We start from the raw sequence: 113811 nt of genomic DNA on the forward strand, positions 1-113811 counted from the left end.
GGTGCCTTCGGCGTCCTCATCGGCGGCCTGCTCACCGAGTACGCGGGCTGGGAATGGGTCATGTTCGTCAACGTGCCCATGGCTGCCGTCGCCCTGGCCCTGGCCTGGCGCGTCGCCCCCGACGGACCTTCCACCCGCCGCGGACGCCCCGACGTGCTCGGTGCCGTCCTCGCCACAGCGGGCATGAGCCTGCTCGTGTTCGGCGTGGTCCGCACCGACCAGCACCCGTGGACCTCCTCGCAGACCCTGACCACCCTGACCGTCGCCGTCCTGCTGCTGGGCGCGTTCGTCTACGTCGAGAAGACCACCTCCCGCGACCCGCTGATCCGGCTCGGCCTGTTCACCAACCGCTCCGTCGCCGGCGCCAACGCCTTCATCCTGTTCCTCGGCGGCGGCATGGCCTCGGCCTTCTACTTCGTCTCCCTCTACCTGCAGCGCGTACTGGGCACCGGCCCGGCCAAGTCCGGTCTGGAGTTCCTGCCGTTCGCGATCGGCGTGATCATCGGCTCCGTCCTCGCCATCAAGTTCGGCCTCAAGGTCGCCCCCCGGAACATCCTGATCGTGGGCGGCGTGCTCACCGCGGCCGGGTTCGCCTGGTTCGGCATGATCAGCGCCGACGGCTCCTTCACCGGCGACATCCTGGGCCCGTCGATCATCGCCAGCATCGGCATCGGACTCTGCCTCGCGCCGGCGGTCTCCCTCGCCACCGCGGGTGTCGAGCCCCACGAGTCGGGCGCGGCGTCCGGCCTGCTCAACAGCACGCGCCAGATCGGCGCCGCACTGGGACTGGCCGCCCTCGGCACCGCCGCGAACGAACGCACCGGAGACCGTGTCACGCTCGAAGCCCTCAACGACGGGTACGCGCTCGCCATGACGATCGGTGCCGTGATCGTGCTGGGTGCCGTGCTCATCGCCCTCGCCGTCCTGCCCCGCACCGCCGCACCGGAGGCCGTGGCGGAACCGGACGCCCGTGGCGCGGTCCCCGGCCGGGACTAGGCGCGGTGCGGGAGCGGATGGGGGCCGGTGGTGACGGCGTCCCGGAGGACGCGGGAAGACCGGCCCCGGCGAGCCCCACGGCCCGGTCCCCACCAGGCCGGCACCCGAGCCGAACAGGGGCAGGCGCCACCGGGCTCCCGGCGGTCGCGGAGCGAACCCAGGTTCGCGGCAACCGGCCGCCGGGAACTCCGGGAAGGCAGACCTCCCGAACGCTCCGCGCGGAAGGGCGAACGAAGATGACGGTACGTGAGATGTCCGACCGGCCCGGAACCATCGAGCCCGGCCGTCCGTGGATGAGCGAGATCCTGACCACGCCGGCCGGCACCCCGATGTGGGACGAGCTGACCCGCACCCAGCAGATCGCCCTGACCAAGTACGAGGCGATCAGCCTCTTCAGCCTCGGCGTCCACAACGGCCGTGCCTCGGTGGGCGTGGCGGTGGCGCGCGTCCACGAGCGCCCGTACGCGGCGGTCTCGGAACTCCTGCACCGCTTCATCGGTGAGGAGAACGAACACATGCGCCTCCTCGCACGGTTCTGCCTGCGCCACGGCGGAAAGCTCTATCCGGCCCCGCCGGCGCTGAGGGCCGACCACCTGAACCGGCTCTCGCCGGCGGCCCGCGAACTGACCGCCTTCGCACACGTCCTGATCCTCCGGGAGATCGTCGACCACCACAGCGGGTACATGGCGGCCGACCCGTCGCTGCCGCCCGTCGTCCGCGAGATCCACCGGGTGTACCACCGCGACCAGAGCCGGCACATCGCCTTCGGGCGCATGGTCCTCGGAAACCTGCTCGGCCAGGTGGCCCGACGGGACCGGGCCGAGCTGCCGGTGATCGCGGAGCACCTCGAAGCCCACCTGCAGCACTGCATCGGCACCCTCTACAACCCGGCCGCCTACCGCGACGCGGGCATCCCGGACGCGCCCGCGCTGCGGCGGCGCGCCATGGACCACCCCGCCCGGACCGAGGTGCACGACCAGATGCTGCACCGGACACGGACGTTCCTCGCCACGGCGGGCGTGGGCCGGGACCAGGCCGGTGCGGCACGCCGGGTGAGAACGTGGTGACCGGGTCCCCCCTGTTCCACGGGCCGAGGAGGAGAGCGTCGTGGCCGAGGATCTGACACTGGCGTCCACGGAGCGCCGGCGACCGCCGACCGGCACCGGCACCGGCACCGGCTCCCGCCCCCGGTACGTCTACCTGCTCCTCGCCCTGGTCCCGGCGGCCCTGGTGCTCGCCGTGCTCCGGTTCGGCGCCGAGATCGCCGGCCTGGACGGGGGGTCGGGCGGGGCGTCGGGCGGCGCCGCCGGCAAGGCGCCGGCAGCCTCCGGCACCTTCGCCGCCCTGCTGCTCGCCCTGCCCGTGATCCTGCTCGTCTGCCACCTGACCGCCGGCCTCTTCCGCAGGATGGGCCAGCCCGCCGTCATCGGCGAGATCGTCGCCGGCGTCCTCCTCGGCCCCTCGCTGCTGGGACTGCTGTGGCCGAGCGGACACGACCTGCTGTTCCCCGCCGAACTGTCCGGGCCGGTCGGCATCCTCGCCCAACTCGGCCTGGTCTGCTTCATGTTCGTCGTCGGCTACGAGCTCGACATCGGCGAGGTGCGCGGCCGCGGGCAGGCCGTCCTGGCCATCAGCCACGTCGGCGTGGCCGTACCGCTGCTCGCCGGAGCACTCCTGGCCCTGGGCATGTACGGGTCCTACGCCCCGGACGGCCTCGGCTTCACGCCCTTCGGCCTGTTCATCGCCGTCGCCATGAGCATCACCGCCTTCCCGGTCCTGGCACGCATCATCGCCGAACGGCGCCCCGGTGAACTCCGCGTCGGAGGCATCGCGCTCTCCTGCGCCGCCGTGGGCGACGTCACCGCCTGGTGCCTGCTCGCCGTGGTCGTCGCCACCGCCGCGGGCTCCTCCCCGGCCGGCGTGGTGTGGATCCTCGTCCTCACCGCCCTGTTCTGCGCGCTGCTGCACTTCGCCGTACGTCCCCTGCTGAGGCGCATGCTGAACGGGACCCGGCAGGCGCGCGGCACCTCCGTGCTCCCGGTGCTCTTCTCGGCCATCCTGCTCTGCGCCCTGGCCACCGAGGAGATCGGCATCCACGCGATCTTCGGCCCCTTCCTGCTCGGGGCGGTCACCCCCCGCGGCTCGGCCCCCCTGGAGTGGGCCCTCGGCCGGCTGCGGTCGGTGACCGAGACACTGCTGCTGCCCCTGTTCTTCGTCTTCTCCGGGATGCGCACCTCGGTGGGACTGCTCGACGGCCGGCAGGCATGGCTCTGGTGCCTGGCCATCGTGGTGGTGGCGACGGCCGCGAAATGGGGCAGCACCACCCTCGCCGCCCGGGGCTGCGGCATGGGCCGGGAGGACTCCATGGCCCTGGGCGCCCTGATGAACTGCCGTGGACTGACCGAGCTGGTCGTGCTCAACGTCGGCCTGGACCTCGGGGTCATCACCCCCACGGTGTTCACGATGTTCGTCATCATGGCCCTGGTGTCCACCGTGCTCACCGCCCCCGCGCTCACCCTGGTCAGGCGCCGGTACGCGGGAACCTGAGCGGCCCGGGGGAGCGGCGGGAACAGGCCGTTCCCCGGGCGCCCTCCGGCCAACGCCGTTCAGAGCGCCGCGTGTCCGGGGATAACCCCACCGTCGATGACGTTGCCCCGTGTGAGGTCGGGTGGGTCGGGTGTCGCCGGTGACGCAGAGGTGGAACGGCACGGTGTTCCTGGAGCCCGGCCGGCTCACGTTCCACGGACGGATCGGGTCGGCCCACGCCCACGCCCACGCCGCCGTGCAGATCGTGATCGTCACGTCCGGCACGGTCGAACTGACCGACCGGCACGGCCACGCCCGCCCGGTCCGCGGCGCGGTCATCCCCGCCCGCGCGCTGCACACCGTACGCGCCCTCGACGCCTGGGGGACCCTGGTGTACTGCGACACGGACTCCGTCCTCGGCCGCGCCGTGCGGTCCCGCCCGGCAGCGGGCGACCGGATCGCCGACTGGGTCGGGGCCGGGCCGCCCGACGGACCGGGAGACCTGGCGCGGCTCGTGGCCAGGGAGCACCCGGCCGGCCCCGCCCACCCCGCCGTACGCGCGGCGACCGCCCGCATCCGGACCCTCCTGGGCGGGCCGATCCGGCTGGAGGACGTGGCGGCCGCCGCGGGGATCTCCCCCAGCCGGCTGGGGCACCTCTTCGCGCAGGAGGTCGGCATGTCCTTCCCGACCTACCTGCGGTGGGCGCGCCTGCGCCGAGCCATCGAACTCGTCCGGGCCGGCTCGACCCTCACCCGCGCCGCGCACGGCGCCGGCTTCTCCGACAGCTCGCACCTCACCCGGGTCGTGCACGAGATGTTCGGCACCGCACCCTCGGAACTCCTGCGCGGTCTGCGGTGGGAGGGGCCCGCCGGCGCGGAGGCGGCGCCGCACGGGACGCACGCGGGATAGCGGATCCGTACAAGCCGGGGGCGCCGACGGAGCGCACGCTGGCGGCATGGTCGAACCCCTCATCCGGTACGGATACGTCCCGTTGCTCCTGGTCGGTGTGAACGGGACCGGTATCGCGCTGGCGGCCGCCGGCGCGTCGAAGGTGTGGCTGCTCGTGCTGCTCGGCGCGGCCGTCGCCGCCTCGTTCGCGGCCGAACGGCTGCTTCCCTACGCGGACGCGTGGAACGTCCCGATGGCCGACCGCCGCCGGGACGTCCTCCACGCCGTCGTCAACGAGACCCTCATCCTGGCGAGCGTCGCCTCGCTGCCGCTGCTCGCCGGCGCCGTCACGGCCGCCGGCGTGTGGCCCTCCGCCTGGCCGTTCCCCCTTCAGGTGCTGCTGGCGGTGCTGGTGGCCGACGCGGGCATCACCCTGGTGCACTTCGCGAGCCACAAGGTGGGCCTGCTGTGGCGGTTCCACGCCGTGCACCACTCGGTCAAGCGCTTCTACGGCTTCAACGGGCTGATGAAACACCCCCTGCACCAGAGCGTGGAACTGGCCGCCGGCGTCGCGCCCCTCCTGCTCGCCGGAATGCCCGTGGACGTTGCCGCCGCCCTCGCCCTGACCGTCGCCGTGCAGCTGCTCCTGCAGCACTCCAACGCCGACTACCGGGTCGGGCCGCTGCGCTACGTGCTGTCGCTCAACGAGGGCCACCGCTTCCACCACCTGAAGTGGGCCGGGATCGGCGACGTCAACTTCGGTCTCTTCACCCTGGTGTGGGACCGGATGCTCGGCACCTACTCCTTCGACCCCGGCCGCCGGTTCTCCAGCGACGACCTGGGCATCGCGGCCAAGCCCCGCTATCCGACGGCCTATCTGGCCCAGTTGTCCGAGCCGTTCCGGCCCCGGGGCACGTGCACGCCGGGAACGGACGGCGGCTGAGGCCGACCGGGCACGCGGCGGCGGGCCGGTTCCCGCCCGGCCCGCCCGGTGCCCCGTCGGTCAGCCCGTCGGTCAGCGCGTCCGTCAGCCGTGGCCGAAGGGGCATCCGCCGCGGCCACGCTCCCGGGCGTCCTCGTCCAGGTAGAAGTTGGGGCGCTGGTCGGCCTCGTCGTAGTAGCGGTGGAAGACCGGGGTGATGCCGCCGGACACGGGCGGCACGATCCAGCTCCAGTCGGCGGGCACGCTCCGGCCCTGCTTCTCCTCCTTGGCCAGGTGCGTCATGAAGTGCCGGGACTCGGTGTGGTGGTCGCTGATCTTGACGCCGGCCCGGTTGAAGGAGTGCAGCACGGCCACGTTGAGCTCGACCAGGGCACGGTCGCGCCACAGGGTGGCCTCGCTGCCGGTGTCGAGGCCGAGGTGCTCGGCGATCACGGGCAGCAGGTTGAACCGGTCGGCGTCGACCAGGTTGCGGCCGCCGATCTCGGTGCCCATGTACCAGCCGTTGAACGGCGCCATCGGGTAGTCGACTCCGCCGATCCGCAGCCGCATGTTGGAGATGGCCGGGACCGCGTGCCAGCGCAGGCCGAGGTCGGCGAACGTGGGCCGGTCGGGGTGGGTGAGGTGCACTTCGAGCACGAGGTCCCGCGGGACCTCGAACAGCTCCGGTTTGTCCTCCCCTGCCTCGATGACCCAGGGCAGTACGTCCCAGGCACCGCCGGGCGCCTGCCAGCCCAGGCGCCGTACGGAGTCGGTGAACTCGGTGTAGGTGGGGTCGCCGAGGACCGTCCCGTCCTCCTGGCGGTATCCGGCGTAGCGGATGAGCTGGTCGTTCCACACCCGCGGCGCCCGGCGCTCCGGGGTGTCCGGGGCGAAGACGGAGATGAGCGGCCGGATGCGGCCGCCGTTGGTGGCCTGGCGCAGGTGCTCGCACAGGTACCGGTGGACGTCCTCGGCGGTGGTGGCGTCGCGGCGGTCCAGGACGCGCAGGCTCTTCCAGTACAGGCGGCCGATGCACCGGCTGGAGTTCCGCCAGGCCACCCGGGCGCCGAAGGCGAGCTCGTCGGCGGTGTGGGTGTAGGTGCCGGTCCCGTCGATCTGTGCGCGGACCTGCTGGAGCCGTGCGGCGAGCGGCACGGCCTGGTCGGGGTGCTCGCCGTGGTGGAGGCGTACGAACTCCTCCGCTTCGTCCCGGTCGGCTTCGGCGGGGTGCGGCCGGCTGACCGGCGCGGGCCGGGAAACCGGCATGCCGGTGTCGTCGGTGACGGTGTCGAGGGTGTAGATGCGAGCCAGAAGCGTTTCGGAGTTCATCAGTTCCTCGCGGATGGCGTTCGGCTCCGGCATCCGGTCCTTGAGGCAGACGGGCGTGCCGGGTCGGCGGTGGCGCGACGGAGGCGCGGGCACCCACGCGGGGGCATCGACGACGACAGGGGGTCAGTCGTGGGCCGCGGGGTGCCCGCGCCGGCAGGGGGCCGGGTCGCAGGACCGGCAGGGACGGACGTCAGGCGGCAAGGTCCTTGGACCGGGACTCCCGGGCGATGGAGGTCCCGAACAGCTCGTCCCAGTACGGGGCCGAGATGCCGAAGCCCTTCGTGTCGTCGCGGAAGTGGTGGCGCATGTGGAGCGACCGCAGGTGCCGCATCAGCCTGCTCTTCGGGGTGGCGAGGTGCAGGTAGAGGTGGAACAGGTCGTAGGTCAGGTAGCCGAAGGTGTATCCGGCGCCGAAGACCAGCGGCAGCGAGCCGACGCCCGAGGCCAGGTAGATCGTTCCGCCGACCATCGGGATGCTGAGCAGCGGGCTGAGGATGGAGCGGCGCGGGTCCGTGGGGTAGTCGTGGTGGATGCCGTGCAGGATGTAGTGCAGGCGCGCTCCGAAGCCCTTCTCGGGCTCGTAGTGCAGCACGATGCGGTGACCCCAGTACTCCGACAGGGTCCAGGTCAGGTAGCCCGCGGCCGCCCATCCGGCCAGCGCCCAGCCGCCGGCCTCACCGAGGGAGAACCACACGCAGGCGGCGATCACCGGGGTGAACATGACGACGGTGGTGACCGGGTGGACGTGGATGAGGTGGTCCAGCCAGCGCACGCCGACGACCGCGGGTGCCTTCCCTCGGCGGACGGCCCCCTTGTAGTTGTCGGGGCGGGCGGGTGTCGCGGAGGTCACGCACCGGCTCCTTCCGCGCTGGGGACCTTCACCCGGGCCTCGTAGGCGATGCGGGCCTGGTAGTTGGTGGTGCGCAGCAGCTGGTCCGCCTTGAGGAAGCGGCCCATCGCGTCCCGCCACGGCTGGGGCAGCAGGAACAGCGAGCGGGTCACCGGGTTGGTCCAGCCCGGCACGTACCGGTTGTAGACCGGGCGGCGGGCGGTCCGCAGCACCGCCTTGGCGATGTCGTCGGGGGTGAGCAGCGGCACGAAGCGGCCCTTGCCGACGCCCGAGGTCAGCTCGGTCTGGGCGGGGATGGGCAGGATGATGGACAGGTCCACCCCGCTGCCGCGGAGTTCGGCGCGGACGCCCTCGGACAGGCCCACGACGCCGTGCTTGGCGGCCGAGTACGTGGCGCAGCCGGGCAGGCCGATCATGCCGACGGCCGAGACCATGTTGATGATGTGGCCGCGGCCCCGGGCGCGCATCGGGCCGATGGCCGTCTTCATGCCGTTCAGGGTGCCGATGAGGTTGACGCCGAGCTGGTGGGCGGTGTCCTCGTCGGACTCCTTCTCGAAGGGCCCCACGATCATTTCGCCCGCGTTGTTGACGAAGATGTCGATCGCGCCGAGGTCGGCCTCGACGGCGTTCCAGAAGGCCTGGACGCCGGCCGGGTCGGTGACGTCCAGCGGGTAGGCCCGGGCGCCGATGTCGGCCGCGACCTTGGCGGCGAAGTCGTGGTTGCGCGCGCCGATGGCCACCTTGGCGCCGGCGGCGATGAACTGCTCGGCGGTGGCACGGCCGATGCCGCGGCTGCCGCCGGTGATCGCGACGATCTTGTTCCTGATGTCCCTGGGCACGGTGGGAAGCCTCCAGAAGAGTGCCGGTCGGTACGGGGCGGGTGGTGCGTGGCGATGGGAGCGCGCCGATGTGTGTGCGGCGATGTGGATGCGGCGGTGGGTCAGGCGAGGATGCGGAAGGCGCGGTTGTGCCAGAGCAGCGGATGCCCGCCGCCCAGGCCGAGCCGGCGCACTCCGGCGGTGAGGATGGTGTGGTCTCCGCCGGGATGGGCGGCGTCGACGGTGCAGGCCAGCCAGGCCAGCGCGTCGTCGAGGACGGGCAGGCCGTCCTCCAGGTGGTGCGCGGTGGCCGCGAACCGGGCGTCCTGGCCGACCTCGGGGTCGGCGAACCGGCGGGCGAGATGCCCCTGGTCCTCGCGCAGGACGTTGACGGCCAGCCTTCCGGTGCTGCGGATCCGGGCCAGGGTGCGGCTCCGGTTCGCCGCACAGGCCAGGATCATCGGAGGGTCGAGGGAGAGGGAGCACACGGCGCTCGCCGTCATGCCCGCCATCCCGCTGCCGTCGGGTCCGGCGGTGGTCAGCACGGTGACACCGGACGGGAGGTGTGCCAGGACCTCCTTGAACTCCCGGGCCGTCACCGGCGCCGCGGAACCGCTCCGGTGCGGGGCGACGGCGGCGGCCGCGAGGGCGCCGCTCACGCCGCGTCCGCTCCGGCCGAGGCTCCGACGGGTTCGGCCTCCGGGGTGGTGAGGGTGATGTGCTCGCCCAGCAGTCCGCGCAGGATGAGGCCGATCGCCTCGACGAGGGCCTCGCAGGCGATCGGGTCGATGATCGGGGCGAGGGTCGGCATGCCGAGGTCGAAGCGGGCGGCGAACCGCACGGTGACCGTGCCGTCGGCGTGGCCGTCCACGGTCCACGCCCCGTCGAACCGGTCGAAGTCACCGTCGGTCTGGGTGAACTCGATGGTCAGGTTGTCGGCGTCGATGCGGTCGCGTTCGGTCCAGCACAGGATGCCGTTGCGGAAGTTGACCGACCACTCGGAGTCCAGGACGTCGCTGCCGTTGTCGGTGACGGCCACCTCGCGGACGGCGTCCGTGTACGTGGGGTAGGCGGAGAAGTCCCGCAGGCGTTCGAAGACGGCCGGAGCGGTCGAGTCGGGTACGAGGGCGTCGAGGGTCACCTCGGGCATGTCAGCGTGTCCCCTTCGTGGGTGCGGAGGTCCGGGCCAGAGCGGTGGCCGCGGAGGTGAAGACGTCGGTGATCCGGTCCAGGTCGTCGGGCGTGAGCACCGCGGGCGGGGTCAGCCGCACGACCCGGTGGGCGTTCAGGGAGTGGTTGACCAGCAGGCCCGACTCCAGCAGGTGCATGACGAGCTGGCCGGCGGCCCCTTCGTCGCGCATCTCGATGCCCAGCAGCAGACCGCGGCCGCGGATGTCTGCCACCACCCCGCCGAGCAGTGGGGCCAGTGCACCGCGGAGGCGGCCCAGCAGGTCCTCGCCCAGGGCGCGGGCCCGCTCCACCAGGCCCTCCTCGCGGATCGCGGCGACGGCCGCCGCGGCGGCCGCCATCGCCACCGGGGAGGCGGCGAAGGTGGAGGTGTGCAGGAAGGGGTCCTTGTCGAAGGGCGCGTACGCCTCGGGCGTGGCGACCGCGGCGGCCACGGGGATGACACCGCCGCTGAGGTTCTTGCCGACCAGCAGTACGTCCGGCCGCAGCCCCTCGGCGTCGGCGCCCCACCACGTGCCCAGGCGGCCGAGGCCGGTCTGGATCTCGTCCAGGACGAACATCGCCCCGTGCTCGGCGCACAGCCGCTGCACCCGGGTGAGGTAACCGGGCGGCGGCAGGACGGCCCCGCCCTCGCCCTGCACGGGTTCGAGGATCACGCAGGCCGGGCCGCCGGCGGCGAGCGCCCGCCCGAGGGCGTCGGCGTCGCCGTACGGGACGTGCTCGGCCGGCAGCAGGGGCCGGAACGGGTCCTGGTAGAGGGGCTTGGCCGTGACGGCGAGCGCGCCGGTGGTCTTGCCGTGGTACCCGCCGACCGCGGAGATCAGCCGGTGCCTGCCGTGGGCGCGGGCGAGCTTGATCGCGGTCTCGGTGGCCTCGGCACCAGAGTTGACGAAGTGGACCCGCTCCAGGCCGGGGGGTGTGACGGAGGCGAGCTCCGCCGCCGCGGTGGCCGCGACCGGCTCCAGGAGCATCCGGGTCGCCATGGGGTGCCGGTGGATCTGGTCGACCACGGCCGCCACCACGCGGGGGTGGCGGTGGCCGAGGAGGAACACGCCGTAGCCGCCGCAGTCCAGGTACTCCTTGCCGTCCGCGTCCCACACACGGCTGCCCTCGGACGCCACCTCCATGACGGCGCCGGTCAGCGAGGCGAGACGGGCCCGGCCCTTGCTCAGGTGCCGGCGGTAGATGCCCAGCACCTCCGGGGCCGGTACGCCGGACGGGCCGGTCATGGTGCCGGTGCCGGTGCCGGTGCCGGTGCCGGTGCCGGTGCCGGTCGCGGGAAGCGTCAGCTCGCTCATGCCGGGACCTGCCCGCCTGCGAGGACCGGCTCCGGCAGGCGGCGGACCATGCCCTTGGCGTGGGCCATGTAGCCCACCGACGTCCGCAGGGCCGCCTCGAGCCCGTCCGGGCGCGGCGCCGCCGGGACGCCGGCGACCCGGCCGAGGCTGCTGGGGAACACGTGACCGTGGGCGAACAGCGCCGTCATGGCCAGCATGTCGTCGAACCGGCGGCGCGCCCTGGGGTGCAGGTTCGCGATGAACACCGGACGGATGAGCCGGTCGACCATCTCCGGGCCGACCATGCGCGGCCGCACGGGGTTGAGGCCGAGCTCGTCGGCGGTGTCACCGATGACCTGCATGACCCGCTCGGTGCTGAGCGCGCTGTTCCCGGCGGTGACCCAGACCTCGCCGTCACGCCGGTCCTGCCGGATCAGACCGGCGATGGTGGAGGCGACCAGGTCCTGCGGCACGAAGTCGACGGGTGAATCGGCGGGCACCGGCACGAGCGGGAGCAGCCCGCGCAGCAGGCCGTGGATGATGCCGTGCATGCCCTGGAAGGCGGAGATCTCACCGGTGACGGAGTCCCCGATGACCACCGAAGGGCGGATGATCACAGCGGGGACCCCGGACGAGCGCACCACGTCCTCGCCGGCCCGCTTGGAGTCCAGGTAGTCCTCCGGCCGCGCGGTGGCGTCCCCGTGGTCCTGACCGAGCTGCGCCCGGGTCAGGTCGGTGCGGTCCACGAAGGCCGTGGACACGTGGTGGAGCACGGCGCCGGCGTCCGCGGCGAGCTCCGTCATCCGGCGGGTGCCCGCCTCGTTGAGCGCGTGGGTGGCCTCGGGGCCGTTGGAGAAGCCGGTGACGGCCGCACAGTGCACGATCACGTCGACCCGCGCGGCCAGCCTGCGGTAGGCGTCCGGGTCGAGGCCGAGCCGGGGCGCGGTCAGGTCGCCGGCCAGCTGCTCGTCGGCGCCGGCGGCGGGGGTGCGGTGGATCAGGGCGATGACATGGCAGTCGGACAGCTGGGGAAGGAGTGCGCTGCCCACGACACCGGAGGCGCCGGTGAGCAGAACGGTGGGATGGCTGGGCACGATCGGGCACCTCACGGACGGGTCAGTGGGCGTACGGGAATCGAAGCCGGGTCGCGGCCGGCGGTGGCACGGCCGGAGCGGTCGCGGCGTGCGTGCGCGGCACGCGGCCGGGAACCGCGAGCGGAGAGCGGAGAGCGGGAAGACCGGGAGGTGAAGGGAGGTGAGCGAAGGTCCCTTCCGGCTCCCGTTCCCGGCTGCGGGAAGGGCGCGCCGGCCCGGGTTCCCGAGCGGAGGATCAGGGGATGCGCAGGGGCGCGTGGCCGGTGAAGTACTCGGTCAGCGGGGCGGCCATCCGGGCCCGCGACGGCGGGTGGAAGGACAGCGCGCGACAGGCGGAGTTGAGGTAGGCGATGTCCCCGGAGCCGATGAAGGCCATGCCGCCGAGCGCCTCCACGCACAGGGACAGGACCCGGCCGATCGTGTCCTGGGCGGAGTAACGGCACATCAGGGAACGGGTCAGGGTGTCCTCGGTGACGTTGCCGCCGGCCACTTCGGCGGCGAGCCCGTCCAGTCCGAGGGCGACCGTCTCGACGGAGGTCACCGCTTCGGCGGCGACGGTCGCGTCCGCGCGGGCGTCGCGCAGGAGCCGCTCGACCAGGGCGGAGGCGGCCCCGAGGTAGCTCGCCGTCATGAGGGCCTCGAACCAGACGAAGCCGACGGTCTGCAGCTGGTCCAGGCGTCCGTCGGCGGTGACGTCCGTACGGACCAGCAGCTCTTCCGGGACCTCGACGTCGTCCAGCACGACCTCTTCGCTCTCGGCGCCGGCCAGCACCGGGCTGCCCCAGAACGGCCTGACGGACAACCCGGGGGACTCGGCGGGGATCAGGGCGAAGGCCAGCCGGTCGGTGCCGTCCGGGCCGGGCAGCGGCAGGGACGCGGTGAGCAGGTTCATGGAGTGGGCGAGGCTGCACGGCTTCTTGGAGCCGCTCAGGAACACCTTGTCGCCCTCGGTGCGGGCGGTCAGGGAAGGGCTCAGGATGCCCTGACCGGTCCGTCCCTCGGCGAAGCCGGAGGCGAGCAGCAGGTTGTCCTTGGCGATGGCGGCGAGCAGCAGCCACTCCATGCCGTTGCTCGCGGCCGCCGCCTCGACCATGGACGCCACGGAGAAGTGGTGCATGGTGGTCGCCACGGCCAGGGACGGGGAGCGGGAGCCGAGCGCCCGCTGCACGTTCAGGGCGGTCCGCAGGTCGGCGCCGCGCCCGCCATGCTCGGCCGGGACCAGCAGGCCCGGACCGTCGGCGTCACGGAAGAGCTTCACCCCCGGGCCGCCGGCTGCCTCCAGATCGGCCAGCGGGGTGCCGGCCAGGTGCTCGTCGAGGCCGGGCAGCACTCGCTCGAGGACAGTACGTTCACGCTGCAGGAACCGCATGGACCGGGACCCCCCACTGGTCGCTCGACACGTATGCCGTCGTCGGGACGCCCTGCGGGTGGATCTCGGTCGGGACGTCCCAGCGGCACGGCCCACGCTATGAGCTCCAGATGCAGCGCCCATGCAGCGGAAGTCAAGGTTCCGCTCAGGAGTTCGACACGTTCTCGCGTGGGTGAACCCGCACGTGAAGCCCTCATGCCGGGGTGTGAAGAGTTCCCGGGTGTCCTGTTCATCCAGCACATTGACCCGGCCGCCCGTCCTCCGTCCGGGATTCCGGTTCGGGGCGCCGGAACGCCGGAACACCGGAACGCAGGAAACGCCGACGGGGCGCGGGCCGTGTCGGCCCGCGCCCCGTCGGCGTCCGTACGCCGGACGTACGCCAGTCATATGCCGGTCGTACGTCAGTCCTTGAGGCCGATCTTCTCGTGCAGCCGGGCCAGCGGCCGCGGTGCCCACCAGTTGGCACGGCCGGCCAGGCGCATGAACGCCGGCACGAGGACGCCGCGGACCAGTGTGGCGTCGACGATGACGGCCAGCGCCAGCCCGATGCCGAGCAGCTTGATCGGGAGCAGGGAGGAGGTGGCGAAGGCCAGCAGGACCGTGGCGACCAGGGCGGCGGCCGCGGTCACCAGCCGTCCGGTGCGCTCCAGGCCCCAGGAGACGGCGGATACGTTGTCGCCGGTGCGGTGGTACTCCTCCTTGATCCGCGACAGCAGGAAGACCTCGTAGTCCATGGAGAGGCCGAAGGCCACGCAGAACATCAGGATCGGTGTGTCGATGTCGAGCATCCCGGTCACCGAGAAGTCGCCGACCAGCCACTTCAGGTTGCCGTCCTGGAAGATGTACACCATCGCGCCGAACGTGGCCGTCAGGCTCAGCAGGTTGAGCACGATGGCCTTGACCGGGATCAGCAGGCTGCCGGTGAACAGGAACAGCAGCACGATCGTCGACAGCGCGATGATGCCCAGCGCCCAGGGCAGGTCCTCGCCGATGGTGTCCTTGGAGTCCACCAGCAGCGCGGCCTGCCCGCCGACGAGCACGTGGTCCGGTGCGGGCTGCGCACGCAGGGTCTTGACCAGGTCCATGCCGCGCTCGGAGTACGGCTCGGTGTCGGAGACCACCGACAGCCAGGTGCCGTGGTCACCCTTGAAGCGGTCGGAGGACGGGCCGGGCGGAGCGACCTGGGCGCCCTCGCTGTAGGAGCCGGTCAGGGCGTCCACCCGGGTGATGCCGGGCACCGTGGACAGCTGCTTGGCGTAGTCGGCCACCTTGCCCGAGGCCGAGGCCGCGTCGATGTCCGGCAGGACCACGTTCAGGGGCGAGCTCTCCCGGTTGTCGAACTGCTCGCGCAGCACCTGGGCCCCCTGGTACGCGGGGGAGCTCGCGGGCAGCACACGGTCGTCGCTGTCGCCGAACGTGGCCCGCATGAACGGCAGTCCCAGCGCCACCAGGACCGCCGCGACCGCGAGCGCGAACGGCACCGGGCGGCGCATCACCGCCGTGGCCAGGCCGTGCCAGAACCCCGCCTTGTCGGTGTGGGTGGCGGCCGGCTTCGCGTCGCGCCGGAACAGGCGCCGGACGTTCAGGGCGTCGATGCGGTGGCCGAGGACGGCCAGCAGCGCCGGCAGCACCACGACCGAGCCGAGCGCGGCCAGGATCACGACCGCGATCCCGGAGTAGGCGAAGGACCGCAGGTGGTACATGGGGAAGACGAGCATCGCCGACAGCGACACGGCGACCGTCAGCGCGGAGAACAGCACCGTGCGTCCCGCGGTGCGCACGGACTCGCCGATCGCCTCGTGGACGGTGCGGCCGCGGGCGAGCTCCTCGCGGTAGCGGGTGACGATGAACAGGCTGTAGTCGATGGCCAGACCGAGGCCCAGGGCGGTGGTGATGTTCACGGCGAACACCGACACCTGGACGAACATGTCCAGGATCCGCAGGATGACGAAGGAACCGATCACGGCGAAGATGCCGACGGCGAGGGGCATGCTCGCGGCCACCACGCTGCCGAACACCAGCAGCAGGATGATCAGGACCAGCGGACCGGACAGCAGCTCGGCCTTGTTGAGGTCCTCCTCGCTGATCCGCTCGATCTCCATGCGGACGGCGGTCACACCGGTCGCGGTGACCTTCAGCGAGCCCTGCTCGCCGACCACCTCGGGCACGATCCGTGCCGCGGTCTTCCTGATCTCGTCCTCGTCGCCGGACAGGCGCACCAGGATGAGTCCGGTGCGGCCGTCCTTCGAGCGCAGCGTCGCCGGCTTGTCCAGCGACCAGTAGGACGCCGCCTGCACCACGCCCCGCTCCCGGGACAGGCGGTCGGTCAGCGCCGTCGCCTCGTTGGCGATGCCGGGGTCGTCGACACCGGCGCCGGCGGAGGTGACCAGCACCAGGTGGGGGGAGCCGCCCCCGAAGCGGGTGTTGAGAATCGCGTCGGCGCGGGCCGACTCCGACGCCGGGGCGGTGATGCCGCCTTCCGACAGGCGGCTTTCCACATCGGAGCCGAATGGCACCGCGACCACCAGCGCCGCCAGGGTGATCAGCAGGACGACGAGCCTGCGCCGGGCCAGCCAGTGGCCGAGTGCGGCCAGGCCCTTGGGGGGAGCCGGCGGTGCGGCCTTGGGCGGCGTTGCGTTGCGGACGGTGGATTGGGTACCCACGCCTCCTCCTTGGAGGTGAGATCGGGCGAGCGGCCGGTTGGAGCCGCACACGAGGGGGTTTTCAGGGGCCGTACGGCAAGAGCCGGGCGGGCGGGCCGCGCGTGCCGGTGCCGGGCGTCAGCGTAGGAACCGGCGCTGCAGCGGTCCGGCAGGGCAGATACAGGAGAGGTGCAAGACTCGACCCAAGATCACCCCCGTTGGCCCGTGAGGCCGGCGGGGACGCCGGAACCGCGGGCGGGCAGGCGCACTTCGGCGTTCAGCCCGCCGCCGGGGGCGTCCTCCAGCAGCACCTGCCCGCTGTTGACGCGGGCCAGGCTGGCGGCGATGGCCAGGCCCAGCCCGGATCCCTCGGTGGAGGCCGCACGGGCCCCGCGCCAGAAGCGGTCACAGGCACGCGCCCGTTCGGCGGCGGTCATCCCGGGACCGGCGTCGATGCACCGCACCACCACCATGCCCGCCTCCTCGACCAGGCGGACCCGTACGGCCGAACCGGCCGGTGCCATGCGCAGGGCGTTGTCGAGGAACACGTCGAGGATCTGGTCGACGGTGCCGGCCACCGCCGATGCGACGAGGTCCCCCTCGCCGTCGACGGTCAGGGCGATGTCCCGGGGCTCCGCCACCAGCCGCCAGGACGCCACCCGTTCCTCGGCGACCGCCAGCACGTCCACCTCTTCCGCGGCCCGGGTCCCGGACTCGGCCCGGGCCAGGAGCAGCAGCGCGTTGAGGATGCCGGTCATCCGGTCCACCTCGTCGAGCGCCTGCTCCAGCCCGCGGCTGCCGTCCGGCTCGATGTGGGGTTCCAGGTTCTCCAGGCGCAGCCGCAAGGCCACGAGCGGGGACCTGAGCTGGTGGGAGGCGTCGGAGACGAACGACTTCTGCACCGTGACCTGGTGCTGGACCTGCTCGGCCAGGTGGTTGAAGGTCTCCGCGAGCACCCGGAGGTCCGGCGGACCGAGATGGACGGGCACGCGCGCGGTGTGGTCCCCGTCGGCGAACCGGCGTGCGGCCGCCTCCAGATAGCGCACGGGCCGCAGGATCCAGCGGGCCAGCGGCTCGGCCAGGAATCCGCTCATCGCCAGGGCCAGCGCCCCGATCACGGCGACCACCGCCCAGATCGTCCACTGCTCCAGCTGCAGGTCGTCCAGCTCCGAGCAGACCACGACGATGCCGACCAGCGTGCGCTCGTGGATGACCGGCACCGCCACGATCAGTTCATCGGTGACCTCGGAGACCTGCGGGTCGGACGAGTCGGTGAACCGGCCCTCCAGCGCCGTCCGTACGACCCCCTCCCGCGCGAGTTCCTCGGGGGAGAGCGCACACAGCGCCCCCTCCACCGAACGTCCCCGGTCGTCGTAGACGTGCGCCCGGGCGCCGGTGCCGTCCTGGTACTCGGCGATCCGCTGGCGTAATCCGGCCCGTTCACCCTCCTCCAGGGCCTCCACCGCCACGGGCACCAGCTCGCGCGCCTCGGCGGTCCGCGTGGCGGCGAGTTCCCGCAGCGCCTCGTCGCTCTGCTGCAGGGCCAGCGGCAGGCCCAATACCATGATCACCGCGCAGGGCAAGGCCACCAACGCGGCCACCAGATGACGCCGCACGCCAGAACCCCCCTTCGTCCCGCCCGCGGCAGCCGGCCGGTCACTGCTGGTCTGGCAGGACCAGGCGGAAGCCGACGCCCCGCACCGACTGGATCCACTCCCGCGCGCCGAGCTTGGTGCGCAGCGAACCGATGTGGACGTCCAGCGTGCGGGTCGAGCCGTGCCAGTTGGGATCCCAGACCTCGTTGATCAGGTCCTCCCTCCCGCACACCGCGCCGGCGTCCGTCAGGAGAGCGGCCAGCAGGTCGAACTCCCGGCGCGTCAGATGGACCTGCTCACCGTCCAGTTCCACCTGGCGCGTCCGCATGTCCACCATCAGCGGCCCGAAGGCGCAGTGCTCACCGCCACCGCCGGAGCCGCCGGGTGCCGCCGGCACGGGTGTGGGGGCGTGCACGCGGCGGGCGACCGCCTCCATCCGCGCCAGTAACTCACGCATGCTGTAGGGCTTGACCAGGTAGTCGTCCGCACCGGTCTGGAGCAGCAGCACCCGGTCGAGCTCCTCGTTGCGGGCCGTCACGGCGATGATCGGCACGGCCGAGGTCTCCCGGACGCGCCGGCAGACCTCCTGACCGTCCAGGTCGGGCAGCCCCAGATCCAGCAGTACGAACTCGGTGTCCGGCGCGGCCTTGAGAGCCTCCGCGCCGCTGCCCACCCAGTCCACGTCGTGCCCGAACCGCTGCAAGGCTTCGGTCAGTGCCTCGGCGATCCGTGTGTCGTCTTCCACCACGAGCACCTGCATCTTCGCACCCCCGGCACAGTGGAGCCGTCCCCCTGACGACCCACCCCGATCCGGATGCTACCGACCTGATCGAAAGGCACGGACGGAAAACCGGTCAGTAATAACGAACTTTTTGGAATCCGTTCCGAAATTTTGGCCCGCCATACATCACGGGCGAGACAAACCGGGAGTAAACGGCCGATCGCCACGGCGTGCGCCGAGTGGGAGGGTTCCCCGGGCGGCGGGCCGTGGCGGTGCCGGTGAAAGAGAGCCGAAAGGGCGGCGCGGGCTCAGGCGGCGGGCTTGCCGGGCTGGTCGTGGGTCGAGCAGTGGATGCCGCCTCCGCCCGAGGCGATCGTGTCGATCACGACCGGCACGATGTCCCGCTTGGGGAAGTGCTCCTGCAGGATGCCGCGGGCCCGGTCGTCGGCCTTGCGGTCGCCGAACCGCGGCATGAACACGGCGTCGTTGGCGACGTAGAAGTTGGCGTAGGTGGAGACGAAGTCGTCGCCCTCGCCGGTGATCCGGTTCAGGTCGGGCTGCGGCAGATCGATGACCTCCATGCGCCGGCCGCGTGCGTCGGTGGCCTTGGACAGGACGGACTTCGCCTGGTCGGCGGAGCGGGACCAGGAGTCCGGCGGGGTGCTCGGGTGCGCCCGGTCCAGCAGGATGACGCCGGGTTCGGTGAACCGTACGAGGCTGTCCACGTGGGCGTCGGTGATGTCCTGTCCGCGCACGCCGGCCAGCCAGATGACCTTCTCGACACCCAGGCTCTGCTTGAGCTCGGTCTCGATGGCGGCCTTGGACTTCCCCGGGTTGCGGTTGTCGTTGATGATCGAGCTCTCGGTGACGAGCAGGGTCCCCTCGCCGTCGGTCTCGAAGGAACCGCCCTCGGCGACCAGCGGCGCCTGCACCCGGGGAATCCCGTACTTCGGGAGCAGGGTCCGCCCGACCTTGCCGTCGTTCGCGTGCTGCTGCTTGTTGCCCCAGCCGTTGAAGTTGAAGTCGACCCCGACGACCTTGCCGCCCTCCTCGACGAAGACGGGCACGGTGTCGCGGGCCCACAGGTCGTCGACGGCCAGGGGGATCACCTCCACCTGGGAGCCGCAGGCCCGCTGGGCGGCGGCCACCTGGTCGGGGCGGGCCATCATGACGACCGCCTCGTACTTGCCGACGGCCCGCGCGATGCGCGCGATGTCCTGCCGTACGTAGGGCAGGTCGTCCTCCCAGACCGCGGACAGGGCCGGCCAGGACATGAAGGTGCGGGTGTGGCTCTCCCACTCGGCGCCCAGGCGGCGCTTCGGGCCGGCGGACGCCGACGGGGAGGCGCCGGTCGCGGAGCCGGCCGGGGATCCGGACCGCAGGCCCGTCTCGGCGGGGCCGCAGGCCGCGGCGCCGAAGGCGAGGGCGCCGAGCCCGGCGAGGGTGCGGAGAGCGGTCCGGCGGGTGGGGGGCTGATGCGGCACGGGAGAACTCCGATCGTGGACCGGCGGGACGGGTTCGTCCGGCCGGAGCGGGCGCGGGACGCGGCCAGGGGCGCGGGTCCCGGGCTCCTGTGACAAGGGTGCGCGTTCCTCACGCGGTCGGCCGCCCGGCAGGAAACGGAACGGCCGCCTGCCGCCACTCTGACACTGACTGGATTTTCAGTCAAACCGCGTCGCAGTCGGTGTCACGGTCGACGTGGCAGTCGGTGTCACGGTCGACGTCGTGCTCTACGTGATCGTCGCGGCCAGCCGGTCGACCTCCAGCCGGACCGCCGCCCGCAGCAGTTCCCGGGCGTGGGCCTGCCGGACCAGCCCGCTGAGCCAGCGGACGCTCAGCCCTTCCAGCAGGGCGGTCAGCCGCTCGGCGGCGGCCCCGGCGGCGGGGCCGGGCGCGCCCGGGCATGCGACGGTGAGCAGCTCCGCCACCTCGGCCGCCCAGGCCGCTCCGGCCGTGGCGAGCTCCTCCCGCAGCTCCGGGTCGAAGACCGAGTGCGCCCGCAGCTCCCCCCAGGCCGTGCTGTTCTCGCGGACCTCGGGCAGGTCCTGGAACTCCAGCAGCAGCATCCGTTCCAGCCGCTCCCGGGGATCCTCCGGGCCGGCGGCGGTCGGCTCCTGCGCGGCCGAGGTGTAACGGTCCGCCCGGTCGCCGATGAAGGCGAGGGCGTGGCGCAGGATGCCGGGCCGGTCCTTGAAGTGGTAGTAGACCAGGGCGGTGGACACGCCCGCCTCGGCCGCCACCTCGCTCACCCGCAGGCCCCGGACGCCCCGGCGTGCGATGACCCGGGCGGCACCTTCGAGGATGGTGCGTCTGCGGTCCGTCACGGTGTGATCCCTTCCTGGCGATGTCGCGTCTCGCATTGTCACACATTGACTGAAACTTCAGTTAGGGGCGACGATGCCGACAGGTCATTTCCGCCACGTTGAAAGAGCCACCCCATGTCCGCTCAGCTTTCCGGCGTGCAGCCGGCCCTCGCGGCCCTGTCCGCCGACGACCCCCACGAGATCGGCGGCTACCGCCTGCACGCTCGGCTCGGCGCCGGCGGCATGGGCGTGGTCTACCTGGCGTACACCCCGGGCGGCCGCCCGATCGCCCTGAAGGCCGTCCGCGGCGAGTTCGCGGCGGATCCCGCCTTCCGGGAGCGGTTCGCCCGCGAGGTGGCCAGCGCCCGCCGGATCCACGGCCTCTTCACGGCCCAGGTGGTCGACTTCGGGGTGGACGAACGCACGCCCTGGCTGGCCACCGCCTATGTGCCGGGCCCCTCGCTGCACGAGGTGGTGCGGCGGCACGGCCCGCTGCCGGTCCGTACGGTGCTGCTGCTCGTCGCGGGCATCGCCGAGGCGCTCCAGGCCATCCACGGCGCGGGCGTGGTCCACCGCGACCTCAAACCGGCCAACGTACTGCTCGCGGCGGACGGCCCGCGGGTGATCGACTTCGGCATCGCGCACGCGGCCGGCTCCACGGCCCTGACCGGGACCGGGCTGAGGATCGGCACCGCCGCGTTCATGGCCCCCGAGCAGGCGCTGGGCCACCCGGTGACCCCGGCCACCGACGTCTTCGCCCTCGGCGCGCTCGCCGCGCACGTCGCGGGCGGCGAGCCGCCGTTCGGGAGCGGACCGGAGTCCGGCGCCCTCTACCGGGTGGTCCACGAACACCCCGACCTGGGCCGGGTTCCCGCGGAGCTGGAGGAGATGGTCCGCTGGTGCCTGGCCAAGCAGCCGGCCGACCGGCCCACCACCGCCGAACTGATCGCGTACGTCCGCACCCACCCCGGCGTCGGACCCGGGCCGGAGTTCACCGACGGCTGGCTGCCGGCGCCGGTCCGGGAGGAGGTCGGAGCGGGGCGGGACAGCGGGTGGTCCGCCCCCACGGCGTCGGCGGCACCGGCGGCACCGGCAGCTCCAGCGGCACCGGCGGCGACGCGGTACGCGGACGGCGCGGGGCCGGACCCCGCCGGAGCGGTGCCCGCCGGCGTTCCGCTCCCCGTCCCGGCGGCGGGGGACGGCCGCCGGAGGCAGCGGCGCCCCCGGCGGCGTCTGCCCGCCGTGGCTCTGGCGGTGGCCGCGACCCTGCTGGCCTGCGGCGGAGCCGTGTACTGGTTCGACGTGGAGGATGCGGGTCAGGACGACCCCGGCGCCGCTTCCTACCTGCCCGGGTATCCGGGCACGACGCTCACCGCACCCGACGACGGCTACGAGTTCGACCTGGAGGCCGGGACGGTGGTGCCCGCGGACACGGCCTCCTGGTACCTCGCCCTGGAGGGCCGGTCCTTCGTGCCCTCCGAGGCGTCGGACGTGCACCTGGCCGACGGCGCGTCGCCGACGGCCGCCGAATGCGAGAAGGGCATCGAGACCAGACCGGTGACCGCCCTGCCCTTCACCGCGCTGGCGGAGCGGCGCCCGTTCTGCGTCCGCAGCCCGGACGGGACCCGGATCGCCGTCGTCCGGCTGGTGGAGGCGGCCGCCGACGGGCCGGTCACGATCCGGGTGGACCAGTACCGGCGTGAGTGAGTGGGGGAGCGGCGGAACCACGCCACCGCGCGCACCCGCGTCCCCATGCTTGACTGAATTTTCAGTCAACGCCAGGATGTGGGCGTTCCGCTTCCTCCTCATCAGGGAGTCCCCATGGACATGCCCCGCACCTCCCGCCGCCGTCTGCTCCGGTTCGGCGCGGCGGCCGTGCCGCTCGCGGCCTTCGGCTCCGTCCTCCCCGTGGCTGCACGCGCGGCCACGGCCGCCGACCCCGGTGCCGCGCCGCTGCGGATGCCCGCCGAGACCGACCGTCACATCCGTACGTACATGGCCTGGCCCGCCCTCTCCTCCGTGTGGGGCACCGGTCTGGGCGCCGTACGCCGGGACATCGCCGAGGTCGCGCACGCGATATCCGGCTACGAGCCGGTCGTGGTGCTGGCCCGCCCCGGGCAGGCGGCCGAGGCCCGGTACCAGTGCGGACGCGGCGCCTATCACGGCATCGACGTCGTCGAGATCCCCAATGACGACCTGTGGATCCGGGACTTCGGCCCCACCTTCGTCGTCGCGCCCGGCGCCATCGCCGGCGTGGACACCAATTTCAACGGCTGGGGCAAGACCGGCACGCCCTACGCCCAGCCCTTCGCGAACGACGCGGCCGCGGCCGGCGCGCTCCTGTACGAGTACGGAGTGCGCCGCGTCCGGGCGGGGTTCACCGGCGAAGGCGGCTCGCTGGAGACGGACGGCGAGGGGACCCTGCTGGCCACGGTCAGCTCGATGGTGAACGCCAACCGGAATCCCGGAACGAGCCAGGACCAGGTCGAGCAGGCGATGAAGGCGGCGCTCGGCATGGACAAGGTCATCTGGGTGCCGGGCCTCGCGGGCCAGGACATCACGGACTGCCACATCGACTGCCTGGCCCGATTCACCGCCCCGGGCCGGGTCATCCTGGACAAGCCCGGGCCCGGCACGGACCCGAAGTGGGTCGCGGTCTACGAGGAGACCAGGAAGATCCTGGCCGGCGCCACCGACGCCCGCGGCCGCAGCCTGACGATCACCGAGCTCCCGGGCCCGGACCGCCGCCTCATCCGCGGCGGGGGCGCGGAGTTCCTCTCCACCTACACGAATTACTACACGGTGAACGGCGCCGTCATCGCGCCGCAGTTCGGTGACGGGTACGCCGACGGCGTGGCCCACGCCGTCCTGCAGGCCGCCTACCCCGGCCTCCGCGTCGTGCAGGTCGCCATCGACGGCATCGCCTCGGGCGGCGGCGGCATCCACTGCGCCACCCAGTCCCACCCGGCCGTGCCCCCGGCGGTCTGAGGTGGCGGGCGGGCCGGCCGGCCGCCCGCGCGCGGGCCGGCCCGCCCCGGCCGGTGACGGGCCGATTGCCCGAGGCCCGGATCACCCCGGTAGGGTGCGGACCATGGCGTCTCGCAGCACTCAGATCCTGGAAGCGGCCGCCCGGGTGATCGCCCGGCGCGGGGTCCGCGGGCTGCGCGTGGAGGAACTCGCGGCCGAGGCCGGGGTGTCCACGGCCCTGATCTACTACCACTTCAAGGACCGCACCGGGGTCCTGCGCCAGACGCTGGAGTTCATCAACGACCGCGCCGAGCGCTACACCACCGACCGGGACCCCGACGCCCCGCCGCTCACCCCCCGGGAGGAGCTGGAGGAGACCCTCCTGCTGGAGCTCCAGGACACCGTGGAAGTGCGGGAGAACAGCTCGGCCTGGGGCGAACTCCGGGCGAGCGCCGTCTTCGACGAGGTGCTGCGCGAGGACCTCGCCCGGGCCACCCTGGTGTGGGTCCAGGAGGTCGCGGCCCTGCTCGGCCAGGTCCAGCCGATGGCGCCGGCCTCCTCGCTGGCCGCTGCCGCCGAGCGGCTCACCGCCCTCCTGGAGGGCCTGAGCATGCGCTGGCTCAGCGGCGGCACCCGGATCGAGCACGCGCAGGAGCTCATGCGCGGGGCCATCGAGGCCGAGCTGGCAGGGCTCCGGCAGAGCTGACGACGCGGGTCCCGGCCGTGAACTCCACAAGGCCGGGACCTTTCGCCACTCTTTCTATTGACTGAATTTTCAGTCAGTGCCAGAGTGGCGTCAGTCGACGCGACAACGCCGCAGGCCCCCGCTCCTCCCTCGGCGGGAGAGGCCCCCCTCGCACATGCCGCGCCCGGTCCCGCGTACACCCCACGCCCGGGCGGCGGGCACCTCCTCCGGTTCCACTTCCCGCGACCTCTCTATTGACTGAATTTTCAGTTGAGTGCAAGACTCCGCCAACGCAAGAAATGAGACACCCGATGGCCGAATCCGGATTCCGTATGCCCGCCGAGTGGACCGAGCACGAGGGCTGCCTGATGGCCTGGCCCACCCGCCCGGACCTGTGGGGCAGCGTGCTGAACGACGTGAAGGAGGAGTACGCCGACGTCGCCCGCGCCATCGCCGCGTTCGAACCCGTCACGATGGTCGCCCCGCCCGGCCACGGCGCGGACGCCCGTACCCGCATCGGGGAGGACGCCGCCGGCGTCACCGTGATCGAACTGCCCCTCGACGACTCCTGGTTCCGTGACTCCGCCCCGCTCTTCGTCCTCGACGGGGACGGCAACCGCGCCGGCGTGGACTTCCGCTTCAACGCCTGGGGCGGCAAGCACCACCCGTGGGACGCCGACGACCGGATCAGCGGACTCCTCCTGGACCACCTCGGGGTCCACCGGATCGCCTCCGGCATGATCCTCGAGGGCGGTGCGATCACCGTCGACGGCGAGGGCACGCTGATCACCACCGAGCAGTGCCTGCTCCACCCCAACCGCAACCCCGGGATGAGCCGCGCGGAGATCGAGGCCGAGCTCAAGGACCGGCTCGGTGTCACCAAGGTCATCTGGCTCCCCTACGGCGGCCTGCTCGACACCGAGACCGACGGCCACGTCGACGGCGTCTGCGCGTTCGCCGCGCCCGGCACGGTCGTCGTCTCCCTGCCCGCCGACCCGGCCCACCCCGACTACGCACGGATGCGCGCCAACCGCGCGGTGCTGGAGTCCGTGACCGATGCCAGGGGCCGCCGGCTGGAGATCATCGACGTACCGCAGACGGCCTTCGCCGACCTCGCCGACGGCGAGATCGAGGTGTCCTACCTCAACTACTACGTCGCCAACGGCGGCGTCGTCGTCCCGGTGGCCGGGCTGCCCCAGGACGAGGCCGCCCTCGCCGTCATCGCCTCGGCGTACCCCGGCCGCAAGGTCGTCGGGGTGCGGGCGCTCGCCATCGCCTTCGGCGGCGGCGGGGTCCACTGCATCACCCAGCAGATCCCCGCCGCCCGGTGACCTGACACCGGCCGTTCACGGCGGACCGCCCCGGCGGTCCGCCCGCTCCTCCCCCCGCATCCCTCACGGAAAAGAGAGCGCGACGATGACCACCTCCCCACCCCGCACCGGCAGACCGCCGCGCGCCCGACGCCGCCGGCCCGGCTCCGCCGCCGCGGCCATGGCGGCCGTCCTCACCTCCTTCGCCCTGCTCGCCGCCTGCTCCGGCCCGCCCAAGGGCACCGGCGGCAACGTCGCCGACGTCCGCCTCTCCGCCTCCACCCCCGAGGCGCGCGGCGAGATCGACTCCTTCACCTGGGCGCTCTACGCCGAACCGCCCACCCTCGACTACACGGTGGCCTTCGACTACCCGCAGAACACCATCCTGTCCAACGTGTGCGAGAGCCTGATGCGCTGGACCCCGGGCCTCACCACGGAGCCCGGCCTCGCCCGGCAGGCGACCAATTCCGACCCCACCACCTGGGTGTACGACCTGCGCCCGGGCGTGCGCTTCCACGACGGCCGGGAAATGACCGCCGACGACGTGGTGTTCAGCCTCGGCCGGCAGACGGACCCCGACAACGCCGCCGCCTGGGCCCAGGTGTTCCAGAACGTCGCCTCCGTGACCAAGACCGGCCCGCTGCAGGTCACCGTCAAGCTCGGCAAGCCCGACTCCCAGTTCCCCCAGTACATGGCCACCTCCGCCGGAGTCGTCGCCTCCAAGGCCGGCGTCGAGGCGGCCGGCCAGGACTACGGCACCAGCGGCGGTCTCGCCTGCACCGGCCCCTTCAAGCTCGGCACGTGGAACAAGGGCCAGTCCGTGGAACTGGAACGCTTCGACGGCTACTGGGGCACCAGGGCCAAGTCCAAGAAGGCCGTCTTCCGCTTCCTGACCGACCCCTCCGCCCGCACCAACGCCATGCTCAGCGGGGAGATCGACGGCGGTTACCTGATCCCCACCGAGAGCTACGCCCGGCTGCGCGGAAGCGGTACCGGCACCCTGTACTTCGGCGAGGGCCTCAGCACGGTCAACGTCAGCATCACCGACATGAAGGGCCCGCTCGGCGACGTCCGCGTCCGCCGTGCCCTCTCCCTGGCCCTGGACCGCTCCGGCTTCGTCAAGGCGGGGCTCGGCGGGGCCGGAACGGTCACCAACTCCCTTACCACCCGGGCCGCCTGGGCCGCCGCACCCGAGCGGACCCTCAAGACCGCCTTCGACGGCCTGCCCCCCACCGGCCAGGACATCGAGAAGGCCAAGGCCCTCGTCAAGGAGGCGGGCGCCACCGGCAAGACCCTGACCGTGGCCACCAGCTCCATCGGCCAGGACGTGTCCCTGCTCGCCACCGCCGTCCAGGCGGCCGGTACGCGGATCGGCCTGGACATCCGGCTGAAGACGATCGCCCCCAACGCCTTCACCGCCCTGTTCACCGACCCGCAGGCGCGCGAGGGGATCGACATGTTCCCGCTCACGTACTACGACTCGATCACCGATCCGCTCGACCTGCTGCAGAACTTCAAGACCGGCGCGTACATGAACTTCGCCGGCTACAGCGACCCCGCCTACGACCGGCTGGTCGACGAGGCCACCGCCGCCTACGAGCCCGGGCCGCGGATGGACATCGAGGCCAGGCTGCAGCGCCACGCCGCCGAGCAACTGCTGTGGATCCCCGTCGCCGAGTGGCCCACCGCCCTGTTCCTGAACAAGAGGATCACCGGCGCCCCCACCACGATCTCCTACATGTACCACCCGTGGGCCGCCGCCGTGGGGGCCGCGCAGTGAGCTTCGCCGTATTCGCTCTGCGACGGGTGGCGGAGATGGCCGCCACCCTGTTCGTCGCCTCGTTCGTGGTCTTCGGCGCCATGTACCTGGCACCGGGCAGTCCGGCGAGCTTCCTGCTCGCCGGCCGGTCGGCCTCACCGGAGGCCCTCGCCGCGATCAACGACCGGTACCACCTGGACGACCCGTTCCTCGTCCGCTACTTCCACTGGCTCGGGGACATGCTGCAGGGCGACTTCGGGCGCTCCCTGACCTACCGCACCGACGTCTCCCGCCTGCTCGCCGACCGGCTCCCCACCACCCTGCTGCTGATCGCCATGGCACTCGTCGTGGTGGTCGCCGCCGGCCTCTTCCTCGGCCGGCTCTCCGCCGTCCGCGGCGGCGCCACCGACTCGGCCGTGCTGGTCGGCACCACCTTCGCCGTCGGAACCCCGTCCTTCGTCGCGGCCGTCCTGCTCCAGGGCCTGTTCGCGGTCAACCTCGGCTGGTTCCCCAGCAGCGGCGCGGGCGACGGGTTCGCGGACAAGCTCTGGCACCTCACGCTCCCCGCGATCGCCCTCGCCCTCTACCTGATCGGCATGCTCGCCCGGGTCACCCGCTCGGCCATGCTCGAAGCCCTCGACAGCGAGCACGTCACCGTCGCCCGCAGCCGCGGTGTCCCCGAACGCCAGGTGATCCGCCGCCACGTGTTCCGCAACTCCCTCGGCACCGTCCTGACCACCGGCGGCCTGATCGTCTCCACCCTGCTGGTGTGCACCATCCTGGTGGAGACCGCCTTCAGCGTCGGAGGCATCGGCCAGCTCCTGGAACTGTCCACCACCACCAAGGACTTCCCCACCGTCCAGGCCATCTCCCTGATCATCGTCGCCCTCTTCATGGCCGTGAACCTGCTCGTGGACCTGGCCCTGCCGCTGGTCGACCCCCGGGTCACCCTCGGCACCAGGGGAGCCGCCGCATGACCGCCGTCCTGACCCGCCGCCCCGGCCTCTCCCGGATCCGGGCCGCCGGCTCCCCGCTCCACCTCACCTGCCTGGGGCTGGCCGGCCTCGTGGTGCTCGCCGCACTGCTCGCGCCCTGGCTCGCACCCCACGACCCCAACGCCGTCGATCTGGGCAACGCCCTCGCCGCGCCCTCCGCCGACCACCCCCTCGGCGTGGACGCCGCCGGCCGCGACACCCTCTCCCGGCTGCTGCTCGGCGCGCGCACCTCCCTGCTGGGACCGCTGGGCGTCGTCGTCTTCTCGACCCTCGCCGGAGTGGCCGTCGGCACGGCCGCGGCCTGGCGGGGCGGCTGGCTCGACTCCGTCCTCTCCCGCGGTACGGAACTGGTCTTCGCCTTCCCCGGCATGCTGCTGGCCATCCTGATCATCTCGGTGTACGGCGAAGGGCTCCTCGCCCCGGTCCTCGCCCTCGCCGTGGCCTACCTGCCCTACGTCAGCCGCCTCACCCGCTCCCTGGTCCTGGCCGAACGGGCCCGCCCGTACGTCAGCGCCTACCGGGTCCAGGGCCACTCGGCGCTGCAGATCTGCCTGCGCCACATCCTGCCCAACATCGCGCCGGTGGTCCTCGCCCAGTCCACCATCAACTTCGGATACGCCCTGATGGACCTCGCCGGACTGTCGTTCCTCGGGCTCGGCGTGCCCGCGCTCACGCCCGACTGGGGCCGCATGGTCTTCGACGGGCAGACCGCCGTCCAGCACGGCTACCCGCTGTCCGCGATCCTGCCCTGCGCCTTCATCGTGCTGACCGTGGTCGCCTTCAACGTGGCCGGGGAACGCTGGGCCGACCGGGTCGCCAGGAGGGACCGATGACACCGGTGAACACACTCGAGATCCGCGGACTGCGGATCACCCTGCCCGGCACCGCCCGGCCCGTCCTCGACGGCGTCGACCTCACCGTCGGTCCCGGCGAGACCGTGGCCCTCGTCGGGGAGTCCGGCTCCGGCAAGAGCCTCACCTCCCGCAGCGCGCTCCGCCTGATGCCGCCCCGCGCGGCCGTCGAAGGGGAGGTCAGGGTCGGCGGCCGGGACGTCCTCACCATGGACGCCGCCGAGCTGCGGGCCGTACGCGCCGGAAAGGTGGCCATGGTCTTCCAGGACCCGCGCGCCGCCGTCAACCCGCTGCGCCGCATCGGCGACTTCCTCACCGAGAGCGTCACCCTGACGAAGGCGATGAGCCGGGCGGACGCCGCGGCCCGGGCCGCCGGACTCCTGCGCGCGGTGGGCCTGGACGACTCGGTGCTGCACAAGTACCCCGGGCAGGTCTCCGGGGGCATGCTCCAGCGCGTGGTGATCGCGGCGGCCCTCATGGGCGACCCGGCGCTGCTGCTGGCCGACGAACCCACCACGGCACTGGACGTCACCAGCCAGGCCGAGGTCATCGCCCTGCTGGCCGGGCTCCGCGAACGCTTCGGCACCGGCCTGCTGTTCGTCACCCACGACCTCGACCTGGCCGCGGCCATCAGCGACCGGGTGTACGTCATGTACGCCGGCCGGATCGCCGAGAGCGGGCCCGCCGAGACCCTGTTCGCCCGCCCCAGACACCCGTACACCGCCGCCCTCCTGGCCTCCACCCCGCGGATGGACGGCCCCCGGGGCAGGCTCGCCGCCATCGAGGGGCAGCCACCGGACCTCCGGGAACCACTGCCCGGCTGCGCCTTCGCGGTCCGCTGTCCGCTCGCCACGGAGGTCTGCGACCGGCGGGCCCCCCTGCCGGCCGCCGCCCCGGACCGGCCGGACCACCGGGCCGCCTGCCACCACAGCGACCGGCTCGAAGGGAGCAACGCCGATGCACGGCACCACTGACCGGACCGGGAACCGCCCGCACGTCCTGGAGGTCAGGGGACTGCGCCGCACCTTCGGGAGCGTCCACGCGGTGGACGACGTGTCCTTCGTCCTCCCGGAGGGCGGATCGCTGGGCATCGTGGGGGAGTCGGGCTCCGGCAAGACGACCACCGCCCGCATCGTCGTCGGCCTGGAACGGGCCGACGCGGGAGACGTCCTGGTCCGCGGCCGGACCCGGGCCGGCCGCACCCGCGGCCGGAACGCGCGGCTCGCCCGCGCCCGGGAGGTCCAGATGGTCTTCCAGGACCCCTACCTCTCGCTCGATCCGCGTACCGGCGTCGAGGCGGCCCTGCGGGAGACCCTGCGGCTGCACTTCCCGGACCGGGACCACACGGCGCGCGTACGGGAACTGCTCGACCAGGTGGGCCTGGGCACCAGGGCCGCGGACGCCCTGCCCCGGCAGCTGTCCGGAGGGCAGCGCCAGCGGGTGGCGATCGCCCGGGCCCTCGCCGTGGAGCCGGCCGTACTCGTCCTGGACGAGGCGGTCGCCGCCCTCGACGTCTCCGTGCAGGCTCAGATCCTCAACCTCCTGGCGGACATCAGGGAGCAGACCGGGATCGGGTACCTGTTCATCACGCACGACCTCGGTGTCGTCCGGTGCGTCACCGACGAGATCGTCGTGATGCGCTGCGGGGCGGTGGTCGAACAGGGCCCGACGGAGGAGGTACTGGCCGCCCCCCGGCACCCGTACACCCGGCTGCTGCTGGAGTCCGTACCCCGCGCGGGGTGGGACCCGGAGGCGATCGCCGCGGCCCGGCGGGCGCTCTAGGGGGTGTCTCGCCGATCACGCCGGGCGGCGCAGGGGGCCGCCCGGTTCAGGCTCCGGCGGCGAGGGTGCGGATCAGGGTGCGGAGGACCGGACCGGCGTCCACATCGGCGCCGAGCGACTCCACGGCCGCCAGGCCGTCCACGGCGGCGGCCACCGCCTCGCCCAGCAGCCGCGCGTCGAAGTCCCCGCCGCGCTCCTCGGCCAGGACGTGGAACAGCGCGGTGAAACAGCCGCGCCAGCGCCGGTACTCGGCCTCCAGGCACTCCCGCACCCGGGCGTCGTGCAGGGCGTGCCAGTGCAAAGCGGAATGGAGGTGGGAGAGTTCCGTGCCCTCGGGGCGGGAGAGCAGGCCGACCACCCGGTCGGCCCGTTCGGCGAAGGTCCCGGGAGCCGAGACGGCCTCTTCCAGGGGCAGGATCCACTCGGGCCGCATGTCCGCGATGACCGCCAGGACCAGATCCGTCCGGTCCTGGAAGTGGTAGTGGCACATCCCGTGCGAAACGCCGCTCATCGCCGCCACGTTGCGGGTGGTGAACCGTTCGCCCATGCCACCCGCCAGCAGGGTCCGCGCGGCGGATATCAGCCGCGCCCGGGTCTGCACGCCCTTCGCCGAGACCCGGGGCCGCCGCTCGCGGGCCGGGAGGGCGGACACGGGTGCGGAGTCCTTCGGGGAAGCTGCCATGCCGTCACTCTAACCAGCCCGGCCACCGCCACCTGCGGCTTTCCCGGATCCCCCGGAACGGCCGTGCGCGAACTATTGACCGAGCGCTTGGCCAGTTTTAGCTTTCCGGCCAACCCCGTTGAAACCGCGGGGAGTTGGAGAGACCGAGGAGTCATCGTGAACGACCACGCAATCGACCGTCCCGCGGGCGGAGGTGCCGGCATGAACCGGCGCAGGTTCCTGACCGCGGCCGGACTCACCGCCGCTGCCGCCGCGCTCGCGGCGGCCGAGGGCCGGGCGCGGGCCGCGGCGGCCCGCCCCGCGACGGCGGCGGGCGCCTTCCGTGTCCCGATCGAGGACGTCCGCCACACCCGTACCTGGATGGCCTGGCCGGACAGCAGCTCCATCTGGGGCGGCAGGCTCGGCGGAGTCCAGTCGGACATCGCCCTGATCGCCCGCACCATCGCCAAGTACGAGCCGGTCTACCTCTGCGCCAACGCCGGAAGCGCCGCCCGGGCGCGGTCCCTGTGCGGCCCCGCGGTCACCGTCATCACCACCATCCCCGTGGACGACTGCTGGATGCGCGACACCGGTCCGGTGTTCCGCGCCGACGGATCCGGCGGCCTGGACGCGGTCGGCCTGAACTTCAACGGCTGGGGCAACAAGCAGACCCACGCCCGGGACGCGCTGGTCGCCGAACGGATCGCCGCCCACGTCGGAGTGCCGTACACGTCCGCCGGCCTGGTCGGGGAGGGCGGAGCGGTCGAGCAGGACGGCGCGGGCACCCTCATGGCCACCCGCAGCAGCCTGGTCAACGGCAACCGCAACCCCGGCAAGTCGCAGGCGCAGATCGAGGCTGCGCTGCGCACCGCCTACGGCGCCTCCAAGGTCATCTGGTTCGACGGGGTCTACGGCCAGGACATCACCGACGACCACGTGGACGCGACCTCCCGCTTCCTCGCCCCCGGCAGGGCCCTCGTCCAGATGCCCCTGGCCTCGGACAACGACGTCTACGCCAAGGACGCCCGGCAGCAGTACCAGATCCTCTCGGCGGCCACGACCGCGACCGGAGCCCGCATGGCCGTCGAGAAGCTCCAGGGCCCGGACTACTACAAAATCAGGTCGGCCAACCCGGACTTCCTGGCCTCCTACGCCAACTACTACGTGTGCAACGGGGCTGTCATCTCCGCCCACTTCGGCGACACCCGGGCGGACAGCGCGGCCAAGGCCCAGCTGACCCGGCTCTTCCCGGGCCGCACCGTCGAACAGCTCAACATCGACCGGCTGGGCACCGGCGGCGGCGGGATCCACTGCGTCACCCAGCAGCAGCCGGTGGCGTGACCGAAGGCCGGAACCGGCCGTGATGGCCGGGAATCCACGGTCCGCGCCGCGCCACGGCGGCGCGGACCGCCCGAACGCACGTCGGGTGTGCGCCAAAACATCGCAGGGGCCCCACACGGCCCCCGGTTCCCGCCCCGACCGGGCGACACGGCCCGTATGCTGGCGCGTACGTTGTGTGATCTTCCTTCACGAGTCCCACACAGGGTCTTCACAGGAGGATCACTTCCGGCCGATCGGCGTTCGCGCCGTTCCCGGCGGGGCAGACGGCGTGCTCGTGCGCTGCCTAGCCTCCCGGGCCATGAGATCACCTCTGACGGGCCGTCTCGGCCTCGCCGCCGCCCTCGCCTTCGTCCTCGCCCTCTTCGGCTTCGCCCCCGCCGCGAGCGCCGATCCGGCGCCGGCCGCGCTCTCGTTCAGCACCAGCAGTGCCACCACCACCCCCGGTGGCACCGTGAACCTGTCGATGACGATCACCAACAACAAGACCTACGACATCTGGTTCGTCTACCAGACCATCGACCCCACCTGGCTCACCACCCAGCGCCCCGACCTGAAGTACAGCTTCACCGGGTGCAGCCTGGCCACCGCCTCCGGCGACACCCCGTGCTCCGGCACCGGTCCGGCCAACCTCGGCGGGAACTACGGCGCCACCATCCCGCCCGGCCAGAGCCGCACCGTCACGCTGACCCTCCAGGTGGCCGCCGACTCCGGCTGCAACGGCAACATCGGCTTCTACAGCTACTACTACGCCGAGTTCAGCGACAGCAGCAGCACCAGCGGCGGCCCGGTGTTCACCCCCGAGACGCGCGTACTCTGCGCCTGACGAACCGTCAAGCCACAGTCCCGAGGGTGGCCTGAAACGATCGCAGGCCCGGTGCCACCGTGGTCTCTCCGACAGGCACCCGCCCCGGCGGACCGACCCGGTCCGCCGGGGCGCCCCATGGGGCCCGGACCAGCGCGCCACGCCCCCCGCGCCGCCCCGGGACCCCTGTCCGAGAATCGAGCGGAATCCTTTCCTCATCTCAACTGCGCTCCACATCACGGCAGTTGTGCGCCTACTGTGCGCCCGCTCTTTTCCGCCGGTTTTCGCAACATCACCACAAACGCTACACAGAGACACCACCATGTGACGCGACGAATGCGTCGACGACTGGCTTCTGAGGGGGTGCCGGCGTCGCGCAAGGGGGGTGTCCGCTCCGCGCGAGCCGTGCTCCCCCCTGTCTGGGAGGGGACTTCACCGCATGAAGCGGACCATACGCACCGCCGTGCTCACGGCGGGCGCACTCATCGCCGCCCTCGGCCTGCCCGCCGGAACGGCACAGGCCGACACCCCGGCCCCCCGCACCGACCTGCGGGTGCTGGTCGTGAGCGACGGCGGACCGGCCACCGCGGCCATCGCGGCCGAACTGGACACCGCCGGAACCCCGTACACCGAGGTCGACCTCACCAGAGCCGGGCGGCCCACCATCGACGCCGCCTTCCTCGCCGACACCGTGGACGGCCGGCCGCGCGCCAAGTACCAGGCCGTCGTCCTGCCCAACGACAACCCCTTCCCGGCCGGATCGTCCGAGATGACGGCCCTCGCGTCCTACGAGCGGACCTACGGCATCCCGCAGGTCGACGCCTACACCTACGCCCGGCCCGCGGTCGGCCTGCAGTACTTCGCCGCCGGCGGCTACGGCGGCAGCCTCGACGGCGTCCAGGCCACGGTGACCGCGGCCGGCCGCGGCGGCCCCTTCGGCTACCTCGACGGCTCCGTCCCCTTCGAGGACAACTCGCCCACGGTCGGCGAGAGTTACGCCTACCTGGCGGCACCCGCTCCCGGAGCCGACTTCACCACCTACGTGGACGCACCCATCCCCGGCACCCCCCGCCGGGGCTCCCTCGTCGGCGAGTACCGGCACGACGGCCGGCGCGAACTCGTCGTCACCTTCGTCTACAACCGCCACCAGCAGCAGTTCCGGCTGCTGGCCCGCGGCATCGTGGAATGGATGACCGGAGGCGTGCACCTCGGCTCCACCCGCAACCACTTCGCCGTCCACGTCGACGACGTCTTCGCCGCCGACGACCGCTGGGACACCGTGCTCAACTGCACCCCCGGCGACGTGGACTGCGCGAACGGCGCCGGCACCCCCAACCCGATCCGCATGACGGCCGCCGACGCCGACCACGCGATCGACTGGCAGAACCGCCGCGGCTTCACCCTCGACATGGCCTACAACGGGGCCGGGAGCCTCGACCAGCGCGAGGACAACAACGGTGCCGACCCGCTCGCCGACAAGCTGATCGCCGAGCGCAACCGCTTCCGCTGGATCAACCACACCTACACCCACGCCTACCTCGGCTGCGAGCAGGACACCAGCGTGGTCCCCTGGCGGTGCGCCACCAACCCCGGCGGCTCCACCAAGTGGGTCAGCCGTACCGCCATCAGCGACGAGATCGCCCTCAACCGCGTCTGGGGCCAGACCTCCGGACTGCCCCTGGAGAACGACGAACTCGTCACCGGCGAGCACTCGGGCATGGCGGTGCTGCCCCAGCAGCCCCAGGACAACCCCAACCTGGCGCCCGCCCTCGCCGACAACGGCGTCGCCTGGCTGGCCTCGGACAACTCCCGCGACCCCGAACAGCGGCTCGTCGGCCAGGCGTCCACCGTGGCCCGTCACCCCATGAACATCTTCTACAACGCGGGCCGCGCCGCCGAGCAGGTCGACGAGTACAACTGGATCTACACCCGCCGGTCCCAGGGCGGCAGCGGCATCTGCGAGGACCTCGCCCACACCACCACCTGCCTGCCCGCACCGCTGGACACGGCCACCGGATACGCCGGCCACATCGTGCCGCAGGAGATCCGCACCGCCCTCGGACACATCCTCGCGGGTGACCTGAAGCCCCACTTCATCCACCAGTCCAACCTCGCCGAGGAGCGGATCGCCTACCCCGTGCTCGACGGCGTACTGGACACCTACACCGCCCTCTTCGCGGACAACACCCCTCTGGTCAACCTGCGGATGAAGGACATCGGCCGCGAGCTCCAGCGCCGCGCCGCCTGGAAGGAAGCCGTGCGCACCGGGCAGGCCGCCGCCTACCGCATCGGGAACACCGTCACCGTCCAGGCCCCGAGCGGCCTGCAGGTCACCGCGACCCTCCCCGACGGCACCCGCCTGGGCGACGAGGCCTTCGGCAGCGCCTACGCGGGCCGGGTCTCCGGCTGGACGGCATCGGCCGGCACCCCGCTCGCCTTCACCCTGCCGCAGGCCGCGCAGGCCGAGCAGGCGGGGGCGACGGCCACCGCCGTCGCCCCCGTCGCCCCGGCGACGGTCCCCGCCCCGCGCACCCACCTCCCCGAGGCCGTGCGCGAACGCGGCTCCGAGGCGCTCCGGGGCTGACCGGCACAGGCAGGTTCCCGGCCGTGCTCGCCGCGGCCGGGACGGCCGGGCCGACCGGTCCGACCACCCCCACATTCCGGCCGTGGAGCACACCGATGCACGTTCACCACGGCACGCGCCGCCCTGCGGCGACGCGTGTCACCCTGCTCACCGAAGGCACCTACCCGCACAGTCACGGCGGTGTCAGCGTCTGGTGCGACCAGCTCGTCCAGGGCATGCCCGACCTCGACTTCGACGTCATCGCGGTCACCGGCACCGGCCGGGAGGCCGTGGCCTGGGACCTGCCCGGCCATGTCCTGAGCGTGCGTTCGGTACCGATGTGGGGGGACCCGCCCGAGGGCCGGCCGCCGCGCGGGCGCGCCCTGCGAAGGCTGGCCGAGGCGTACGAGCGGTTCCTCACGGCGCTGCTCGACCCCTGCGCCGAGGCCGGCTTCCCCGCGGCCCTGTACGCGATGGCACGCGCCGCCGCGGACGGGGAGCTGAGCCCGTTCCTGCGCGGCGACCACGCGATCACGATCCTGGCCTCGGTGTGGAACCGTCCGGGACTCGCCGTCCGCGAGGCCCGCCCGACCCTCCGCGACGCGCTCACGGCCACCACCCTGCTGGAGCACGCGCTGCGCCCGCTCGCCACGCCGCCCCCGCGGCACGGCGTCGCGCACGCGGTCAGCGGCGGGGTCGCCGTCCTGCCCGGGCTGGCCGGCCTCGAACGCTACGAGGTCCCGCTGCTGCTCACCGAGCACGGCGTCTACCTGCGCGAGCGCTACCTCGGCTACCGCACCGCGCCCTACCGGTGGCCGGTGAAGGCCGTCGTCCTGGGCTTCTTCCGGTTGCTCGCGGAGGAGAGCTACCGCCGGGCGGCCCTCATCACCCCCGGCAACCGCTACAACCGGCTGTGGGAGGAACAGGGCGGCGCCGACCCCCAGTCCATCCGCACGGTCTACAACGGCGTCGACCCCGCCGCGTTCCCGCCCGCCGGGCCGGAACCGGACGTCCCCACGCTCAGCTGGGCCGGCCGGGTCGACCCCATCAAGGACCTGGAGACCCTCATACGCGCCTTCGACCAGGTCAGACGCGAGGTGCCGGAGGCCCGGCTGCGCCTGTTCGGCGGCACCCCGCGGGGCGGCGAGGCCTACCGGGAGCGGTGCGAGGCACTGGCCGCGGAGCTCGGGCACGGAGACGCCGTCGTCTTCGAGGGACGGGTCGAGGACATCAAGGACGCCTACGCGGCGGGCAACGTCGTGATGCTCTCCAGCATCAGCGAGGGCTTCCCGTTCACCCTCATCGAGGCCATGTCCTGCGGCCGGGCGACCGTGTCCACCGACGTGGGCGGCGTACGCGAGGCCGTCGGCGAGGCCGGGCTGGTCGTGCCGCCGCGGGACCCGGCCGCCATGGCCGCCGCCGCGGTGGAACTGCTGGGCGACGCGCCGCGCCGTGCGGCGATGGGGGAGGCGGCCCGGCTGCGGGTGATCGAACAGTTCACCCTGCGCCAGACCATCGACACCTTCCGGTCCATCTACCTGGAGCTGGGCTCGCCGACCGCCCGCCGGCCGGTCGACACCTCACGCCCGGCCGCGGAGGCCGCCTCCGTACCGGCGGCCGCCCGTGCCGCGGCAGCCGGAGCCGGCACCCCCGCCCCGGCCGGGCCCGCACCGGCACCCATCACCGAGGTACCGCTCGTCGTCATCCCCGGTCCGGCCCACGCGGCACGACGGGCCGCCGCGAACTCCTTCCCGCTCACGCCCCCGCCCACCGCGGGAACGCCCGCCCCGGCACCGGCCGCACGGCCCGCCGCGCACACGGCCGTACCGCCCGCCGAGCCCGTACCGGTCCCGGCCGGGCCGTACGCCGCTGGAGCATCCGCCCCGGCACCGGTCACCCCGCCCGCCGCACTGACGGCCGTACCGGCCGGGTCCGTTCGGCTCCCCTCCGGATCGCACGGCGCAGGGGTGACGGCCGCGCCGGGTCCGGGCGCCCGGACCGCCGCCGACGCGTACCGGCCGGGGGCGCAGGCCCCGTCCGTGCTGCTCGAAGCCGTACCGGCCACCGCACCCGCGGCACCCCCGACCGCCGGCGTCGGTACGGCCGGGAGCCCGGCGGCGGACCGGTCCGCGCCCGCCGGCCCGCGGACCGGCCGGCACGTTCCTTCCTGGGCACGCCCCGACGCCCCGGAGGATCCCGGGGACCCGGGTCGCCACGGCCACCCGGAGGAGCGGGAGCGCGGGGACCGCGGCACCACGCCGGTCCACCGGACCTCAGGGGAGCACGACTCCACGACCGCGAGCGGGAGTCGAGTGGACACCGGCACAGAGAGCCTCGCCGGATGAGCGGGCCGATGGACCTCGAACCGCGCCGCGGGCAGGACGACACCCTGATGCTGCGGCTGGCCCGGCCCCGACGGCCGGAACCCGCCCGGCCCGGCGACCGCGACACCCTCGCGATGCGGCTGCCCGACCCGGTGACCCTCGGGCTGCGGCTGCCCGGCTCCCTCCGCGACGGGCCCCTCCGCGACGAGCCCCTCCGCGACGAGGCGGCCGTCGACCGGCTCGCCGCGGAGATGGCCGACCGGATCGGCCCCGCCGTCCACCCCTACGAAGTGGCCGCCCTGCTGGAGGCCGACGGCCTCTCCGCCGACACCATCCGGCAGCGCTACGGACACCCCGACATCTTCTCCCTCGCCGCCGCCCTGTACGAGCGGGTGCCACGGGTCTTCGCCGAACCGGCGCCCACCCCCGACCCCTGGCGGCCCGACACCCTGCGCTGCCTGCTGCGCGGCGTGCTCTTCGCCCTGCCCGCCCTCGCGTACCCGCTCACCGCCCCGCTCTGGCAGCCCGGCGAGCACGCCGCCGCCCTCGTCATCGCGGGCATCCTCTCCTGGGCCTGGGGGCAGGCGCTCGGCCACCGGGCCTACGCGCGGATGGCGGCGGGCCGCCGCGAGGCCGCCCGCACCCTGCTCCGCGGCGCCCCGCTCGGCGCCCTCCTCGCCACCGCTGCCGCCGCCGTCACCGCCCAGGGCTCCCCGGCGACCTGGGCCGCGGCCGCGCAGTCGCTGTACCTGGCGGCCGCCGGCGTGCTGCTCGTCACCGGCGGGGAGTACCGGCTGCTCGCCGCCCTGTCCCCGATCGTCGCGGGTGCCGCCGTACTGCCCTGGTGGGAGCCCGGACCGGTGCTCCGCGCCGGACTGCCCGGCCTGGCCCTGGCCGCCACGGTCCTCGCGGCCGGGTGGACCCTGCGCGCGGGCCTCACCGTCCCGGCCGCCGCCGGCGACGCGGCGGGTCCGTCACCACTGCGGTCCCTGCCCTACGGCCTGTTCGGCCTGGCGGCCGGCCTGCTGGTGCTGATGGAAGGCGTACGGGAGCCGTACGCGGTGATCGTCCTGACGGTGAGCATGGGACCGGCCGAATGGCTGCTCTACCGCTACCGGAGCCTGTCGGCCGCCGCGCTCGCCGCCTCCGCGACCCCCCGCGCCTTCCTGCTGCGATCCGCCGGGGTGCTGGCCCTGTGCCTGCTCGCCTACACCCTTCCCCTGGTGCCGGCCGCACTGCTCACCGGGGCCGGCCCCGCCACGCTTCCGCTGCTCGCGGCCGCGCTGTGGACCGCCCTGCTGCTCCAGGCGTTCGGAGCGGCCTGGCCGCCAGCCCTGATCTGTCTGGCCGCCGCGGGCACCGCCGGCGCGGTCACCCTCGCCGGGCCGAACCCCCCACCGGCATCCGTTCTGGCGCTGTGCAGCGGAACCGCCGCTCTGTGTCTGACCGGGTGCGTGGTCCGCCTCCTGGGCCGTCCCGCCCCACACGCCTGAGCCCCCGGCCGGACCCGCCACCCCGCCGGCCCGGCCCACCCCGCGGCCCACCCACGGCCGCACCGCGCCACCGCACCACGAACGACCGCACCACGCACGGCCGCATCACGCACCTCCCACCTCGCACCTCGCACCTCGTACGGCGGAACCCGCACTCCGCACCCGCACGCACCACCACCGAAAGGAGAGGTCGGTTGACCTCCACACCGCTCGCCGCCGTCACCGGAGCCGAGGGCTTCATCGGCTCGCACCTCACCGAGGCCCTGGTCGCCTCGGGCCACCGGGTCAGGGCCATGGCCCAGTACAACTCCTTCTCCTCGTACGGCTGGCTGGAGACGCTGGCCCCCGAGGTCCTGGACCAGGTGGAGATCGTCCTCGGCGACGTCCGCGACCCCGGTTCCGTCCGCGGGCTGCTCGACGGCGCCGACTGCGCCTACCACCTGGCCGCGCTCATCGCGATCCCGTACTCCTACCGGGCACCGCACAGCTACGTGGACACCAACGTCACCGGCACCCTCAACGTGCTGGAGGCGGTCCGCGCACTCGGCACCCCCCGCCTGGTGCACACCTCCACCAGCGAGACGTACGGCACCGCGCAGACCGTCCCGATCAGCGAGGACCACCCGATCAACACCCAGTCCCCGTACGCCGCCTCGAAGGCGGGCGGCGACCGGCTCGCCGACAGCTACCACGCGAGCTTCGGCACCCCGGTGGTGACCCTGCGCCCCTTCAACACCTTCGGCCCGCGCCAGTCGATGCGCGCGGTGATCCCCACCGTCATCGGCCAGGTCGCGGCCGGGGAACGCGTCATCACCCTCGGCGACCTTCGCCCCACCCGGGACTTCAGCTACGTCAAGGACACCGCCGCGGCCTTCCTGGCCGTCGGCACCGCGCCCGCCGACCGGGTCGTCGGCCACACCTTCAACTCCGGCACCGGCACCGAGATCTCGGTCGGTGACCTGGTGGCACTGATCGGCAAGGTGATGGACGCGCCGATCGACGTGCGCGAGGACTCCCAGCGGATCCGGCCCGCCGCCTCCGAGGTGATGCGGCTGGTCGCGGACGCGAGCAGGCTCACCGCCGCCACCGGCTGGGAGCCCGCCCACACCCTGGAGCAAGGACTCGCGCACACCGCGGAGTTCTTCCGCGACCCGGCCAACCTGGCCCGCTACAAGACCGGCATCTACAACGTCTGACCCTGCCGCACCGACGCACCGACAAGGAGGAAACACGTGTACGCAGTGATCCTGGCGGGCGGCAAGGGAGTCCGCCTGCGCCCCTACACCACGGCCCTGCCCAAGCCCCTCGTCCCGATCGGGGACCAGCACGCCATCCTGGAGATCGTGCTGCGCCAGCTGTCCACGGCCGGATTCACCAGGTGCACCATCGCCATCGGCCACCTGGGCGAGATCATCCGCGCCTACGTCGGCGACGGCTCCCAGTGGGGCATGAGCATCGACTACGCCACCGAGGAGAGCCCGCTGGGCACCATGGGTCCGCTGCTCAACCTCAAGGACCGGCTCCCGGAGAACTTCCTGGTGATGAACGGCGACGTCCTGACCGACCTCGACTACGCCGACGTGCTGCGCCGGCACGAGGCCTCGGGAGCACCGCTGACCATCGCCACGTACCCCCGCAAGGTCCACATCGACTTCGGGGTGCTCACCACCGACGCCAGCCGGGTGGTCGGCTTCACCGAGAAGCCCAGCATGGACTACCGGGTGTCCATGGGCGTGTACGGCCTCAGCCGGACGACCCTCGACGGCTACACCCCCGGCCTGCCGCTGGGCTTCGACGAGCTCGTCCTGGACCTGCTGAGGGACGCGAACCCGCCGCACGCCTACGAGTTCGACGGCTACTGGCTGGACATCGGCCGCCCCGACGACTACGACCGGGCCAACGCCGAGTTCACCAGCCGCAAGTCCCTCCTCCTCAAGGGGGCCTGAGCACATCGTGCGCATCCTCGTCCTGGGCCGCACCGGCTACCTGGGCGCCCATGTCGCCGACCGGCTCCGGGGCCTGCCGGACGCCGTGATCCTCGACGGCGGCCGCTCGCCGGGCGCCGGGTTCGCGGTCGACCTCGCCCTCGACCGTCCCGAGCGCCTGGCGAAGACCCTGGCGGCGGCGGCCCCCGACGCCGTGGTGAACTGCGCGGGCGCGACGGGCAGCGACCCGGTCGCGCTCGCCGAGGTCAACGCCCGCGGCCCCGCCGTCCTGTGCGCGGCGCTGAGGGAGGCGGCCCCGGCGGCCCGCCTGGTCCACCTGGGCTCGGCCGCCGAGTACGGGCCCGGCACGCCCGGAACCCGGGTGGCGGAGTCGGAGCCCGCCTGCCCCGTCACCCCGTACGGCGCGTCCAAACTGGCCGGGACCGTCGCCGTGACGGCCTCCGGCCTGGACGCGGTGGTGCTGCGGGTGGGCAACCCGGTGGGGCCCGGCGCACCGGCCACCGGGCTGCCCGGCCGGATCACCGCCCTGCTGCGCGAGGCCGGCGCGGACCCGGCCGCGGTGCTGCGGCTGGGCGACCTGTCCGCGTACCGCGACTTCGTGGACGTCCGGGACGTGGCCCGGGCGGCCGAGCTCGCGGTCACGGCCCGGGGGCCGGTGCCGCCGGTGCTGAACGTCTCCACCGGCGAGGCCGTCCCGGTCCGCGACCTGGTGGCGGCCCTGGTCCGCCGCTCCGGCTTCCCGGGGCGCATCGAGGAGGACTCGGGGGAGGCGGCGGGGTCCTCCCGTTCAGCCGCGGTGTCGTGGCAGTGCTCCGACGTCACCGGCGCGGCACGGGCCCTGGGCTGGCGGCCGGAACACCCGCTGGACCACATGGCCGACGCGCTGTGGGAGGCGGCGGCCCGCGACGACGGCACCGGCCCGTGAGGCTCCTGGTGCCGCTGTACGTCCACCCGGCCGAGGACCCGGGAGCCTGGGCCCGGCTGATCGGGGCCGCGGACCGGACCTACGCGGTGGTGCTCAACCCCGCGAACGGTCCGGGCCCGCGCCCCGATCCGGCGTTCCGGGCGGCGGCCGACGCCCTGCGCGCGGCCGGCGCCCGGCTGCTGGGCTACGTCGACAGTGCGTACGGCGCCCGGCCGGCGGCGGAGAACACCGCCGAGTTCCTGCGGCACCGGGAGTGGTACGGCGTCGACGGCTGCTTCCTGGACCGGGCGACACCGTCGGGGGAGGGGCTGCGCGCCTGCCGCCGGCTGGTCCGCTCGATGCGCCGGCTCGGCGCGGGGACCGTGGTGCTGAACCCGGGCGTCCACCCGGCGCCCGGGTACCTCCGCCTCGCGGACCTGGTGGTCACCTTCGAGGGCCACTGGTCGACGTACGTGTCCTCGTTCAGCCGGCCCGCCTGGACCCTCCGCCACCCGCCCGAACGGTTCTGCCACCTGGTCTACGGCGTGCCCGCGCCCCTGGCACCGCTGGCCGTGCGCACGGCCCGCGAGCGCGGCGCGGCGGTGTCCGGCCCCGTCACCGGAGACCTCCCCAACCCCTGGACCGAGCCGACCCCGGCCCTCCACCTGCCGGCCGAAAGCCCCGGTTCCCCCGATCCGTGAGACACCCTCCGGCAGCCGTGCGTCGGGCGTGGCGGGCGGCCCGGGGGGACGGGGGTGGGCGAGGGTGGTCGGAGACACGATCGCCCTCGGCGTGCGCCCGCCGGCGAGCTTCCCTGGAGGTCGGCCCATGCCGCGCTTCGTCACGTCCGACGAGGTCTCCCTGCACTTCTACGACGAGGGCACGGGCCGGCCCGTCGTCCTGATCTCCGGCTACGGACAGCCCGCCGACGACTGGGCGCTCCAGTGGGGGGCGCTGCGCGGGGCCGGGTACCGGGTGGTCTCACTGGACCGCCGCTGGGCCGGCAGCTCGGACCGGCCGCCGTACGGGCTGCGGATGTCACGGGGCGGCCAGGACGTCGGGGAGCTGCTGGCGCACCTCGGCCTGGACGGCGTCCTGCTGGTCGGCCAGTCGATGGGGGCCAGTCACATCTGGGCGTACGCCGGCCTGCACGGGTGCGCGCGCCTGGCCGGGATCGTCTCCCTCGACCAGACCCCGAGGATGCTCAACGGCTCCGGCTGGGACTACGGCTTCTACGGGCTGACCGAGGAGAACCTCGGGACGTTCTTCCTCAGCCCGGAGAACGTGTTCGACACCGGACACGGCCGGCTGTGGCAGGACCCGCTGGAGCTGGACGCCCGGATCCGCGCGGCCGGAGGCAGGGGGGCGAAACCGGACATCACGGCGGACACCTTCCCGCTGCTGTTCGACCACGTGTGCCAGGACTGGCGCGACGTGGTCGCCCGGATCACCGTCCCGGCGCTGGTCGTCGCCGGGGACCAGAGCCAGTTCTGGCCGGCCGGGCACGCGCAGGCCACAGCCGAGCTCAGCCCGCTGGCCCGCGCCGAGGTCGTCCCGGGAGCCGGACACGCCGTCCACGTCGACAAGCCCGAGGCGGTCAACCGGCTGCTGCTGGAGTTCGCGGCCCCGCTCGGCTGAGACCGGCGAGACCGGAGAGACCGGCGAGACCGGAACCGCGAAACCGGAACGGTCGGACCCCTCCCCTGTTACCGGCCGGTAAGCAATGATGGCGGGCGACCATCCACACGGCGGGGGCTGAGGCAGCGGTGACGACTTTCGACGCAACGACCAGGGTGCACGCCTTCCGGGACGACGCCCTGGGAGAGCACGACGCCGTAGGCCTGGCCGCGGCGATCCGCCGGGGTGAGGTCGGCGCAGCCGAGGCCGCCCGCGACGCGGCGGAGCGGGTACGGGCGGTCGAGGCACGGCTGAACGCGGTCCAGGTGCACCTCGACGACCCGGCGCCCGCCACGGGTACGGGCGGTGCCTTCGCAGGGGTGCCGACCTACGTCAAGGACAACACCGACTACCGGGGACTGCCCACCGGCCACGGCAGCGCGGCCTTCACCCCGAAGACGGCGCGGCGCCACGCCCCCTTCGCCCGGCAGCTCCTGAGCACCGGTGTCACGGTGCTCGGCAAGACCCGGCTGCCCGAGTTCGGGTTCAGCCCGACCACCGAGTACGAGGACGCCGAGCCGGTGCGCAACCCGTGGCACACGGACCACTCGGCGGGCGGTTCCTCGGGCGGCAGCGCGGCGCTGGTGGCCGCCGGAGCGGTGCCGATCGCGCACGCCAACGACGGCGGCGGATCGATCCGGATACCCGCCGCCTGCTGCGGACTCGTCGGCCTCAAGCCGACCCGCGGCCGGACCGTGGCCAACGCCCAGAGCCGTCAACTGCCCCTGGACCTGGTCGCCGAAGGAATAGTGAGCCGCTCCGTACGGGACGCCGCCGCCTTCCTCGCCGCCGCCGAGACGTACCGGCGCAACCCGAAGCTGCCACCCCTGGGCCTGGTCGAAGGACCCTCGGCACGCCGCCTCCGCATCGGCTTCCTCATCGACTCCCCGAACGGCGTCCGTTCCGACGACCCCACCCGGGCGGCGGTCAAGGACACCGTGGCGGCGCTCGAACGCCTCGGCCACACCGTGGAGCCGGTCGAGCTGGCCGTCGACCCGAGCTTCACCGACGACTTCCTCACGTACTGGGGCATGCTGTCCTTCCTCCTCGGCGTCACCGGGCGCACCCTCGGCACGGACTTCGACCGCCGCCGGATGGACAGCCTCAGCCGCGGGCTGCGCGAGTCCTACCTGGCGACCTGGCGGCGGACCCCCGGCGTGCTGCGCCGGCTGAAGCGCACGAGGGAGGCGTACGCGGCGTCCTTCCGCGGGCTCGACCTGGTCCTCTCGCCCGTGCTCGCCCACACCACACCGCGGATCGGCCACCTCAGCCCGGCCGTCCCCTACCCGGCGCTGGTCGAACGGCTCCTCTCCTACGTGGCGTTCACCCCGGTCAACAACGTGGTCGGGACACCGTCGATCTCGCTGCCCGCCCCGAACGCCACCGAGCACGGGCTGCCGATCGGCGTCATGTTCTCCGCCCGCCCGGGCGCCGAACGCACCCTCCTGGAGCTCGCGTTCGAGCTGGAGGCCGACCGCCCCTTCCGCCGCATCCAGGACGTGTGAGGCCCCGGCATCCGGTGCTGCACGCACCGGACGCCGGGGCCGGCGGCACGGATCACGCCGAGGGTGCCGTCGCCAGGTCGAAGTGGTTCTTGACCTGGGCGGGGGTGAGCACCTTCGGGTAGACGGCGGTCTCGTCCAGCTGACCGGCGAACCGGTCACTCACCGGACGGCCCGGCCACCCGGCCAGGTTGTCGCCGCCGACGTGCCAGTAGCCCGTGTAGGCCCCGTGGGTGGCGACGCCGAGCGTGCCCTTGGGCCGCCCGTCGACGTAGAGCGCCATTCCGGCCGGCCCCTGGGTCGCGACCACGTGGTGCCAGCGGTTGTCGTTGTACGTCTCGAACCACTGCGTCGCGAGGGTGTAGGGCGATCCGGAGTACACGCCGAACACCAGACGGCCGGAGTCGGTCATGTAGAGCTGCTTGTCGTACTGGCCGCTCTGCCAGGTGGTGTGGCTGCCGAACCCGATCAGCTTGCCGCCGCGGGTGGTGCCGGTCTTGAACCACGTCTCCAGGGTGTAGGAGCCGCCCACCGTCTCGCGGTGGTCGCTGTAGACCTGCTGGCTGGTGCCGTTGAAGCCCATGGCCGTGCTGCTGCCCGTGACCGCGCCGGGCGTCTGCCGCAGCGCCGGCGCACCCACCTGGACACCGCTGGTGTTGCCGCCGCCGGAGGAGTCCGCCACGTACGGGCTGACGGTGTCGTCGTAGCGCCAGTACAGCGTGGCTCCGTCCGCACGGACCTGGTTCGGGTACGCCTGCACCGAGGCCGGGACGGTGACGGAGGCGGTGGCCGACAGCGCGCTCGTGTTGCCCGCACCGTCGGTGGCCGTGACCCGGTAGGTGTACGTCTTTCCGGCCGTGACCGCGGTGTCGTTCCAGGAAGCCTGCCGGCGCTCGAAGTCCAGGGAGTCGGCGGTCATCGTGTGGACGGGCGTGGCCGCGCCGTTGCGGTAGATCCGGTAGGTCAGCTTGCTGTCGTCGGCGTCGAGGCTGGTGCGCCAGCGGAGCTGGACCTCGCCCGGCCGGACGCTGCCGGCGCTCACGACCGGGGTGGTCGGCACGCCGGTGTCACCGGTGGACGCGAAGCGGGTCAGGCCCTGCTGGGGCTTGCCGTTGACGGTGGTGAACTCACCTCCGACCCACATGTACTTCGTGTCGCCCTTCGCCGCGACGGCCATGACGCGCGGGCCGACACCCTCGCCGATACCGCCGTTGACGGCCGGGAACCAGCCGAGCTTGCGGGTACCGGGGACGAACCCGTCCACCGGAGCGGGTGCGGTGCCCTTGTGGTGGGTGGGCTGCGCCATCAGGTAGCGGCGCTTCCCGTCGTCCGGGAACTCGCCCTCGGTGGCGCAGTTGTGCGCGTGGGAGGAGATGTACAGCACGCCGTCGTACGGCAGCACGTTCTGGGTCGCGCCCAGGCAGCGGTCGCGCCACCGCTCCCCGAAGTCGCTGAGGTCGAAGGCGGCGCGACCGTCGAAGACGCCTCCGGAGTTCCCCTGGTTGCCCGTGTAGAAGCTGGTCCCGTCGGTGGCGATGTCCATGACGACCGAGAGGGGGTGGAAGCTGTTGTACGTCTTCTTCACCGCACCGGATGCCGCGTCCGCCACGGCGAGTGCATGGCTGTTCGCGCCGTTGAGGGTGAAGAAGTCGCCGCCCAGCAGCACGTTCTTGCCGTCCGGAGTGAGCTCGATGGCCCGCCCCGACTCGTCGGCGTTCGCGGTGAAGGGCCGCAGGGCGCCGGTCGCGGCGTCGACCGCGGCGAACTTCTGGCGGGACTGGCCCTGGACGGTGCCGAAGTCGCCGGCCGCGTACAGCGTGTCCCCGGATACGGCGAGCGCGCGCACGGTGGCGGAGAAGCCCGGGTGGAAGGCCGCCTTCGGGGTGCAGCCGGCGATGTCGATCGCGGCGACGTTGGAGACCTTCACTCCGTTGACGGCGCCGAACCGTCCACCCGCGTAGAGGGTCTTCTTGTCCTTCGAGACGACCAGGGAGCGCACGGTGGCGGTACTGCTGGTGGCGGTGAAGGAGAGCTTGCACGAGGTGGGGTTCCCCGTCGCGGCGTCCAGCGCGGCGAAGTTCACCGCCTGCTGCGGCGAGCCGGACGCGCCGGCGGGCGGACGGAGCTCGGAGAAGGTGCCGCCGGTGAACACGGTCCCGTTCACCTGGGTCATCGCCCACACGATGCCGTTGGTCTGCCAGGCGGGCAGGTTGTCGGCGGTGAAGGACACCGGCGGCGTGATGGCCGAGGCGTGCGGTGTCACGACCACGGCGATCCCGGCACCGGCACCCGCCAGCGACAGCACGACGGCAGCGGTCAGCACTCTGGACCTGCGTCTTTCGGTCACCATCAGCACCTCAAGTATCAAGGATTGGACGAGGGGTTGGCGAAAGGGTGCCAGAGGAGAGCGCCGGAGAATTCGGACAAATGGAAATGCGTGCCGAGATGCCGGACCGTTACCTGACGACTACACTTGACGGACAGTCAAGTGTGTTGCAAATCAAGGGGGTTGATTCGACGGGAGGCGAGCTGTGCGGCTCGCGGTTTCCGCTCCGTTATCGAATCGAAATAAAATCTCTTGCGCCGGTGGAGCATTGACGAATATTCAGTCAGGAAGCGCTGTCACGGATTGAAATCAAGCTGCCGCAGGCGGTGATCCGACGGCGGGCGGGTAAGGCCGTACACGGGCGATGACCAGGGCGACGTCGTCGGCCGCGTCGGGGTGGCGCAGCGCGGCCAGCAGCCTGTCGCAGGTCGCCTCCGGGGGGAGGCCGGGATCGGTGAGGAGGCTGAGGAGCAGGTCGAGGCGTTCGTCCAGGGCGTCGTCCCGGGTTTCCACGAGGCCGTCGGTGTACAGGACCAGCCGGTCCCCGGGGAGCAGGTCCAGGACGGTGTTCTCGAAGCCGGCGCCGCTGAGGCCTCCCGTGCCGAGCGGCACGCCGGCGGGCAGGCCGACCAGTTCGGGGGCCATGCCCGACCGGACGATCACGGGGGGAGGGTGCCCGGCGAGGGCGACGCGGCAGCGGGAGCCGTGCGGGTCCCAGGTGGCGTAGACGCAGGTTGCGAAGGTCCCCTCCAGGTCGGCGGTGATGCGGTCGAGGTGGCCCAGGACCTCGGCCGGGTCGAGGCCGAGGTTCGCCAGGGTGCGCGTGGCCGTGCGCAGCTGTCCCATCGTCGCGGCCGCGTGGACACCGTGACCCATGACGTCGCCGACCACGAGCGCGGTCCTGTCCCCGGGCTGGGGGATCGCGTCGAACCAGTCGCCGCCGATCCCGGCGGCCGCCGCCGCGGGCTGGTAGCGGTAGGCGATCTGGAGGCCCGCGGACCGGGGCGGGGGCCGGGGGAGCAGGTGCCGCTGCAGGGTCAGGGCGGTGTCGGTGGCGTGCTGGTACCAGCGGGCGTTGTCGATGGCGATCGCGGCGCGGGTGGCCAGCTCGCCCGCCAGGGTGACGTCGTCGTGGCCGAAGGCGAGCGGATTGCGGGCGCGCAGGAGGCCGAGGGCGCCGAGCACCTGGCCGCGGGCGGTCAGCGGTACGACCAGGTAGGAGTGTGCGCCCTCCCGGGCCAGGAGGTCAGCGGCGGCCGCGTCGCGCGCGATGTGCGCCAGGTCCGTGCCGGTGATGTGCGAGACCAGCACGGGACGTCCGGTGCTCACACAGCGTGTGACCAGCCGCTCGGCCGGATAGGTGATGCGCTCGCCCACCGGGTCGGCGGCGCGGACGGAGTCCGTCTCGTAGGCCGCGGCCACGGCCATGGCCACGAAGAGGGCCTCCCCCGTCCGAGGGCCGGGCGCCGGGGCCTCACTGCCTTCCAGGACGGAGTCGAGGACGTCGACCGAGGCCAGGTCGGCCAGGTCGGACACGACGAGGTCGGCGAGCTCGCGGGCCGTGCGCACCAGGTCCAGTGTGGTCCCGACGGTCACCGACGCCCGGGCGATGAGGTCCAGGCGCCTGCGCGCTTCGACGGCCTCTCCGGCCGCGCGGTAGCTGTCGGTGACGTCCACCACCATCACGGCGAGACCGATCACCCGGCCGCTCCGGTCCTCCAGCCGGTAGTAGGAGCCCGACCAGGCATGTTCCTGATGCGGATCGGCGGGCGTAAGCCCGATTCCGTACTGGTCCAGCAGCGGTACCCCGGTGTCCAGCACCTGGCGCATGGCGGCTTCGATCACGTCCGTGTCCAGGAAGGGCAGTGCCTCACGGGGTGTGCGGCCCAGATGTTTCCCGGCGGGCACGCCGTTGATCCGCTCCAGCGTCGGATTGACCAGGACGTAGCGCAGGTCGGTGTCCAGCACCGCCAGCCCGAGCGGCGACTGCGCCACCAGCGGCACCGACAGGGCCAGCTCGCGCTCCACGCCCCGCAGAACGGCTTCGTCGCAGGCGATGCCCAGGGCGTACACACCGCCGTGCTCGTCCTGCAGCCGCATGTTGCGGAACTCCACCAGCCGTGTGGAGCCGTCCTTGCGCCGCACCGGGAAGACGCCTGCCCAGGCCCCGTCACCGGCCATGACCTTCGCGAACAGTTCGACGACCAGACCGACGTACTCGTCGGCCACCAGGAGTCCGGCCGCGTGGCGGCCCAGCGCCTCCTCGGCCGACCAGCCGAACAGCTCCTGCGCCTGGGGGCTCCACAACGTGATCCGCCCGCCGGCGTCCAGGACCACCGCGGCCACGCTCAGCACGTCCAGCAGTCCGCCCGGCTCGGAGGGAACCACTCTCACCGGGCCGGGCCCGGCCCGGAACGCCTCGGACGTGGCCACGACGGGACCTCCTTCACCCACTGCGGCGGGGCCGGGACCTGATCATCCGGTCCCGCACCCGCCCTCGGCCCTCATCCCATCCTCCTACCGCCCGGTTCCGGCGGCAGCCTCCACGTGGGGCCTTGCCGTGGTTCGGCGCGTGCGGGTGGTGGGAGGCGGGGGGCCGGGCGGGCCGGGGCAGCGCGTCGCGGACGGCCGCACCGCTGCGGCCTCCCGGCAGGGGACAGGGCTCGCCGCAGGGGGCGGACGACAGCTCGTGCCTGGTAACGCCCGGGAAACATTCCGTCGGCTCGAATGGCCGCGGCGGGTCACGGTGACCCGCCGCGGGCGTCGAGTCCGCGTCGTGATCGCGAGGTTTCGCCATGGGTTCTTCTGCCGGTCGTCCACGAGTGTCGCGCAGGTCCCTGCTCGCTGCCGGTACAGCCGTCGGGTTGCCCGGTGTGCTGTCGGTGCCGGCTGCCGCCGCGCCGCAGCGCAGGCACCCGGCAGACGGTCACCTTGTCCTGGACTACCGACCGAGCCAGCCCACCGGCTGGCCGGACATGCCCGGCAAGGCGCCCGGGACGCTGGGCGGGCACACCGCTTCCGCGGACTTCACCTTCAACGGAGTCCCGCACCGCGTGGCCCTCCTCCCGTCCGGGCGGAACGGGGCCTCCACCGACCCCGTCTACGAGGGCGTTCCCGCGGACCCGGCCGTCGGCTTCGAGAAGGAACTCGCCGCCGCGTTCGGCGCGCACTACGCATTCCGCTACACGGGCGGATTCCGGGGACAGGGGGAGTTCCGCGTCCAGTCGTACGGCGTCTTCGCCACCGAGGGGACACAGGAGCAGCCGGGAGCCACGTTCGGGGGCGGGTTGTACGTCGTGTACGAGGCCGACACGCGCGCCGGCGATCCGGACATCCACGAAACCCTGCGCTGGATCCAGGTGGTCCGCCAGTCCGGGACCATCGGGAACCGCCACGAGGTCGACAACATCGGCAGGGCGAACCCCTTCTACATGGACGGCGGGCTGACCTCGATCCACGGCACCGAGGTCTGCAACTTCCACGACACCTCGCAGATCTCGCTGGACGCCCGTGTCGACCTCGACGAGGAGTTCCTGGCCGAGACCTTCCTGACGCACGACACCGGCAACAGGGACCGATCGGGCCGGGCCGTCGTGCAGGTTCTCGGCGGGATCAGGTGGGGATGGCGGGTGCGGCGGGTGGGATGACCGCCACGTCCCGCCTCCGGTGGGTGCGCGTGTCACGGCGCGGCCAGGGCCTCCGTGGGCGAGAGCCGGGAGGCGCGTACGGCCGGATACAGGCCGGCCAGGGTGCCGATGGCCAGGGTGGCGGCGATGCCGCCGAGGACCGCCCGGACGGGTATCACCGCGGGCCAGCCCTGGGAGACGGCGTACCCGGTGGTCAGGACGGCTCCGAGCAGTACGCCGCCCGCCCCGCCCAGGGCGGACAGCAGCACGGATTCGGCGAGGAACTGGGTGCGGATGTGCCCCCGGGTGGCGCCCAGGGAGCGGCGCAGGCCGATTTCGGCACGGCGTTCCAGGACCGAGATGACCATGGTGTTGGCCACTCCCACGCCTCCGACGAGCAGGGCCACCGCGCCGAGGCCGAGCAGAAGGCCCGTGAAGGCCTGACCGGCGGCCTGTTTGGCGACGAGGGCGTCGGAAGGCCGGGAGACCTTGACCTCGTTCGGTGCCCGGGGATTGGCGGTGGTGCCGAGGACGGCTGCGACCGCTTCCACATCGGCGTCCTTGCTGCGGACGTAGACGCGGGTGGGCCGGCCGTCGAAGCGCAGTACGGTCTCGGCGGCAGGCCAGCCGACGAGGGCCGCGGAATCCAACTCCGGTGCGAGGACGACGGGTTCGAGGATCCCGATGACGGTGAACCACCGCCCGCCGATCACCACGCGGGTGTCCGGGTGGGGGCCGCCGATGCCCAGGCGTTCGGCGGCCCCGGCTCCGAGCACGGTCACGGGGTGCCTGCCGGTGGCCGCGTTGAGCCAGGTGCCGCTGCGCAGTCGGGCCCCGGTGGCGGAAGGGAGGCCCGTCCGTACCGCGTACGCGGTGATGCCGCCGTTGTCCGTTTCGGGGATCCTCTCGGTGCGGAAGACGTCGGCATCGGGAAGCTCGCCGATGGCCGACGTGGAGGTGACCGGCCGAATGCGGGAAATCATCCCTTCCGCGGTGGCCGGGAGCCGGGCCGTGCCTCCGGTCAGGGTGTCACCCGGGGCCACGGTGAGCAGGTTGGTCCCGAGGGTGGCCAGGGTGCGATCGAGCTCGGCGCGGGAGGACGAGGAGACCCCCACCACGGCGACCATGGCCGCGATGCCCATGGCGATTCCGAGCGCGGAGAGCACGGCCCGCGTCGGGCGGGTCCGCAGGCCCACGGCGCCGACCCTGACCACGTCTGCGGGCCTCATCCGTGACGGTCGCAGGACGCCGGCGGTCATCGGCTCACGTCCACTGCCGGGGCCTGCGCTCGGCGTACCTCACCGATGACCCGGCCGTCGCGCATGCGCACCTGCCGGGGCAGGGACGCGGCGAGCGCACGGTCGTGGGTGATGATCACGACGGTGGTGCCGGAGGCGTGGAGCTCCCGCAGCAGGCCAATCACCGTCTGCCCGGAGGCCGAGTCCAGTGCCCCGGTCGGTTCGTCGGCGAGCAGCAGCGCCGGGTCGCCCGCCACGGCACGGGCGATGGCCACGCGCTGGCGCTCGCCGCCGGACAGCTCGTGCGGGTGATGGTCCATGCGGTGACCGAGCCCGACGCGTTCGAGTGCCGCCGCCGCACGGCGCCTGCGCCCGGCGGGCCGCAGCCCGCGGTAGAGCAGCCCGTCGGCCACGTTGTCCAGGGCCGATGTCCCGGCGGCGAGGTGGAACTGCTGGAAGACGTACCCGATCAGGGAGGCACGCAGCGCGGACAACGCGTCGTCGGACAGCGCCCCGGCATCGTGGCCGGCGACGTGTACGCGACCGGTGGTGGGCCGGTCCAGGGTGCCGAGCAGGTTCAGCAGGGTGGACTTGCCGGAGCCGGAGGGCCCGACGATGGCGGTGAGTTCACCGGGGGCAATGCTCAGGGAGACCCCGTCGAGGGCGGTCACACCGCCGGGGTGGGTCTTGGTCACGTCCGTCAAGGTGATCACTTGGGTACACCCACCCTGACGCCCTGGGAGATGCCGCTGCCGGAGATCTCCACCCGGCCTTCGGCGAAGAGCCCCGTGGTGACGGGGAGGTATGCCGAGGTCGTCCCCTTCACCAGCTCCACCCCGAAGCCGCCCTCGGCGAGGGCGAGCAGCGCGGAGACCGGCACGGTGAGGACGTTCTCGCGGGTGTCCGCGGTGAAGGCCACGTGGACTCCGGCCTCGTCGTACGCGCGGACGGCCTCGCGGGCCTCGGCACCGGCCGGAACGACGATGACCCTGAGCTTCGTCTCCGCCTTCTTCTGCCCCTCGGCGGGCTTGGACACGGTGGACACCTCGGTGATGGTGCCGCCGACCACGGCTCCGTCCGGGAGCGTGACCTTGACGGGACCACCCTGCTCGGCCAGCCGCCGGTCGGAGGAGTCCAGCTCCGCCGTGACGGCCCTGGCGGTGCCGGTGTACGTCAGCACGCTCCGGCCCGGTCCGGTCTGTTCCCCCGGCTCCGCCTTCAGGCCGGCGACCCGGATCGCGTCGGCGGTGAAGACGACACTGCCGGGCTCCACGGTTCCGGTCTTCTTCAGGCCGAGGTCGTCCTGCCATCGCCGCACGGCTTTCGCCGTGGCCCCGGTGTACTCCTCGTCGGGCGTGAACCCGGAGTAGCCGAGTGCGGAGAGATTTTCCTCCAGCTGCCTGACGTCGGGTCCCTCCGAGCCCTTCGCCAGGGCACGGTAGGCCAGCAGCGATCCGTACAGCACCACCACGGGCTGGTTGTCCACCGCGTACAGGGCCTGGCCGCGGTTGATCTCCGTGCCCGGGCCGGGCAGCCGGGTGAGAGTGCCGGGAAGCCGTCCGAACGCGGTCCGCTCCGTACCGAAACCAAGCCGGGCGTCGGCGCTCCTGGTGTCCGTGAGCGTCTGCCGGAGCACCTCGACCGTCGCCGGCGGCAGGCCGTCCGCCGCCTTGCCACCGGCACTTCCGCTGCGGTCCGGGGCGAGGACGGCGACCGTTCCCGCGCCGGCCGCGGCCAGGACGAGGACGGCGGCCGTCACCTTCGTGGGCCGTCGCGTACGGTGTCGCCGCCGGCCGGGCCGGGCCGGCGCCGGGTCCCCCCGCTGCTCGTCGAAGGGCTCGTCGGGGTGGGTGACCGTCACTGGGCGCTCCCCGCCTTCCGGCGCTCGCCCGGGGCGCCGCCGCACTTCTTCCAGGCGTTCTCGAAGTCGGGGTCCTCGGCCTGCTCGGGGCCGATATCGATGCCCTGGCCCTCCTTGGGGTCGGCGAAGTCCGCGACGCCGTTCCCGCGCATGCACCGCGCGAGGTCGAGCATGGCCTTGCGGTCCTCGGAGTCGTTCCGTTCGGCGGGGGCCGGCGGCGCGAGCGGGCGGCACGCCTCGACGGCCCCATCGGCCTTCTCCTTGTTCGAGCCGTCGACGGAGAGCCCGATGCCCTGGCCGGGCTTGGGGTCCGCCACGTCCAGACCCTGCTGCCGCAGGCACCGCGCGTACCTCAGGTTCATGTCGTCCCTGCTCAGACCGGGAGCCGAACTGCTCCTCGGGCTCTTGGCGCTGCTGTTCGCGGAGGCCACCCCGCTGCCGTCCGGCCCTGACCCGCATGCGGTGAGCGTCAGGGCCAGGGCGGCCAGGGACAGGGCCGCGACAAGGCCGGGGGTACGTGTGCGAGACATCTGGGGCATCTCCTTGCCGATGGGCCGGCGGGGTGCCGGCCGACGGACGGGATGCAACACCCGGCGCCGTTACCCCACTGTTTCCCCGTCGGGACCCCCGACCCCGGAGAACGCTGTGGACGATCCCTTACGGGAAGGAAACGATCCCCTGGGCAACCATGGACACGAGAAGCCGCAGCCCGCCGGACGGGCGGTGGCCCCGGGGGAAGGACGGCGACGGATGCGGGTCCTGGTGGCGGAGGACGAGCGGCTGCTCGCCGACGCGATCGCGGAATGGCTCAGGCAGGAGACGCACGCGGTCGACGTCGCGTACGACGGCGCGGCGGCGCTCGAGCGAGCCGGCGTCAACGACTACGACGTGATCGTCCTGGACCGGGACCTTCCGCTGGTGCACGGCGACGAGGTCTGCGCCCGGCTCGTCGCATCCGGCGGTCAGCCGCGGCTGCTGATGCTCACCGCCGCCGTCGAGGTCACTGACCGCGTCGCCGGGCTCTCCCTCGGCGCCGACGACTACCTCACCAAGCCCTTCGCCTTCCCGGAACTCGCAGCCCGGATCCTCGCACTCGGGCGGCGTTCCCGCCCGGCCGCACCACCGGTGCTCCGCCGCCGGGGCATCACGCTGGACCCGGCGCGCCGCGAGGTGTTCAGGGACAACCGTTACGTACCGCTGGCGAAGAAGGAGTTCGCCGTCCTGACGGAGCTGCTGCGTGCCGACGGTGCGGCCGTCTCCACCGAACACCTCCTGGAGAAGGTGTGGGACGAGCACACGGACCCCTTCACCGGAGCCGTCCGCCTCACCGTACTCAAACTCCGCCGCAAGCTCGGCGACCCGCCCGTCATCGAGACCGTCCTGGGCGTGGGGTACCGGATTCCGTGAAGAAGCGCCCCATCACCCTGCGCGCCCGGCTCACCCTGCTCTACGGCGGGCTGTTCTTCGCCGCCGGCGTCGTCCTGCTCGGTGTCACCTACGTCCTGTTCGCCCAGCAGCTCGACCGAGGCGCGGACCTCAGCGTCCATTCGGACTCCGCCTCCGGCTCCGGTTCCGGCGGCAACGAGGCCCCGAGGCAGGACACCCCGCCCGAGAACCTCAACTGGGTGGCCGGCGAGGAGAAGAGACTGCACGACGCCGCGACCGCCTCGCTCATCACCCAGGGCGGCATCGCGCTGACCCTCGTCGGCGGCGTCGCGGCGGGCTTCGGCTGGCTCATCGCCGGCCGGGTGCTGGCTCCCCTCCACCGGGTCACCGACACCGCTCGCCGCATCGCCTCCGCGCCGGCCGCCGACCGCGGCCTGCACGAGCGGATCGCGCTCGACGGGCGGGACGACGAGGTGAAGGACCTCGCCGACAGCTTCGACCTCATGGTCGAACGGCTCGACCGCTCCTTCGACGGCCAGCGCCGCTTCGTCGCCAACGCTTCCCACGAACTGCGCACCCCGCTGACCGTGGGCCGTGCCCTCGTCGAGCTGGCCATGCACCGCAAGACCGCCTCCCCCGACGTGAAACGGCTCGGTGAGGACCTCCTGGAGATCAACGCCCGGCACGAGCGGCTCATCAGCGGACTGCTGCTGCTGGCCGGATCCGAGCACCGCGTCCCGGAACGGCAGCCCGTCGACCTCGCGGACGTGGTCGCCCATGTGACCGTCCAGAGCGGCCCCGAGGCGGGAAGGGCCGGGATCACCCTGTACGAGGACGCCGGCCCGGCCCCCACCACCGGGGACGCCCTGCTGCTCGAACGGATCGTCCAGAACCTCGTGGAGAACGGCATCCGGCACAACAGCGGCGTCGGCGGCTGGGTGCGGGTCGCCAGCCGCACCCGCGAGGACGGCCGGGCCGAGATCGAAGTGAGCAACACGGGCCCGGACGTGCCGTTGTACGAGGTGCCCACCCTGTTCGAACCGTTCCGCCGCCTCGGCACCGAGCGCCTCGTCACCGCGAAGGGCGCCGGCCTCGGCCTGTCGGTCGTGCGCTCGGTGGCCCGTGCCCACGGCGGCGACGTCACCGCGCACCTGCGCCCCACCGGGGGCCTGACGGTATCGGTCACGCTGCCGCGGTCCTCCGTGTAGCCGTGGCTGCGACCTCCCCCAAGCTCTCGGCTTCGCTCGAGCAGGGGGGACCCCCATCCCGGCCCGGAGTCTCAGGCGGCCTCCGGGGCGGTGTGCTCGTGCTCGCAGGCGTCGTCGATCCCGTACGTCTCCCAGGCCGGGAAGTCGTCCTCGGCGGGCACGGGCTCGCCGGGGTCGAGCAGGCAGGCTTCGAGAGCTGCCCGGAAGGCCTCGGGGCGCAGTCCGGTGCCGATGAAGACGAGTTCCTGGCCCTGGGCGGTGTCCGGGCCGAGGGCGCCCGAGGGTTCGAAGCGGGCCACCGAGCCGGCCTGTGACCACAGGCCGGTGACCCGGGGGCGGCTGGCGAGCCGGAAGAAGCCCTTGGAGCGCAGGATCCGGCCGAAGGTGCCGCTGTCCAGGCCCTTGGTGACGAAGGTCCACAGGCGGCCGGGGTGGAAGGGCCGGCCGGAGCGGAAGACGAGGGAGGAGATGCCGTACTCCTCCGTCTCCGGAACGTGGTCTCCGTTGAGCTCCTTGACCCACCCGGGTGCCTGCTGGGCACGTTCGACGTCGAACAGGCCGGTGCCCAGCACCTGTTCGAGGGCCACGTGGCCGCGTACGGCCGGCACGATCCGGGCCTCGGGGTTGAGGCGGGCCAGAGCGGCACGCAGCCGTGCCGCCTGGTTCGGCCCGACCAGGTCGAGCTTGTTGAGCACGATGACGTCGGCGAATTCGACCTGGTCCATGAGGAGGTCGCTGACGGTGCGTTCGTCGTCCTCGTACTGGTCGAGGCCGCGCGCGGCCAGTTCGTCGCCGCCGGCGAGTTCCGGCAGGAAGTTCGCCGCGTCGACGACGGTGACCATGGTGTCGAGGCGGGCCAGGTCGCCGAGGGTGGCTCCGTCGTCGCGGGGGAAGGAGAACGTCGCGGCGACCGGCATGGGCTCGGAGATGCCGCTGGACTCGATGAGCAGGTAGTCGAACCGGCCCTCGCGGGCGAGGCGGTCGACCTCTTCGAGCAGGTCGTCGCGCAGGGTGCAGCAGATACAGCCGTTGGTCATCTCGACCAGGCGTTCCTCGGTGCGCGACAGGGCGGCCTCACCGCCGCGGACGAGCGCGGCGTCGATGTTGACCTCGCTCATGTCGTTGACGATGACAGCGACCCGCAGCCCCTCGCGGTTGCCGAGGACGTGGTTGAGCAGGGTGGTCTTTCCCGCGCCGAGGAACCCGGACAGGACGGTCACGGGCAGTCGGTCGTACGTCGTCATGGCCGGCTCAGTCCTCGGGACGGAGCAGGCCGCGCTCGTACGCCTTCACCAGGCGCTGCGGCACCCGGTACACGGAGCCGTCGACCGTGACCGGGACGAGCTGCGGCGTGGTGGCCTTCCACTGCGCGCGGCGGTGCCGGGTGTTGCTGCGGGACATCTTCCGCTTGGGGACAGCCATGGGGAGCTCCTGGGTGAGTGGTGAGGTGTCGTCGGCGACACTATATGGAAATGGATTCCATTACCAATTGCGTTCGCCGGCAGGGATCGGTGCGGGGGTCGGGGCGGGGGTCGGTGTGGGCATCGGGATCTCGAAGTGGACCGTTCCGTAGCCGCCGTGCTCGCCCGTCGTGCGGGCGTCGAAGACCTCGGTGGCGAGGCTGCGCCAGAACCCCTCCGCGCCGGGGATGTCGACGTTCGTGTGCAGGTAGATGCGCTCGTATCCGGGGACGCCCGCCGCGAACGCGCAGGCCGTCCGGACCATGGCGCGGGCCAGTCCGTGCCGGCGGTGTCCGGGGCGCACGTACACGCGGAGGAGCTGCGCCGTGCTGCCCGACGGGTAGAGCTCGGCGAGCCGTCGCGGGTGCGGCGGGTGCGCGGGGCCCCGGGAGTGCACGGCGGTCGTGCCCACCACCCGGCCGGAGTGCACCGCCACGACGAGGGTGTGGCGCGGGTGGCGCAGGTAGGTGCCGTGGATGTCGATGACATCGGAGTGCCACTGGGGGGCGTAGCCGTAGTCGAACTCCCGGTAGAAGGTGTCGAGCATGACGCTGCGCGCGCCGTCGACGTCTCCCGGTTCTGCGTGCCGTACCACGTACGGGCCCACTTCTTGATCCTGTGTCAGATCCTTCATCGCTCCGCTCCCTCTCCGGTTCCGGGAGCGGCAGGCTATCCCGGGAAGCGTCCTATTGGAAATGAAAACGCTTTCAGATAACGTCTCCTTCGCCGGTTCGGACGCCTCCTGCCAGGTGGTCCGTGCCGCACGCATGCCCGAGAGCCGTGATGGCGATCTGAGAAGGAGTCCCGTGGGACATCTGCTGGTTGTCGAGAGCTGGGTGGGGTCGATGAGCAGGCTGCTGCCCAGGGCGATCCGAGAAGGCGGGCACGAGTTCACCTTCGTCACCCGGGACCTGCACCACTACCTGCGTGCAGCCCCCGCCGACGGGGCGCATCCGCTGCTCGCGGCACGCAACCTCGTCACCGCGGACACCAACGACACGGACACGCTGCTGCCGCACCTGGAGCGGCTGCACGGGGTGTTGGGCTTCGACGGTGTCGTCTCCTCCTGCGACTACTACCTGCCGGCGGTGGCGCGTACCGCCGAGCGGCTGGGCCTGCCCGGGCCCACCCCCGAGGCGGTCGAGGCCGCGTGCCGCAAGGACCTGACCCGCCGGGTGCTGGCGCAGGCCGGGGTGTCCGGGCCGCGCTTCGCGGTCTGCGGAGACGTGGCGGAGGCGGCGAAGGCCGCCCGGGAGATCGGCTACCCGCTGGTCGTCAAGCCCGTGGACCTGTGCGCCGGGATGCTGGTGCGCGAGGTCCGCGACGCCGGAGAACTGGACCTGGCCTGCCGGGCGCTGTCCGGGTTCCCGGTCAACGCGCGCGGTCAGGACCGCAGCCCCGTGTTCCTCCTCGAAGAGCTCCTCACGGGGCCCGAAGTCAGCGTCGAGACCGTCTCGTTCGACGGCGCCACGCACGTCGTGGGCGTGACGGACAAGAGCATCGGCGGGGCTCCCGCCTTCATCGAGACCGGCCACATGTTCCCGGCGGCCATCGGCCCGTCGCAGGCGGCGGACGCGGCCGGGACCGCCGTACGCGCCATCAAGGCCCTCGGACTGGACCGGGCGGTCTGCCACACCGAGATCAAGCTGACTCCAGCCGGACCCAAGGTGGTCGAGGTCAACCCCCGGCCGGCCGGCAACCGGATCACCGAGCTGGTCCGCCACGTCACGGGCATCGACCTCGCCGCCGCCTGCGTGGACGTGGCCCTCGGCCACACCCCGGACCTCACTCCGCGGCCGACCGGCGTGGCGAGCGCCGCCATCGCCTTCCTGCTGCCCGAAGCCTCCGGAGTCCTCACCGGCATCGAGGGCGCGGACGGCGTCCGCGACCAGCCCGAGGTGCTGGAACTCACCCTCACCGAGCCGGGACGCACCGTACGCGCCGCCACGAGCAACAACGAATACCTCGGACACGTCATGACCGCCGACACCGAGGGCGCCGGCGCGCGGCGCAGCGCCGAGCGGCTGCTGGCCGGCCTGCGCCCCACGTACGCGGAGTGTCCGGACGAGCTGCCGGCGGCGGTGGTGTCCGCGTGACCGCGCCGACCCTGCACGCACCGTGCGTCCACACGGTCGACCAGCTCATCGACAGCGTACGCACCGGCGACTACGGCCCCGACCCGGACCGGGAACGCATCGCGCTCGCCTTCACCACCGCCCAGGCGGTACGCCACGAAGGCCGCTCGCACGGATACCGCAACGAGGTCCTCAGCCTGCGGCTGGCCGCGGCCGTCGGATCCTGCGCCGTGGAGCCGGGTGCGCTGCCCGCGTCCGCGCTGGACGAGTGCGTCGGCGCCACCGTGGCCGAGCTCCTCGGCCACCCGCTCCTGCCGGTGCGGATCGCCGCGCTCGACGCCTACCTGATGCACGCGCGACCCCACGCCCCCGAACACGGTGCCCGGCCCCACACCGTGCCGGGCGGCAGCTCGCTCCAGCGGTCCCGGGCCCGGGCCCGGGCGGTCGTCGACCTGCTGCCGACGGAGCGGCCCCGAACCGTACTGGTCATCGGCGTCGTCAACTCCCTCCTGGAACAACTGCGCGCCCGTGGTGTCGACTACGTGCCCTGCGACCTCAAGGGCGGCACCACCGAATGGGGGGAGCCCGTCCGCACGGACGCCCTCGCCGAGCTGGAGCGCGGCGACGCGATCCTCGCCTCGGGCATGACCCTCGGGAACGGCACCTTCCAGCCGCTGCTCGACCACGCCGCCGCCACCGGCAAGCCCCTCGTCATGTTCGCCCAGACCGGCAGCGCCGTCCTGCCGCGCTTCCTCGGAGCCGGGGTGAGCGCCGTGTGCGCCGAGCCGTACCCCTTCTTCTGGCTCGACGGCGGTCCCGGAGTCATCCACCGGTACGGAGGTGCCCGGTGATCGCCGCCGCACCTCTGCTGCACCGCCCGTCGGCCGGGGCCGCCAACCCCGACCTGCTTCCGCTGGTCGGCCGCACGCCGCTGGCCAGGGTCCGTACCGAACTCCCTTATGCCCACCCCGGTTTCTGGGCGAAGCTCGAATGCCTCGGCGCGGGCGGCATGAAGGCCAGGTCCGCCGTCTCCATGCTCCTCGGTGCCCGGCGGCGCGGCGACCTGCGCCCCGGCGCCCCGGTGGTCGAGTCGACCTCCGGCACGATGGGCGTCGGACTCGCCTTCGCCGGCCAGGCCCTCGGCCACCCCGTCATCCTGGTCGGCGACACCGAACTCGAACCGTCCATGCGCCAGTTGCTGCGCGCATACGGTGCCCGGCTGGAGCTGGTCGAACGGCCCGCCCCCGAGGGAGGCTGGCAGGCGGCCCGGATCTCGCGCCTGCGTGAGGTCCTGCGACAGCTGCCGGACGCCTACTGGCCCGACCAGTACAACAACCCCGACAACGCGGCCGGGTATCGGTCCATGGCGACCGAACTGTGCGGTCAGCTCGACCACTTGGACATCCTGGTGTGCAGTGTCGGCACCGGCGGCCACAGCGCCGGACTGGTCGGTCCGCTCAGACGCCGCTGGCCGGGGCTGAAGGTCATCGGTGTCGACTCCGTCGGTTCGACCATCTTCGGCCAGCCCGCCCGGCCCCGCCTGATGCGCGGGCTCGGCAGCAGCATCCACCCCGGCAACGTCGCGTACGACGCCTTCGACGAGGTGCACTGGGTGGGTCCGGCCGAGGCCGTCGACGCCTGCCGCAGGCTCGCCCGGGGCAATTTCGTCAGCGGCGGCTGGAGCACCGGAGCCGTCGCCCTGGTCTCCGCCTGGGCCGCTCGGGTCGAGTCCGGTGCGGTCGTCGCGACGGTCTTCCCCGACGGTCCGCACCGCTACCTCGGTACGGTCTACGACGACGACTTCTGCCACACCCACGGCCTGGACCGGACCGAACTCGCGGTCCGTCCGCTGGAGATCCGCCGGCCCTGGGCTGCCGAGGCGAGCGGCTGGGCCCGCTGCCGCACCGTCGTGGACCCGGTGCCGTCCGCCCGTCCCCGTGTTCCCGCACCCGCCCACGCCGGCGGTATCGCATGAAGCTCACCTGGCACACCACGGAACTGGAACTGGCCGAGCCGCTGCGCATCTCCCGCTCGGTGATGGCCCGCCGCGACGCCGTCTGGGTCGCGATCGAACACGGCGGACTGCGCGGCTGGGGTGAAGCCCTCAGCAGCGACTACCTCGGACTGCCCACCGACCGGATCGTGAAGCACCTCGCCGCCTCGCGCCCGGGCATCGAGCGCCTCCCCGACCCGGAGACGGCATGGGACGACCCTGGCGCGGGGGCCCTGGAGGCCCTGCCGGCCGGTGTCCTCGCCGCGGTCGAGGCGGCCCTGCTCGACCTGGTCGGCAAGCGGGCCGGCCAGGCGGCCCACCAGCTGCTGGGCACGCCTGCCGCACCGGCGGCGGCGACCGCCCGTACGATCGGCATCGTCCCGCCCGTGACGGCGGCCGCGCAGGCCGCACGCCTCGCGGCGAGCGGATTCACGGTTCTGAAGGTCAAGGCCGGATCCCCCGACCCGGCGGTGGACCTCGCCCGGGTGGAGGCCGTACGCACCGGAGCCCCCGGTGCCGGGCTGCTGCTCGATCCCAACGGGGCGTGGACCGAACGCCAGGCCCTCGATCTGCTGCCGCGCTTCGCCGGGCTCGGCGTCACCGCGGTGGAACAGCCCATCGCGCCGGGCCGCCCCGAAGCACTGGCCCGGGTCGCGAAGGAATCGCCCGTCCCCGTCATCGCCGACGAGGACGCGGTCTCCTACGAGGACGCCGTGGCGCTCGCCGGCCGTGTCCACGGCGTCAACGTCAAACTCGCCAAATGCGGCGGGGTGAGGGCGGCGCTGCGCATCCACGACGCCCTGCGCGGCAGCGGCACCGACCTGATGCTCGGCTGCCTCACCGCCAGCTCGCTGGGCATCGCCCCCGCCGTGCACCTCGCCGACCGCGCCCGCTGGGTGGACCTCGACGGCCACCTCCTGCTCACCGACGACCCCTGGGACGGCATCGGCGGGTCCGAGGGCACCGTACGGGCCGCGGACCGGGCCGGTCTGGGCGTCAGACGCACCCACCGGGAGGCCCTGCGGTGAGAACGATCGCCGCCGTACGGAGCTTTCCGGCCGCCGTGCGCCTCCTCCTCGTCAACCAGCTCGGCGTCAACACCGGCTTCTACCTGCTGATCCCGTACCTCGCCACCCATCTCACCGACGACCTCGGCCTGTCGGCGGCGGTCGTCGGCGTGGTCCTCGGGCTGCGCAACCTCAGCCAGCAGGGCCTGTTCCTGATCGGCGGCTCGGCCGCCGACCGGCTCGGCCCGCGCAGTGTGATCATCGCCGGCTGCGCCCTGCGCACCGTGGGTTTCGCCCTGTTCGCGCTGGGCGACGCACTCCCGCTGCTGCTCGCCGCGTCCATACTCAGCGGGCTGGCCGGGGCCCTGTTCAACCCTGCCGTACGGACCTACGTCGCCCAGGAGGCGGGCGAGCGCAAGGCGGAGGCCTTCGCGCTGTTCAACGTCTTCGCCACCACCGGGGCACTGCTCGGCCCGCTCCTCGGCAGCCTCCTGCTGCTCGTGGACTTCCGGGCGGCCGCCGTCACCGCGGCAGGTCTCTTCGCCGCCCTCACCCTCGCGCAGCTGTTCGTCCTGCCCGCCCGCGAAGTCAGGGCCCCCGCCACCCGGCTGCTCGGCGACTGGCGCGAGGTGGCCGGGAACCCCGGGTTCACGGCGTTCTCCCTCGCCATGGTCGGCATGTACGGGCTGGAGAACCAGCTCTACCTGCTCCTGCCCCATACGGCCGTCCGGGCCTCGGGCTGGGACGGCTCGACCGGCCTGCTGTTCCTCGGCGGGACCGTCGCCGGCATCCTCTTCCAGCTGCGCATCACCCGGGCGCTGGCCGCCAGGGGGAGCCGCGCCCGCTGGATCGCCACCGGCCTCGTGCTGATGGGCCTGGGCTTCGTCCCGCCGATGCTCGTGGCCGGCGCCGCCACCGCCCACCCCGCGTACCTGCTGGTGGTGCTCGCCGGAACGCTGCTGCTCCAGCTCGGGGTGATGATCGCCCAGCCCTTCGTGATGGAGCTGATACCGGCCTTCGGCCGCCAGGACCTGACCGGCACCTCCTACGGAATCTTCTACGCGGTGTCCGGTGTGGCGGCCGCCGCCGGCAGCGCCGGCATCGGCTGGGCCATGGACACCGGCGGGCACACCGGCCTGACCTGGCTGCCCCACGCCTGCTGCCTCGCCCTGGGCCTGGCCTCGGCGGCGGCCGTCGTACGACTGCACCGCCGCGGCGCACTGCCCTGCGGCCCCGCCCCGGAAACCGCGCCCCCACGCACCGGCGCCCGCCCCCGAAGCGAGACCCGATGACCGCGGACAACCTCCTCACCGACCACCCCGAGCTGTACGAAGCACGCTTCCCCGACCCCGGACACCTCGCGGCCCGCTGGACCGAGGACGTCCTGCTCCGCCACGGCGCCGGCCCGCGCGTCCTCGACGTCGGCTGCGGCACCGGCCGTGACGCGGCCTGGCTCCACCACCGCGCGGGCCGCGAGGTCACCGGCATCGACACCTCCGAAGCCATGCTGGCGCACGCCCGCAGCCGGCATCCGGGTCCGGCCTACCGGCTCGCCGACATGCGGGACTTCGACCTCGGAACCCCCTTCGACGCCGTGGTCTGCCTGGACAGCGCCCTGCTCTACTGCCACACCAACGACGACCTCACCGCCTTCCTCGCCCGCTGCCGCGCCCACCTCACCCCGGGTGGCCTGCTCGTCGCCGAGATGCGCAACGGGGCCTTCTTCCTCGGCAACACCGAGCTGCTCGACGGCCCGCGCACCGCCACGTTCCCGTGGCACGGGACCACGTACACCTCCCGCACCACCCTGTACGTCGACCACGCCGCGCAGCTCCTGCGCCGCCGCCGGATCTGGACGGCCGACGACGGTTCACCGCCCCGTGAGCAGCGTTCCGCCTGGCGGCTGCTCTTCCCGCAGGAGATCCGCCACTTCCTCACCACCGCCGGGTTCGAGGTCCTGGCCCTCCACGACGGCCCCGGCCCGCGCACCGAACCCCCCTGGAGCGAAGGGCAGGCCCCGTGGCGGACCGCGAAGTCCGACCGCCTGCACCTCGTAGCCCGCCTCACACCCCTTCACAGCAACGGAGACAGCACCTCATGAACCACCGGTCCAGGGGCCTCGCCCGCAGAGGATTCATCATCGCCGGCAGCGCCACCGCGCTGGCCCTCGCCGCCGGCTGCGGCAGCGGCGGATCCACCGGGCCCGACGCCGGGAACGGGGGAGCCGGCACTCCCAAGTCCGGCGGCCGGCTGCGCGCGGCCTTCGCGGGCGGCGGCGCGAACGAGACCCTCGACCCGCATGCCGCCAACCTGTTCGTCGACGCGGCGCGGGCCAAGGCACTCTTCGACAAGCTCGCCGACTTCGGCGCGGATCTGGCTCCGGTTCCCCGGCTCGCGGAACGGTGGGAGCCGAGCGACACCCTCGACACGTGGCGGGTCACCCTGCGGAAGGCCGCCTTCCACGACGGCAGGCCGGTCACCGCCGAGGACGTCCTCTACAGCTACCGCCGCATCGCCGACCCGAAGGGCACGTTCCGGGCCAAGGCCTCGCTCGAACCCATCGATCTCGAGGCGAGCCGGGCGCTGGACGCCTCCACCGTCGAGTTCAGGCTCAAGCGCCCGTACGCCGAGTTCCCCAACGTGCTCGCCGCCTTCGGCGCGTACATCGTGCCCAAGGACGCCGCCGGCTTCCAGAAGCCCGTCGGATCGGGCCCCTTCCGCTTCGTGTCCTTCAAGCCCGGCAGTTCGCTCGTGGTCAGGCGCAACCCCGACTACTGGGAGGGCGCACCCCACCTCGACGAGCTGGAATTCGTCGTGGCCACCGAGGAATCGGCGCGTGTCAGTGCCCTGCTCGGCGGCCAGGTCCAGTACGCACACGAACTGAACCCGGCCACCGCCCGCGCCCACGAGGGCAAGGGACGGATCAGCGTCATACGGCTGCCGGGCAGCGCCATGCAGGGATTCGTCATGAAGACCGACCGGCCGCCGTTCGACGACAAGCGGGTCCGCCAGGCCTTCTGCCTCATCGCCGACCGCAGGGAACTCGTCGACGGAGCCCTCTCCGGCGCGGGCGAGATCGGCAACGACCTCTTCGGCAAGGGCTACCAGTACTACGCCGACGGCCTGCCGCAGCGCACGCAGGACCTGGAGCGGGCCCGCGCACTGCTCAAGGAGGCCGGAGCCGAAGGACTCAAGGTCACCCTCGACACCGCCCCCGCCGCCACCGGCTTCATCGAGGCCGCCGGCATCTTCAGGGAACAGGCGGCCAAGGCCGGGGTGACCGTCGAGGTCAAGGTCGGCAACAAGGACACGTACTGGAAGGACATCCTCTCCGGCGGAACCTTCGCCTCCTACCGGTCCGGCGCCATGCCCATCGAGTCCCACATCTCCCAGCGCCTGCTGACCGGCTCCACCACCAACGCCACCAAGTGGCAGCAGAAGGACTTCGACGACCTGTACCGGCAGGCCCAGTCCACCCGTGACCCGAAGGAGCGCGCCGCACTCTACGACCGGATGCAGCGGCGGCTGCACGACGAGGGCGGCTTCCTGATCTGGGGATTCGCCGACTGGATCGTGGCCACCGCGCCCACCGTGCGCGGAGTGTCGAAGGAGGCCCCGGCCAACACCCTCGACTGGGCCCGCTTCGACAAGATCTGGCTCGCGTGAGGCTCCACCTGTCATGGGCCGGCCGCCGTCTGCTCCTCGGCCTGGGGCAGACGGCGGCCGTCGTCCTGTTCGTCTTCCTGCTCACCGAGGCGCTGCCCGGTGACGCCGCGGTCGCGTTCGCCGGGGACCAGCCCGACCCGGAGCGGATCGCCCGCATCCGCGAGGCCATGGGCCTGGACCGGCCGGCTCCCGAACGCCTCCTGGAGTGGGCCACCGGCCTGCTGCACGGAGACCTGGGCACCTCCGTGGTCACCGGACGCCCCGTCACCGGCTACCTGGCGGCCGGACTCGGCCCCACCCTGCTCCTCGCGGCCGCCACCCTCGCGCTCCTGGTGCCGGCCTCCGTCGGGCTGGGCGTCCTGGCGGCCCGCCGCGAGGGGAGCCCGCTGGACCGGACCGTCAGCGCGGTGACCCTGACCGTGCACGCCATACCGGAGTTCGCCTTCGGAGTGCTGCTGGCCGCCGTGTTCGGACTGTGGCTCGGCTGGCTGCCGCCCACGGCCGTCGGCACGGACCCCTTCTCCGATCCCGCCGTCCTCGTCCTGCCGGTCCTCGTCCTCATGTCCCGGCCCGTGTGCACCATCAGCCGCCTGGTGCGCGCGGGCATGATCGATGCGATGGCCTCGCCCTACGCCGCCCAGGCACGCCGCTACGGCCTCTCCGACTCCCGTGTCCGCTGGGCCCACGCCCTGCCCAACGCCCTGGCGCCGGCCACCCAGCAACTGGCCCGCACCTGCGACTGGCTGCTGAGCGGGGTGATCGTCGTGGAGGCCCTCTTCGCCCTGCCGGGCCTGGGCACCGTACTGATCGAGGCGGTCGCCGCTCGCGACGTGCCCGTCGTGCAGGGCATGGCGGTCGTCTTCGGTGTCGTCACCGTGCTGGTCAACCTCGTCGCCGACCTGGTCACGCGCCGTTTCGCCCCACGCTCGGAGGTGGCCGCATGAAGCACGGCCGGACCGGGTACGCGCTCGCCCTCGGGCTGATCGCCGTACCTCTTCTCCTCGCCCTCCTGGGCCCGCCGGCCGCGGGTCCCGCCGGTCCGCGCACCGTCTCCTTCAGCTTCGGTCAAGGACACTGGCTCGGCACCGACTTCGCCGGCCGCGACGTCTGGCACCAGGTGCTGCTCGGCGGCCGGTCCGTCGTGCTCGTGGCGCTCGCGGCCACACTGCTCGCCTATCTCGTCGCCCTTCCGCTGGGTCTCACGGCGGCGCTCACCCGCCGCACCTGGCTCGAGGAGATCCTGATGAGGCCTCTGGACGTGCTCATCGCCGTGCCCTCCCTGCTCCTGGTGCTGCTCGTCGCGGCCACCCTCACCCCCGGTCCCGTCGGGCTGACCGTGCTGGTCGGGCTGGCCGCCGTGCCCGATGCGGCACGGGTCGTCCACGCGGCGGCCCTGGAGATCTCCTCGCGGCCCGCCGTCGAGGCGCTGCGGATGCAGGGCGAGTCATGGTGGCGCACGGCCATCGGCCACGTGGGCCGCTCGATGCGCCGGGCCCTCGCCGCCGACGCGGGAATCCGGCTGACCGGGGCCCTCTACCTGGTGGCCACCGCCGCGTTCCTCGGCGTGGGCGTGGAACCGGACGCGGCCGACTGGGCGGTGATGGTCGACCGCAACCGGACCGGGCTGTTCCTGCAGCCCTGGGCCGTGGTGGTGCCGGCCCTGCTCATCGCGGCGCTGTCGCTGGGCACCAATCTGCTGTTCGACGCGGCCCTGCAGGACGGCCGCCGGAAGGGAGTGACGCGGTGAGCACCGTCGCGGAAGTACACGGCCTGCGGGTCGAGATCGCCGGACGCGCCCTCGTCGACGGCGTGAGTCTGCAGGCCCGTGCCGGGAGGATCACGGCCATCGTCGGACCTTCCGGGAGCGGCAAGACCACCACCGGCCTGGCCCTCCTCGGCGAGTATCCGCCGGGTGCCCGCATCGAAGGCACGGTCCGCACACCGGGGGGCGCGGTGGGATACGTGCCCCAGCACCCGGCGGCCGCCCTCAACCCCGCCCGCCGTGTGAGCGCCCTGCTCGGCGACATCTCCTCCCGCCAGGGCGGCACCCGGGCGCAGAGGCGTGAACGGGTCCACCGGGCCCTGCGCCTGGCCCGGCTCCCGGACCCCCCGGCCGTCCTGCGGCGCTTCCCCCACCAGCTCTCCGGCGGCCAGCAGCAGCGGGTCGTCCTGGCCCAGGCCCTGCTGCTGGGTGCCCGCGTCATCGTCGCCGATGAGCCCACGACCGGCCAGGACGTCCTCACCAAGCAGGGCATCGTGGCGGAACTGGCGGCAGTTGCGGAACAGGGCATCGCGGTCGTCCTGCTCAGTCACGACCTCGACGTCGTGCGACAGCTGGCCGACGAGGTGATCGTCATGCGAGAAGGCCGGGTCGTGGACCACGGGACGGCGGAGTCGGTGCTCACCGGCCCGGTGCGGCCGGCGCCCGTCGCGGCGCGAGCGGCCGTCCGGAGGGGGACCCCGCGGGTGGAGACCCGGGGACTCACCGCGAGGCACCGCACCCCGCGGGGCGCCGTCGAGGTCCTGACCGGCATCGGCGTCGCGGCCGCGGCGGGGGAGTGCCTCGCGCTCGTCGGCCGCTCCGGCAGCGGCAAGACCACCCTGGGACGCTGCCTGGCGGGGCTGCACTCCGCGTACGACGGAACGGTCCTGCTCGACGGCACCCCGCTGCCGCGCAGCCTGCGCTCCCGCAGCCGTACGGAACTGGCGGCCGTGCAGTACGTGTTCCAGGACGCGAAGGCCGCGTTCGACGAACACCGGCCCGTCCTCGACCAGATCGCCCGCACCGCCGTGCGGCTGCGCGGAGCACACGCGGACGATGCCCGCAGGACCGCCGTACGGACCCTCGAAGAGCTGGGCCTCCCGGCGAGCCTGGCCGAGCGCCGCCCCGGAGCGCTCTCCGGCGGCGAACTCCAGCGGGCGGCGCTCGCCCGCGCCCTGCTGGCCGAGCCGAAGGTCCTCGTCTGCGACGAGATCACCTCCGGCCTCGATCCCCTCACCCGGAACACCATCCTCGCCGTACTCGCCCGGCTCCGGGAACAGGCGGAACTCACCCTGGTGTTCATCACCCACGATGTACCGGCCGCCGCCGCACTGGCCGACCGGATCGCGGTCCTGGAGGCGGGACGCGTGGTGGAGCAGGGGCCTGCACACCGTGTGCTCGACGAGCCGGAGCACGCGTTCACCAGGACGCTCCTCCGGGCCGCGACGCAGCACGGGGAGCTTCGGCGGACCCGAGCGGTGCCCGAGCCCGAATCGGGGTGAAGCCCCGTCGCACGCGTGCGAGGCGGCGGTCGGAACCACCGCCTCGCACGGGCGCATCGTCGGGGAGCCCCCACCCGCCGCCGGGTTCTACCGGGCGGCGTATGGGAGCAGGGCCATCTCGCGGGCGTTCTTCACGGCGGCGGCGAGCTGTCGCTGCTGCCGGGCCGTGACACGCGTGACGCGGCGGCTGCGGATCTTTCCGCGGTCGGAGACGAACTTCCGCAGCAGGTCGGTGTCCTTGTAGTCAATGTAGGTGATCCCTGCCGCGTCCAGCGGGTTGGGCCGGGCCTTGAGCGGCTTGTGGGGGTTCTGGCGGCGTGCCATGTGAGGTCCTTGCGGGCGTCGGGTCGTACGGGGCTTACGAGACGGGGTCGAGGAGGGAGTCGAAGGCGGCGGGAAGGGTCTTCCATGCCTCGGGTCCCGCCGCGTATTCGGCGTCGGTGAGGAGGCAGGACTCCAGGAGTCGCTCCAGGCCGTCACGGTCCAGGCCGGGGGAGGTGAAGACGAGGTGCTGGCAGCAGTCGCCGTGGTCGGGATGCCAGTCGAGCGAGGCGGCGGCCCGCCGCATCGGCGGGACCAGCTCCCAGGCGGCGTCCGGCAGGGACGCCAGCCAGGGGCCGGCGTTCTCCACGCACAGCGCGCCGCCCGCGGCGTCCCAGGCCAGCAGGGTGTCGGGGCGGTCGGCGAGCCAGAACCGGCCGCGGCTGCGGGCGGCGGCACAGCAGAGGTCTTCCAGGGCCTGATAGAGGCGCTCGGGGTGGAAGGGGCGGCGGCGGTGCCAGACGACCGTGGTGACTCCCGCTTCCTCGGCCTCCTGGGGCAGCAGGGCGCAGGCCGGGTGCTGGGCGGCGGCCGCCGCTTCCACGTCGAACCCGGCGAAGGCCAGTGCGGCCAGCTCGCCGGAGCCGGCGTCCACCCGTCGAGCGGTCGGGTGGAGCTGGGCGAGCAGGGCGCGGTCTTCCTCGTCGGCTTCCCCGCTGTCCACGAGGGCGAGTACGGGCGCGTATTCGAGCTGCCGCGCCCATGTGTCCCCGACGGTGCGCCGATCCGTGGCGGCCGCCGCGAGGCCCGCGTCGGCCAGGTCGTCGCCGTTGACGAGATAGGGCAGGACGAGCGCCGGGTCCACCGCGGTGATCACGCCGGTGAGATCGAGTACGCCGGTGCCGTGGGCGGCGATGACCTCGGCCATCGCCTTGGGCTCGACGGAGTCCCACAGTTCGACGACGGCCAGCCGGGTCAGGCCGCTGCCGGCCAGCCGTTCCAGCTCGGGGACCAGGTCCTCGCGCAGTGCGCAGCAGGCGCAGTCGTTGACGAGGGGGGTCTCGCCCCGGGACAGCTCGCCCGAGGCGTCGCGCACCACGCGCAGGACCGTGCCCGCCGCGGCCGTGGCCAGGTCGTGGTGGAGGGCGATGCTGCCGGGTACGGCGTGCAGCAGCCGCTCCACGACCTCCTTGCGGGCGTCGGAGTGGAGCCCGCCGACGATGACGACGGGCAGGGTCACGCCTTGCTCCCGTAGCGGCGCTCGAAGCGCTCGACGCGGCCCGCGGTGTCCAGGACGCGGGCGGTGCCGGTGTAGAAGGGGTGGCTCCGCGAGGAGATCTCCACGTCGATGACGGGGTAGGTGTTGCCGTCCTCCCACTCCACCGTCTTGTCACTGGTGGCGGTCGAGCGGGTGAGGAAGGCGAAGTCGGCGGCCTTGTCGCGGAAGACGACGGGGCCGTAGGCGGGGTGGATCCCGGGCTTCATGTGGGTGTCCTTCTGGGCAGGGGGGCGGGGGTCAGCGCTCTTCGCGGAAGTCGACGTGCCGGCGCACCACCGGGTCGAACTTGCGCAGCACCATGCGGTCCGGGTCGTTCCGCCGGTTCTTGCGGGTGACGTACGTGTAGCCGGTCCCCGCCGTGGAGCGGAGCTTGATGACCGGACGTATCTCGTTGCGTGCCATGCCGCTACTATACGGGAATGGAAATCGTTTCCAATAACCACCTCCGTCCAGAGAGGGGCAGGTAGCACCTTGTCCGCCCACTGCCAGCTGACCGGCGCCAAGCCGGGCTTCGGCAACAACATCTCCCACTCGCACCGGCGTACGTCCCGCCGCTTCGACCCCAACATCCAGAGCAAGCGCTACTGGCTGCCGAGCGAGGGCCGTCATGTCCGGCTGACCCTGAGCGCGAAGGCGATCAAGACCGTCGACACCATCGGCATCGAGGCCGCCGTGGCCCGGATCCGCGCCCGGGGGGTGAAGGTCTGATGGCCAAGAAGAGCAAGATCGCCCGGAACGAGAAGCGCAAGGCGATCGTCGAGCGGTACGCCGCGAGGCGCGCCGAGCTGAAGGAGGTCCTCCGGCGGCCGTCCTCGACGGAGGCCGAGCGGGGCGCGGCGCTGGCGGAGCTGCGAAGGCAGCCCCGCGACGCGAGCGCCACCCGGGTGCGCAACCGGGACGGCGTGGACGGCCGCCCCCGCGGACACCTGCGGAAGTTCGGGCTCTCACGCGTCCGGATGCGTGAGCAGGCGCACGCCGGATTCCTGCCCGGAGTCACCAAGTCGTCCTGGTAGCCGCCGCGTCTCCGGCGGGCGAGCTCGGGCCCACACCTCCGGCGGGGTGTGGGCCCGGTCGCCGGGCGCCCGTACCGGCTCCCGTACCGCCAGACGGGAACGCCGCCTCCGGCAGCGTCTCGGGAGGGCTTCGGCGGGTGCGGGCGGGTGGATTCCGGCCCGGAGCGGTAGGGGCGCGCGAGGGGCGGGTAGGGCGGCGGCCGTGACCGGAATTCATCTGACCAGCCCCGCCTTCGCCGACCACGCGGAGATCCCCCGGCGGTACAGCGGTGAGGGGGAGGACGTCTCACCACCCCTGACCTGGACGGCCGCGCCCGAGGGCACCGCGGAGCTGCTGCTCCTGTGCGAGGACCCGGACGTGCCGGGGACCAGCTTCCTGCACTGGCTGGTCACGGGCATCGACCCATGGACCGGTGGGGTGGAGGAAGGGCAGGAGCCGCACGGCGGGCACTCCTGGCCCAACGGGTTCGGACGGCCGGGCTGGGGCGGGCCGATGCCACCGCCGGGGCACGAGCCGCACCGCTACTCCTTCCGCCTGTACGCACTCGCGCAGCCGGTCCGGCTGCACGGCCGGCCCGGAGTGGACGCCGTACACAGCGCCGTTCGGGGAAAGACGCTCGCGAGCGGCACCCTGGTGGGCGTCTACCAGCGGCACCGGCACCGGGAGCTGCCCACATCACAGCCGTGGGTGCCGCAGGGGTGAACGGAACGGGCCGTGAGGACCATCCGCTCCAGGGGGTGTCCCAGGGGGTGTCTCGCCGATCAGGCCGGGGTCCCGGGACGATCGGCGTACCGCAGCAGCGCCCCCACGCCCCCGTCCAGCCCCAGCACGTCCTCCGGTACGACGACCAGTTCGGCGGCGGTGGCGACCAGGGCCCGCACCAGGGCCTCGTCGGCGGGCTCCTCGCGGGGCGCCCGTACCCCGCAGGACAGCAGTTCCTCCTCGGTCAGGGCGAGCTGGGTGGGGTGCGGGCCGGTCCACAGCCGCAGCGAGGCGTCAGGCGGGTGGTTCAGCAGCAGCGCCGCGACCTGGCCGCGCTGCAGGGCGGCGACGGCGGCGGCCAGCCCTTCCGCCGCCGGCCCGCCCAGGGCCCGGCGGCCGATGAAGATGTTCACCAGGTCCTGGTCGTGCGCGGCCATACGGCCACGGAAGACGCTGCCGAGCTGCGGCTCCAGCAGGGCCCGTCCGGTGTCCGTCGGAGTGGGGCCCCCGACCCTGATGACCTTGTCGCGCACGGCGTGCGGCAGCCGGCGGACCAGGACGTTGCCGGCCCACTGGTCCCCGGCGACGACGAGGGCGTCGGCGTGGGTGCGCCGTGCCCAGGCGTCCAGCAGGTGCCCCAGCCGGGCCGCGCTGTGGTGCCAGGTGGCCACCGGCACCCTGCGGTGCAGCCGCTCACCCGGGGTCACGGCGGAGGCAGGCCAGGTGCCGGACTCCGCCTCCACCTTCACCCAGCCGTGCGTCTCGGCCGTGGGCAGTCCGCCGTAGTGCACCACCAGCGCCAGGTAGGGGATCTCCGGCAGATGCTGGTTGATCAGCGGCATCGCCTCGGGCAGCGTGCCGTAGCGGGCCGAGTCGCGGGCGGGCGGGCTGGGCAGCTCGCCGTCCAGGACGAGCGAGCCGTTGGCCGCGAAGATCGCCTGTCCGTGCATCCCGGGCACCTCCGCGTCCGCGCCCACCGCCTCCTCCAGTACGCCGAGCAGCGGCCGGTCCGCACCCTGGCGGCTCAGCTTCTCGCGCAGCCGGTGCCAGCGCTGTGCGATGGCCCGGTCCGGATGCTCGACATCCCGTGAGGTGTCCAGGTACACGGAAGCGAACGGGCCGGGCTCCGTGTACAGCGGTTCCAGGAACGACAGCCTCATGACCACTCCCAGGTGTTCCCCTTCCGATGATGCGCGCGCGGGCGGGGCTGCGACAGGCCTGGGGGCCGGCCCGCCCGGTCGGTGACCGGGCGGAGGCTCAGTGTTCGCCGCCCCCGAGCAGCCGCGTGCGGAACAGGCCGAGCACGCGGTCCAGCGCGGCCCGGGTCGGTTCGCCGGGGGCGTCGATCAGGTGCTCGGTCAGCACGGAGTGCGGGGGGAGCACGCCGTCGGGGTTGGCCGCGCCGTCGTCCAGCTCGACGGCGACGAAGGCGTCGCCGAGCTCGCGCCGCAGGAACGCGAACCGGTCCCCGGGTACGAACCGGTCGCCCTGGAACCGCAGTCCCATGACCTGCAGTCCCTCCCGCTCGCAGCGCCCCCGTACGACGGCGAGCTCCTCGGGGCTGATGTCGATCGTCCGCGACCGGGCCGCCGAGACGGCCACCGGCAGCGACGGCTGTGACAGCACCGGGGCGACCAGCCGGGGGTCGGTGGCCATGGCCAGGGCGAAGCCCCCGGTCACACACATGCCGACGGCTCCGACCCCGGGGCCGCCGCACCGCCCGTGCTCGTGGGCGGCCAGTGCGCGCAGCCAGGACACGACCCGGGAACTGCGGCCCGTGGCCAGCAGGGTGAACTCCCGGCTCACGCACACCTTGAGGATCGACGAAGCCGCGTACCGTGCGGTGGCCGCCAGGCCGTGCGCATCGGGATGGGGGTCGCGGCCGGGCTCGCCGAACAGCACCGGGAGCACAGCCGTACAGCCGATCTCCGCGACCCTCTCCGCGAACTCCAGCACCTTCGGGGTGATGCCGGGTATCTCGGCCATCACGATCACGGCGGGGCCGTTGCCGCGCCGCAGGATCCGGCGTCGGGTCCCCTCGTGCGTGAACGAGTCCTGCTCGAAGCCGGTCAGGTCGTGGTCCGTCATGGCTCTCCCCCCATCCCCTCCGCACACCGGACCCGGCCGCCGGACCCCGGACCGGGGTCAGGACGTCGGCACGGTGTTGATGTAGTCGGTGCCGTCACTGTAGAAGCCGTCCACCGTCTTCTGGACATCGGCCTGGGAAACGGCCTCGCCGGCCTTGTAGTAGAACCAATTGATCTTCGTTTCCCATGTGCGCGGACCACCGGTGAAGGGAAGATCGATGAACCAGCTGCTGAAGTGGACGTCCATCTTCTCGCGCGGGACGTATTTGCCGGAGCTGGTGAACAGCTCCTTGCCGTCCAGGGAATAGGTGACCTTTCCGTTCATGGCGGTGATCATCAACAGGTGCCAGCCCTCGAGGCGTCGCTTGAGCGTGTGGCTGACCCGGTCCGGCGGATCGGCCTTGTACCAGCTGACGGTGTCGAGTCGCGGACCCACCGAACCCCAGCCGCCGTTCGGCAGGTACTCGTAGTCGAGTTCGCTGTAGTCGGTCGAGGCGTCCGAGGGGGAAATGGGAAAGAAGGCCTGGACGACGTGGTCGCCGTTGCGGCCGCTCGTGGGCCTGTTGCCGAAATGGACCCGGGCGGCGAAGGTCCCGGTGAAGAGGTTCTTGCCGGTGCTCTGCACCTCGACCTGCCTGGTGCCCTGCTCGGTGCCGTCGGTGGAGGCCTGCAGCCGCATGGCCCTGCCCCCCTGGGCCGTCGTGTCGGAGAGGAAGCCGGCACCGGCCGCGGACCAGGTGTCCTTGATGCCCGGGCCGCCCCCACCGGTACGCACCTCCCAGCCGTGGGCGGTGAGCAAGGGGTCGTCGGGGCCGCTGTAGTGGAAGTTGTCGAACAGGGTGCCCGGCGGTCCGGACGGGGTCGGCGAGGCGCTGGGGGCGGGGGCGGCGGCATCGTCGCCGGGGCCGCCGGAACACGCGGCGAGTACGCACAGCAGGGCGGGCAGTGCGAGCGCTGTCCACGCGCGGCGGCGGGAAGTGCGGCGGGGCTGGCTCACACGGGCTCCTTGGGGCGCGGAGGCGTTACCGGGGCACGCCTTTTGCATGAAGATCAATTTCCGAACGGATGAGGAGGTCATCCTAAGGTCCGGGCCGGCTGCGTTAATGACCGCCGGGGTGGCAATCATGATCCCGGCCTCCGGGATCCAGGCGAAACGGTCCGGCTGAACGCGTACCAATCGGTAATCGGCGGCCGCGCGGGCAGAACTACCCGCGGGTACTGCCAATTGGCATTTCGATCCGATTACGGCACCAGAGCAGATCGCGCCAAATGCATATAACGGGCCCAAGTCGATTCGGGCCGGTGCACTAGCGTTCGCCCTGCCATCCCGCGGTCTACGTACCCTGCACTGAAAGGCTTCGCAAGGTGCGCCCAGTCGTCACTTCCTTCGAACGCGGAACGGCGTACCAGGAACAGCCCGAAATGTTTGGGTCGGGCTTCGAAGAGCCCGCTCCCGCACCGGTGTTCGTCGACCAGTCGGGTCTGCGCGGCCGTCTGCTGCGGGGCTTCGGCTGGCCGGTCTCCGTGGTCGGCGCGATCCTCGCGGTCGCCATGGGCAGCAGCCTGATCGGTGTGCAGGCGGACGCCCCGGCGATGGGCGTACCCGCGCAGCCCTCGTGGCCGCCCGCCCCGTCGCCCTCACCCGTGCCCTCGCTGTCGCCCACCCGGTCCTCGGCGTCATCCGCCTCGTCCGTGCCCTCCGCCTCGGCCTCGCCCCGGACGGCCACGCGGTCTGCGACACCCCGGACGAAGCCCCCGGCCGCCACGTCGAAGCCCTCGGCCGGCACACCGAAACTCACGGCCGCCACGCCGAAGACCTCGGCCGGCACATCGAGGCGCACGGCCACCCCACCGAAGCCCACCACCGCCTCGCCGCGCGGGGCAACTCCATCGGGCCAGACGGCCGAGCACCCCTGATCTCCCGCACCACCCATCTCCAGGAGCGTCATTGTCCCGCCACCAGCGCCGCCGGCAGTCCCTGCTGAGGCCGCGCCGACTGGCCGCGCCGCCGCTGCGCTTCTTCATGCCGCTGTCCCTGCTGGCCTGCCTGCTCGCGCTCCTCGTGCTGCGCGGCCTCGCCACCAACGAGGCGTTCCACGACTCCCGGATCGCGATCTCCGTCGACAAGACGACCGTGCCGGGCCACCTGCTCAAGGGCGGTCCGATCATCGACGCGCGCGGCAGCAGGAACGAGCAGCCCGTCAGCTATCGCATCCCCGACCGCACCGCGGTCCTCAGCTTCGACGACGGTCCCTCGCCGGAGTGGACCCCGAAGATCCTGGAGCTGCTCGCGGCCCGCGACGTCCGTGCGGACTTCTTCGTGACCGGCGCCATGACCACGCGCCGGCCGGAGCTGATCCGGCAGATCGTTGCCGGCGGCCATGAACTGGGCGTGCACACCTTCACCCACCCCGACCTCGTGTACCAGTCCCACGCCCGGATCAGCTGGGAGCTGGCGCAGACGCAGCTGGCGCTGGCCGGCGTCGCGGGCGTCCACAGCGCGCTGTTCCGGCCGCCGTACTCCTCCGACGCCTCCGCGATGGACGACTGGAACTACCCGGTGATCAAGTACGTGGGCGCGCGCGGCTACCTCACCGCGTTCGTCGACCGCGACACCGACGACTGGAAGCGTCCCGGCGTCGAGGCGATCGTCAAGGCGGCGATGCCGTCCAGGCCCGGTGCGGGCGCGCTGATCCTGCTGCACGACGCGGGTGGCGACCGCACCCAGACCCTCGCAGCGCTCGGGCAGATCATCGACCGGCTGCAGGCCCAGGGCTACCGCTTCACCACCATCTCCGAAGCCCTCGGCGCCTCCAGCGCCACTGTGCCGGTGCACGGCTTCCAGCTGTGGGCGGGCAAGGGATACCTCTGGGCCACCCAGTGCGCCGTGCTCACCCTGCCGGTGCTGGTCGGGCTGCTGGCCGTCGTCGGATTCCTCAACTTCGGCCGGTTCGGGCTGATGATCGTTCTCGCACCGATCCACGCCCGACGCTCCAAGCGGCGGGACGCCTGGGGGCCACCCGTCACCGAGCGGGTCACCGTACTGGTCCCGGCCTACAACGAGCGCGAGTGCATAGCCAACACCCTCAACTCGCTGGCCGCCAGTGACCATCCGATCGAGGTGATCGTCATCGACGACGGCTCCACGGACGGCACCGCGGACATCGTCGAGGAGATGGACCTGCCGTTCGTCCGGCTGATCCGCCAGGTCAACGGCGGCAAGTCCAGCGCGCTCAACACCGGCATCGCGGCCGCCTCGCACGACATCATCGTGATGATGGACGGCGACACCGTCTTCGAGCCCTCCACCGTGCGCGAGCTGGTCCAGCCCTTCGGCGACCCGGCGATCGGCGCGGTCGCGGGCAACGCCAAGGTCGGCAACCGCGACAGCCTGATCGGCGCCTGGCAGCACATCGAATACGTCCTCGGCCACAACCTGGACCGCCGGATGTACGACATGCTGGGCGTCATCCCGACCATCCCCGGCGCGGTCGGCGCCTTCCGCAAGGAGGCCCTGCAGCGGGTCGGCGGGATGAGCGACGACACCCTCGCCGAGGACACCGACATCACCATCGCGGTGCTCTGCGACGGCTGGCGGATCGTCTACGCCGAGTACGCCCGCGCCTGGACCGAGGCTCCCGCCAGCCTCCCGCAGCTCTGGTCCCAGCGGTACCGCTGGAGCTACGGCAGCATGCAGGCGATGTGGAAGCACCGCGGCGCGGTGACCTCCCGCGGCCCGGCCGGACGCTTCGGCCGGCTCGGACTGCCGCTCATCGTGCTGTTCGGCGTGGTCGCCCCGCTGCTGGCGCCACTGGTCGACATGTTCCTGCTGTACGGCGTGCTGTTCGGGGACGCCCCGATCACCCTCACCAGCTGGGGCGGCTTCATCCTGCTCCAGGCCGCACTGTCCTGGTACGCCTTCCGGCTCGACCGCGAGAAGCCCTGGCACCTGATCAGCCTGCCGGTCCAGCAACTGGTCTACCGGCAGCTGATGTACATCGTCCTGTTGCAGTCCGCGATCACGGCGATGACCGGTGGCCGGCTGCGCTGGCAGAAGCTCCGGCGCACCGGCGAGGTCGCCGCACCGGTGGAGGCCTGACCGTGACCGCACCCATGCACTTCGGACGCAACCAGGACACCCTCAAGCTGAGGGTGCCGCCCGTGCCGCCCGTGTCGCCCGTGCCGCGACCGCAGCCGGGGTCGTCGCCCCAGCCGGCGGCGGCGTACCGGCGGTGGCCCGAGCCCTGGCCCGAGCCGGCACCGGAAGCACCTGAGGCACCCGAGGCGGCCGGGACTCCGGACGCACCGTCCCGGCCCACGGGCGGCCGGGACCGCTACCTCGACCTCCTGCGCGCGCTGGCGCTCGGCCGCGTGGTGCTCTACCACAACTTCGTCTGGGGCTGGCTGCCCCTCGTCTTCCCGTCGATGGGCGTGATGTTCGCCCTCGCCGGCTCGCTGATGGCCCGCTCGCTCAGCCGTCCCGCCCTCGGCGTGATCCGCGGCCGGCTGCGCCGCCTGCTGCCCCCGATGTGGCTGTTCGGCGCCATCATGATCACCCTCCAGATCATCGACGGCTGGGGTCCCGACTCCGAGGGCCACCCCAACTGGTGGTGGGGCAAGCTGGCCTTCTGGATCCTGCCGCTGAGCACCCCGCCGTACGCGGACGAGCTGACCGGTTTTGGTCTCGTGGAAGGGTCCTGGGCCGCGCAGATCGTGGTCCCGCTCTGGTACCTCCGCGCCTACCTCTGGTACGTCCTGTTCTCCCCGCTGCTGCTCCGGGCACTGCGACGACTCCCGTGGGTGACGCTGTTCACCCCGCTGGCGCTGACGGTCGCGATGCACACGTTCCTCGCCGACCAGGAGTTCGTCTACTACCGGGTGTGGGAGACCGCGAGCGACTTCGCCATGTTCGGCTCCTGCTGGATCCTCGGCATGGCCCACCAGGAGGGGCTGCTCAAGAAGCTCCCGCAGTACGTGCTGCCGTCCGTCGCGCCGCTCGTCATGGTGGCCGGCTTCTGGTACCTCCAGACCCGGCCGGTCGACCCGACCGTGCAGACCGACATCGAGGCGTGGCCGATCGCCCAGTCCCTGTGGTCCCTCGGCTTCGTCGCCCTCCTGCTCCACATCAGCCCGTCCTGGGACCGGTGGCCCAGGGCGCTGGAACGCTGGAACGGCCTGATCACCTTCCTCAACGCACGCGCCGTCAGCGTCTACCTCTGGCACCAGATGGCGCTGGTGGCCGCGATCCCGCTGATCGACCCCCTCTGGAGCGTCCCCTTCGTCTACGAGCACTTCCGGTGGCTGCTGGCCAGCCAGTGGTTCACGCTGCTGGTGGCGATCCCACTGGCCGCACTGCTCGTGCTGACCTTCGGCTGGGTCGAGGACGTGGCCGCCAAACGCCCGCCGCGGATCTTCCCGTACGAGCGCCGCCCACGGGGCAGGCGCCGGGCGGCCGACTGACCGGGACGCTGCCAGGCGGTGGCCGAAACCACCGCCTCGCACGGGCGCACCGCCGGGGCCCACGCGTCACCCTGCCGGCATCGGCATCGGCATCTGCGGGGCGGGGCAGATCAGTGCTCGCAGAGGGAGAACTCTCGTTCGTAGAGCTGCTCGTTGTGTTCGTCGACGAAGAACTTGCGTTCCTGCATGAGCTGCTCGCGGTAGGCCTTTGCCTCTTCGAGCGTCATGGTCGGGGTGTCGGACCACGGTTGCTGCGGCGGCACATCGGATGTGGAGACGATCCTTTCCGACGGGTCGACGAGGAAGAACGCGAGGATCTTGCGATGTCCGGGGCGGGTGGCGTCCGCGAGGCGGAACGACCCGACGCGGTGCTGCAGGACGTTCGGGAACGCCAGACAGCGGCCGGCCGGGGTCGATGCCGATCCCAGCACCTGGTTCAGCGCGTCTTCGTCTTCCAGTCCATAGACCTCACGCAGGCCCTGGTCATCGTTCTGTTCGTAGTCCGGGTCGTCGAGTGCCGTCCGGAAACTCAGCCGGCTCTCGGTGATGTTCTCGCTGTCCCAGTAGTAGATTCCGGTCGAGACGATCCGTTCGTTCAGCATCCCCTCGACGTGCCAGGAGCCGCCGGCGTACTCGGGTTTTTCCGGGGTGAGGTGAATGGTGGCGAGCTTGACGATGACCTGCAGACGGCGCCCGCGCAGGCCGACCCGGGTGGATGCGTCCGGCAATTCCGGCGGGGTGAAGGCCGGGGCGTCCGGGACGACCGGGCGGCGGTTCTCCCACCATTCGTCCTGGGCCTTGCCCCACACGCGACGGGCTTCGGCGTACGCCTCGTCATCGCTGTAGTCGGACCTGTTCGGATACTCCGGCTCCGAGTCGTACCACCCGTACGGATCGGCCTTGATCCGCAGAGGCCGGGGTTCGCGCAGATCGCTGAGCACGTTCTCCAGCAGAGGGAGCATGCGCGCGAACAAGTCCGGCAGGACGGAAGCGAGGTCGCTGTGCTTCTCGGGGTGGACGTTGTTGACGTACGAACGGAAGGCGACGTCGCCGTCCTCACTCACGTCGACGTCTGTGGGCAGCCACTGGAACTTCTCCGAGAACTCGTGCTTCGAGTAGCGGTCCGTCGGGTTCCGCCAAGCCCCCTCGGGCGCGCCACTCGCCCCTCGCACCAGACAGAAGAGTGAGGGATGAACCAGATCCAATACCTGGCCGTCGGATCCGGGATGCCAGTCCCTTTCTGCTTCGGGCACCTCTTCCAGAACCCGAACCGCCCCACGCAGCCGGGACCTGAGCGTGTCGTCGACCAGTGCGTCCGACTGCCACACCCCGTCGACGGCGGACACCTCGATGCCGGTTCGTCCGTCCCGCAGCGATGCGTAATGGGCGAGTTCGGCAAGCACGTAACGAACCTGCGCTTCAGTGAGCCCCTGGGCGACCGCCTCCTGCGTCCACTTGGCGACGACCTCGGCATCGTTCATCTTGTCGAACCAGCCCGGCTTCGCCCGAATGTGTGCGCTGCACTGCATCATCTCGAGTTCCCGCAGCGTTCGGGGCGTCGCGAACGATATGGAACGGGATGCCTGAAAGGGCAGGGGGAAAGCAGAGAGGCCGGTCAATTCTCTTGTTCCTTCGAGTCGATGTGCGGTAGCCGGAAGGGTACGTCAGCGGTCTGACACCCCAGTCGCGGTCCCCGTCATCGACGGTCCGGGAGGAAGCGGGCGGCCGGCATCACCGGGCGCTGCTCCACCCGGGGTGTTTCCGTGGCCTGCTTCAGCCGGGCGGCGGCTGCGTGTGGAGGCGTGCGGCAGCGGCGGCTAGGGTGAGGTGAGAAGCCGGTGGGAGAGCCGGGAGCGGTGATGCGCGGACACCGTCCTGAGCCGTCCGACAATGTCCAAGAACTTCTGGTCGCACTCGGACAGCTCGTCGATCAGGCCCTGGAACGGGTCGAGTACCAGCGGGCCCGGGTCGAGCTGGCCGTGGCTCTGCAGCGCCACATGCTCCCGCCCGGGCTGCCGAAGCTGCCCGGGCTGCACATGGCCGCCCGGTACGCGCCCTCACGAGGTGGTCTGGACGTGGGCGGCGACTGGTACGACGCCTTCGTCATGCACGACGGGTCACTGGGGCTCACGGTCGGCGACGTACAGGGCCATGACGTGGAGGCCACCGCCTTCATGGGGCAGGTGCGTACCAGCCTGCGCGCCCTCGCACAGACGACGAGCGACACCCGCGAGGTGCTGGGCCGCGCCAACGATCTGCTGATCGCCATGGGGTGTGGCCTGTTCGCGACGTGCTGTTTCCTCCGTTTCGACCCGGTCAGTCGCGAGCTGACGGACTCCAGGGCCGGTCATGTCCCGATGGTCTGGGCCACGGCCGGAGGCCGATGTGGCATAGCACTCGACCGCGGCGGGCCGCCGCTCGGCATCGTGGCGGGCCAGCGGTATCCGGTGACCCACCGGCGGCTGACCGAGGCAGGGGTCCTCGTGCTGCTCACGGACGGAGTGGTGGAGGGCCCGCACTACCCGATGGAGTCCGGTCTGGCCGAGGTGGCCAAACTGGCGCGCGCGGGGTTCGACGCCGATCCAGACGTGCTGGCCTCCGCCGTCGTCAAGGTGGCCGACCTGACGGGACACCGCGACGATGCCGCGGTCCTCGTCGTCCGCTACGACGGCCCGCAGGAGCCGGCCTGACCGGCGGGTGGGGCTGGGGTCGCCGGTGGCGGGATCCGAGCGCAGACTGCTGTCGTGGGCAGCGCAGGAACGGGTCGTCTCGGGTCCACCGCGCTGCGCATCCTCGCCGTCGCCGCCGTCTACTACGGGGCCGCACAGGTAGGCCTTCTCCTCCAGCTGGTCCGTGACCAGGTCACGCCCTTGTGGCCGCCGACCGGTGTCGCGCTGGCCGGGCTGCTCGTGCTGGGGCTGCGCGTCTGGCCGGGCATCGCACTGGGCGCGTTCCTCGTCAATGTGTTCCTCGGGCCGTCGCTGATCGCCGTACTGGCCATCACCGCGGGCAATACCCTGGCGCCGGTCTGCGCCTGCCTTATGCTGCGCAGAGCCGGGTTCAGAAACGAGCTGGACCGCCTGCGGGACGTCCTGGCGCTGGTCTTCCTCGGCGCGCTCCTCGGGATGCTGATCAGTTCGTCCATCGGCAGCGGCGTACTGGTCCTCTCCGGAGCCCTGGACGCGAGCGAGTTCTGGCCGACCTGGTCGGTGTGGTGGACCGGTGACGCGATGGGAATCCTCGTCGTCACACCCTTCCTGCTCGTCCTGCGCAAGGCCCGGTGGCCGTCCCGGGCCGGGCCCGGCCGATGGTTCGAGGCGGTGGCGCTGGCGGTCGGCACGGTCTCCATCACGCTCCTGGTGACGCGCACGCCCGACTCGAACCTGCTCTTCCTCGTCTCGCCGTTCCTGATCTGGGCGGCCTTCCGCTTCCGGCTGCCCGGCGCAGCGCCGTGCGCGCTCGCGGTGTCGACGCTCGCGATCCTGGCCGCCGCCGGCGACAGGGGCCCTTTCGTCGGCGAGGACGTCTTCGCCAACATGGTCACGCTCCAGGCCTTCAACGGCACGACGGCGCTGACGGCCCTCCTTCTCGCGGCCGTCATCACCGAACGCGACAGAACGTACGAGGAGGTCAAACGGGCCTGCGGGCGGCTCGCGGAGATGGTGGCCCGGATGGAGCCACGGCCCGGGTCGTACGAGTACCCGCCCGAGGAACATCCCCCGCCCTGACACCCCGGTGGGGCACTTCCGGCGGCCACCGGCCCCCGGCCCGCGTTCCGCTCGCCCGGACCGTCCCGGGAGCGACAGCATGGAGAGAGGACGGTGGGCGGGACGTCCCCGGGAGGAGGCGGTACAGACGGTGACCAGTCGTGGCTTTGCGTTCTGCGGCGCTGAGCTAGCCGCTGTCTATGTGGTCGCCGACCAGGGCAGGGAACTCCATCTGGCCGAGCTGACCGGAAATCGCGGCGTCCTCTACGGACTGCCCGCGGTCCTCGCCGTGGCCGGCCATTCGCCCGCCGCCAATGCCTTTCGCTCCGGCCGCCCGCTGTGGCTGGCTCCCAAGGAACTCGCCACGTTCATCGAGGATGACCCCCACCACGTCCCCACCGGGGTCCGGGACGGTGCCCCCAACTCGCCGGCCAGGATCTCGCTGGGCGCTCTGCCACTGGGACACGGAGACCAGGAGCTCGGGTGCCTGATCGTGGCCGGGGAGGTCGAGGGAGGCTTCAGCGCCGACGACCGCAGCCTTCTGGAGCTCTACGCCGACCAGGTGGCCGCCGGACTCGAATCGGTCGCCGCTCGCTCCGCCGGACGCAGAGCCCAGCAGGTGCACCTGGGCCAGTCCCTGGTGCCGCACCAGGGCGGCGCGTTCATCCTGGAACTGAGCACCGGCCGCATGGAGGCGCACGCGCACGTGCTGGAACTGCTCGGTCTGCCTCCCGAGCAGTTCGACGGGCAGGTGGAGACCCTGCTCGCCTGTGCCGTCCCCGACGACATGCCCGCACTCATGGCGATCGTGGAGCCGGACCGGCTGGCCGCCGACGGACAGCAGCTGGCGTTCCGCATCCGCCGCCCGAACGGTGAGCTGCGCTGGCTGGGGCTGCGTTGCCGGGTGGAGGTGGACTCCGACGGCACGCCGCGGCGCGTCCTGGGTGTGGTGGCCGATGCCGCCTATCTGCGGCCCAGCGCCGACGAGGTCTCCCTCGTGCAGCGGCTGTCGGCCACGCTGGCGGGAGCGGCGACCATCCGGGAGGTCAGCCGGCTGGTCGTCTCCGCCCTGCGCGAGCCCCTCGGCGCCTCCCGGGTCGCGGTCGGTGACCTGGAGCCGGAGCGGCTCATCGTCACCGCCCTCGACCCGCCGGAGCCCGACGCCTGGCCCGAGGTCTGGCGCTCGGAATGGCGGTCCGAGTGGCCCGACGTGTCGCTCGGCGACCTGCCCACTCTGCAGCGCGCGCTGCGTGAGGGGCACATGAGTCTGTGGCCGCCGGGCGCGGCTCTCGAGCGCGGCCTGCTGGGCGTCGGACCCGGGGGTCTCGCGGTGCTGCCGCTGCCCGCCGAGGGGAGGATGGTAGGGGCCTGTCTGGTGGGGTGGGACGAGGAGCACCGGTTTGGACCGGAGGAGCGGTCGCTGCTGACCGCGACCGCGGGCTTGGTGGGGCAGGCGCTGGTGCGCGCCCACGCACTGGACGCCGGCCACGAACTCGCCACCATGCTCCAGCGCAGCCTGCTGCCCCGTAAGCTCCCGGAGCTGCCGGGCGGGGTCGCCGTCGCCCGCTACCTCCCCGCGACGGCGGGACTCGAGGTCGGCGGTGACTGGTACGACGTCATTCCGCTCAGCGGCGGTCATGTGGCGTTCGTCATCGGGGACGTCCAGGGGCACAGCGCGGGAGCGGCCACCATCATGGGCCAGATCCGTACGGCGGTCAGGGCCTACGCGGTGGAGGGCCACCCGGCCGATGTGGTCGTCGCGCGGGCCAACCGGCTGCTCGTCGGAATGGAGACCGATCTCTTCGCCACCTGCGGGTACGTGGACCTGGACATGGAGGAGGGCATCGCCAAGGTCGTACGGGCGGGCCATCTGCAGCCGATACTGCGCCATCCCGACGGCGTCACCGAGGAGATGGCGGTCGAGGGCGGGCCTCCACTGGGAGTGCTCGCGGAAGCCGAGTTCCCCATGACCGAGGTGGGGCTGGTCCCCGGAACCCTGCTCGTCCTGCTGACGGACGGCTTGGTCGAGTCCGCCGGGCTGCCTCTGGAGGTGGGCATGCGGCGGGTGCGCGATGTGCTCGCCGCGGCCGACCCGGTCGATGTGGGAGGGGTGGCCGACGAGCTGGTCGTCGCTGTGGGCCGTCGCGATGACGATGTCGCGTTGCTGTTGCTGCGCTACGACGGCACACGGGACCGGCCGGTGCGGAGCCACTGGACGGTGTGGCGGCTGCCCGACGCGGTCATGCACGCGCGCCGCTTCACCGCGCGCACCCTGCGGTCGTGGGGGCTGGTGGAGGAAGTCGACGTAGCTCTGCTGGTCGTGTCCGAGCTGGTCACCAACGCCATCGCGCACACGCAGGGCGAGGTGGGGATGGATCTGACCCTCTCGGCGGACCGGCTGCGGATCGCCGTGAACGACGCGTCGCCGCGCAGCCCCGTCAAACCGGTGTCGGTGAGCTGGGAGTCGACCGGCGGTCGAGGGCTGTTCATCGTCGAGGCGACGACGATGGCCTGGGGCTCGGTGCCGCTCAGCGGCGGCAAGCAGGTGTGGGCGGAGATCCCCTGGCGCCGTGCGAACGGCTGACGCAGAGGGCGGGGCCCGCCGGCCCCGTCACAAGAGGTCGCCGTCGCCCGCAGGCGACGGCAACAAGGGAGGAGCGGCCGGGGTCACCGGGTGTTGCTCCACCCGGCTGTGCCGGAATACGAGTCGAGCAGGTCCACCACGAAGACGAGGGTCGAGCCGGGCGGGATCAGCGGTGAGGGCGACTGGTTGCCGTAGCCGAGGCGCGGGGGAACGATGATCTCGCGCCGGCCGCCGACCCTCATCCCCCTCACCCCCCGGTCCCAGCCCTTGATGACCCTGCCGCTGCCCAGGGCGAACTTGAACGGCTCGCCCCGGTCCCAGGAGGCGTCGAACTCCTTCCCGGACTCGAAGGTCACCCCCACGTAGTGGACCCTGACCACCATGCCCGGCTTCACCTCGGCCCCGTCCCCGACGACCAGGTCCCGGATGGTCAGCTCGGCAGGAGCGTCACCCTCCGGAACGACGACCTCGGGCTTCGTCGGTCCACTCATCGCAGCTCCATCACTCTCCGTCGCACGTCCTCGCACGTCTCCGCACGGACCGGCCGGACGCATGGACGCTCCTTGCAGCAGAGGGTCACACTACCGAGAACGCCGTCCTGGCCCCCGGCCGGCGAAGCCGGCCGGGGGCCAGGGTGAGGGCAGTGCATGCCCGGCGGGTCAGGACATCTTGCGGCTCTCGGCTTCGGCGTTGGCGATGGCTTCGGCTTCGGCATCTGCCATGGCTATGGCGACGCCGAATGCCTGGGCGATGTGGCCCGCGGCGGACATGACGCGTGCTGTGCCCACGACAGGGGCGATCGCGACGAGCACGTCCTGCAGCTGCTCGACGGTGAAGTCCGCCTTGACGGCGGGGTTGATGTGAGCCAGGTAGGAGATCGCCGGCGCGTCCATGGCGACGAGGGCGGCGATGCGGGTGGTGATGAGTGTCTTCTCGTCCATGCCGCAGTGCTCGATGGAGTCGACGGTCATCGCGGCGAGCGTGTCGAGAACTGGGGCGTCAGACCTGGTGGCCATGTCGGAACCGCCTTTCGGTGCTGAACTGAGCCGGACGTGCCACCCCCGATCGCCGGACTGGGTGGGCCGACGGGTTGCCGTATCAGCGTAGGCGCCCCGTACGGCCTACGCCCGTTGAGCTGTGAGCGTGAGCGTGAGCCGGGCTGCGGCCGGCCTACGGCTTCGGCGCGCGCTGCTGGAGGGCGGTACGGCCGGCCACGGACGTGACGATCGCGAAGAAGAACAGCGGAATCGCGAGTGCGCTGAACAGGGCGCTGTGCCACAGCACCAGTGCCAGGGAGGAGTGGACGATGAGCAGTGCGATGGCGGACGACATCCCGAGGACCTGCCGGCAGCCGCGCGACACCAGCAGGAGGGGGCGGCGCAGGTGGGGCGGGACCCGCCGGGTCTGCCACAGCAGCCAGCCTCCCCAGCTGCCGACGAGCACGGCCGCGCACATCAGGTAGGTGACGAGGGCGTCGGTGCCGGCGGCGCCCGCACGCAGGTGGGCGGAGCCCAACGACACCGCGATGATTCCGGTGAGGGCCACCCAGCGGGAGCCTGAGACCGTTCCGAAGGCCATGGTCTCCAGGTTGTGGCGGGCGTGGCGGTCGTCCAGATCGAGGGCGGCGGACTGGACGAAGCCCTCGGCGGCCCGGGTCCACGAGCCGGGACGGAGCAGGCTGCGGTGCAGATGGAGCAGCGCGAGGTTGTTGTGGGCCGCGCTGCTGTCCGGGTCGAGGCGCAGCGCCGTCTCGTAGGCCTCCTGGGCGACGCGGTATTTGCGGGTGTGCTGGGCGGTCAGGCCGACGAGCATGTGCGCGTCGCTCTCCTCGGGGGCGAGGGCGACGGCCGTGCGGGCCGATTCGTAGGCGGCTGCGGCCCGCTTGCGCTTCCCGCGGCCGGCGCGGTCGAGGACGATGCCGAGGGTGTAGTGGCTCGCCCAGAACTGCGGGGCGAGTCCGACGGCGCGCCGGGCGGAGGTCTCGGCCCGCCCGTACTCCTTCAGGGCGAGCAGGACGTGGGTGTGCAGCAGCCAGGCGCTCACCGACTCGGGTGCGACCCGCAGGGCCTGTTCGACGGAGCTGAGCGCCTGCTGTTCGTCGCCGAGACGGTGCCGGCAGCGGGCGAGCAGCACGAGTGCGGTGGCGTCGTCGGGGTCGCCGGCGAGGTGCTCGGTGGCGAGTGCGGCGGCCCGCTCGTAGCGCCCCAGGTCGAAGAGGGCGTCGGCCTGTTGCAGGGCCCGGCCCATCAGACCTTGTCCCGGTCATGGGTGATGCTGAGCAGGTTCGGTACGAGCGCCAGCCAGAACAGGACCTGAGGAACCGTGCGCTCGCTCCACGGAAGGGCCACGAGCAGCAGCGCGCACAGGGTGGCCCAGGTGGCCTGGCCGAGCACGACCCTGGGCCAGTACGAGCGGCGCACGAGCGCGAACACGGTGAGCTGTGCCCCGGTCCGCAGCCGCCGGTAGCGGCGCCAGGCGCCGAAGCCCCACACCACGGCCATCAGGGTCAGCGCCCACAGCCGACTGCCGAGATGGACGGGCAGCTCCTTCGCCTCGCCCCCGGTGGGGAAGACGTCGACGGTGACGGCGGCCAGGACCAGGCAGAGCAGGGCCAGCCACCGGGTGCCGCGCAGCATCCGGTAGACGGCCCTGTCGAGGTCGGAGCGGAGCGACTCGGAGTGGGGGGCGACGGCGAGTGCGCCAGCGTAGAGGTCGGCGGCCCGGGCGGCGGACGTGCCGGGCTTGCGGGCCTCGCGCCCGGTGACCTCGCTGACGGCGAGCTGGTCGGTCGGGTCGATGCGCAGGAGCTGCCGCACGGACTCCTGCACCAGGTCGGAACGGCTGTTGAACGCGGCCACCTTGTACATGGTGTGCCACGTGTCGACGACGTCGGGGCCGAGCCGTACGGCCTCCTGGGCCTCCTGGAGTGCCTCCTCCTTCGTACCCACGAAGATCAGCATCTCGGCGCGCTGGGCACGCGGGCCCCAGCGCTCCGGCGCGAGGCGGATGGCCTCGCGCTGCGACTGCTCGGCCTCGGGCAGCCGCCTCATCCTGCGCAGGGCGAATCCGCGCATGAAGTGTCCGTCGGCGAGCTCGGGTTCGAGCTTCAGCGCCTGGTCGGCGGCGTCGAGCCCCTCCTCGTTGCGGCCGTCGGCGGTGAGACAGCGCGCGCGTGTGGTCCACGCAGTGTGGTCGTCGGGTGCCTCGGCGAGACGCCGGTCGAGGAGGGCGAGGGCCTCCTCGTGCCGATCCATGTCGTAGAGGACGAGGGCCTGTTCGACCCGTGGGTGCAGGGACGTTCCACTCACAGCTTGCGCTTCTTCTTCAGGTGGGCGACCAGGTCGTCGTACACGCCGCCGTCGTTGGCGAACATGGCGACGTTGCGGGCCGAGGCGAACCAGGATTCGCTGGACGGCTTGATCTGCTTGGCCGCGTTCAGGAGGTCCTTGGTGCCGATCATGCGGACGGTGCCGGATCGGGCGGAGTCCAGGAGCGCGTACTCGGCCGCGCTCTCGCAGACATGGGCGAGATCGGCGCCGGAGAAGTCCTCGGTGACCTTGACGATCCTGCCGAGATCGACGGACTCGATGGGGCGCTCGCGCAGGTGGTAGCGGAGGATCGCCTCCCGGGCCTGGGCGTCGGGCGGCAGCACGAGCAGGGTGCGGTCCAGGCGGCCGGGGCGGCGCAGGGCGAGGTCCACGTCCCAGGGGACGTTGGTCGCGGCGAGCACGAAGACGCCTTCGTTCCGTACGGAGTTGATGCCGTCGAGCTCGGTGAGGAGCTGGTTGACGACATTGCGCAGACCGCTGTGGTGCGTACGCGAGCGCTTGGCACCGAGCGCGTCCAGCTCGTCGAGGAAGACCACGCAGGGCGCCTGGCGGCGGGCGGCCTCGAAGATGTCGTGGACGTTCTTCTCCGAGGTGCCGATGTACATGTCGAGGATGTCGGAGAGCGAGACCGACATGAAGCCGGCACCGAGTTCGCCGGCGACGGCCCGCGCGATGAACGTCTTGCCGCAGCCGGGCGGGCCGTAGAGGAGCAGGCCGCCGCGCAGCGACTTGCCGTACAGCTTGCGGAGTTCGGGGTTGCGCATGGGGGCGAGGAAGGCGGCTTCGAGCCGGTCCTTGACCTGCTGCATGCCGCCGACGTCGGCGAGGCGTACGTCGCCGGGGGCGTCGATGTCCCACGCGGCCGCGTCGGCCGGGTCGCCGCTGCCGTCCGCGGTCAGGGGGGCCGCGGTGGCGTAGCCCGCGTCGGCGGGATCGGCGGGATCGGCGGGGCCGGTGGGATCGGCGGCGAACCGGGGGCCGACGACGCCGGCGACTTCCTGTTCGGCGGCGGTGCAGTCGAAGACAGGGGGTTGGGCGCCGGCCGTGGGCAGTTGCATGGCGCGGGCCATCAGGGCCCGTACGGCTTCGTCGCCGGGCGCGTGCTGCAGCGCGACCGCGGCCTGCGTGACGGCCTCGTCGTGCCTCCCCTCCGCGAGGAGCAGTTCGGTGAAGTGCAGCCGCAGCGGCACGTCTTCGGGAGCGGCGGCGACAGCGGCCCGCAGGCTGCGGATGAGAGGTGACTCGTCGGACATGGGGTCAGCCTAGAAAGCGCCCCGCGGCTCTCGTGCACCGGGTGCGGCCGGGATCGAGAGGCGCGGGGGACGCGTTGGCCCGGCGGCGTCCGGCCGGCCACCAGCGGCGACCGTGGTCGGCACCATGGCCGGTTCGGCGGCGAAGGCGCTCGTCCTGCTGTTCAGCTGACTCTCGCGAGCGTGCTGTTGAGCAGGCCGGGACCACGCCGGCGGGACCGGCCGGGCAGCAGAGGCCGGTGCTGGACGCTTGCCGCCCTCGTGAGGGTAGGCCGCTTCCGCAGTTCCCCGGGGCGGCGATGACCGTCAGGCTGTGTGCCCGGCCGGCGCGGGTGCGTACAGCCCCGCCGGCGTGGTGTCAGACCTGTCCGCGCCACCCGCCGGTGGCGGATCCGCGGTCTTCGATGAAGTGCTTGAAGCGCTTCAGGTCTCCCTTGACCTGCCGGTCGACGAAGCCGAGCTTGTCGCCGATGTTCTCCGCCATCCCTTCCGGGTCGAAGTCCATCATCAGGGTGACCTGGGTATGGGACGGGTCGATGGGTACGAAGGTCACCAGGCCCGACTGTTCGGTCTCGCCGCCGACGGAGACCCAGGCGACCTTGGTGTCGGGGATCTGCTCGGTGATCTCCGCGTCGAACTCGCGTTGCACGCCGGCGATCTTCGTCACCCAGTGGGTGAGCGTGTCGGTGCGCTGCTCGATCCGCTCGACGCCGTCCATGAACTGCGGGAACGACTCGAACTGCGTCCACTGGTCGTACGCGGCACGGACCGGGACGTTGACCTCGATGGATTCCTTGACCTGCGACACGTTCAGCCTCCTGGGGTGTCTGATTGCGGGCCCGGACCCGGTGCTCGGTCATGAGCGGTTTCCGGGCGGGGCACTCCATCGGTGCCCTGTACAGGCGCGCCTGCCCCGACCCGCGCGCGGCACACACCGAAGGAGCCGTCTTGTTGAGCCACACGGCCCGCCCCACTCGCCCTCTCCGCGTCCTGTGGTGCAGGGCCCGGCGCCGGCGCTGAAAGCCAGTCACGTCCCGAATGGAGCCACCGTTACCGGCCAGGAGCTTCAGGAAGGCCGCGAACCAACCAAAGGCGCGCGTGGAGGACCTGGCCTACCGGATGTCGAGCAGCGTTCCCACGAGCGGTGCGGCCTGCCGATCGCCGTCGGTCAGGGTCCAGCCGCACAGTGCCGCCCACGCCAGCGCGGCCGAGGCCGCCTTGGCCCGCTCGGTGCGGCCGGCCAGGAGGGTGCCGAAGAACAGGGCGTCCCCAGCGTCCACAGCCACCCGGCCGAGCGTCACCGTACGCAACCCCGCGCCGTCGTGAACCGCCACCATCACGGCGCCGATGACCGCGTCCCGGAACCCCAGAGCCCGGATCAGCAGAGCGGAAGAGCCATGCTCAGGCAGACCGCAGGGGCGGGCCAGCAACCCGGGACGGCAGGCGACCGCGACCCCATAGCCGAGAGTGGCCATGCCCATCACCCTGGCCGCTGCGGTACGCATTGAGATCACTCCCTTCGATGAGGCAGAGCCCGTCGGAGGCGAGCCTGCGGTGCCACCGGCGCGCCTACCCCGCGTCACGTCACCCAACCGCGCAGTCCGTACGACCTGTCCGGCGCGCCATCGAGCGGAACCGTGCCGGATGCGCAGGCATTGGGGTGTGCACCACCCCGTGCGTGACCTGAAGATCGGCCTCACCGCATCTGGCGGGTTTCGGTGAACGCGCAGGACGTCCTCGACGTCGCACGCACCTGGCCGTCACGTCGGCCCGGCCGGCCGCGACCGGCCTTCCGAAACACCCTTTACGCGGGCCAAGTGCCTGTCAGCCGGCGCACGCCGACGGCCCCGCCCCGGTCGACAGCGGCCTTCACCACCGCGAACACGGCACCTTGCAGGGCGGCTGCCGGGAGCACCTCGCGCCAGCTACGGGATTCGTCGAGCGCGTCCGGTGCGTCGTTGTCCCCGCCGATGATCTGCCACAGCTGTTTGAACAGGAGCCCGGCCACCAGTCCGCCGAGCGTCCCCATCGCCAGCCCCAACGGCCTATACATGATCTTGGCCTTGTTCACGCTGCCTCCTCAAGCGGGACGGGCGCGTCACGCACCCGCCTTCGTGGTCGGTGTGCCGCTCTGCTCGCGCGGCCGAGCGCCGGCCGCCCCCTTCCCGCCCAGCCGGATCGCCTGCGGAGCGGGGGCGCGCTTCCTCCCGCTGTATCTGGCGCCTGCCCCTGCCGGGCCCGGCAAAACACGCTGCCGACGGGGAGGCGCGGGTCCGTTTCGCCCGCCCGGGCGGGGCAGACGCCGCTGACAGCCGGAGAACTTCCCACGGGGGCACTCTCCGGAAGGCGGACATCACATGACGGACCGGGCCCCAGGCATCGCGGTCGCCCTTCTTGTCGTTGCGGCCGTCTGGTGGGGCGTCCTGCGCCGCACCAGACGGCCGCCCCCGGGATCCCCCTCCGGCCCTGACGGCCCGTCGGCGTAGGACTGCCCATGCGTCATCACGATCCTGTCGTGATCGGTGCCGGATCCGGCAACGCGGTCGTCGACGACTTGTTCGCCGACGTGGACGTGGACGTGGCCGTCGTCGAGGGGCGCTGGTTCGGCGGAACCTGCCTCAACGCCGGATGCATCCCGAGCAAGATGCTCGCCTACACCGCCAAGGTCGCCCACACGGTCCGCCAGACCGGAACTCACGCCGCAAGGGCCGCAAGGACCAGGACTTCACTACCGTGTACGGGGGGCCGCGCCCGGTTCACAGGGCCCAGGGCGCTCCGGATCGAGCGGGCCGGCCTCCTCGCTCTGCGTCACGATCCGCGGCAGTCGGGTGACCTTGAGACCACGTGCGGCGGCGCCGGGGTGCACGAGCCTGCGCGGGCACTGACCATGGCCGAGTCCCTTTCGTTGCCTGCCGCGAGGAGCCTGCCCGTGCTGGAGCGCACGCTGAAGAAGGACCGGATCGAGGTCACCTTCATCCTTCCCGGAGACACACCGCCCGGCCCGGTCAGCGTGGTCGGTGACTTCAACGACTGGCAGCCCGGCGTTCACACCCTCAAGCTCCGCAAGGACGGAAAGCGCGCCGTCACCGTCGAACTCCCCCCGGCCGGCAGCCACTCCTTCCGGTACCTGGCAGCCGGTGACTACTGGTTCAACGACGACAGCGCAGGCGATCAGGACGGCCCCAACAGTCTTCTGCACACCTGACCCGCACACGCGGCCACCGGCGCCCGCGTGCGCCGGTGGCCGCGTGCCGCCCACGATTTCAAGGAGACCCATGCCGGAACCCGCCGAGGAGCGGGCCGGAGCCGGGGAGAGCAGGGGCGAGACGAGGAACGAGCGCGCCGACCGGCAGTGGCAGGAGCTGATCCAGGAAATCCGCGTCGCCCAGACGGGCGTGCAGATCCTCTTCGGTTTCCTCCTGACGGTCGTCTTCACGCCGCTCTTCCACGACCTGCCCCAGGCCGACGAGACCATCTACGTCATCACCGTCGTCCTCGGCTCCCTGGCGACCGGTGCGCTCATCGGGCCGGTCGCCTTCCACCGCGTCGTGTCGGGCCGGAAGATCAAGCAAGAAGCCGTGGCCTGGGCCTCCCGCCTCACCTTCGCCGGCCTCATCCTGCTGCTCGCCACGTGCACGACCGCGCTCCTGCTGGTCCTGCGGGTCGCCACGCACGACGCCGCCGTGCCGTGGATCGTGGCCGGGGTCCTGGCCTGGTACCTGCTGTGCTGGTTCGTGCTGCCGCTGTGGGCGCGGATCCGCTACACCACGGAGGGATGATCCCGCTGCGCGGGCAGCCGCGGACAATTTCAAGTGGGCCGGCCCGATCCGCTCATCGTCGGCGTCGCCGACACCCTCCTGGAAGCCGGTGAGGATCCCACCCGAGCCCTCGCCCACCCCGCCGGCCGGCCCACCACCGGGGCCTGGCCTGCACCCCGACCCCGCGACGATGCCTGATCCCAGTCCCACTGCAGCGTCCGCGCGACCAGGCCAGGGCCTCACCCAGGTCGGAGCGAGCCGCCGGCCGAGGGCTGAACCCGGCGGAGCGGGGCATACGCCGGGAGGGGCAGACACTCGCAACAGTGAGGTCAACATGATCACCCTCGGAGTGATCCTGCTCATCATCGGCCAGACAACGCAGACCCGCACGGCCAGCCCAGCGAGGGCGCAGCGGTAGCCAAACCAAACCCCATGGTGAGCCACATGAGCACGATGATCGAATGCACGACTGGGCCGGAACCGGAGGCCCCCGAGCCCGTCCCGTCCGGGCCCGAACCCCTACCCCGCGAACCGGGCGCCCCGGACGAGGACGAGGAGGAGCAGCCCCCCGACCGGGATCGCCCGGCTCCGCAGCCGACCGAACACCCCACGCCACAGGAGCCGCCCGACTGAACCGGCGTTGCCCAACCCGGGGCCAGTGGCAGCTCCTGCTCGCGCCCTCGATGGGCCCGGTCCGGGCGACTGCGCCGTCCTGACCGCTGCGGACGGGCGCCGTTCCTGTTTCTCCGCTGCCGGTCGGGGAAGGCGCCGGGCGAAACAGGGTGCGGGGCCGATCTCTCCGCCGGCCTGCTGGACGCCGTCCTGCGCCTCCCGCTGCTCGACGCAGGCCGGGCCCGCGTGGAATTCGGCCGGGTTCCCTCACGTTCGGCCGCGGACGCGGTCGGAGCATTCCTCGGAGGGCTCCGGCACGTTGCCGGAGTCGACACCCCACCCCTGGCACAGTCGGCCGCCGGTGGCGCGGATCGACAGCACCGGCGAGACGACAAGACCAACAGGCAAGGAGACCCGACATGCCCAGAGGCTCATCCCCCAAGCGGGAACGCCAGTACGAGCACATCAAGGAATCCGCCGAACAGCGCGGTGAATCCCCCGAGCGGGCGAAGGAGATCGCCGCCCGCACCGTCAACAAGGAACGTGCCCGGGCCGGGGAGTCGAAGACCGCCAGCCGGTCGTCCCTGCAGGACATGTCCTCCTCCAAGCGCGGCGGCCAACGCTCGCACAGCGGCTCCCAGGGCCCCACCAAGGAACAGCTCTACAACGAGGCCAAGCAGCGCAACATCGAGGGCCGCTCGAAGATGGACAAGGCGGAACTCAAGCGGGCGCTGGGCCACTGACCCCACCCGCCCCGTCAGGGATCCGTCGCGACGGCCGGCTGCCCACCCCACCCCGACCTTCCTTCCTGACGTGTCTCAGAACAACGCCCGGCGCGGACCCGATGGTTCGCGTCCGCGCAGGGCCCACCGTTTCAGGTGCTCAGCAGCGGTTGAAGAGGGCACGGGCTCGTCGAAGCGAGGGGCGTACTCCTGCCGGACGCCGTCGGGGAGCTCCCGCAACTGGAGCTTGTCGTCCTTCCGCGTCAAACGCGGACCTGCCCTGCCTACGTACACCTGAACCGGGAGCGGGTTCGAGGACGCGTCGGCGGGTAGGCGCCGACCATGGAACATGTCGAATGCGGGGCGACGCCCGCGGCAGAGCAGGCGGCCCACGGGCCGGCGGCATACGCTGTGCGCGCGGCGCTCTTCGACGTCGACGGCACCCTCACCGACACCAACCACCTGCACGTTGTCTCCTGGTGGGAGGCGTTCCGGCAGGCCGGACATGACATCACCATGCACGCCGTACACCAAGCCCTCGGCCTGCCCGGGCCTGACCTCCTCGTACGCCTCCTCGGCCCGGGCCACGACCAGGAGGAAAAGGACGCCATCAGCACCGCCCACGACGTGCTGTATGCCACCTACTTCGAGCGCATCACGGCGATCCCCCGCGCGGGGGACCTGCTGCACGCGCTCGCCTCCGATGGCTGGCGCATCGTCCTGGTCACCTCGGCCTCCGGCGAGGAACTGTCGGCACTGCGCCGGGCCATCGACGCCGACGATGCCCTCCACGCGACCACCAGCGCCGACGACGTCGAACACGGCAAGCCACATCCGGAACCCGTGTGCCGAGCCCTGGAATTGGCCGGAGCGCTACCGGGCAGGGCTGTTTTCGTCGGAGACAGCGTCTGGGACATGGAGGCCGGCCGCCGGGCGTCGGTGAACTGGTGTGTGGGCTTGCTCTGCGGAGGTATCCCTGCGGCCGACCTCCAGGCTGCAGGAGCGGATGCGGTCCACGAGGACCCGGCCGAACTCCTTCACGCACTCGGCACCAGCCCGTTCGCCAGGATCCCCGCATAGGGCCCGCGCGGCGGCTTCTGCTCCGCGGTAGGGGGCACGGGACCTCATCGGAAGTGCCGCCCTGCCCCGTGGCGTACGGGTGCACGGTCCCAGAGGAGCACGGCTTGGCCGTTTGACCTGGTCTTTCGCCGGGGCAGCCTCCGATGGTGATCAGCGGCGCGGCCACTCCTTGCGGCGGAGATCGCTCTGTCCAGGACGCGTGCCGTGCCGTCGCGGCGACAAGCTCCGCCGTCGAGAACCGCTCAGGAGGCCGGGGTCCCGCCGCTCCTTGTCGGCCGTGGCCGAGCGTGATCTCGTTCTGCCGCACGCCGGCAGGGGACCGCAGTTGGCGGGCGGCCGATGCCCGACCTTCTGACAGGGGCTGGCCCGGAACTGGTCCGGATCTTGGTACGTTCCGGCCCGGGCGGCAGTGATCGGGCAGGAGCGGCAAGCCGTGGGTGCGATCGGCAGCGGGGTGCCGGGATGTAGGGGAGCGGCGCGGTCTCGTGGTCCGGCGTGGCCGGCGGCCGGACCCGGCACGTGGGGTCGCCCTCGTCCGTGGGGCGCCGGACCTGCCGTTGCTTCGGCAGGACGGCGGGTGGTTCGCCCGATGTCGCCGGTGCGGGTCGCAGCCGTCCTTCTCTGCTACCCCCTCGTGCCTCCGTGTCCCCTCGGGATGTCAGGGATCCATCCCGCGAAGGGGTTCTTCGTGACCACGCGATCGAGGGCTATTGGAAGGGCATCTCACCGAACCCGGCGGTGCCGCCGGTACGGCCGGAAGATCTGAACCGGTACCGGGAAATCAGGCAGCGACGAGCTCCTGCTCGCGGTCCGGCGCATCGACCTTGGGCTTCTTGTTCGGCAGCGAGAGCCGGAAGACCTTGCGCCACGCGGAGAACACCTGCTTGGGCAGCGGCCCGGTGACGTACTCCAGCTCGTACTTCTCGAACAGCGCGCGCACCTTCACCGCGACCTCGGCGTACCGGTTGCTCGGCAGGTCCGGGAACAGGTGGTGCTCGATCTGGTGCGACAGGTTGCCGGTCATGAAATGCATGGCCCTGCTGCCGGTGATGTTCGCCGAGCCCATCATCTGGCGCAGGTACCACTGGCCGCGCGTCTCGCCCTTGATCGACCGGCGCTCGAAGACCTGCACGCCCTCGGGGAAGTGCCCGCACATGATCACCGAGTGGGACCAGATGTTGCGGACCAGGTTCGCGGTGAACGTGGCGGCGAGCGTGGTGAGGAAAGACGGGCCCGACAGCAGCGGGTGGATCACGTAGTCCTTGAGCACCTGCTTGCGGATCTTGCGGCCGACGGCCTTGGCCCGCGCGCGGAACTCCGGGTCCTTGCGGCGGCGCTTGTGCAGGTTCTTGCCGAGCTCCAGATCGTACGCTGCGATGCCGTACTCGAAGAAGCAGGCGTTGATGAAGTTCCACAGCGGCTGGCCGAGGTGGAACGGGTGCCACTTCTGGTCCTCGTCGACGCGCATGATGCCGTAGCCGAGGTCGTTGTCCTTGCCGATCACGTTGGTGTACGTGTGGTGCAGCTCGTTGTGCGAGTGCCGCCACTGATCGGACGGCGAGACGTGGTCCCACTCCCAGGTGGTGGAATGGATCTTCGGGTCCCGCATCCAGTCCCACTGGCCGTGCAGGACGTTGTGGCCGATCTCCATGTTGTCCATGATCTTCGCGACGGACAGCCCGGCGGTGCCGATCAGCCAAGCGGGCGGGAAGAACGAGAACAGCAGCACGCCCCTGCTGGCCAGCTCGAGCTTGCGCTGCGCCGAGATGACCTTCCGGATGTAGGCGGCGTCTTTCTCGCCCCGGCTGGCGATCACCTCGTCGCGGATCGCGTCCAGCTCGCGGCCGAGCTCCTCGATCTGCTCCGCGGTCAGGTGGGCGGTGGGGTCGATGGCGGTCAAGGTGCTCCTACCGTTCGATGTCGCAGGGGCCCGCGGCGGCGGACACGCAGGTCTGGATGAGGACGCCCGGTTCGGCCTCGGTGATCTCGCCGGTGCGCAGGTCGCGGACGGCGCCCGCCTTGAGCGGCGTGACGCAGCCGAAGCAGATGCCCATGCGGCAACCGGAGGGCATGAGCACGCCGGCCTCCTCGCCGACGTCCAGCAACGGCGTGGCGCCGTCCGCGTCGACGGTCTTGCCGGTGGCGCTGAACGTGACCTCGCCGCCGTCACCGGCGACGACGGTGCCGGGGCGGAAGCGTTCGGTGTGCAGGCGCTCTTCGACGCCGTGTCCGCTCCAGAACTCTTCGGCGGCGTCGAGCAGGCCCGCGGGCCCGCAGGCCCAGGTCTCGCGCTCGGCCCAGTCGGGTACCAGTTCGCCGAGACGGGCGATGTCGAGCACGCCGTCGGTGTCGGTGTGCACCTCGGTGAGCCGCAGCTTCTCGTCCGCGGCCAGGTCGTGCAGTTCGTTGCGGAAGATCACGTCCTGCGGCCGCGGCGCGCAGTGGACCATGACGACGTCGTCGAACTCGATGTCACGCAGCATGCCCATCACGGGCGTGATGCCGCTGCCGGCCGTCAGGTAGAGCACCTTGGCGGGCTTGGCCTCCGGCAGTACGAAGTCACCGGTCGGCTGGTCGAGCTGGACCAGAGTGCCCGGTTTCGCCCTGCGGACCAGGTGGTTGCTGACCTTGCCGTCCGGAATCGCCTTCACGGTGATCGTGACGCGGCCGTCCTTGCGGTCCGTCGGCGAGGTGATGGAGTAGGCGCGCCACAGGCGCCGCCCGTCGACGTCGACCCCGATCCGCACGTACTGACCGGCCGTGTGACCACGCCAGCCCCTTCCCGGCCTGATCACGATGGTCGCGGCGTCACCCGTCTCGGGGTGCACGGCCTCGATGCGCCCACGCAGGTCGGCGCCCGCACGCAGCGGGCTGACCAGGTCGAGGTAGTCCGACGGCAGCAGCGGCGTCGTGATCATCTCCAGCAGTTTCCACGCCCTACTGCGGAGGGCTGCACTCGTCATGACCCCAGCTTGATACGCCTCAGGGCGTAAAGTCCTGACCGCAGGACGTAAATCTGGCCGGCTGAATTGTTCGCAGGGAATAAAACATGAGCCATCCGATCCGGAGGGTCACCGAACCGGCCCTGGATGAGACAACGGTCACCGCACTTCGGGCCGCGCTGAAGACCACCGCCGACGAGGTCGTCCAGGCGATCATCGACGAGGTCCCTCCCTACGCCAACGCCCTTTCGGGCCGCATGGGCGTCACCATCCGCCGAGCCGTCCGCACCGCCCTGGGGAACTACCTGGACCTCGCGAGCGGGAACGCCACAGGCGGCGACGCCGGTGACGCGGCCTACGAGCTGGGCCGCGGCGAGGTGCGCGACGGGCGTTCGATGGATGCCCTGCTCAGCGCCTACCGCGTCGGCGCCCGCGTGGCCTGGCGATGCCTGGCAGCGGGCGCCGTCCCCGCAGGCCTGCCCGCCGCCGAGGTCGCCAAGTTCGCCGAGCTGACCTTCGCCTACATCGACGGGCTCTCGGCCGCGAGCGCCGCGGGCCACGCCGACGAGCTGGCCGCCCGGGGCCGGGACCACGAGCGGCACCTGGAACACCTGGCCCGCGACCTCCTCGCCGGCGCGAGCCCCGACGTGCTGCTGGCCTCCGCGCAACGGGCCGGGTGGCAGCCCCCGGTCTCGCTGACCGCCGTCCTGCTGCCCGCCGCCCAGGCCCGGCCCGCCTACCGCGCCCTCGACCCGGGCACCCTCGTCCTCGACGATCTGCCGGAGGCCTTCGGCGTGCTGCTCGTCCCCGATGCGGACCGGCCACATCTCCTGCGGCAGCTGACCGACCGCACTGCCGTGGTCGGCCCGGCCCGGCCATGGACTCGTGCGTCCGCCTCGTACGCGCGAGCCGCACGCGCGCGCTCCCTCTCCTCCGATATCCGCGACACCGAGGACCACCTGCCCGAGCTGGTACTGAGCGCCGACGCGGACGCGTTCGCAGACCTGCGGGCCCGAGCCCTCGCACCGTTGCGGACCTTGCCCGTCGCGACCGCACGGCGGCTGGAGGAGACGTTGCGGGCGTGGCTGCTCCACCAGGGCAGGCGGGACGAGGTGGCGGCGGCGTTGTTCGTCCATCCCCAGACCGTCCGGTACCGGATGTCGCAGCTGCGGGAGCTGTTTCCGGATCTCGCATCGCCACACCGGGTCCTCGAGCTGACGCTGGCGGTCGGTCTTCGGGTCAGCTGACGCGTACCTCGACCGTGGGAGAGGGGCTGGATGGACCGGGAGGAACAGAAAGAGTTGACACCCGTGTCGAGCGGGTCGCGCCGACGTCGCCCGACGGGCGAAAGCCCAGGTCAGGCGCTGTCTTTCAGGCCCTAAAAGAAGCCGAGCTTCTTGGGGGAGTAGCTCGTCAGGACGTTCTTGGTCTGCTGGTGGTACAGCGGCTGCACCCCTGCTGACCAGCTGAAACGGTGGCTGGTGAGGCTCCTTGGTGCGGGCTGGTCCGGAAATGGTCCGGATCTTGGTCCGGGCGGTCCTGGAGCGGAGCATGCGAAGCCCCAGGTCGGCGACCTGGGGCTTCGCTCCTTCGGTTACTCCGGCTGGTAGGCGCTGATGGCGTCGGCCATGGGCTTGCCGAAGGTCATGTCGCCGGCCGGGATGGGTCGGCCGTCGAGGGAGAGGACCATCTTGGCCTCGTCGGGGCCGGCGCTGAGGGTGCAGGTGACCCCGTGGGCGTCGGCGCGTTCGAAGCTGAACCGCGGGTAGTAGGCGGGGTGTCCGAGGACGGTGACGGTGTGTTCACCCAGGGCGCGGGCGGCATCGAGGCCGGCCCGGATGAGGGCGCTGCCGATGCCGGTGCCCTGGTGGGCGGGGTCGACGGAGACCGGGGCGAGGGTGAGGCCGGGGGTGCCGCCGATGCCGGCGCGGGTGAACAGGATGTGCGCGATGACGGTTCCGGTCTCGTCCTCGGCGACGAGGGAGAGCTCGGGGATCCAGCACGCGTCGGTGCGCAGGGCGTCTACGAGGTCGGCGTCCTCGGGGGAGCCGAAGGCGGCGGTGATCACCTCGCGTACGCGGGAGGTGTCGTGCGGGGTCTCGGTCCTGATCTTCATTGCAGGGGTGTTCCGTTTCTGGGTAAGTGAATGTTGTCGTTGGGGGTGCCGTGGGCGGGGCGCGGCTGCGGGCGGGCCCCGCCCACAGTCGGCGCGGCCGGGTCACAGGGTGAGCAGGGCGCGGCCGGCGTGCTTGGGGTCGGCCAGGGGTCTGAGGGCGAGGCGGACCAGGGCGAGCGGGTTGTCGTCACCGGCGATCCGGTTGGCGCTGAGCTCGCCGCAGGAGACGCACTGGTGGATGATCATCCACTCGCCGTCGGTGCGGACGGACATGCCCAGGGCCTCCATCCGGCCCCGGCAGTCCGCGTCCCGGTCGCCCGGTATCTTCCGGTCGACGTGCAGGCTCGCCAGACAGTTCGGGCAGTGGTTGCGGTGCGCGGTGCCCGGTGCGTCCAGGGAGACGTCGAGTCGGCAGGAAGCGCACCGGAAGTCGTTGGCCCGGTGCCCGCCCTGCGCGTGCAGGACGTCCTTGTGCCGCTGCGGACGGCGCCGCCGCTGCCCGCGACCGCTGTTGTTGTTGCGTGACACAGTGGTGGTCCTTTCCTTCCGGGCGGTCAGAGGGTTCCGAACGCTTCGAGCGGGAAAGGCGGTTGGGCCAGCGGGCGGACCGCCATGCGCATCAGGATCAGCTGGTTGTCATCCGCGCACACCGGGTTCGAGGTGAGCTCGTCGCAGCGCACGCAGCGGTGGATCACCATCCAGTCACCGGTGCGGAGCACGGCGATGGCGATCGGGGACATCCGGCCCTCGCAGTCGCTCGGACCGCCCTCGACGTGGTCGAGGACATGGCGGGAGTGCAGGCAGGACGGACAGTGGTTGCGCGGCGCGCCGTCGGCGGCGTACGCGGACACGGTCAGCCCGCACCACGCGCAGGCGAAGGTGCTGAGGCTGAGAGTGTTGTTGGAGGTGTGGCTGGACACCCGGGTGCTCCTTGCTGGAAGTGGGTCAAGACAGCAAGAGCAGGCCGAGTGGCCTCGTCAGAAGGCAGCCCGACAACGCCGTGGAACGGCGGACAGGCAGGTCAGAGCACCGGAGGACACGTCCGGCAGCGGCCCGGAGAAGCGGGCAGCGGAAGGCAGCGGACGGTTACGCGGTGTGGCGAGGCGCACTCGGCGCGGGCCGGGACATCAAACACCCTTTTCCAGGGCACACAGGCCCAGAACGAATCAGAACGACCCTGGAAGGCTAACAGGACACCTTCCAGGGGTGTCAACGGATTATTCGCCGCCCACAGACGGCGGCGCGATCCCCATAGCACGTGCCCGGCGAGGTACGCGGTCACCGTGGCCCCCCCCGGAACGTAGTGGTGCATCAAGCCGACACAGGCGGACAGCACGGGCTCGACGCAACCAACCAAACGCGGGAACCCGTCGGCATCACCGCAGGCCAGACGCGACAAGCTGGCAGATCCCATTCTGAAACGATCAGCAAGCCGCTCGGGCCGGATCTGCCGCCTCGGCAGTGCCCGCCCGTCCATCGACCGGAACCAAGCACGGGCCGGCCGACGACGCCCGTGGGCCAGCCCGTGCCGTATCGCCTTGCGGCTGTCCGGGAGGGCTCAGCCGACGGCGCCTGCCGAGGCCCGCTGACCGGCCCGGGCGAAATCGGCCATCCCCTCGGCGAAGCCCACCCGCGGATGCCAGCCCAGTTCTTCGCGCAGCCGGGCGGAGTCGGCGGTGATGTGCCGTACGTCGCCCAGCCGGAACTCGCCGGTCACCACCGGCGCGGGTCCGCCGTACGCCGAGGCGAGTGCCGACGCCATCTCGCCGACCGTATGCGGTTCCCCGCTGCCGGTGTTGTACGCGGTCAGCATCCCGGCAGGGGCGCCCCCGACGGCCTCCAGGGCCACGACGTTCGCCGCGGCCACGTCCCTCACGTGAACGAAGTCCCGCCGCTGCGCGCCGTCCTCGAAGACCCGGGGGGACTCGCCCCGGGCCAGGGCCGACCGGAAGAACGAGGCCACCCCGGCGTACGGGGTGTCGCGCGGCATGCCCGGCCCGTACACGTTGTGGTAGCGCAGTGACACCGCCCGGCCCTCCACGCACCGGGCCCAGGACGCCGCGAGGTGCTCCTGCGCCAGTTTCGTCGTGGCGTACACGTTGCGCGGATCCGTCGGCGCGTCCTCGCCGACCAGACCCGGCACGAGCTCGGCTCCGCAGTCGGGACAGCGGGGCTCGAACCGGCCGGCCGTCAGGTCGTCGGTCCGGCGCGGTCCGGGGCGCACCGTCCCGTGCCGTTCACAGGTGTAGCGGCCTTCTCCGTAGACCACCATCGACCCGGCGAGGACGAGCCCGCGGACCCCGGCGGCCGCCATCTCCGCCAGGACCACCGAGGTTCCGAGGTCGTTGCAGCCGACGTAGTCGGGGGCGTCGGCGAAGTCCTTGCCGAGGCCGACCATCGCCGCCTGGTGGCATACGACGTCCACCCCGCGCAGCGCGGCCCGGACCGCGTCGGCGTCCCGTACGTCGGCCGGGACGAACTCGGCGTCGGGCAGGGCAGGGGGACCGGGGTGTGCGGTGGGCAGCAGGGCGTCGAGGACGACGGGGTCGTGGCCGCGGGCCTTGAGGGCGGTGACGATGTGGGAGCCGATGAACCCGGCCCCTCCCGTGACGAGTACGCGCATGCTCCGGACGTTACGCAGTGCCGCGCGGCTGACGCATGTTCCACGCGTGGACGTAAGACTTCCGTCATGCCGGAGCCGCAGTGGTCGCGAGTGGTGTCTCAGTGCTCGGCAGCTGTGAGTGGGACGTCATCGCTCACCGAGGCGACGGTGTGGCTCTTCCCGATGCACTCGCCCGGCAGGCAGAAGCGGGCGGTGAGCTGCTTCGCCGACCAGTTCCTCCAGGACGTCCTCCATGGTGACGAAGCCGATGACCCGGCCTTCCAGGTCCGCCACGGCCGCGAGATGGGTTCCGGCGGTGCGCATGGCGGTCATCGTGTCGTCAAGGGGTGTGGCCCGGTCGACAGTGGTGACGACGTGCAGAGCATCGCGCGGGAAGGGAGCGGCGCGCTCGGTGGCAGCCAGGGCGTCCTTGATGTGCAGGAAGCCCAGGATCTCGCCGCCGGGGCTGGTGACGACCAAGCGGGAGAAGCCGTGCTCGGCAGCGATTCGCTCCAGCCCGCGCGGGGTGACGTCCTGGTTCACAGTGACGAACTCCGCGCGCGGGATCATGATCTCGTCGACCGTGCGGGTGCCGAGTTCGAGGGCGTCCTGGAGGCGTTCGCTATCCTCCGGGTCGAGCAGGCCGGCGTCGCGGGAGTCCTTGACCAGTCGGGCGAGTTCGTCGTCGGTGAAGACCGAGGCGACCTCGTCCTTGGGTTCGACCTTCAGCAGGCGCAGCAGGGTGTTGGCGAAGGCGTTGATGCCGAAGACCAGCGGACGCAGCGCCCGGGTGAGGGCGACCAGGGGCGGGCCGAGGAGGAGCGCGGTCGGCGCCGGGGCGGCGAGCGCGATGTTCTTGGGGACCATCTCGCCGACCAGCATGTGCAGGTACGTCGCCAGGGTCAGGGCGATGACGAAGGCGATCGGGTGGATGAGCGCGTCGGGCACGCCGAGGGAGGCGAAGGGCGGTTCCAGCAGGTGCGCGATGGCCGGTTCGGCGACCGCGCCGAGCACCAGCGAGGAGACGGTGATGCCGAGCTGGGCGGTGGCCATCATCGCGGAGAGATGTTCCAGGCCCCACAGGGTGGTCTTCGCGCGCCGGTCGCCCTTGAGGGCGGCCGGTTCGACCTGGCTGCGCCGTACGGAGATCAGGGCGAATTCCGCGCCGACGAAGAAGGCGTTGGTGACCAGCGTCAGCGCGCCGATCAGCAGCTGAACGGTGGTCACTGGACGTCCTCGTCGGTCTCGTCGATGGCGGCGGGCGCGGTGATCGTCACCCGGTCCGCACGGTGGTGTTCGACGTCGAGCACGGACAGCTCCCAGCCGTCGACGTCGACGGTGTCGCGCTCCTCGGGGATACGTTCGAGGCGGGTGGCGATCAGGCCGGCGAGGGTCTCGTACGGGCCCTCGGGTGCCTTGAACCCGAGCTCTTCCAGCTCGTCGAGCCGCACGCTTCCGTCGGCTTCCCAGACCCGTCGGCCGTCCTCCTCCGGCGCCTCGATGAGGTCGGGGACCTCCATCGGGTCGTGCTCGTCACGTACCGCGCCGACGACCTCCTCGACGATGTCCTCCACCGTGGCGACACCGGCGGTGCCGCCGTACTCGTCGATCACCACGGCCATGGTGCGGGCCTTCCGGAGGCGGCCCAGCAGTGTGTCCACCGGCAGGGAGTGCGGCACCAGCAGGGGTTCGGTCATCAGGTCGGTGATCGTGGTGAGGGGCCGCTTGCCCTCGTTGAGGGCCAGTACGTCCCGGACGTGGACGGTGCCGATGACCTCGTCCAGGGAGTCCCGGTAGACGGGGAACCGAGAGATGCCGGTGGCCAGGGTCAGGTTCGCGGCGTCGAGCGCGGTGGCGTGGGCCTCCAGCGCCTGAACGTCCACACGCGGAGTCATGACGTTCTCCGCCGTCAGCTCGCCCAGGTGCAGGGTCTTCACGAACAGCTCGGCCGAATCGGCCGCTATCGCGCCCTCGCGGGCCGAGTGCCGGGCCAACGCGACCAGCTCCTCGGGCGTACGGGCGGAGGCGAGCTCCTCGGCCGGCTCCAGTCCGAAGCGGCGCACCAGGCGGTTCGCGGTGTTGTTCAGGTGGCGGATCAGCGGCGCGAACACGGCCGTGAAGGCCCGCTGGGGACCGGCCACGACCTTGGCCACGCCCAGCGGGTGGGAGATCGCCCAGTTCTTCGGCACCAGCTCGCCGACCACCATCAGCACGATGGTGGAGAGGGCCACGCCCAGCAGGGTCGCCGTGGTGGACACGGCTCCCTCGGGCAGCCCCAGCCCGGTGAGCGGGCCGTGCAGCAGCGCCGACACCGAGGGCTCGGCCAGCATGCCGATCACCAGCGAGGTCACCGTGATGCCCAGCTGGGCGCCGGACAGCTGGAAGGTCAGCCGCTTGGCGGCCTTCAGGGCGCTCTCGGCACCGCGCTCCCCGGCCGCGGCGGCGCGTTCCAGCTCGCCGCGCTCGACCGTGGTCAGGGAGAACTCGGCGGCGACGAACACCGCGCACGCCAACGTCAACGCGAGAGCGAGGAGCAGCAGCAGGATCTCGGTCACCGTGCCACCCCCACTCCGGGACCGTGTACCCCATGGGTGTCCAGGTAGGACGTGGCACGGCAGGGACTGGGAGGTTCACCCATGGCGGGCCGCTGTTCCATTCGCTCTCAGCCGGACCGGGTGGTCCGGACGGTTGTTCGGTTGCGGACAGTATCCGCGCCCGTTTGGTCAAGGGCAAGTAAAGGGGGTTCTGCTCGCTGGGGCGCGGCCCCTTTCGGGCCGATTCCGTGGCGACGCCCCGTGGCCCCCTCGTTACTCCTATGCTTCTACATGTGTGTAGATTCTGTCATCGGTGATCTTCGCATGTCGAGTCCGTCCGTGCCTGTGCGGGCGGCAACGATGGGCGGAGGTATGGCCGTTGGCGGCGCACACGTGCCTGCTGGCTCGTATTCAGGGAGGGAAGATCATGGCTTCGATCGATCTCGGCGGAGTTCTCGACAAGGCGTGGGCGGACAAGAGCCTGCCGGAGATCCTGGCGGCGCCCGTGGACGCCCTCAAGGGCGTCAGTGAGCGGCAGGGCGAGCTGCTCAAGGAGGCGTTCGGCATCAAGACCGTCGCCGACCTCGCCGACCTCAAGTTCGCCCGATGGGCCCAGGCCCTCGCCGCACTGGACACCGCGAAGTAACACCACACTCCGGGGGTGCACCCCCGCTCCGGGTGCACCCCCGAACGCCCCGGCGGCCTGCCGCCGCCGGGGCGCCGGCCTCTGTGAACCATGACTGAAGGAGTGAACGCCACGATGGTGTTCAAGCGACTGCTCGGCTCGATGGGTGTCGGCGGTCCCACCGTCGACACGGTCCTCGACCCCGTGAGCGCCGTACCCGGCGGCAGCCTGTCCGGCGAGGTCCGCCTCACCGGAGGCCGCGCGGACTTCGACATCGAGCGCATCACCCTCGAACTCGTCGCTCGCGTCGAGGCGGAGACCGAGCACGGCGAGCACGACGGCGTGGTCGTCTTCGAGCGCTTCACCGTCGACGGCGGTTTCCGTCTCCACGAGGGCGAACAGCGCACCGTTCCGTTCGCGGTCTCGCTCCCCTGGGAGACCCCCATCAGCGAGCTGCACGGGCAGGCCCTCGGAATCGTCCTCGGGGTACGCACCGAACTCGGCGTGGCCGGGGCCAAGGACAAGGGCGACCTTGACGCCTTCGCCGTCCGCGCGTTGCCCGTCCAGGAGGCGGTGCTGGAGGCTCTGGGTCAGCTCGGTTTCGGATTCAAGTCCGCCGACCTCGAATTCGGACGCATCGCCGGCACCGGTCAGCAGCTGCCCTTCTATCAGGAGATCGAGCTGACCCCCGCCCCGCAGTACGCCCACCAGGTCAAGGAGATCGAGGTCACCTTCCTCGCCTCCCCGGCCGGCATGGAGGTCGTCCTGGAGGCGGCCAAGCGTGGCGGCCTTTTCTCCGAAGGGCATGACGCTTTCGCCCGCTACACCGTCCACCATGACCAAGCCGACCACACGAACTGGAATGCTGAGGTCGACGGCTGGATCCGTGCCCTGCTCGAGGCGCACGGCGCGCGAACGGCCCACGGGGCCCACGGCCACGACTCCTACGGGCACGCCGGCGACAAGCACGACCACGGCCACGGCCACGGCCACGCGGGCCATCGCTCAGGCCCGGGCATGGGTACGGTCGTCGCCGCCGGCGCGGCCGGACTGGCCGTGGGAGTGGTCGGCGGCATGGTCGCGGCCGAAGTCGTCGACGAGGTCGGTGACTACTTCGAGGGCGACGGGGACGAGGGTGACGACGAAGCCTGACGAGTCGGTGGTCCGGACATGGGCTGACCCTCGGGGCGCCCAAAGCCGGAGCTACTCGGAGGGGCGGAACCAAGACGTGAAGGGTGAACGTGCAGGAGATGGCCATACTCGACGGCGGTCCGGCGGAAGGGCTGCGTATGCGTGTCGCGGGCCGGCCGGCGGTCGTGCAAGTGACATACCCCTGTGAGCTGGAGGGCCAGGCGACCGGAGTAGGGGCCGCGGCGCTCTACGTGTACCGCCTCGACCGCCGGGTGAAGGAGGAGCCCCTCCGGTACCGCTACGACGGTGCGAGCCCATGAGATGCCGTCGACGCCCGGCAGGAACAGCGGGGTCTGACCGGCCCCTTCACCAACGGACGAAAGAGAACTGATCATGTTCGACAGCCTGAAGGGCTTGGTCGGCAAGGCAACCGAGCTGGCCACGGAGCACAGTGAGGTCCTGGCGCAGGGGCTGGAGAAGGCCGCCGACGTAGTGGACGAGAAGACGGACGGCAAATACAGCGACCACATCGGCACCGGCGTGGACAAGGCAAAGGGCTTCCTCACAGGTCTGGGTGAGTAGTCCCAGTAGCGACCCGGCCAGGCCGCAGGCCGCTGCCGCTCAGGCGGAGAACGTGGCCGCGTGCAGGATGAAGTAGAGGGTGACGGCCGCGTTCGCCGAAGAGAGGGCCGAGGCCGTCGCCCCGCCCGCCGCGGTCCAGACCGCCAGGCCGACCCGGGTGAACGCGGGCGGCCAGGCCCGGCCCACGGGCGCCGGACCCAACAGCGCTGCCACGCGTCGCGGTACCGGCCCGGCCACCGCGAAGTGCGCCGCCGCGGGAGCCACCCCGCCGCGCGAGATCAACGCGGCCTTGCCGATGGCCCGTGCCACGGTCCGCCTGCTGCCGACCCGTGTCGCGGCCTCCTCGTCGGCCCACCGCTCGGAGGTGTAGGTCACGGCCGTGCGCAACGGTCGCAGGAAGGGATTCGCCCGCGCCGCCAGCCGGACCACCAGCAGGAACAGGTGGTGGCGGCAGCAGAGATGGGCACGCTCGTGCGCGAACAGGGCCCGCCGCTCGCGGGAGGTGAGCGCCGCGAGCATGCCGGTGCTGACCACGATCCGGTCCCGGCGGCCCGGCAGGGCGTACGCGTACGGGGCTTCGTCCGGCAACACCGCCACCGACCCCGGCCGAGCCGTACGAAGTGCTGCCTCCGCACGGCGCCGTACCCGCCGGTGCCGCCGTGCCGTGACGGAACAGGAGACCAGTACGGTCAGCAGCGCCGGGATGGCGAGCCGTCCAGCGACCTCGTCGTACGGGACGGCCTCCCGGACCTCCGGGTCCGACCAGCTGTCGGGCAGGGGATTGCCCGGGAGTTGCGCCGTGCCCACGACCATGAGCAGGGCGAGGCACAGCGTGCTGCAGCAGGCCAGTACAGCGGCGATGACGGTCAACAGCCGGGTCGCGGTGCGCGGGTGGAGGTGCTGTTCCGCCAGGCGTGCGATCGGCCAGGCGGTGAGCGGAAGGACGAGCGGCAGGAAGACGAAGACCCCCATGGTGTCAGTCTCCCTCCTCCTCGCCCGCCTGGGCCAACAGGTCGCGGAGGAGCTGCTCGTCTCCCGGGGGTAGGGCGGTGACGAAGCTGGTGAGCACCGCGTGGCGGTCTTCCTCGCCGTCCAGGACTCTCCGCATGCGCAGTGCGGCAAGCCCGGCCTCGTCGGCGACCGGTGTCCACTGGAACGACCGGCCGACCCGCTGGCGCGCCACGGCACCCTTGGCGTGCAGCCGGGTCAGGATCGTGATCACGGTGGTGTATGCGAGCTCGCCGCCCAGGCGGTCCTGGACCCAGGCTGCGGTGACCGGTTCCGGAGCCTCGCCCAGGGCGGACAGAACGGCGATCTCGAGCTCGCCCTGCCCGCGCCGCCGCGGGTGCCGCCCGTCGCCGCCCGCTCTGTGCTCCGTCATGCCGAATGGTCTCCATCTGCCGCGCCCCGGCCGTAGTGCCGGAGTGGTTCATCGTACTGACCTATGGCGCTGACCTCGCCGTGCGCTGCGGTTCCCCCTGCGCTGGTGAACCTGATCCGAGCGGGCCACGCATGTTTCTACATTGCTGTAGATTCACTGCGCAGCGGATGCACAAGCGTGCAGAGAATCAAGGAGTCGCCGTGTTCGGCATCAGCGAGATGGCCATCGTCCTGATTCTGCTGGTGCTGCTTCTCGGTGCCCGGAAACTACCCGAACTCGCGAGGGCCGTGGGCAAGTCCGCCCGCATACTCAAGAGGGAGGTGCGCGCGGCGGACAACGAGCCGGCCGCCGGACCGAAGCGGGTGATTGAGGTGACTCCCGCTGACGTGATCGATCCCCGGCCGGACAGCGGCGCTTCCCGAAGCTGAACCCACTGAGGAGACGAGTGTGTCGGAGACCTGGTTCGCGATCGGGCTGGCCTCCGTAGGAGTGCTCCTCTCCATCGTCGGCGCCGCGCTCTACGTGCTCCCCGGTCCTGGAATCCCGGTGCTCGCCGTCGGCGTGACCCTCCTCGTCGCGGGTGTCGGACTCCTTGGCGCGGACGTGCAGCGAGGCTGAGGCCCTCCTGATCCCGCTGCCACAGCGGTGCCGGTCCACTGGACGGGAACGCACCAGGGTGGTCCGGAGGACCGTGCTCCTCCGGCGTGGACGGCCCGCTTCAGTCCTTCGTAGGCTGGCCGCCGACGAAGAGGGGCGCGGTGAACGGAAACCCGATGTACCACTGGATGGCGCTGGCGGTGTCGACAGCGGTGATGCTGCCGATTCCGTTGGCCGTGCTGGCAGGGTGGACGCCGCCGTGGAT

Annotated in this window: 108 protein-coding genes and 2 pseudogenes (2 of these 110 cut by a window edge); 61 read left to right on the forward strand and 49 right to left on the reverse strand. The window is 72.2% G+C overall.

Annotated elements, in window-relative coordinates; genetic code table 11:
* The 5 genes from ACGFQ9_RS14265 to ACGFQ9_RS14285 all read left to right on the forward strand — a co-directional run.
* Positions 1-996: the 3' portion of an MFS transporter gene (locus ACGFQ9_RS14265; RefSeq protein ID WP_393574050.1), read on the forward strand. It extends 399 nt beyond the left edge of the window; the window shows 996 of its 1395 coding nt (coding positions 400-1395); the start codon falls outside the window, past its left edge; it ends in the stop codon at positions 994-996.
* A 236-nt stretch (positions 997-1232) separates the two neighbouring features.
* A complete protein-coding gene (locus tag ACGFQ9_RS14270; protein WP_393574051.1) occupies positions 1233-2063 on the forward strand; it encodes a diiron oxygenase in 831 nt (276 codons plus the stop codon).
* Between the two features lie 40 nt (positions 2064-2103).
* Positions 2104-3543: a cation:proton antiporter gene (locus ACGFQ9_RS14275; RefSeq protein WP_393574052.1), complete on the forward strand. Its 1440-nt coding sequence runs from the start codon at positions 2104-2106 to the stop codon at positions 3541-3543.
* 139 nt (positions 3544-3682) lie between these two features.
* Positions 3683-4432, forward strand: a complete 750-nt coding sequence (locus tag ACGFQ9_RS14280) for a helix-turn-helix transcriptional regulator (RefSeq protein WP_393574053.1) — start codon at positions 3683-3685, stop codon at positions 4430-4432.
* A 46-nt stretch (positions 4433-4478) separates the two neighbouring features.
* The gene (locus tag ACGFQ9_RS14285) at positions 4479-5354 is read left to right on the forward strand and encodes a sterol desaturase family protein (RefSeq protein WP_393574054.1); all 876 of its coding nucleotides are present in this window, start codon (positions 4479-4481) and stop codon (positions 5352-5354) included.
* A gap of 84 nt (positions 5355-5438) precedes the next feature.
* Here the strand turns inward: ACGFQ9_RS14285 and ACGFQ9_RS14290 are convergent, their stop codons facing one another.
* The 13 genes from ACGFQ9_RS14290 to ACGFQ9_RS14350 all read right to left on the reverse strand — a co-directional run bounded on the left by ACGFQ9_RS14290 (position 5439) and on the right by ACGFQ9_RS14350 (position 20540).
* Entirely contained in the window at positions 5439-6599 is a 1161-nt protein-coding gene (locus tag ACGFQ9_RS14290) for a nitric oxide synthase oxygenase (RefSeq protein WP_393574294.1), read from the reverse strand.
* A 253-nt stretch (positions 6600-6852) separates the two neighbouring features.
* On the reverse strand, positions 6853-7512 hold the full coding sequence (locus ACGFQ9_RS14295) for a sterol desaturase family protein (protein WP_393574055.1): 660 nt from the start codon (positions 7510-7512) through the stop codon (positions 6853-6855).
* The gene (locus ACGFQ9_RS14300) at positions 7509-8351 is read right to left on the reverse strand and encodes an SDR family oxidoreductase (protein ID WP_393574056.1); all 843 of its coding nucleotides are present in this window, start codon (positions 8349-8351) and stop codon (positions 7509-7511) included. The genes ACGFQ9_RS14295 and ACGFQ9_RS14300 overlap by 4 nt, the downstream gene beginning before the upstream one ends.
* 101 nt (positions 8352-8452) lie before the next feature.
* On the reverse strand, positions 8453-8989 hold the full coding sequence (locus ACGFQ9_RS14305) for a flavin reductase family protein (protein ID WP_393574057.1): 537 nt from the start codon (positions 8987-8989) through the stop codon (positions 8453-8455).
* Positions 8986-9480 carry a type II toxin-antitoxin system RatA family toxin gene (locus ACGFQ9_RS14310; protein ID WP_393574058.1) on the reverse strand — a complete coding sequence of 165 codons (495 nt, stop codon included), beginning with the start codon at positions 9478-9480 and terminating at the stop codon, positions 8986-8988. Before ACGFQ9_RS14310 ends, ACGFQ9_RS14305 begins: the two co-directional genes overlap by 4 nt.
* A 1-nt stretch (position 9481) precedes the next feature.
* Complete coding sequence (locus ACGFQ9_RS14315; RefSeq protein ID WP_393574295.1) at positions 9482-10747, reverse strand: aspartate aminotransferase family protein; 1266 nt, start codon at positions 10745-10747, stop codon at positions 9482-9484.
* Positions 10748-10812: 65 nt separating this feature from the next.
* Entirely contained in the window at positions 10813-11889 is a 1077-nt protein-coding gene (locus ACGFQ9_RS14320) for an SDR family oxidoreductase (protein ID WP_393574059.1), read from the reverse strand.
* Between the two features lie 235 nt (positions 11890-12124).
* Positions 12125-13258 (reverse strand): acyl-CoA dehydrogenase, encoded by a 1134-nt coding sequence (locus tag ACGFQ9_RS14325; RefSeq protein WP_393574060.1) that lies wholly within the window; start codon positions 13256-13258, stop codon positions 12125-12127.
* A gap of 401 nt (positions 13259-13659) precedes the next feature.
* Positions 13660-15921, reverse strand: coding sequence for an MMPL family transporter (locus tag ACGFQ9_RS14330; RefSeq protein WP_393574061.1), 2262 nt, complete (start codon positions 15919-15921; stop codon positions 13660-13662).
* Between the two features lie 188 nt (positions 15922-16109).
* Complete coding sequence (locus ACGFQ9_RS14335) at positions 16110-17516, reverse strand: ATP-binding protein (protein WP_393574062.1); 1407 nt, start codon at positions 17514-17516, stop codon at positions 16110-16112.
* 40 nt (positions 17517-17556) lie between these two features.
* Positions 17557-18240, reverse strand: coding sequence for a response regulator transcription factor (locus ACGFQ9_RS14340; protein WP_393574063.1), 684 nt, complete (start codon positions 18238-18240; stop codon positions 17557-17559).
* 284 nt (positions 18241-18524) lie between these two features.
* A complete protein-coding gene (locus tag ACGFQ9_RS14345) occupies positions 18525-19700 on the reverse strand; it encodes an agmatine deiminase family protein (protein WP_393574064.1) in 1176 nt (391 codons plus the stop codon).
* 246 nt (positions 19701-19946) lie between these two features.
* Entirely contained in the window at positions 19947-20540 is a 594-nt protein-coding gene (locus ACGFQ9_RS14350) for a TetR/AcrR family transcriptional regulator (protein WP_393574065.1), read from the reverse strand.
* Positions 20541-20654: 114 nt separating this feature from the next.
* Here ACGFQ9_RS14350 and ACGFQ9_RS14355 point away from each other — a divergent pair, with 114 nt between their 5' ends.
* From ACGFQ9_RS14355 to ACGFQ9_RS14395, 9 genes are all read left to right on the forward strand, one after another.
* Entirely contained in the window at positions 20655-22226 is a 1572-nt protein-coding gene (locus tag ACGFQ9_RS14355; RefSeq protein ID WP_393574066.1) for a serine/threonine-protein kinase, read from the forward strand.
* Between the two features lie 114 nt (positions 22227-22340).
* On the forward strand, positions 22341-23507 hold the full coding sequence (locus ACGFQ9_RS14360; protein WP_393574067.1) for an agmatine deiminase family protein: 1167 nt from the start codon (positions 22341-22343) through the stop codon (positions 23505-23507).
* A gap of 103 nt (positions 23508-23610) precedes the next feature.
* Positions 23611-24192, forward strand: a complete 582-nt coding sequence (locus ACGFQ9_RS14365) for a TetR/AcrR family transcriptional regulator (protein ID WP_393574068.1) — start codon at positions 23611-23613, stop codon at positions 24190-24192.
* Between the two features lie 290 nt (positions 24193-24482).
* Positions 24483-25502: an agmatine/peptidylarginine deiminase gene (locus tag ACGFQ9_RS14370; RefSeq protein ID WP_393574069.1), complete on the forward strand. Its 1020-nt coding sequence runs from the start codon at positions 24483-24485 to the stop codon at positions 25500-25502.
* 85 nt (positions 25503-25587) lie between these two features.
* Positions 25588-27261, forward strand: coding sequence for an ABC transporter substrate-binding protein (locus ACGFQ9_RS14375; protein WP_393574070.1), 1674 nt, complete (start codon positions 25588-25590; stop codon positions 27259-27261).
* Positions 27258-28217 (forward strand): ABC transporter permease, encoded by a 960-nt coding sequence (locus ACGFQ9_RS14380; protein WP_393574071.1) that lies wholly within the window; start codon positions 27258-27260, stop codon positions 28215-28217. The genes ACGFQ9_RS14375 and ACGFQ9_RS14380 overlap by 4 nt, the downstream gene beginning before the upstream one ends.
* On the forward strand, positions 28214-29068 hold the full coding sequence (locus ACGFQ9_RS14385; RefSeq protein WP_393574072.1) for an ABC transporter permease: 855 nt from the start codon (positions 28214-28216) through the stop codon (positions 29066-29068). Before ACGFQ9_RS14380 ends, ACGFQ9_RS14385 begins: the two co-directional genes overlap by 4 nt.
* A complete protein-coding gene (locus ACGFQ9_RS14390) occupies positions 29065-30060 on the forward strand; it encodes an ABC transporter ATP-binding protein (RefSeq protein WP_393574073.1) in 996 nt (331 codons plus the stop codon). Before ACGFQ9_RS14385 ends, ACGFQ9_RS14390 begins: the two co-directional genes overlap by 4 nt.
* Positions 30044-30868 (forward strand): ABC transporter ATP-binding protein, encoded by an 825-nt coding sequence (locus ACGFQ9_RS14395; RefSeq protein WP_393574074.1) that lies wholly within the window; start codon positions 30044-30046, stop codon positions 30866-30868. The genes ACGFQ9_RS14390 and ACGFQ9_RS14395 overlap by 17 nt, the downstream gene beginning before the upstream one ends.
* Before the next feature lie 46 nt (positions 30869-30914).
* Here the strand turns inward: ACGFQ9_RS14395 and ACGFQ9_RS14400 are convergent, their stop codons facing one another.
* Entirely contained in the window at positions 30915-31550 is a 636-nt protein-coding gene (locus ACGFQ9_RS14400; RefSeq protein ID WP_393574075.1) for a TetR/AcrR family transcriptional regulator, read from the reverse strand.
* A gap of 156 nt (positions 31551-31706) precedes the next feature.
* Here ACGFQ9_RS14400 and ACGFQ9_RS14405 point away from each other — a divergent pair, with 156 nt between their 5' ends.
* From ACGFQ9_RS14405 to ACGFQ9_RS14455, 11 genes and pseudogenes are all read left to right on the forward strand, one after another.
* On the forward strand, positions 31707-32870 hold the full coding sequence (locus ACGFQ9_RS14405) for an agmatine/peptidylarginine deiminase (protein WP_393574076.1): 1164 nt from the start codon (positions 31707-31709) through the stop codon (positions 32868-32870).
* 298 nt (positions 32871-33168) lie between these two features.
* On the forward strand, positions 33169-33693 hold the full coding sequence (locus tag ACGFQ9_RS14410; RefSeq protein WP_393574077.1) for a hypothetical protein: 525 nt from the start codon (positions 33169-33171) through the stop codon (positions 33691-33693).
* A 418-nt stretch (positions 33694-34111) separates the two neighbouring features.
* Positions 34112-36256 carry a hypothetical protein gene (locus tag ACGFQ9_RS14415; RefSeq protein WP_393574078.1) on the forward strand — a complete coding sequence of 715 codons (2145 nt, stop codon included), beginning with the start codon at positions 34112-34114 and terminating at the stop codon, positions 36254-36256.
* A 95-nt stretch (positions 36257-36351) separates the two neighbouring features.
* Positions 36352-37788: pseudogene (pelF, locus tag ACGFQ9_RS14420) on the forward strand (GT4 family glycosyltransferase PelF); the annotation flags it as partial.
* Positions 37789-38576: 788 nt separating this feature from the next.
* On the forward strand, positions 38577-40052 hold the full coding sequence (locus ACGFQ9_RS14425; protein WP_393574079.1) for a hypothetical protein: 1476 nt from the start codon (positions 38577-38579) through the stop codon (positions 40050-40052).
* A 194-nt stretch (positions 40053-40246) separates the two neighbouring features.
* The gene (locus ACGFQ9_RS14430; protein WP_393574080.1) at positions 40247-41248 is read left to right on the forward strand and encodes a GDP-mannose 4,6-dehydratase; all 1002 of its coding nucleotides are present in this window, start codon (positions 40247-40249) and stop codon (positions 41246-41248) included.
* Between the two features lie 36 nt (positions 41249-41284).
* On the forward strand, positions 41285-41998 hold the full coding sequence (locus tag ACGFQ9_RS14435; RefSeq protein ID WP_393574081.1) for an NDP-sugar synthase: 714 nt from the start codon (positions 41285-41287) through the stop codon (positions 41996-41998).
* A 7-nt stretch (positions 41999-42005) separates the two neighbouring features.
* The gene (locus ACGFQ9_RS14440) at positions 42006-42923 is read left to right on the forward strand and encodes an NAD-dependent epimerase/dehydratase family protein (RefSeq protein WP_393574082.1); all 918 of its coding nucleotides are present in this window, start codon (positions 42006-42008) and stop codon (positions 42921-42923) included.
* Positions 42920-43603, forward strand: a complete 684-nt coding sequence (locus tag ACGFQ9_RS14445; RefSeq protein ID WP_393574083.1) for a spherulation-specific family 4 protein — start codon at positions 42920-42922, stop codon at positions 43601-43603. Before ACGFQ9_RS14440 ends, ACGFQ9_RS14445 begins: the two co-directional genes overlap by 4 nt.
* Before the next feature lie 127 nt (positions 43604-43730).
* On the forward strand, positions 43731-44540 hold the full coding sequence (locus tag ACGFQ9_RS14450; protein ID WP_393574084.1) for an alpha/beta fold hydrolase: 810 nt from the start codon (positions 43731-43733) through the stop codon (positions 44538-44540).
* A 128-nt stretch (positions 44541-44668) separates the two neighbouring features.
* Positions 44669-46084 (forward strand): amidase, encoded by a 1416-nt coding sequence (locus tag ACGFQ9_RS14455; RefSeq protein WP_393574085.1) that lies wholly within the window; start codon positions 44669-44671, stop codon positions 46082-46084.
* Positions 46085-46136: 52 nt separating this feature from the next.
* Here the strand turns inward: ACGFQ9_RS14455 and ACGFQ9_RS14460 are convergent, their stop codons facing one another.
* Together ACGFQ9_RS14460 and ACGFQ9_RS14465 are read right to left on the reverse strand one after the other, a co-directional pair.
* Positions 46137-48431, reverse strand: a complete 2295-nt coding sequence (locus tag ACGFQ9_RS14460) for a LamG-like jellyroll fold domain-containing protein (RefSeq protein WP_393574086.1) — start codon at positions 48429-48431, stop codon at positions 46137-46139.
* 285 nt (positions 48432-48716) lie between these two features.
* Complete coding sequence (locus ACGFQ9_RS14465) at positions 48717-50840, reverse strand: SpoIIE family protein phosphatase (RefSeq protein WP_393574087.1); 2124 nt, start codon at positions 50838-50840, stop codon at positions 48717-48719.
* Positions 50841-51271: 431 nt separating this feature from the next.
* Here ACGFQ9_RS14465 and ACGFQ9_RS14470 point away from each other — a divergent pair, with 431 nt between their 5' ends.
* Entirely contained in the window at positions 51272-52054 is a 783-nt protein-coding gene (locus ACGFQ9_RS14470; RefSeq protein WP_393574088.1) for a hypothetical protein, read from the forward strand.
* A gap of 32 nt (positions 52055-52086) precedes the next feature.
* On the opposite strand, the gene ACGFQ9_RS14475 is transcribed toward ACGFQ9_RS14470, so the two are convergent.
* The 4 genes from ACGFQ9_RS14475 to ACGFQ9_RS14490 are packed head-to-tail and all read right to left on the reverse strand — an operon-like array spanning position 52087 to position 55662.
* Positions 52087-53262, reverse strand: a complete 1176-nt coding sequence (locus tag ACGFQ9_RS14475) for an ABC transporter permease (RefSeq protein WP_393574089.1) — start codon at positions 53260-53262, stop codon at positions 52087-52089.
* Between the two features lie 26 nt (positions 53263-53288).
* On the reverse strand, positions 53289-53984 hold the full coding sequence (locus tag ACGFQ9_RS14480) for an ABC transporter ATP-binding protein (RefSeq protein ID WP_393574090.1): 696 nt from the start codon (positions 53982-53984) through the stop codon (positions 53289-53291).
* Positions 53981-55132, reverse strand: coding sequence for a peptidoglycan-binding protein (locus tag ACGFQ9_RS14485; RefSeq protein WP_393574091.1), 1152 nt, complete (start codon positions 55130-55132; stop codon positions 53981-53983). The genes ACGFQ9_RS14480 and ACGFQ9_RS14485 overlap by 4 nt, the downstream gene beginning before the upstream one ends.
* A complete protein-coding gene (locus ACGFQ9_RS14490; protein ID WP_393574092.1) occupies positions 55129-55662 on the reverse strand; it encodes a hypothetical protein in 534 nt (177 codons plus the stop codon). The genes ACGFQ9_RS14485 and ACGFQ9_RS14490 overlap by 4 nt, the downstream gene beginning before the upstream one ends.
* A 220-nt stretch (positions 55663-55882) precedes the next feature.
* Between ACGFQ9_RS14490 and ACGFQ9_RS14495 the strand changes: the two genes are divergently transcribed.
* Together ACGFQ9_RS14495 and ACGFQ9_RS14500 are read left to right on the forward strand one after the other, a co-directional pair.
* Complete coding sequence (locus ACGFQ9_RS14495; RefSeq protein ID WP_393574093.1) at positions 55883-56539, forward strand: response regulator transcription factor; 657 nt, start codon at positions 55883-55885, stop codon at positions 56537-56539.
* Complete coding sequence (locus ACGFQ9_RS14500) at positions 56536-57726, forward strand: sensor histidine kinase (protein WP_393574094.1); 1191 nt, start codon at positions 56536-56538, stop codon at positions 57724-57726. The genes ACGFQ9_RS14495 and ACGFQ9_RS14500 overlap by 4 nt, the downstream gene beginning before the upstream one ends.
* Before the next feature lie 71 nt (positions 57727-57797).
* Here ACGFQ9_RS14500 and ACGFQ9_RS14505 read toward each other — a convergent pair whose 3' ends face one another.
* The 3 genes from ACGFQ9_RS14505 to ACGFQ9_RS14515 are packed head-to-tail and all read right to left on the reverse strand — an operon-like array spanning position 57798 to position 59820.
* Positions 57798-58970, reverse strand: coding sequence for a GTP-binding protein (locus ACGFQ9_RS14505; RefSeq protein ID WP_393574095.1), 1173 nt, complete (start codon positions 58968-58970; stop codon positions 57798-57800).
* 7 nt (positions 58971-58977) lie between these two features.
* On the reverse strand, positions 58978-59148 hold the full coding sequence (gene rpmF, locus ACGFQ9_RS14510; protein WP_393574096.1) for a 50S ribosomal protein L32: 171 nt from the start codon (positions 59146-59148) through the stop codon (positions 58978-58980).
* 60 nt (positions 59149-59208) lie between these two features.
* The gene (locus ACGFQ9_RS14515; protein ID WP_393574097.1) at positions 59209-59820 is read right to left on the reverse strand and encodes a GNAT family N-acetyltransferase; all 612 of its coding nucleotides are present in this window, start codon (positions 59818-59820) and stop codon (positions 59209-59211) included.
* 172 nt (positions 59821-59992) lie between these two features.
* On the opposite strand from ACGFQ9_RS14515, the gene ACGFQ9_RS14520 reads away from it, so the two are divergent.
* The 10 genes from ACGFQ9_RS14520 to ACGFQ9_RS14565 are packed head-to-tail and all read left to right on the forward strand — an operon-like array spanning position 59993 to position 71191.
* Positions 59993-61282, forward strand: coding sequence for an ATP-grasp domain-containing protein (locus ACGFQ9_RS14520; protein ID WP_393574098.1), 1290 nt, complete (start codon positions 59993-59995; stop codon positions 61280-61282).
* Positions 61279-62112 carry a Rossmann-like domain-containing protein gene (locus tag ACGFQ9_RS14525; protein WP_393574099.1) on the forward strand — a complete coding sequence of 278 codons (834 nt, stop codon included), beginning with the start codon at positions 61279-61281 and terminating at the stop codon, positions 62110-62112. Before ACGFQ9_RS14520 ends, ACGFQ9_RS14525 begins: the two co-directional genes overlap by 4 nt.
* Positions 62112-63236, forward strand: coding sequence for a PLP-dependent cysteine synthase family protein (locus tag ACGFQ9_RS14530; RefSeq protein ID WP_393574296.1), 1125 nt, complete (start codon positions 62112-62114; stop codon positions 63234-63236). Before ACGFQ9_RS14525 ends, ACGFQ9_RS14530 begins: the two co-directional genes overlap by 1 nt.
* Positions 63233-64282 carry a dipeptide epimerase gene (locus tag ACGFQ9_RS14535; RefSeq protein ID WP_393574100.1) on the forward strand — a complete coding sequence of 350 codons (1050 nt, stop codon included), beginning with the start codon at positions 63233-63235 and terminating at the stop codon, positions 64280-64282. Before ACGFQ9_RS14530 ends, ACGFQ9_RS14535 begins: the two co-directional genes overlap by 4 nt.
* Entirely contained in the window at positions 64279-65553 is a 1275-nt protein-coding gene (locus ACGFQ9_RS14540; protein WP_393574101.1) for an MFS transporter, read from the forward strand. Before ACGFQ9_RS14535 ends, ACGFQ9_RS14540 begins: the two co-directional genes overlap by 4 nt.
* Positions 65550-66362, forward strand: a complete 813-nt coding sequence (locus tag ACGFQ9_RS14545) for a class I SAM-dependent methyltransferase (RefSeq protein ID WP_393574102.1) — start codon at positions 65550-65552, stop codon at positions 66360-66362. Before ACGFQ9_RS14540 ends, ACGFQ9_RS14545 begins: the two co-directional genes overlap by 4 nt.
* The gene (locus ACGFQ9_RS14550; protein WP_393574103.1) at positions 66359-67927 is read left to right on the forward strand and encodes an ABC transporter substrate-binding protein; all 1569 of its coding nucleotides are present in this window, start codon (positions 66359-66361) and stop codon (positions 67925-67927) included. Before ACGFQ9_RS14545 ends, ACGFQ9_RS14550 begins: the two co-directional genes overlap by 4 nt.
* A complete protein-coding gene (locus tag ACGFQ9_RS14555; RefSeq protein WP_393574297.1) occupies positions 67915-68871 on the forward strand; it encodes an ABC transporter permease in 957 nt (318 codons plus the stop codon). The genes ACGFQ9_RS14550 and ACGFQ9_RS14555 overlap by 13 nt, the downstream gene beginning before the upstream one ends.
* Positions 68868-69674 carry an ABC transporter permease gene (locus tag ACGFQ9_RS14560; RefSeq protein WP_393574104.1) on the forward strand — a complete coding sequence of 269 codons (807 nt, stop codon included), beginning with the start codon at positions 68868-68870 and terminating at the stop codon, positions 69672-69674. The genes ACGFQ9_RS14555 and ACGFQ9_RS14560 overlap by 4 nt, the downstream gene beginning before the upstream one ends.
* Positions 69671-71191, forward strand: coding sequence for an ABC transporter ATP-binding protein (locus tag ACGFQ9_RS14565; protein ID WP_393574105.1), 1521 nt, complete (start codon positions 69671-69673; stop codon positions 71189-71191). Before ACGFQ9_RS14560 ends, ACGFQ9_RS14565 begins: the two co-directional genes overlap by 4 nt.
* Before the next feature lie 87 nt (positions 71192-71278).
* On the opposite strand, the gene rpsR is transcribed toward ACGFQ9_RS14565, so the two are convergent.
* From rpsR to rpmG, 4 genes are read right to left on the reverse strand one after another with little or no spacing between them, the layout of a single operon-like run.
* Entirely contained in the window at positions 71279-71515 is a 237-nt protein-coding gene (rpsR, locus tag ACGFQ9_RS14570; protein ID WP_393574106.1) for a 30S ribosomal protein S18, read from the reverse strand.
* A gap of 34 nt (positions 71516-71549) precedes the next feature.
* Positions 71550-72692 carry a CobW family GTP-binding protein gene (locus ACGFQ9_RS14575; protein ID WP_393574107.1) on the reverse strand — a complete coding sequence of 381 codons (1143 nt, stop codon included), beginning with the start codon at positions 72690-72692 and terminating at the stop codon, positions 71550-71552.
* On the reverse strand, positions 72689-72937 hold the full coding sequence (locus ACGFQ9_RS14580; protein WP_393574108.1) for a type B 50S ribosomal protein L31: 249 nt from the start codon (positions 72935-72937) through the stop codon (positions 72689-72691). The genes ACGFQ9_RS14575 and ACGFQ9_RS14580 overlap by 4 nt, the downstream gene beginning before the upstream one ends.
* Before the next feature lie 31 nt (positions 72938-72968).
* Positions 72969-73133 (reverse strand): 50S ribosomal protein L33, encoded by a 165-nt coding sequence (gene rpmG / locus ACGFQ9_RS14585; RefSeq protein WP_393574109.1) that lies wholly within the window; start codon positions 73131-73133, stop codon positions 72969-72971.
* A 69-nt stretch (positions 73134-73202) separates the two neighbouring features.
* Here rpmG and rpmB point away from each other — a divergent pair, with 69 nt between their 5' ends.
* From rpmB to ACGFQ9_RS14600, 3 genes are all read left to right on the forward strand, one after another.
* The gene (gene rpmB, locus ACGFQ9_RS14590) at positions 73203-73439 is read left to right on the forward strand and encodes a 50S ribosomal protein L28 (protein WP_393574110.1); all 237 of its coding nucleotides are present in this window, start codon (positions 73203-73205) and stop codon (positions 73437-73439) included.
* Positions 73439-73744, forward strand: coding sequence for a 30S ribosomal protein S14 (gene rpsN, locus ACGFQ9_RS14595; protein WP_393574111.1), 306 nt, complete (start codon positions 73439-73441; stop codon positions 73742-73744). Before rpmB ends, rpsN begins: the two co-directional genes overlap by 1 nt.
* A 202-nt stretch (positions 73745-73946) precedes the next feature.
* Positions 73947-74447 (forward strand): YbhB/YbcL family Raf kinase inhibitor-like protein, encoded by a 501-nt coding sequence (locus tag ACGFQ9_RS14600; protein WP_393574112.1) that lies wholly within the window; start codon positions 73947-73949, stop codon positions 74445-74447.
* Positions 74448-74506: 59 nt separating this feature from the next.
* Here the strand turns inward: ACGFQ9_RS14600 and ACGFQ9_RS14605 are convergent, their stop codons facing one another.
* The 3 genes from ACGFQ9_RS14605 to ACGFQ9_RS14615 form a co-directional block, all read right to left on the reverse strand.
* Complete coding sequence (locus ACGFQ9_RS14605; RefSeq protein ID WP_393574113.1) at positions 74507-75607, reverse strand: hypothetical protein; 1101 nt, start codon at positions 75605-75607, stop codon at positions 74507-74509.
* Between the two features lie 97 nt (positions 75608-75704).
* Positions 75705-76535, reverse strand: coding sequence for a dienelactone hydrolase family protein (locus ACGFQ9_RS14610; protein WP_393574114.1), 831 nt, complete (start codon positions 76533-76535; stop codon positions 75705-75707).
* A 57-nt stretch (positions 76536-76592) separates the two neighbouring features.
* Entirely contained in the window at positions 76593-77531 is a 939-nt protein-coding gene (locus tag ACGFQ9_RS14615) for a glycoside hydrolase family 16 protein (protein WP_393574115.1), read from the reverse strand.
* Positions 77532-78150: 619 nt separating this feature from the next.
* Here ACGFQ9_RS14615 and ACGFQ9_RS14620 point away from each other — a divergent pair.
* Genes ACGFQ9_RS14620 through ACGFQ9_RS14630 form a run of 3 tightly spaced genes read left to right on the forward strand, consistent with a single transcriptional unit; the run spans position 78151 to position 81994 of the window.
* Positions 78151-78519, forward strand: a complete 369-nt coding sequence (locus tag ACGFQ9_RS14620; protein ID WP_393574116.1) for a hypothetical protein — start codon at positions 78151-78153, stop codon at positions 78517-78519.
* Positions 78520-78545: 26 nt separating this feature from the next.
* Positions 78546-80633 carry a bifunctional polysaccharide deacetylase/glycosyltransferase family 2 protein gene (locus ACGFQ9_RS14625; protein ID WP_393574298.1) on the forward strand — a complete coding sequence of 696 codons (2088 nt, stop codon included), beginning with the start codon at positions 78546-78548 and terminating at the stop codon, positions 80631-80633.
* A 2-nt stretch (positions 80634-80635) separates the two neighbouring features.
* Positions 80636-81994 (forward strand): acyltransferase, encoded by a 1359-nt coding sequence (locus ACGFQ9_RS14630; protein ID WP_393574117.1) that lies wholly within the window; start codon positions 80636-80638, stop codon positions 81992-81994.
* Between the two features lie 110 nt (positions 81995-82104).
* Here ACGFQ9_RS14630 and ACGFQ9_RS14635 read toward each other — a convergent pair whose 3' ends face one another.
* Entirely contained in the window at positions 82105-83613 is a 1509-nt protein-coding gene (locus tag ACGFQ9_RS14635) for a DUF4246 domain-containing protein (protein WP_393574118.1), read from the reverse strand.
* 240 nt (positions 83614-83853) lie between these two features.
* Here ACGFQ9_RS14635 and ACGFQ9_RS14640 point away from each other — a divergent pair, with 240 nt between their 5' ends.
* From ACGFQ9_RS14640 to ACGFQ9_RS14650, 3 genes are all read left to right on the forward strand, one after another.
* Complete coding sequence (locus ACGFQ9_RS14640) at positions 83854-84684, forward strand: PP2C family protein-serine/threonine phosphatase (protein ID WP_393574119.1); 831 nt, start codon at positions 83854-83856, stop codon at positions 84682-84684.
* A 54-nt stretch (positions 84685-84738) separates the two neighbouring features.
* Positions 84739-85722 carry an MASE1 domain-containing protein gene (locus tag ACGFQ9_RS14645; protein ID WP_393574120.1) on the forward strand — a complete coding sequence of 328 codons (984 nt, stop codon included), beginning with the start codon at positions 84739-84741 and terminating at the stop codon, positions 85720-85722.
* Positions 85723-85801: 79 nt separating this feature from the next.
* Positions 85802-88285 (forward strand): SpoIIE family protein phosphatase, encoded by a 2484-nt coding sequence (locus tag ACGFQ9_RS14650; protein WP_393574121.1) that lies wholly within the window; start codon positions 85802-85804, stop codon positions 88283-88285.
* A gap of 83 nt (positions 88286-88368) precedes the next feature.
* Here ACGFQ9_RS14650 and ACGFQ9_RS14655 read toward each other — a convergent pair whose 3' ends face one another.
* From ACGFQ9_RS14655 to ACGFQ9_RS14690, 8 genes are all read right to left on the reverse strand, one after another.
* Positions 88369-88776 (reverse strand): FKBP-type peptidyl-prolyl cis-trans isomerase, encoded by a 408-nt coding sequence (locus tag ACGFQ9_RS14655; RefSeq protein WP_393574122.1) that lies wholly within the window; start codon positions 88774-88776, stop codon positions 88369-88371.
* Between the two features lie 168 nt (positions 88777-88944).
* Complete coding sequence (locus ACGFQ9_RS14660) at positions 88945-89301, reverse strand: carboxymuconolactone decarboxylase (RefSeq protein ID WP_393574123.1); 357 nt, start codon at positions 89299-89301, stop codon at positions 88945-88947.
* A gap of 154 nt (positions 89302-89455) precedes the next feature.
* The gene (locus ACGFQ9_RS14665; protein WP_393574124.1) at positions 89456-90532 is read right to left on the reverse strand and encodes a tetratricopeptide repeat protein; all 1077 of its coding nucleotides are present in this window, start codon (positions 90530-90532) and stop codon (positions 89456-89458) included.
* Positions 90532-91593, reverse strand: a complete 1062-nt coding sequence (locus tag ACGFQ9_RS14670; protein ID WP_393574125.1) for a tetratricopeptide repeat protein — start codon at positions 91591-91593, stop codon at positions 90532-90534. The genes ACGFQ9_RS14665 and ACGFQ9_RS14670 overlap by 1 nt, the downstream gene beginning before the upstream one ends.
* Positions 91590-92867 carry an AAA family ATPase gene (locus ACGFQ9_RS14675; protein ID WP_393574126.1) on the reverse strand — a complete coding sequence of 426 codons (1278 nt, stop codon included), beginning with the start codon at positions 92865-92867 and terminating at the stop codon, positions 91590-91592. Before ACGFQ9_RS14675 ends, ACGFQ9_RS14670 begins: the two co-directional genes overlap by 4 nt.
* 355 nt (positions 92868-93222) lie before the next feature.
* Positions 93223-93672 carry an SRPBCC family protein gene (locus ACGFQ9_RS14680; protein ID WP_393574127.1) on the reverse strand — a complete coding sequence of 150 codons (450 nt, stop codon included), beginning with the start codon at positions 93670-93672 and terminating at the stop codon, positions 93223-93225.
* A gap of 304 nt (positions 93673-93976) precedes the next feature.
* Positions 93977-94369, reverse strand: a complete 393-nt coding sequence (locus tag ACGFQ9_RS14685) for a hypothetical protein (protein ID WP_393574128.1) — start codon at positions 94367-94369, stop codon at positions 93977-93979.
* Between the two features lie 299 nt (positions 94370-94668).
* The gene (locus tag ACGFQ9_RS14690) at positions 94669-94935 is read right to left on the reverse strand and encodes a DUF4235 domain-containing protein (protein WP_393574129.1); all 267 of its coding nucleotides are present in this window, start codon (positions 94933-94935) and stop codon (positions 94669-94671) included.
* Between the two features lie 444 nt (positions 94936-95379).
* On the opposite strand from ACGFQ9_RS14690, the gene ACGFQ9_RS14695 reads away from it, so the two are divergent.
* The 6 genes and pseudogenes from ACGFQ9_RS14695 (at position 95380) to ACGFQ9_RS14720 (ending at position 99036) form a co-directional block, all read left to right on the forward strand.
* Entirely contained in the window at positions 95380-96069 is a 690-nt protein-coding gene (locus tag ACGFQ9_RS14695; RefSeq protein WP_393574130.1) for a hypothetical protein, read from the forward strand.
* Positions 96070-96139: 70 nt separating this feature from the next.
* Positions 96140-96643 carry a DUF6328 family protein gene (locus ACGFQ9_RS14700; RefSeq protein ID WP_393574131.1) on the forward strand — a complete coding sequence of 168 codons (504 nt, stop codon included), beginning with the start codon at positions 96140-96142 and terminating at the stop codon, positions 96641-96643.
* Positions 96644-96676: 33 nt separating this feature from the next.
* Positions 96677-96806: pseudogene (locus ACGFQ9_RS14705) on the forward strand (polyphosphate kinase 2); the annotation flags it as partial.
* Between the two features lie 260 nt (positions 96807-97066).
* Positions 97067-97255 carry a hypothetical protein gene (locus ACGFQ9_RS14710; protein ID WP_393574132.1) on the forward strand — a complete coding sequence of 63 codons (189 nt, stop codon included), beginning with the start codon at positions 97067-97069 and terminating at the stop codon, positions 97253-97255.
* Between the two features lie 398 nt (positions 97256-97653).
* Complete coding sequence (locus ACGFQ9_RS14715) at positions 97654-97977, forward strand: plasmid stabilization protein (protein ID WP_393574133.1); 324 nt, start codon at positions 97654-97656, stop codon at positions 97975-97977.
* Between the two features lie 321 nt (positions 97978-98298).
* A complete protein-coding gene (locus ACGFQ9_RS14720) occupies positions 98299-99036 on the forward strand; it encodes an HAD family hydrolase (protein WP_393574134.1) in 738 nt (245 codons plus the stop codon).
* Between the two features lie 781 nt (positions 99037-99817).
* Here ACGFQ9_RS14720 and ACGFQ9_RS14725 read toward each other — a convergent pair.
* Together ACGFQ9_RS14725 and ACGFQ9_RS14730 are read right to left on the reverse strand one after the other, a co-directional pair.
* Complete coding sequence (locus tag ACGFQ9_RS14725) at positions 99818-100936, reverse strand: fatty acid desaturase family protein (protein ID WP_393574135.1); 1119 nt, start codon at positions 100934-100936, stop codon at positions 99818-99820.
* Positions 100937-100943: 7 nt separating this feature from the next.
* Positions 100944-101999, reverse strand: coding sequence for a ferredoxin reductase (locus ACGFQ9_RS14730; RefSeq protein WP_393574136.1), 1056 nt, complete (start codon positions 101997-101999; stop codon positions 100944-100946).
* Positions 102000-102085: 86 nt separating this feature from the next.
* Here ACGFQ9_RS14730 and ACGFQ9_RS14735 point away from each other — a divergent pair, with 86 nt between their 5' ends.
* On the forward strand, positions 102086-103225 hold the full coding sequence (locus tag ACGFQ9_RS14735; protein WP_393574137.1) for a helix-turn-helix domain-containing protein: 1140 nt from the start codon (positions 102086-102088) through the stop codon (positions 103223-103225).
* 347 nt (positions 103226-103572) lie between these two features.
* Here the strand turns inward: ACGFQ9_RS14735 and ACGFQ9_RS14740 are convergent, their stop codons facing one another.
* The 6 genes from ACGFQ9_RS14740 to ACGFQ9_RS14765 all read right to left on the reverse strand — a co-directional run bounded on the left by ACGFQ9_RS14740 (position 103573) and on the right by ACGFQ9_RS14765 (position 109251).
* Positions 103573-104094 carry a GNAT family N-acetyltransferase gene (locus tag ACGFQ9_RS14740; protein WP_393574138.1) on the reverse strand — a complete coding sequence of 174 codons (522 nt, stop codon included), beginning with the start codon at positions 104092-104094 and terminating at the stop codon, positions 103573-103575.
* A 102-nt stretch (positions 104095-104196) separates the two neighbouring features.
* Positions 104197-104622 (reverse strand): RNHCP domain-containing protein, encoded by a 426-nt coding sequence (locus ACGFQ9_RS14745; RefSeq protein WP_393574139.1) that lies wholly within the window; start codon positions 104620-104622, stop codon positions 104197-104199.
* A 26-nt stretch (positions 104623-104648) separates the two neighbouring features.
* Positions 104649-105014, reverse strand: coding sequence for an RNHCP domain-containing protein (locus ACGFQ9_RS14750; protein WP_393574140.1), 366 nt, complete (start codon positions 105012-105014; stop codon positions 104649-104651).
* Positions 105015-105652: 638 nt separating this feature from the next.
* Positions 105653-106717: an NAD-dependent epimerase/dehydratase family protein gene (locus ACGFQ9_RS14755; protein ID WP_393574141.1), complete on the reverse strand. Its 1065-nt coding sequence runs from the start codon at positions 106715-106717 to the stop codon at positions 105653-105655.
* Between the two features lie 126 nt (positions 106718-106843).
* The gene (locus ACGFQ9_RS14760) at positions 106844-107923 is read right to left on the reverse strand and encodes a hemolysin family protein (RefSeq protein WP_393574142.1); all 1080 of its coding nucleotides are present in this window, start codon (positions 107921-107923) and stop codon (positions 106844-106846) included.
* Positions 107920-109251, reverse strand: coding sequence for a hemolysin family protein (locus tag ACGFQ9_RS14765; protein WP_393574143.1), 1332 nt, complete (start codon positions 109249-109251; stop codon positions 107920-107922). The genes ACGFQ9_RS14760 and ACGFQ9_RS14765 overlap by 4 nt, the downstream gene beginning before the upstream one ends.
* Before the next feature lie 406 nt (positions 109252-109657).
* On the opposite strand from ACGFQ9_RS14765, the gene ACGFQ9_RS14770 reads away from it, so the two are divergent.
* The 4 genes from ACGFQ9_RS14770 to ACGFQ9_RS14785 all read left to right on the forward strand — a co-directional run bounded on the left by ACGFQ9_RS14770 (position 109658) and on the right by ACGFQ9_RS14785 (position 111568).
* Complete coding sequence (locus ACGFQ9_RS14770; RefSeq protein ID WP_150260774.1) at positions 109658-109876, forward strand: hypothetical protein; 219 nt, start codon at positions 109658-109660, stop codon at positions 109874-109876.
* Between the two features lie 114 nt (positions 109877-109990).
* The gene (locus tag ACGFQ9_RS14775; RefSeq protein WP_393574144.1) at positions 109991-111007 is read left to right on the forward strand and encodes a sporulation protein; all 1017 of its coding nucleotides are present in this window, start codon (positions 109991-109993) and stop codon (positions 111005-111007) included.
* A 170-nt stretch (positions 111008-111177) separates the two neighbouring features.
* Positions 111178-111306 carry a hypothetical protein gene (locus tag ACGFQ9_RS14780; RefSeq protein ID WP_393574145.1) on the forward strand — a complete coding sequence of 43 codons (129 nt, stop codon included), beginning with the start codon at positions 111178-111180 and terminating at the stop codon, positions 111304-111306.
* Between the two features lie 73 nt (positions 111307-111379).
* Entirely contained in the window at positions 111380-111568 is a 189-nt protein-coding gene (locus tag ACGFQ9_RS14785; RefSeq protein WP_393574146.1) for an antitoxin, read from the forward strand.
* Between the two features lie 39 nt (positions 111569-111607).
* Here the strand turns inward: ACGFQ9_RS14785 and ACGFQ9_RS14790 are convergent, their stop codons facing one another.
* Positions 111608-112540, reverse strand: a complete 933-nt coding sequence (locus ACGFQ9_RS14790) for a M56 family metallopeptidase (RefSeq protein WP_393574147.1) — start codon at positions 112538-112540, stop codon at positions 111608-111610.
* 4 nt (positions 112541-112544) lie between these two features.
* Entirely contained in the window at positions 112545-112949 is a 405-nt protein-coding gene (locus ACGFQ9_RS14795) for a BlaI/MecI/CopY family transcriptional regulator (RefSeq protein ID WP_393574148.1), read from the reverse strand.
* 200 nt (positions 112950-113149) lie between these two features.
* Between ACGFQ9_RS14795 and ACGFQ9_RS14800 the strand changes: the two genes are divergently transcribed.
* The 3 genes from ACGFQ9_RS14800 to ACGFQ9_RS14810 form a co-directional block, all read left to right on the forward strand.
* On the forward strand, positions 113150-113377 hold the full coding sequence (locus ACGFQ9_RS14800; RefSeq protein ID WP_150260784.1) for a twin-arginine translocase TatA/TatE family subunit: 228 nt from the start codon (positions 113150-113152) through the stop codon (positions 113375-113377).
* A gap of 19 nt (positions 113378-113396) precedes the next feature.
* Positions 113397-113567: a hypothetical protein gene (locus ACGFQ9_RS14805; protein WP_393574149.1), complete on the forward strand. Its 171-nt coding sequence runs from the start codon at positions 113397-113399 to the stop codon at positions 113565-113567.
* 140 nt (positions 113568-113707) lie between these two features.
* Positions 113708-113811: the 5' end (the start) of a hypothetical protein gene (locus tag ACGFQ9_RS14810; RefSeq protein ID WP_393574150.1), read on the forward strand. Its footprint extends 199 nt past the window's final position; only the first 104 of its 303 coding nucleotides appear in the window; it begins with the start codon at positions 113708-113710; its stop codon lies beyond the right edge, outside the window.

It is taken from the genome of Streptomyces sp. NPDC048603, assembly GCF_043199475.1.
Taxonomy (GTDB): Bacteria; Actinomycetota; Actinomycetes; order Streptomycetales; family Streptomycetaceae; genus Streptomyces.

Bases quoted from the DNA above. Each gene is read 5' to 3' on its own strand.
- rpmG (WP_393574109.1), bottom strand. From the start codon at position 73,133: ATGGCACGCAACGAGATACGTCCGGTCATCAAGCTCCGCTCCACGGCG.
- ACGFQ9_RS14385 (WP_393574072.1), top strand. From the start codon at position 28,214: ATGACCGCCGTCCTGACCCGCCGCCCCGGCCTCTCCCGGATCCGGGCC.
- ACGFQ9_RS14325 (WP_393574060.1), bottom strand. From the start codon at position 13,258: ATGCGGTTCCTGCAGCGTGAACGTACTGTCCTCGAGCGAGTGCTGCCC.
- ACGFQ9_RS14755 (WP_393574141.1), bottom strand. From the start codon at position 106,717: ATGCGCGTACTCGTCACGGGAGGGGCCGGGTTCATCGGCTCCCACATC.
- ACGFQ9_RS14490 (WP_393574092.1), bottom strand. From the start codon at position 55,662: ATGTCTCGCACACGTACCCCCGGCCTTGTCGCGGCCCTGTCCCTGGCC.
- ACGFQ9_RS14400 (WP_393574075.1), bottom strand. From the start codon at position 31,550: ATGGCAGCTTCCCCGAAGGACTCCGCACCCGTGTCCGCCCTCCCGGCC.
- ACGFQ9_RS14770 (WP_150260774.1), top strand. From the start codon at position 109,658: ATGGCTTCGATCGATCTCGGCGGAGTTCTCGACAAGGCGTGGGCGGAC.
- ACGFQ9_RS14360 (WP_393574067.1), top strand. From the start codon at position 22,341: ATGGACATGCCCCGCACCTCCCGCCGCCGTCTGCTCCGGTTCGGCGCG.
- ACGFQ9_RS14790 (WP_393574147.1), bottom strand. From the start codon at position 112,540: ATGGGGGTCTTCGTCTTCCTGCCGCTCGTCCTTCCGCTCACCGCCTGG.
- ACGFQ9_RS14640 (WP_393574119.1), top strand. From the start codon at position 83,854: ATGCGCGGACACCGTCCTGAGCCGTCCGACAATGTCCAAGAACTTCTG.
- ACGFQ9_RS14285 (WP_393574054.1), top strand. From the start codon at position 4,479: ATGGTCGAACCCCTCATCCGGTACGGATACGTCCCGTTGCTCCTGGTC.
- ACGFQ9_RS14740 (WP_393574138.1), bottom strand. From the start codon at position 104,094: ATGAAGATCAGGACCGAGACCCCGCACGACACCTCCCGCGTACGCGAG.
- ACGFQ9_RS14550 (WP_393574103.1), top strand. From the start codon at position 66,359: ATGAACCACCGGTCCAGGGGCCTCGCCCGCAGAGGATTCATCATCGCC.
- ACGFQ9_RS14315 (WP_393574295.1), bottom strand. From the start codon at position 10,747: ATGACCGGCCCGTCCGGCGTACCGGCCCCGGAGGTGCTGGGCATCTAC.
- ACGFQ9_RS14415 (WP_393574078.1), top strand. From the start codon at position 34,112: ATGAAGCGGACCATACGCACCGCCGTGCTCACGGCGGGCGCACTCATC.
- ACGFQ9_RS14395 (WP_393574074.1), top strand. From the start codon at position 30,044: ATGCACGGCACCACTGACCGGACCGGGAACCGCCCGCACGTCCTGGAG.
- ACGFQ9_RS14410 (WP_393574077.1), top strand. From the start codon at position 33,169: ATGAGATCACCTCTGACGGGCCGTCTCGGCCTCGCCGCCGCCCTCGCC.
- ACGFQ9_RS14580 (WP_393574108.1), bottom strand. From the start codon at position 72,937: ATGAAGCCCGGGATCCACCCCGCCTACGGCCCCGTCGTCTTCCGCGAC.
- ACGFQ9_RS14715 (WP_393574133.1), top strand. From the start codon at position 97,654: ATGCCCAGAGGCTCATCCCCCAAGCGGGAACGCCAGTACGAGCACATC.
- ACGFQ9_RS14475 (WP_393574089.1), bottom strand. From the start codon at position 53,262: ATGAGGCCCGCAGACGTGGTCAGGGTCGGCGCCGTGGGCCTGCGGACC.
- ACGFQ9_RS14730 (WP_393574136.1), bottom strand. From the start codon at position 101,999: ATGACGAGTGCAGCCCTCCGCAGTAGGGCGTGGAAACTGCTGGAGATG.
- rpsN (WP_393574111.1), top strand. From the start codon at position 73,439: ATGGCCAAGAAGAGCAAGATCGCCCGGAACGAGAAGCGCAAGGCGATC.
- rpsR (WP_393574106.1), bottom strand. From the start codon at position 71,515: ATGGCACGCCGCCAGAACCCCCACAAGCCGCTCAAGGCCCGGCCCAAC.
- ACGFQ9_RS14560 (WP_393574104.1), top strand. From the start codon at position 68,868: ATGAAGCACGGCCGGACCGGGTACGCGCTCGCCCTCGGGCTGATCGCC.
- ACGFQ9_RS14535 (WP_393574100.1), top strand. From the start codon at position 63,233: ATGAAGCTCACCTGGCACACCACGGAACTGGAACTGGCCGAGCCGCTG.
- ACGFQ9_RS14650 (WP_393574121.1), top strand. From the start codon at position 85,802: ATGGAGAGAGGACGGTGGGCGGGACGTCCCCGGGAGGAGGCGGTACAG.
- ACGFQ9_RS14720 (WP_393574134.1), top strand. From the start codon at position 98,299: ATGGAACATGTCGAATGCGGGGCGACGCCCGCGGCAGAGCAGGCGGCC.
- ACGFQ9_RS14610 (WP_393574114.1), bottom strand. From the start codon at position 76,535: ATGACGGACCACGACCTGACCGGCTTCGAGCAGGACTCGTTCACGCAC.
- ACGFQ9_RS14425 (WP_393574079.1), top strand. From the start codon at position 38,577: ATGAGCGGGCCGATGGACCTCGAACCGCGCCGCGGGCAGGACGACACC.
- ACGFQ9_RS14505 (WP_393574095.1), bottom strand. From the start codon at position 58,970: ATGACGACGTACGACCGACTGCCCGTGACCGTCCTGTCCGGGTTCCTC.
- ACGFQ9_RS14655 (WP_393574122.1), bottom strand. From the start codon at position 88,776: ATGAGTGGACCGACGAAGCCCGAGGTCGTCGTTCCGGAGGGTGACGCT.
- ACGFQ9_RS14775 (WP_393574144.1), top strand. From the start codon at position 109,991: ATGGTGTTCAAGCGACTGCTCGGCTCGATGGGTGTCGGCGGTCCCACC.
- ACGFQ9_RS14700 (WP_393574131.1), top strand. From the start codon at position 96,140: ATGCCGGAACCCGCCGAGGAGCGGGCCGGAGCCGGGGAGAGCAGGGGC.
- ACGFQ9_RS14605 (WP_393574113.1), bottom strand. From the start codon at position 75,607: ATGAGGCTGTCGTTCCTGGAACCGCTGTACACGGAGCCCGGCCCGTTC.
- ACGFQ9_RS14735 (WP_393574137.1), top strand. From the start codon at position 102,086: ATGAGCCATCCGATCCGGAGGGTCACCGAACCGGCCCTGGATGAGACA.
- ACGFQ9_RS14685 (WP_393574128.1), bottom strand. From the start codon at position 94,369: ATGCGTACCGCAGCGGCCAGGGTGATGGGCATGGCCACTCTCGGCTAT.
- ACGFQ9_RS14665 (WP_393574124.1), bottom strand. From the start codon at position 90,532: ATGGGCCGGGCCCTGCAACAGGCCGACGCCCTCTTCGACCTGGGGCGC.
- ACGFQ9_RS14390 (WP_393574073.1), top strand. From the start codon at position 29,065: ATGACACCGGTGAACACACTCGAGATCCGCGGACTGCGGATCACCCTG.
- ACGFQ9_RS14270 (WP_393574051.1), top strand. From the start codon at position 1,233: ATGACGGTACGTGAGATGTCCGACCGGCCCGGAACCATCGAGCCCGGC.
- ACGFQ9_RS14515 (WP_393574097.1), bottom strand. From the start codon at position 59,820: ATGAAGGATCTGACACAGGATCAAGAAGTGGGCCCGTACGTGGTACGG.
- ACGFQ9_RS14310 (WP_393574058.1), bottom strand. From the start codon at position 9,480: ATGCCCGAGGTGACCCTCGACGCCCTCGTACCCGACTCGACCGCTCCG.
- ACGFQ9_RS14795 (WP_393574148.1), bottom strand. From the start codon at position 112,949: ATGACGGAGCACAGAGCGGGCGGCGACGGGCGGCACCCGCGGCGGCGC.
- ACGFQ9_RS14355 (WP_393574066.1), top strand. From the start codon at position 20,655: ATGTCCGCTCAGCTTTCCGGCGTGCAGCCGGCCCTCGCGGCCCTGTCC.
- ACGFQ9_RS14545 (WP_393574102.1), top strand. From the start codon at position 65,550: ATGACCGCGGACAACCTCCTCACCGACCACCCCGAGCTGTACGAAGCA.
- ACGFQ9_RS14710 (WP_393574132.1), top strand. From the start codon at position 97,067: ATGAGCACGATGATCGAATGCACGACTGGGCCGGAACCGGAGGCCCCC.
- ACGFQ9_RS14675 (WP_393574126.1), bottom strand. From the start codon at position 92,867: ATGTCCGACGAGTCACCTCTCATCCGCAGCCTGCGGGCCGCTGTCGCC.
- ACGFQ9_RS14365 (WP_393574068.1), top strand. From the start codon at position 23,611: ATGGCGTCTCGCAGCACTCAGATCCTGGAAGCGGCCGCCCGGGTGATC.
- ACGFQ9_RS14785 (WP_393574146.1), top strand. From the start codon at position 111,380: ATGTTCGACAGCCTGAAGGGCTTGGTCGGCAAGGCAACCGAGCTGGCC.
- ACGFQ9_RS14495 (WP_393574093.1), top strand. From the start codon at position 55,883: ATGCGGGTCCTGGTGGCGGAGGACGAGCGGCTGCTCGCCGACGCGATC.
- ACGFQ9_RS14375 (WP_393574070.1), top strand. From the start codon at position 25,588: ATGACCACCTCCCCACCCCGCACCGGCAGACCGCCGCGCGCCCGACGC.
- ACGFQ9_RS14660 (WP_393574123.1), bottom strand. From the start codon at position 89,301: ATGGCCACCAGGTCTGACGCCCCAGTTCTCGACACGCTCGCCGCGATG.
- ACGFQ9_RS14450 (WP_393574084.1), top strand. From the start codon at position 43,731: ATGCCGCGCTTCGTCACGTCCGACGAGGTCTCCCTGCACTTCTACGAC.
- rpmF (WP_393574096.1), bottom strand. From the start codon at position 59,148: ATGGCTGTCCCCAAGCGGAAGATGTCCCGCAGCAACACCCGGCACCGC.
- ACGFQ9_RS14290 (WP_393574294.1), bottom strand. From the start codon at position 6,599: ATGCCGGTTTCCCGGCCCGCGCCGGTCAGCCGGCCGCACCCCGCCGAA.
- ACGFQ9_RS14370 (WP_393574069.1), top strand. From the start codon at position 24,483: ATGGCCGAATCCGGATTCCGTATGCCCGCCGAGTGGACCGAGCACGAG.
- ACGFQ9_RS14460 (WP_393574086.1), bottom strand. From the start codon at position 48,431: ATGGTGACCGAAAGACGCAGGTCCAGAGTGCTGACCGCTGCCGTCGTG.